Source organism: Candidatus Microthrix subdominans (assembly GCA_016719385.1).
Taxonomy (GTDB): Bacteria; Actinomycetota; Acidimicrobiia; order Acidimicrobiales; family Microtrichaceae; genus Microthrix; species Microthrix subdominans.
This window is the reverse complement of the sequence record JADJZA010000001.1, coordinates 1-113395: the sequence shown is the minus strand read 5'-3', so window position 1 is coordinate 113395 and position 113395 is coordinate 1. Positions and strand designations below refer to the sequence as shown.

The following is a 113395-nucleotide window of genomic DNA, read 5'->3' as shown; positions in this document are numbered from 1 at the left end:
GGCCCGGGCGCGTACCCCGGTGGGCTTGGGCTCCATCGGTACATGATGACCGACGAGCGAGAACACTGCCAACAAACAAGAGCAGTGCTCTTGCTTTTATCGGGACGAGAGTTCACGATGGACGAACCGAGAGCGGTGCTCTCGGGTTACTGGCAGGAGCGATCCATGAACTCGATCACCGCCCACCCGACAGCCTCGGACTCGCCAACGCCCGAACGGCCGGCTGCCGCCGGGCTACCCCGAACGCACTACGCCGCGCCGGGATGGCTCAGCCGCAACCTGATGAACCGGCTCGTACGGCGCCTAAGCCGGGTCGGCATCTCGGTGTGGGGTGCCCGCGAGCTGCGGGTTCGGGGTCGCAGCAGCGGCGAGTGGCGCTCCGCGCCGGTCAACCCGTTGAAGATCGGTCAAGAGCGCTACCTGGTGGCGCCGCGGGGCGAGACCCAGTGGGTCCGCAACCTGCGGGTCACCGGTGGAGGGGAACTGCGGGTCGGCCGGTCCATCGAAGCGTTCACCGCCAGCGAGGTGGCCGACGCCGACAAGGAGCCGATCCTGCGCGCCTACCTGAAGCGCTGGGCGTTCGAGGTGGGGGCGTTCTTCGACGGGGTCGACGGCGACGCTTCGGCGGCGGAACTGGCGCGTATCGCTCCGAACCACCCCGTGTTCCACCTCTCGCACGGCACACAGTAAAGCCACCCATGCATGAGCTGGGTGGCTTTACTCCCGAGGGGGTGCAGTAAAGCCACCCAGTGCGACCGTGGGTGGCTTTGGCGCGGGCCAACGGTTACCGGAGCGGGCCCCCCACCTCAGCACCTATCGGAGCTGACGCTCCAGGGCACCGAGGACGGCCTTGAAGGACGCTGTGGTGATGTTGGGGTCCAACCCGATGCCCCAGCGGGGCCGGCCGGAGTGGCCGATGCTCTCGACGTAGGCGGCCGCCGTGGCGTCCGAACCGGCGCCGATGGCGTGCTCCTCGTAATCGACAACGTCCAGGTCGACGTCGAACTCGGAGCGCAGACCCAACACCAGGGCGCCGATGGGACCGGACCCCTCCCCCACCACGGTGTGATGCGATCCGTTGCGGCGCACCTGGGCGGTCACCTTGGTCAGGCCCTCCTTGGTGTGCAACTCGTGGCCGACCAGCTCGAATTCGGGTGATTCGGGCAGGTACTCGTGCCGGAATGCCGCCCACATCGTCGCCGGGTCGATCTCGGTACCCGAATCCTCGGTGATGTTCTGGATCGTTTTGGAGAACTCCACCTGCATGCGCCGCGGCAGGTCGAGGCCGCGCTCCTCGGACATGACATAGGCCACCCCGCCCTTGCCGCTCTGACTGTTGACCCGGATGACCGCCTCGTAGGTGCGCCCCACGTGGTGGGGGTCGATCGGCAGGTAGGGCACGGCCCATGTGTCGTAGTCGTCGGGCAGAGCTGCAAAGCCTTTCTTGATCGCATCCTGGTGGCTGCCGGAGAACGACGTGTAGACGAGGTCACCCGCATAGGGGTGGCGCGGGTGCACCTCCAACCGGTTGGCGTACTCGGCGGTGCGGCGCAGGCGGTCGATATCGGTGATGTCGAGCTGTGGGTCCACGCCGGTGGCGAACAGGTTCATGGCGACGTTGACCAGGTCGAGGTTGCCGGTGCGCTCGCCGTTGCCGAACAGCGTGCCCTCCAGCCGATCGGCCCCGGCCATCAGCCCAAACTCGGCAGCGGCCACGCCGGTGCCCCGGTCGTTGTGGGGGTGCAGCGAGATGACGACCGAGTCCCGCCGGGAGATCGTGCGTCCGAACCACTCGATGAAGTCGCCGTAGACGTTGGCGGTGAAGCACTCGACCGTGGCCGGCAGGTTCAACACGATCGGCCGATCGGGGGTGGGCTCGATCACGTCCATGACCGCTTCGCAGATCTCGATCGCAAAGTCGGGCTCGGTCAGCGTGAAGCTTTCGGGCGAGTACTCGTAGCGAACTTCGGTGCCGGGGATGCGATCTTCCAGCTTGCGGGCCAGGCGCGCAGCGGTCGTGGCGATGTCCACGATGCCGTCGCGATCCAACCCGAACACCACCTCCCGCTGCAACGGGTTGGTCGAGTTGTAGAAGTGAACGATGGCCCGGGGGGCGCCCTCCAGGCACTCGTAGGTGCGCTCGAGCAGGTCGGCGCGGCTCTGTACCAGCACCTGGATGATGACGTCGTCGGGGATCAGGTCCTCTTCGATCAACTGGCGCACGAAGTCGTAGTCGGGCTGGGAGGCCGACGGGAACCCCACCTCGATCTCCTTGAAGCCCATGGCGACCAGCTCGTTGAACATCGCCAGCTTGCGGGCGGGGTCCATCGGGTCGATCAGCGCCTGGTTGCCGTCGCGCAGGTCGACCGAGCACCAGGTCGGGGCTCGGTCGATCCGCTGGTCGGGCCATGTGCGGTCGGTGAGCTGTACCGGGATCCACGGCTCGTACTTCTCGAAGTGCATCTTCTTTGGGGTCACGTTTGCTGGTGGCATGGATGAGTTCCTTGTTGCGGGTCCGATTGCATGGGTGCGGTTGGTCGTACTGGTGAAAGCGGCGGGCCGGCTGGTTGTCGGGAAAAACAACAAACCCCCCGGCCTGGAGGGCGGGGGGTGCGGGCGGGCGCGCTCTTGGTAAGTCCCGCCTTAGCTAAGAAGCAGTCCGGTACAAGTGGTCACGTCGCACAGTTTAGACACGTCAGCCGCCCGATGGAACCTCGACCGGTGAATCAGGTGAGAGCGGGACGGGTTGTCACCCTTGGCTCGGTGACTCGGCAGTGGGTCGGTAACCTCCGACCACATGGCGGCGTTGGACCTACTCCCCTACCTGGCCGCCGGGCTGTTGCTCGTCGCCGGGGCGTCCAAAGTGCGCCACCCCGACACGATGGCCGACGTCCTGGCCGTCATCGGCGTGACCAGCCCGCACGCCCCGTTCATCCTCGGCCTGATCGAGATCGTGGTCGGTGCCGCGGCGATGGTGTTCGGCGGGTTCGTGCTGTGGGGGTTGGTCACCGCCCTCTACCTGGCGTTCGCTGCGCTCCTCGCACTGCTCACCCGCAACGATGCCGAGGTCAGCTGCGGATGCTTCGGTCAACGCTCGACGCCGGTGGGCCGACGACAGGTGCTGGCCGACCTTGGGACCGCCGGCCTGGCGGCGATCGGCGTGGTGATCAGCACGCCCGGGTTGTTCGGCGCCGACCGCAGCCCAGCGATCACCGCCCTCCTCATCGTCGGCATCGCAGTAGGAGTCGCGGCACTTCGTCGTGCCCACACCGGCTGATTCCAGCCCTCAGGAGGAGAGCCACCACGGCCGAATTCCTGTTCCCACCAGAGGGGTTGGGGTGTGGGTGGTGCCGCCAGGGCGCATAGCGAAGCGGTGCCATGGCGGTATCGCCCACACCCAACCCCGGTCGCGATCACTCAGGCGCAGGAACCCGGCCGTGGGCGGCATCGCCGTACAACCCTTCGGCCCACTCCAGATAGTCGGGCCCATCGCGGAGGTGATGCCCGCCGTCGGCGCCCACCGTCTCACCGGTGATGAAGCCGGACTCGGGCCCACACAGAAACCGGATGAGCGGTGCCACGTCGCCGACCTCGCCGAAGCGGCCCAGCGGCGTGTTGTTCAGGTAGCTCTGCCCCACCGAGGACTCCTCCTCGATCATCGCCACCAGGTCGGTGCGGATGATGCCCGGGTTGACGGCGTTGACCCGCACGCCCGCACGGCCCAGCTCGTCGGCGGTGACCTTCACCAGCATGTCCACCCCGGCCTTGGCCACCGAGTAGGGCGCCATGAACCGGTGGGTCAGTCGGCTGGCCACCGACGACACCGCCACCATCGACCCGCCGCCGTTGCGCACGATCGCCGCACCAGCCTCACGAAAAACGAGAAACACCCCGGTGAGCGTGACGCCGAGGATGCGGTTCCACTCCTCGGTGGAGGTGGCCACCACCGGCCCCATCGTCCCGTCGCCCGCTGAGGCGACGACGATCCTGAGCGTTTGGTCGGCGTCGGCCAGCGCGACCGCTGCGGCGACGTCGGCATCGGCGGTGACATCGCCGGCGGACGTGCGCACCCGAACGCCTTCGGGCGCCTGTTGGCGCAGCTGCTCGGCGGCGGCTTCGAGCTTGTCGGCGGTGCGGCCCATCAGCGTGACGTCGGCGCCGTCGGCCACCAGCGCAGCTGCCGCCGCCAACCCGATGCCGCTGCCCCCTCCGGTGACGAGGGCCGAGCGCCCTTGAAGCGTCGGTCGGTCGGCCGAGCGTTGGACCATCTCAAATCCCCTTGGTGTCTTGCGAGACCCCCTCGGTATCGGGTCGGATCGCCTCGCTTCCCTTCCGGGAAACCTACTCAAGAGACATTCAAACTTGATTCATAACCATGTCGAGGGCGACGGGTGAAGGGTCTCATCGACGGTGGAGGCGGGCTCTCACCACATCCGTTCGCGGCCCGCTGACGGTCATGCACCCCACTTCGACGGCGGTAGCTTTGCCTGGTGAGTCACCCTGTCCCGGTCGCCGAACGGTCTTCGGATCGAACATGAGCCTGCTCCCCAGCGGCTTGACCCAGGTGACCCCGCGCCGCGTCGCCGAACGGCCCGAGCCGACCGGTTGGCTCGATCGCACCGTCGACGGAATCATGCGGCGAAGCAGCTCGCTGCCCGGCCCTCCAGCGACGAGGGCCTGGGCGTCGCTCAAGCTGTTTGCCGTCATTTTCGCGTCGCCGTTGCTGGGCCCAGGGCTATTCGCCACATTGCCGCTCGAGACCGCCCGGTGTCGCCGCCGGGCTCGCCGCATGCCGCAGGCGTTGCGCACCGACGACCCCGACGTGGTGGGTGCCAGCGCCCGGTTGGATCCGGCCGGGCGATACCTGGTGACCAGCGACCTGCACCGCTGCATTCCGGGCGGTCGTGACTGGCCCCGCCAGCAGGCGACCGACGACCTCTATCGCGTCGCCCTCGACCACTACGGGGCCGAGGGGTGGGGCCTGATCGAGGCCGGCGACGTCGAGGACTTCTGGATGGTGGGCGGCTCGGCGCTGGGCGTCGCCATCGACGCACTTCGCATGCTCGGTGCGGCGCTGTGGCCGATCGACCGGCGGCTGAGCCATGCCACCGCCCGCAACCAGCTTCAGCGGATCATTGACAACTATGAAGCGACGTACTCGGCGATCGCCGAGAAGTTTGTCGGGCCGGGACGATACTGGCGCCTGAGCGGCAACCATGACGACCCGCTGATCCGCCCGGAGGTCGCCTCGGCTTTGGCCCGCCGTCTTCCCGGGGCCGTCGTTCACGACCTGGTGTCGCTGGGCAATCCCGGCCAGATCCCGGAAGCGGTGATCACCCACGGGCATCTCACCGACCCGTGGAACAGTCCCAACGGGGCTTGGCGCGGCCGGTTCGTCACCTGGCTGGCGAGCGCGCTCGCCGACCTCAGCGGCGACGAGCCCGGCCTGACCGGGGCGGCCGCCCGAACCGCGCTTCTCGCCGGGCGTGCCGGCAATCGGCTGCGATCAATCCGTGGGCCGTTCTCGGTCGACCGCGACCAGTTCACCCTCAACGAGACCGAGCTGCACGAGTCCTTTGCCGGTCACTTCGGCGAGGACGCCGGGCCGTGGCTGGTGCTCGGCCACACCCATGTGCCCGGCGATGGCCCCTGGGACCCGGGGACCAACAGCCGCTACGAGCGCTACGTCAACAGCGGCTCAGGTGTCGCCGAGCGGGTCATAACGGCAGTCGAGTGGGACGGCGGCGCAGCCGAGCGCCGTCCGATCCTGGTGGCGATCGCCCGGATGAGCGACCTCGATCCGGTCGACGCCGGGCCCGAGCAGACCGACCCGGCGCACCGCCTTGCCCTTCGGGCGGGCGAGCGCACCGCGATCGGGTCGCTCGATGGCGAGCCGGTCGTCAGGGTGGTGCTGCGAGCGCCGGCCACGGTGCCGCCCCTCAGCGCCGTCTTCGCCGGGTAGCGCTGAGCCGTGGGCCGTTGCGGCGCAGGCCGAACGCACCCGACGCCGTCCCGGACGCGAGCGCGATGCCGGGTGTGAAGCGCCGTGCGTCCGACCGACGGGCGGTGGTGGCCGGCACGATCTCGTCGGCGGCGTTCGCAGGCGGGCACCGCTTCGTCATCGGCTGCTGGGCCACTTCCCCGGTCGGCGATCTGGTCGACGTGATGTGGACCGATCCCGACGATCGACGAACCCTGGTGGTCGGCGACCAGGCCGGCGCGGAGTTCATCGGATCGATCTATGAGTTCGATGAGGTGTCGGTCGAGCCGTTGCAGGTGGTGTCCGATGGGCGCCGCACGACGGTGAGCGCCGCCCGGTTTCGTCTCGACCTGATCGGCGGTCGGCTCAGGCCGGTGCCGCTGTGGCGTCCCCTGGCGGTTACCCGATGGGTGGAGGCCCCGCTGGCACGGGCCCTGATGGGGGTCGAGACCTACGGCACCTCACCGACCGGCGCTCGGGAGTGGTACCAAACCCGCGGCTGGCGGTGGGTAAGTGCCGGGAACGCCCACGTCGACGGGGTCGACCTGGGCGAGCCTCGGCGCTTCGAGCGCCCGGTCGGGGTGGGCTTCAGCGAACCACCCCGACGACCGTCGATCGTGTCGGTTCGGGTCACGATCGATCTGCCCTCGGCCGGGACCGCTCAGCGGCCGGAGTGACCAAACCCGCCATCGCCCCGCTCGCTCGATGGCAGCTCGTCGACGCTGAGGAGCGTCACTTGGCTGACCCGCTGGACGACCAGCTGCGCGATGCGGTCGCCGCGGCGAACCTCCACGGCCGTGTCCGGGTCGGTGTTGGCCAGGATCACCTGCAGTTCGCCCCGGTACCCGGCGTCGATCAACCCGGGCGCATTGGTCACCGTCACCCCGGAGCGCAGGGCCAGCCCAGACCGCGGCAACACAAACCCGGCGTGGCCTTCCGGGATGGCGACCGCCAGCCCGGTGGGCACCAGCGCCCGGGCGCCGCCCGGAGCCAGCGTGACGTCCACCCGCGCCCGTAGGTCCAGCCCGGCGTCGCCCGGCTTGGCGTAGCTGGGCAGCTCCAGCCCGGGGTCGAGCTGCTGGACCTCCATCGTGACTCGTCGGTCGTGAGCATTCCCAGAGCCGTCGGGTCGGTCGTTGGGTCGGTCGTCGGTGGGCATCGCCATGTGGCCATCTTGGCCTCCCCAACGCGCCCGGGGCCCAGTCGGCGTACGATCTCGTCGTGCTCATCTGGATGGACCTTGAGATGACGGGGTTGGATCACACCTCCGACGTCATCGTGGAGATCGCCACCCTGGCGACCGACGACGAACTCAACATCGTCGCTGCGGGCCCCGAGCTGGTGATTCACCAGCCCGAGGCGGCCCTGGCCGACATGGACCCGGTGGTGGTCAAGATGCACACCAGCTCGGGGCTGCTCGACGCCATCGCCGCGTCGACGACAACCTTGGAGGAGGCGGGTGCTGCGACGCTGGAGTTCATTAAGGCCCATGCCCCCAAGGCCCGCACCGTGCCGCTGTGCGGCAACACGATCGGCACCGACCGCCGCTTTCTCGCCGCCTATCTCCCCGAGATCGAGGAGTACCTGCACTACCGCTCGGTCGACGTGACCACGATCAAGGAGTTGGCCCGGCGCTGGTACCCGGAGGCACTCGGTGACCTGCCACGTAAGGCGACCAGCCACCGCGCCCTCGACGACATCAAGGAAAGCATCGAGGAGCTGCGCTACTGGCGCTCCAAAGTGTTCCTGCCGGTGACGACGGACGCCTGAGCGGCGCCGCAGCCGATTGGAGCGGTGCCGACCGGAACGGTGACGACGCCTGCCGTTCAGTCCAGCGAGCGCAGCGAAACCGCCGGCGTTTCATCCGGCGCACTGAGCCACACCTGATCGCCGTCCGGAGACAAGGTGAGCTCGGCCGGGCCGTAAAACAGCTGGGCGCGGTACTCGGCCTCGAAGCGCCCGCCCCCGTCGCCAACGCTTGCCGTCGCTCCCGCCTCGGTGTCCTCGAAAGCGGTCCAGATCACCGAGTTGTTGACATGGTCCAGCACGTCGATGTCGCTGCGGCGGATCGGCCACGGCGCTACCGAGGCCTCGCCGGGCGGGGCGGGGTGGTAAAGCCCGATCGGCACCCGTCGCTTTGGTCCGGCCTCAACCAGCTCGGGCGCCAGCCGGGCCGGGCGGGCGCCCGTTTGGTCGAGCGACGCCCACAGGGTGGCCACCCTCACGTCACCACCCTCGCCGCCGGCGAGATCGATGCGCCGCTCGGCCCACACCCGACCGACGGCGGAGCACCAGGTGTCGACGGCGACCGATTCGGCTGCGGTGGGCCAGCGGCGCACCTCCAGGGTGGTGCGACGCACGACCCACACCGCTCCGGGCGCCGGTCGCATGGGGACATCGAGGTCCCACAGGGCAACGTCGCAGAGCCGCAACAACGTATCGAGGCGGGCCCTTCGGTCCGGTGCGCATCCGGCGGGCGGCACCCGCATGGTCGTCGTCGGACGCTCGCCGGCGGGCGGATCGACGATGGCGACCGCCCCCGGCCGCTCCGGGCCGACGGCTGCGCCGGCTCCCACCATTGCGCCGTGTGCAGTGTCGTCGTTGGCCACACCCGGCACGGTAGCGGGGCCGGTCACGGCGGAGGAACGGGCCTCAGGGCGCGGTCGTCAGGGCGGCCCACCCACCACGCTGCGGTGAACGCTCGCCCGTCACCCCACGCTGCACCCGACAGAAATCTTGTTAAATACATTGACGCTGCACGCCGCAGGTGGTTTCCTCGTTGACGTTCCAGCACGGTCGCCTCTCGGGCGGCCACCCGAGAGGCCCATCATGTCCGCATCCCCGCTTCACGCAACGACCAGCCGCCTCGACGCGGCGACCGGTTGCGCGCTCGGCGAGATGCCGGTGCAGCCACGGGCAGCTTCGACGCTTTTCCCCGTGAGCAACCGCGTCGTTGGACGTTGTGCCGTTGACAACCCGGTCGTCGGCAACCTCACCGTCGTCGCCAAGCGCAACGTTTGGGTCACGCGCGGCACAGCGTGTGCGCACGCCACCGCCAAGCCGGGCTACGACAACCCGATTGGTGACGGGATCCGAGTTTCGAGAGGTACCGGTTGATGCAACAGCATCGACCAAGAACCTCTTTCGAGGCCGCCGGATCCCATCACGGGAACCGGCGGCTTTTCTGCTTTTCGGCCGAGGTTCACCGATCGACAACCGCCGAGAACCCACCGGCCATCGCCAATCAACACACAGTCACCACGCCGAGAAAGCACCATGATGATGATCACCGAAGTCAGTAGAAGCGAACACAGCGAGCTCTGTACCACCGCCGTCGCGGGCACCCCAGGGTGGGAGTCCCGGGCGGCCTGCTCCGATGCCACCGGCGAGGTGACCAAGCTGTTCTTCTCCGATGAACTGCCCGACATCGCCCTGGCCAAGCGGCTGTGCGCCGGATGCCCGGTGCTCCTCGACTGCCTCGAGGCGGCCGTCGCCCGCAACGAGCAGTTCGGGGTGTGGGGAGGGCAGCTGTTCGTCGGAGGGAAGGTCGTGCACTTCAAGCGGGCGCGCGGCCGCCCACCCAAGAACCCTCGGCCGGAGGAGCACCTGCCCCAGGTGCCGATCCCCGAGCACCTCCGGGAGCGGCTCAGCGCCTGAGCCGTTTCGGGCCGCCTCACCCCAGGTCGGCGCTACGTCCAACCCGGCGTCGCCGCCGGTGTGAGGGGCGAAGGGGTCGGGGTCGTTGGGGGCGGTACCGTGACATTCGTGAGCGGAGCCACCCCCACCCCCGAGCCCCGGCCGTCCGGCGGAGATGACGTGTCCGAGAACGCTGTTCCCGAGGGCACCGGGCCCTCCGAGGACGCGCCCGGCGACGCCGAGCCCGAAGACGACGGCGCCACCCCGACCGAAGAGCCCAAACCGCCCGGCCGGCCCGCCTCCAGAGGCCGGTGGGGACTGTCGCGCCGCGACCTGGTGTTGATCAGCGCCATCTCGCTGGTGGTGGCCGTGATCGCCGCCGCCGTCATCGTGACGTTGACGGACGGCAAGACCGACGACGACATCCTCTCGGTCGAGGAGTTTCTCGAGCCACAGGATCCCGGCGCGACGTCGGGTTCCGCCGAGGTTGGCGAGCCGGTGCCCAACCTCGACCTTCGGATGTTCGATGGGACGACGACCACGTTGGACGAGCTGATCGATCGCCCCACCGTCATCAACGTGTGGGCCTCGACCTGCGCCCCGTGCCTGCGCGAGATGCCCGACTTCGAGCGCGTCCACGACGACCTGGGCGACCGGGTCGGCATGCTCGGCATCGATTCGGGCGAGACCGAGGCCCAAGGTGCCCCCTTCGCCGAGCGGGTTGGCGCCACCTACCCGTTGGCTGAGGACCCCGATCAGGCCCATTCGATTGCGCTCGGCCTGGTCGCCCTCCCGATGACGCTGTTCGTCGAGGCGGACGGCACGGTGGCCGGGCAGCAGCTTGGAGCGATGGACGAGGCCGAGCTGCGCTCCAACATCGAGCGGTACCTGGGCGTCGCCTCGTGACCGCTCCCCACGTCCCTCGGCGGCGCTGATGGACGCCCCTCTGGCCTGGGCTTTCGCCACCGGCATGGCCGCCACGGTCAACCCGTGCGGCTTTGCACTGTTGCCCACCTACCTCACGTACTACCTGGGCCTCGATGACGGCGAGGACGGTGCCCAAGCGTCCACCGCCACCGCCATCGGGCGGGCGCTCAAGGTCTCCGGGGCGATGACCGCCGGGTTCCTGGTGGTCTTCGGCACGATGGGGCTGCTGTGGGGCTCGATCCGCACCTTCCTCCAGCCCAACCTGCCGTTCATCACGATCGGCATCGGCATACTGGTCATCGGGCTGGGGGTGGCCATGCTGGCCGGTTACGAGCCGACGATCGGCGTTCCCCGCCTGGAGTTGTCGGTGGGCGACCGGCAGCTGTCCTCGATGTTCCTCTACGGCATCAGCTATGCGGTGGCCTCGCTCAGCTGCACCCTGCCCCTGTTCGCCGGCGTGCTGACCTCGACGCTGGAGAACTCCAGCCCGTTGGCCGCCGGGCTGACGGTGGCCACCTTCGGGCTGGGCATGGGCCTGCTGTTGGCGGTGCTGACGATGGCCGTCGCCCTGGGCCGCACGTCGATCGTCCGCAACATGCGCCGGGTGCTGCCCTGGATCCACCGAATCTCGGGCGGCCTACTGATCCTCGCCGGGCTGTTCGTCGGCTACTACGGCTGGACGGAGTACCGCATCACCCGGGGCGATCGCATCGACGGTGGCCTCAGCGTGACCGCTCAGAGCTGGCAGGGCAGCGTGCAGACCTGGGTGGTGACCCACCAGGCCACGCTGGGCTGGGTGAGCGGGGCGCTCGTCGTGGCCGCCATCGGTTGGGTGATGGCCGCCCGCATTCGTCGGGACCGCACCGGGAGCGACGGCACTCCTTCCGACCGCTCAAGCCCCGACGGGCCGCCCACCGCAGCTGCTCACGCCGACGCCGCAGCGGGCGGAGTGACCGCGGCGACGAACCCCGATCAGGGTGCCAGCCGGTCGATCTCCCAGGAGCCACCGGTCAACCGGTAACGAAACCGGTCGTGCAGCCGGGCACGACGCCCCTGCCAGAACTCGAAGGTGTGGGGCACCAGCCGGTAGCCAACCCAGTGCTCGGGCCGAGGGATGTCCAAACCTTCAGCGTCGCGCTCGTAGCGCTCGACCAGCGCCTCGAGCTCGGCCCGGTCGGCAACGACTTCACCCTGCGGCGACGCCGCCGAAGCAATTTGGCTGCCCTGGGGCCTGTTGGCCCAGTAGGTGTCCGCAAGGTCGCCGTCGATCACCTCGACGTCGGCGTCGACCCGTGCCTGACGTTGCAGGCCCAGCCAGCTGAACAGCGCACTGGCCACCGGGTTGGCGTCGATCGCCTGGCCCTTGGCGCTCAGCCGGTTGGAGTAGAACACGAGGCCCGCCTCGTCCAGGTTGCGCAGAAGTACGTTGCGGACGCGAGGGCGACCATCCGCATCCACCGTGGCGACGGCCATCGCGTTGGGCTCGGGGACCTCCGCCCGACCCGCATCGTCCAACCAACGGCGCAGCTGGGCGACCGGGTCCGCCGCCAACTCGGCTCGTCTGAGCTCGCCGACGTCGTAGTCGAGTCGGGACGAGATGGGGTCGACAACCGGGTCGGAGGGGGCCATCTGCCCAGTCTTGCCCACCGGCCGCCGCCCGGTGGAGCCGCGCGGCATGGGGTCGGGCCCGCAGCCGCCGCCATACTGGTGTGGTGAACGCCGCCCTAGCGCCCGTCCTCAGCGCCCCCGTGGGCGCCGGTCCGGCCGGAGGCGCGACCCCGCTCTCACTGGGCACACACCGGATCTGGCCGCCGGTGGTGCTGGCACCGATGGCCGGCGTGACCGACACCCCCTACCGCGTCGTCTGTTCCCGCCGGGGGGCTCCACTGTGCGTCAACGAGATGGTGACCGCCCGGGCGATCGTCGAACGCCACGCGCCCACCCTGGCGATGCTCGACCATCATCCGTCCGAACCGCTGCGGTCGCTGCAGCTGTACGGCACCGACCCCTACTACCTGGGCGAGGCGGTCCGTTTTCTGGTCGACAGCCGCCCACTCGACCACCTCGACCTCAACTTCGGCTGCCCGGCACCCAAAGTGACCCGCTTGGGCGGTGGCGCGGCGCTGCCGTTCAAGCGGCCGCTGTTCGCCCGCATGATCCGCTCGGCCGTCGCCGCCGCCGGCGACATTCCGGTGACGGTCAAGTTTCGGATGGGTATCGACGACGACCACCTCACCTACCTCGACGCCGGCCACATCGCTCAGGATGAGGGCAGCGCCTGGGTGGCGCTCCACGCCCGCACCGCCGAGCAGCTCTATGCCCCATCGGCGCGCTGGGACGCGATCGGGGAGCTGGTGTCGGCGCTCGACGTGCCCGTGCTGGGCAACGGCGACATCTTCGAGGCGTCCGACGCCATCGACATGATCGACCGAACCGGCTGTGCCGGCGTGGTGATCGGCCGGGGTTGTCTGGGCAAGCCGTGGCTGTTCTCCGACCTGCGCGCCGTCTTCGATGGCCACGAGGTGCCGCCGCCGCCGACGCTGCGCGAGGTGTCCGCCACCGCGTGGGAGCACGCCCGGGAGGCGGTGGCCTGGCGGGGCGCCCACGAGGCCCTCCCACCCCGCCGCAGCCGGGCGGCCGCCCGCCGCTCCGCCATTCCCCAGAGTCCCGAAACCCGGGCGATCACCGCCTTCCGCAAGCACCTCAGCTGGTACCTGAAGGGCTACCCGGTGGGCGGCGACGTCCGGCGGGCGGCCTCGCTGGTGACCTCGCTGACCGAGGTCGAGTTGCTGCTCGCCGGCCTCGACCCCGACGCCGAGCTGTTGGTGGGCAACGAACGGCTGGTGCGCTCCCATTCCGGGGGTCCCCGCCGGGTGGCCCTCCCCGACGGGTGGCTGGGCGACCCCGATGACGACCCACGCCTCGACCCCGCAGCCGAAGCTTTCAGTTCAGGAGGCTGACCGATGAACGACCCCAGGCTGGTGCTGGCCAGCGCTTCGCGCCGCCGCCGGGAACTGCTGGCCGAGCTGGGCCTGCACCCCGAAGTGCGGCCCCCCAACGTCGACGAAACCCCGCACGCGGACGAGTCGCCCGACGCCTACGTCACGCGCCTGGCCTTCGAGAAGGCCGGAGCCGACGTGCAGGCCGACGAGGTGTCGCTGGGCGCCGACACGGTCGTCGTGCTCGGCGACACGCTGCTGGGCAAGCCGGGCAACCCCGCCGAGGCGGCCGACATGTTGGCACGGTTGTCGGGCCGCACCCACCGCGTGCTCAGCGCCCAAGCGCTCGTCGGGCGCGACCATGCCGGGGCGATCTCGACGCGGGCCAGCGCCCTCTCGATCGCCCGGATCAGCTTCCGAACGCTGGGCAACGCTGAAATCGCCGGCTACGTCGCCACCGGCGAGCCGATGGACAAGGCGGGCGCCTACGCCATCCAAGATGCCGGCGGGGTACTGATCCAGCGCCTGGAAGGCCGCCGCGACACGGTGATCGGCCTCGACCTCAGCTGGACCCTCCGCCTGTTGGACGGCGCCGGCATCGAACGCCGGGCGGAGCGCTCAACCCGTTAGGGCGCCTCGATCGTCGTCATGCCCCGCATGTACTGCAGCAGTGGCTCGGGCACGCGCACCGAGCCGTCTTCCTGACGGTAGGCCTCCAGGATCGCCGCCCACACCCGCGGGACCGCCATCGCCGAGCCGTTGAGGGTGTGCACCAGCTGGGTGCCGCTGCCGCCCTCGGCCTTGTAGCGGACGTTGGCGCGACGGGCCTGGTAGTCGGAGAACCACGACACCGAGGACACCTCCAGCCAGGCGTCGGCACCCGGCGCATACACCTCGATGTCGATGCTGCGATGGTGGCTCTGGCCCAGGTCACCGGTGCAGATGTCGACCGTGCGCCACGTCAATCCCAACCCGGCGATGCCGGCCAGGGCGCGGGCGAGCAGCTCGTCGAACATGGCGGGCGCCTGCTCGGGGGTGGTCAGCGCCAGGATCTCGACCTTGTCGAACTCGTGGCTGCGCAGCATGCCCCGGGTGTCGCGGCCGGCCGATCCCGCCTCGCGGCGGTAACACGGCGTGGCGGTCATGTAGCGGATCGGCAGCGCGGCCTCGGCCAGCGTCTCGTCGCGGTGCATCGAGGTGAGCGGCACCTCGCCGGTGGGGATCGCCCACAGGTCGTCGCGCTCCATGTGATAGGCGTCGTCGGCGAACTTGGGCAGCTGACCGGTGGCGGTGAGCGTTTCGGAGGTGACCAGCGACGGCGGACGGACCTCGATGAAGGCATCGGCGTTGAGGTCGAGCCCGTACTGGGTGAGCGCCCGGCTGAGCGTGGCGCCTGGGCCGCGAAGCAGGCTGAACATGGCGCCGCTCAACTTGGTGGCCCGTTCGGTGTCCAAGATGCCCAGCGTGGCCCCGATGTCCCAGTGGGGCACCCGCTGGGCCTCGCCGTAGCTGTCGATCGCTGGACCGCCGCTGGTGAGCACCGGATTGTCGCCGTCGGAGGCACCGTCGGGGGCGTCGGGATGGGGGACGTTGGGGATGACCAGCAACAGGGACCGCAGCTCGGTCGCCTTGGTCTCGGCCGCCGAGTCGAGCTCCCGCTCGCGGTCGCCCAGCGCACGACTCTTCGCCTGGAGCCCCTCGGCCTCCTCGCGCCGGCCGTCGCGGAAGAGCGCACCAACCTGCTGTGACAGCGCGTTGATCCGGCTACGGAGCTGGTCCCGCTCGGTGTTGAGGGCGCGAACCTCGGCATCGAGCGCCGCTGCGGTGGCCACCTCTGCTCCCAGTGACTCGTCGCGCCGACGGGCCAACGCCGCGGTCACGCCGTCGAGATCGTTACGAAGTGAGCGGACGTCCAGCATGACCGAGACGGTAGTGGCTCAGCCGGTGAGGACGGTCGCCAGGGCGGCGGGAAGCTGCTCCGGGGCATCGAGCACCATGGCTGCGCCGGCAGCGACCAGCTCGTCGCTGGTGCCGTATCCCCACCCGACGCCGACGGCGGGCAGGCCGAGGGCCAGCGCCCCGGCCACGTCGTAGCGGCGATCGCCGACCATCGCTGTGCGGCCCGGTGCTTCCCCTCCCATCCGCTCCAGCGTCCAGCCGAGGATCTCGGGCTTGTGCAGCCGATCGAACTCGCCGGCGCCGCCGATCACCTCGAAGTAGTCAGCGATGCCCAGGTGGCGGCACACATCGGTGGCCATCGCCACCCGCTTCGACGTGGCCGTCGCCAGGCGAGCCCCGCCGCTACGCAGGTTGGACAGGGCCTCGACGATGCCCGGGTACAGCACGCTGCGCGCCAAACCCTCGGTGGCATAGCAACTGCGGTAGGTCGCCTTGGCCGTCTCAAAGCCCGCCGGGGCGACACCGTGGGCGGCCAGCGTGTCCTCGAGCGGGGGGCCGATGTCGGCCGCCAACACGTCGACCGGGGGCGCGTCCAGGCCGACCGACTCGATGGCCCGGGCCAGGCACCAGGTGATCGCCGGCGCCGAGTCGACCAGTGTGCCGTCCACGTCGAGCAACACGATGGCTCCGTCGAGAGGGCCGAGCGAAGGTGCGATTCTGGGAACCATGGACTCGTGCTGCATCCGCTCACGTTATGGGAGGAGGTCTCCCCCTACGCTGTGAGCCATGTTGTCGAGGTCGAAGTCAACCGGTCCGTCGCGCCGTTCGGTCGGTCGCTGTGTCCCCGTCGGTCGAGCTGCGACGGCCGCCGTGGCGCTGGTGCTGATGGCCTCGTGTTCGGGAGACGGCGAGACCACCGCCAAGCCGATGGACGAGACAGCGGCCGCCGGACGCGACTCGAAGGCGGACGACGCACAAGGCGGGTCCAAGGACGTGGCCGAACCCGGAGCGGCCACGCCGTCGGCAGGGTGCGACTCGGGCCCGCACCCTGCGGTCAAGGCAGCGAAGACCACGATGGAGGTGGCAGGCGAGGAGCGCTACTACCTGCTGACCGTTCCCGATGGCACCGACGAGGCGCCGGCGCCGGTCGTCTTCGACTTTCACGGCCTGATGGAAGGTGCCGAGCTGGCGGCCAAGGCCAGCAGGTTGCCCGAGCTGGGGACCGAGGAAGGGTTCATCACCGTCGTCCCCAACGGGCGGGGCAATCCGATCAGCTGGGATATCGCCCCCGACCCCGCAGCCAACCCCGACATGGCCTTCGTCGGCGACATGTTGGATACCATCGGTGCTGAGCAGTGCATCGACACCTCCCGGGTGTATGCCACTGGGCTGTCCAACGGCGCCATGATGACCTCGGCGATCGCCTGCGCCTACCCCGACCGCTTCGCTGCCGTCGCTCCGGTGGCCGGGGTCATGGCGACCTGCGACTCCACCAACCGTCCGGTGCCGGTGTTGGCCTTCCACGGCACCGCCGACCCGATCCTGTTGTTCAACGGCGGGGTGGGCAACCTCGGAGGTTTACTCAGCGGCGACGCCGACGTCTCCAACGTGCCAGAGGCGGACCTGCAGGGCGAGGGCTATCCGCAGTCGGTTGACGAATGGGCCGTCCGCAACGGCTGTGAGGACGACTTCATCGATGACCGGATCGAAGACGACGTTGTGCGGCGAACCTATGACTGCCCGAAGGACGCCGACGTCGTCTTCGACATCGTCGAGGGCGGCGGCCACACCTGGCCCGGCAGCGAGCTCAACGCTCAGCTCGGCGCCATCATGGGGCCGACCACGACCAACTTGGACGCCTCGGCCGCCATGTGGGAGTTCTTCGGTCGCTTCCAGCTGCCGACCGACTGACGGGAGCCGGCTGCCGGTCCCTCGGCGGCCGGCAGTAACGTCAGCGATCGTGACAATCGCAGTCGAGGTCGACGACCTCACGGTCCGCTACGGCAGAATCATCGCGGTCAACGGCCTGTCGCTCACCGCCGGCTTCGGTGCCGTCACCGCCGTTCTGGGACCCAACGGAGCGGGCAAGACGTCGACGATCGAATGCTGCGAGGGATACCGCCGGCCGTCGTCGGGCCAGGTGCGGGTCGACGGGTTGGACCCGGTGGCCGATCACCAGGCCCTCACCGAGCGCATCGGGGTGATGTTGCAGGGCGCGGGGCTTCCCCGCCACCAGCGCCCCCGCGACGTGCTGGCGCAGTTCGCCGGCTTCTACCCCGACCCGCTCGATCCTGCCCGTCTGCTCGAGCAGGTCGGCCTGGCCCATCGGGCCCGCTCAACCTGGGGAAAGCTGTCGGGCGGCGAACAGCAGCGCCTCTCCCTTGCCCTCGCACTGATCGGGCGGCCCCGGATCGCCTTTCTCGATGAGCCGTCAGCCGGCGTCGACCTCGAAGGACGACTACTGATCCGTTCGTTGATTGCGCAGCTGCGCGACGACGGGGTTGCCGTCGTGCTGAGCACCCACGATCTGGACGAGGCCCAAAGCCTGGCCGATCACATCGTGATCATCGACCGGGGCGTGGCGGTCGCCTCTGGCACCCCGGACGACCTCCTGCGCCTCGAATCGGGTGACGAGGTGCGCTTCGGTGCCGACCCCGGCCTGGACACCGCCGAGCTGTCCAGCCGCCTCGGCGCCCTCGTCACCGAGGCAAGCCGAGGTGAGTACGTCGTAGCGGCGGCAGGCACGCCCCGGCTCGTCGCCACGCTCACCTCCGCCCTGGCGGACTGGGACGTGAGCCTGGCCGATCTTCGGGCGGGCCGAAAACGCCTCGATGACGTGTTCCTTCGCCTGACCGGCGAGGTGACCGACGCAGGACAGCCCCCGGGAGCGTCCGACCCGCCCGTACCGGATCCGTCGGGATCCGCTCCAGGCGAGGAGTCCCGATGAGGCCGTTCCTCTCGCAGTGGCGGGCCGAATTCAGCCTGGCGATGCGCCAGGGCGAACAGTTGCTCGTGTCGGTGGGCATCCCACTGGGCATCCTGGTGTTCTTTTCCCAGATCGATGTCGTGCGCTTCGACGGGGTCGACGCGGTCGACTACCTGACGCCGGCGACGATGGCCCTGGCGGTCATGTCCACCTCGATGGTCAGCCTTGGGATCGGCACCGGGTTCGATCGCAACTACGGCGTCCTCAAGCGGCTCGGCTCGACCCCGCTGGGCAGGGGTCGCTGGTTGGCAGCCAAGGTGGCGACGGTGGCCACGATCGAGGTCGGTCAGGTGGCCGTGCTGGCGATGGTGGGCGCTGCGCTCGGATGGCGCCCACCCCCGACCTGGCCGCTCGGACTGGTCGCACTCGCCCTCGGCACCGCAGCTTTTGCCGGGATCGGGTTGGCTCTCGCCGGACGCCTACCCGCCCTGGCCAACCTTGCAGCGACCAACAGCTTGTATCTGGTGCTGTTGCTCATCGGGGGCATGGTCGTCCCGATCGACAAGTTCCCGGCGCCGCTTGCAGCGGTCGCACACGCTCTTCCCGCAGCTCCGCTGGCCGGCCTGACCGTGACCACGATGGGTCCCGAGAGCTTCGCCACCGGCTGGCTCTGGGGCGTGCTGGCCGGATGGGCCATCATCGCGCCACTCGTAGCCGCCCGTACGTTCCGCTGGGACGGCTGAAGCGCCGCCCCTCCGGGCTCGCTAGCCGCCCGGGGCGGCCGGGTCTTCCAGCGGCACCGTCGTCTGGATCGGCGGCGGGGAGGTGAAGTTCTGGTTGCCGGAGTCCGTCCAGAACGAGAACGTCGACAGGACGGCCACGTAGACGATGACCGCCAGGATGGCGCCGCCGTAGAACAGGCCGCTCAGCTCCTTGCCGTCGTAACGGAGGTGCATGAAGAACCCGGCCACCATGACGAACTTGATGATCATCAAAGCGATCAGCAGCGGGCCGTAGATCTTGCCGTTGTTGAGCAGTTCGGGCAGCGCGATCTCGATGGCGGTCAGCACCGCCAGCACTGCGCCGACCTTGATGTAGATCATGTCGGAATGGTGAACCATCCGGTTGAGGCCTTCATCGGCCCTCAGGTTGGCCGCCTCCTCGGCGGTCAGGGTGTCGTGCTCGCTGAACGGCGAGCTCGGCAGGGTCTCGGTGCCTTCATCGGGGCTGGACGTGCTCACGTGGACGCTCCTACTAATTGATCAGGTAGACGACGGTAAAGATGAGGATCCACACCACATCGACGAAGTGCCAGTACAGGCCGACGATCTCGACCCCTTCGGCCTTGGACTGCGGGATGCGGCCCTTGAAGGACAACACCATCATCGTCAACAACATGAGGATGCCGAAGGTGACGTGGACGCCGTGGAACCCGGTGAGGGTATAGAACGACGACGTCGAAACGTTGGTGGTGTAGCCGAAGCCCTCGCGCACGAACTCGGTGAACTCGTACACCTGCCCACCGATGAAGATGGCGCCGAGGAAGGCCGTGGTGCCGAGCCACAGGCGCAGCCGGTGATGGTCACCGCGGGCGATGGACGTGACCGCCAGCACCATCGTCAGCGAACTCATCAACAACACGAACGAGCTGGCCGACGTGAAGGCGATGTCGAACACGTCGGAGATGGGCTCGGCATTGCCGACGATGCCCGGCGCCATGGGACGGTTCTTGTACAGCATGTAGGTGGCGATCAGGCCACCGAAGAGCATGCAGTCCGACCCCAGGAACACCCACATGCCCAGCTTCGGGTTGGAGATGCCGGTGTTGGTGGCATGCCCGCTGTAGTCGTCGGGCTCCGCCGATGCCGGGGCCGAAGCCCCGGAAGCGGTGAGGGTGTCAGACATTGGCGGTCTCCTTGGTACTCACGACGCCTTCGACTTCGACGTCATCGCCGTCCTCCGCCTCGTTGCCCTCGGGCAAAGCCGCTTTGGAGTCGTCGGAGGGGTCGTGGTCGTGCCCGTCAAGCCCGGTGTGACCGGCGTCCGGATCATCCGACGGTTCCAGGATCCAGCCGACGAAGCCGGCGATGAACAGGGCCCCGCCCAGCACGGCGAACCACAGGTTGAAGATGACGCCGTAGCCGATGAAGGGCAGGCTCGAGGCCAACAGGATGGGCTGGAACGACGGCGAGGGCAGGTGCACGCCCACCGAATCGCCCTTCTGGGCCACATCCTCCATGTTGGCGATACGCACCGGGCGACCGTCCTCGTCGTGGCCGTACTTGAGGTGCCAGGCCTCGTCGATCTCGTGCACGGTGGGGATCGGGTCGTAGTTGTACGCCGGCGTCGGGCACGGGATGGTCCACTCGATCGTGCGGGCGTCCCAGGGGTCCGGTCCGACATCGACCGGGTTGGCTTTGTGCGCCCGGTAACTCGAGTACACGTTCCACAGGAACAGGGCGACACCGATCGCCATCGTGTAGGCGCCGAGCGTGGCCACGAAGTTCCAGAGGTTGAAGCCCTGGTAGTCGCTGTAGGAGAAGATCCGCCGGCTCATGCCTTCCATGCCGAGGACGTGCATCGGGCCGAACGTGGCGTTGAATCCGATCAACACGAACCAGAACGCCACCTTGCCCACGCCTTCGGAGAGCATGTACCCAAAGATCTTGGGATACCAGTAGTAGGTGGCCGCCAGGAAGCCGAGCACGCCACCACCGAAGATCACGTAGTGGAAGTGGGCGACGATGTAGTACGTGTCGGTCTGCTGGGTGTCGGCCGAAGCGAACCCGTGGGTCACGCCTGACAACCCGCCGATGGTGAACATCGCCACAAAGGAAATGGCGTACATCATCGCCACCGTCATGCGGATGCGTCCGCCCCACATCGTGGCCATCCAGTTGAGGACCTTCACCCCGGTGGGTACGGCGATGGTCAACGTGGCCAGCGAGAACGCTGTGACCGACATCGGGCCCATGCCCGAAGCGAACATGTGGTGGGCCCACACGCCGAAGCCGAGGAAACCGATCGCGATCCCCGAGAAGATGACGAAGCGATAACCGAAGAGCGGCTTGCGGCTGAACACCGGGATGATGTCGGACACCATCCCGAAGGCCGGCATCACGATGATGTACACCTCCGGGTGGCCGAAGATCCAGAACAGGTGCTGCCACAGCAGCGGGTCACCGCCCTTGGCGCCGTTGAAGAAGGTGGCACCGAAGCGACGGTCGAAGGTCAACAGGAACAGCGCCACCGAGATGACCGGGATGGCGAAGGCCAACAGGAACTGGGTGACCAGTGACATCCAGGTGGTGGTCGGGATGCGCCACCAGGTCATGCCGGGAGCCCGCATGTTGAACACGGTGACGATCAGGTTGATCGAACCGATCAGCGAGGCGAGACCGACGATCTGCAGGCCAACGGCGTAGAAGTCGATGCCGTGACCCGGCGAGAAGACCACGCTGGAGTTGGGTGCGTAGTTGAACCAGCCGCCGTTGGCACCGCCGCCGAGAAACCACGAGGTGTTCACGAAGAGGGCGCCGAAGAGGTAGATCCAATAACTGAGCGCGTTGAGGCGAGGGAACGCAACGTCCCGAGCGCCGATCTGCAGCGGGATGAGGTAGTTCATGAAGCCAGAGGCCATCGGCATGATGAACAGGAAGATCATCGTCACGCCGTGCATGGTGAACACCTGGTTGTACAGGTCGGCCGACAACAGCGTCTGGTTCGGCGCAGCCAGCTGGGTGCGCAGCAGGAGTGCTTCGACGCCGCCGACGATGAAGAACACCATCGCCGTGCAGCTGTACATGATGCCGATGCGCTTGTGGTCCACCGTGGTGATCCACGAGCGCCACCCGGTGGTGCTGCTGGGGCGGGTAAACACGCCCAGCGGTCGGCTGGGACCCGTGCCGTTGCCGGCTGGTACCAGATCGCCCGAGCCAGGCCCATCTGGGTCGACTGTGGCGGGGAGGTTGGTCTTTTCTGGTTCAACGATCGTCATGGTGGTTCCTTCGATCCGTTGCTCAGTCGAGTGTGATCAGGTAGGCGACCAAGGCATCAATCGTTGCCGGGTCGAGGTTGAGGTTCGGCATTCCTTGGAGGTTGTCCGGCATCATCGGCTTCATCGCCTGCGGATTGGCCAGCCATTCCTTGAGTTTGCCTTCGTCAGGCGTTCCATCCTCGTAGTACAGGGGGAACATGTTGCCTGCGAACCGGTTCCGACTCATCAGGTGGGTCAGGTTGGGTGCTACGCCGGGTCGCACGGTCGGCAGCGCCGCACCGTCGAGACCCTTGTAGTCGTTCACCGGGCCCTCATCGGAATACTCGCCCTCGGAGGTGAGGCCGTTGACCTGGTGACAGTAGGCGCACTGGGCCAGGAACGCTGTGCGACCCTCCTTGGCGAGCTCGCCGGTCGGCTCGGCCGGCGGCGCCTGCTGGCTCTGCACCCAATCCTCATACTCGGCGGGCGGTAGCGCCTTGACCTCCATGCGCATGTAGCCGTGGGAGAGCCCACAGAACTCGGTGCACTGGCCCTGGAAGACTCCAGGTTTGTTGGCTTGGAAGCCCAGGAACTGGGTGCGGCCGGGGACGGAGTCCATCTTGCCGTTCAGCGCAGGGATCCAGAAGGAATGGATCACGTCCCGACTCTGAACGTTCAGCTCGATCGGGCGGCCGGCCGGGATCACCATTTCGTTGGCGGAGATGATGTCGAACTCACCATCGTCGTTGGTGTCGTAGCGGTACTCCCACCACCACTGCTGGCCGAAGACGTCAATCTTGACGGCGTCCGGCTCGCGATCCTGCAAGGCGAAGATCGTCTGAACGTTGGTGACCGACAGCACGGCGAGGATGACAGCGGGCAGCGCGGTCCAGGTGAGCTCCAGCGGCGTATTGCCGTGAACCTGCTTGGGATCGCCCTCACCGTCGCCTTCGTTGCGCCGACGGCGGTACCTGATCACGATGACGACGATCAGGCCCTCCACCAGCACGAAGACGATGGCGGCGATGAAGAAGATCGGCTTGACCAGCGTGTGGATCTGATCGGCCTGCTTGCCCTTGGGGCTCAGGGTCGTCAGCGGGTAGGTGTCCTGGTTGCCGCATGACACGAGCACGCCAACCAAGGCGACGCCAAGGAGGACATGGCCAGCCCGGCGGGCCGGTGCTGGGAGTCTGCTGAGAAAGTTCATCGAATGGTCCATCGGTAGGGGTGGATCGATCAGGTCAGGACGCCGCAGCGGATGCTGCGGAAGCGGACGGGTACAGCAACGAGGCAACAGTCTGGCCCCCGGGTGCCGCCGTCGACGAGGCGGCCCCCTCCTCAGTGTTGTGATCCTTGTTGTTGTCGGCAACCCCACCCCAGATGCCGGCGCCGATCACGATGACGCCGAACACCAACACGACCGCCAGCACCAGGCCACGGTTGATCGACGGCCGGGCCGACAGCACGAAGGCCATGGTCAACACGATGAGCGCGAGCGCTCCGGCAATGATCGCTGCGCCGAGGCCGGCGGTGGCGAGGAACAGCCGAGACATCGAGAAGACGATCACCGCCAGGCCTGCGGCCACACCGACCGGCACCTCGAGCGGCCAGATCACCCGGCCGCGTACGGCCCGGTTGACCTCGGGGTCCGACGAGGTGCGCTCGCTCCACACGGTTAGGGTCCACTCGGCACCGACCAACACCGCCACGAAGAGCCCCAGGCCGAACAGAAACGGTGAGAAGGACAGACCGACGACGGCGATGCCGATGCCGATGGCGAACAGTGCGGGCCAGGGCACGACGCCCATCGGCGGCTGATCGGCGAAGGCCTGGTCGGACGCTTCTACCTGAACGATCGCCTCAGCGTCGCCGTCCCGAAACGCCGTCGTGATCGCGCCCAAGCCGACGCTGAGACCGGCAAAACCCATCAGGGCGGCGTAACCGAAGTGGTCACCCACCCCGCCCTTGTAGCCAAAGGTGAGCGGCCCGAGGATGGCGTCGACCCCACCCGATCCACCGAGCGTGGTCCACGCACCGACATCCATGGTGTTGGTAATGAAGCCGTACAGCAGCGCCGAGATGAAGGCGCCGATGGCAAGACCGAAATAGGTACGAGACCCTGTGTTGATCATGAGATCGTTCGCCTCACTTGGTGATGTAGACGGCGTACCAAACGAGTACGAACACGCCGACCATGGTGTGCCAATAGACCGCCGTCGCCGACCAACCGTCGGGGTAGCGGCTCGAGAACTGTCCGGCGAACGTCCGGAACGCCATCACCGCCAGCATGAGCAGACCGGCGATCGTCATCGCCACGTGGGCGCCGACCACCGCAAAAGTGGCACCGGCCTCGGGCTGGGTGCCGACCGCCAGGTCGCTCTGGGCCAGGAGGTACCAGGTGCTGTTGAGGAATGCCAGCCCCAGCAACGCCGTGATCCCAATCGCCCAGTAGGCCTGAGACCGTTCGTCCCGGGCGATCGCCCAGACCGCCCATTGCATCGACAACACCGACAGGCCGAGACCCCAGAACATCACGTTGGGCTGGGTGAGCGGCATCGACACGCCATCAAAGAAGTTGTCCGACGCCGACCGGATCTCCAGGTAGTTACCCAACAGGATGACCACCAACATGGCGGATGAACCGGCCGCAAGCGCCGCGCCGATCACCGTCTGGCGACGCTTGGGCAGGACAGGTGGCGCCAGCTCGGCGGGAATGGAACTCATCGGTCGCTCCCTTCGACGTCCGCTGCCTTCTCACGCGCATCCAGCAGCGGCGAGGCGGACGTCACCTCGGGCAACTCGTCATCGAAATTCATGGTGGACGGCGGTGACGCGGTCAGCCACTCCAGGGTGTGTCCGTCAAACGGGTCGGCGGGACCGGTCTCGCCGGCGCGCAGCCCAACGATCAGAACGCCCGCCGCACCGAGCAGGCTGAGGGCGAGCACGATCGAGCCGGCGGCGATCAGCCAAGCGGCCAACTCACCGGAACCCGTTCCACCGTCGATCGAAGCGATGGCGTCGACGACGCCACCGGCACCGGCGATCACTGCACCCAACCCGGCGAGCAGGGCCAAGCCGGCAGCTGCACCCATGGCGGGAAGGGTTCCGGTGAACTTGACCCCCCAGAAGGCCAGGGCGGTCAGCAGCCCGACGACCGATGCTCCCAGGATGACGTTGGATTGTGCGCTGATCAGGCCGTTGATGGCGGGAAGGCCCAACAGGCCGTCCTCGCCGCTGCCGATGGTGTTGACCGCTGCCAGGCCACCGAGGATGCCGGCCAGCGTCAGCAGCGCCAACGCCGCCAGCGAACCGATCAGGGCGCCGGGGGCCGACGGTGCCCCGTCCAGGCGACGGAGCTCGGGAAGCAGGCCCCCAAGGCTGGCCAGCACCGCCAACAGCGCCAAGCCGGAGAAGGCGATCCACACGAACGTGTTGAAGCTCAGGGCGGGGTCGACCGCCCACACCCCGAAGGAGGCGACGCCAAGGATGACCAGCAGCCCGCGGAAGGCGAAGCGCTGCATCAGCCGGCTGCCGGTGGCGACCGGGACGATGTCGACGGCAAGCCCGATGACCGGGATGGCGAGGATCCAGACCGTCGGCTGCCAGCCGAGGAAGCGCAGGTTGTCGACCGAATCCATTTTGATCGCCCCGGCATTGGAGCGATTGGCCTGCATCAGCACGCCGACCGCCACGATCGCCGGCACCGTCGCCAGCCACAGGGCTCCCGAAACCAGCATTGAGAAGGCGAACATGGGGGTGCGTGCCAGGCTCATGCCCGGGGCACGGAGCGTCAGCACCGTGGTCATCACGGCGATCATGCCGCCGAGGATCGACACCGCACCGGCGATGAGCGCAAACACGCCCAACCGGCCCATCTCGAGGGAATTTCCACCGATGCCGCCATCGCCGAGCATCGAGGCGGCGAACAGCACGGTCGACACCAGCCAGGAGTAGTACGACAGCGCTACCAGGCGGGGGAAGGAGATACCGCGGGCACCGATCTGCAGCGGTACGACGTACACGGCGATGCCGACGATCAGTGCGAGCACGCCGAGCACGACGACGGCAATATCGGCCGACTCGCGCACCTGGAGCGACCAGTCGCCCAGCAGGGCGTCGCCACCGTTGGCGCCGGCCCACCCGAGGGCACGAACGATGAAGCCCACAGCGGTGACCACCAAGGCGGTCACGGTGTAGCGACGCCCAAGCTGTTTGTGGTCGACCGTGCCGATGAAGCGCTCGATCGCCGTCAGCTCGGCCTGCGCCGACGAAATGAAACCATCCCGATCCGCCGGGCCAAGTTCAGCCGGTGCGGCAGGGGGCGCCTCAACCGTAGATTCGGTTACTGCCATATCCGTTCCCTACCTCGACGTCAGAAAGATCGCTCAGCGGCGTACATCCGTGCTGCATCCGGCAGCGCGGACGACACGACACTACTCCCGGTGGGGCGGAGGGTGGAAAACCGTGCGCTGTCCCGGGGCCAGCCCAACGTGGTTGCCTCATAGCGGCCAGGCGAACCCGGCGAGCTGGTCGACGGCCATCGCCCCGAACAGCACGGTGATGTAGGTGATCGACCAGCCGAAGAGCCGCATCGCCGTGGCGGGTGTTGGGGACCGCAGCACGGCCACCGCAGACCAGAGGAACACCGCTCCACTGATCACAGCTGCGGCCAGGTAGACCCAACCCAGGTCGGCGACCGGGGCCAGCACGAGCGACACGGCGACCAGCGCCAGCGTGTAACCCAGGATCTTGCGGGCGGTGGTGTTCAAGCTGGCCACCGACGGCAGCATCGGCACGTTGACCGATGCGTAGTCCTCGCGGTACTTGACCGCCAGCGCCCAGAAGTGGGGCGGTGTCCACAGGAAGATCAGCAGGAACATCAGCCAGGGTGCCCAGCCGAGCGATCCGGTGACGGCCGCCCAGCCGATCAGTACCGGGCCGGCCCCGGCGGCACCGCCGATCACGATGTTGGAGCTGTACCGCCGCTTGAGCCACATCGAGTAGATGCCGACATAGAAGGCGAAGGACGCGAACGCCAGGAGGGCGCTCAGGGGGTTGACCGCAAACCACAGCAGGGCGATGGCGATCACCTCGATCACCAGTGCGAAAACCAGCGCATTGCGAGGCGTCACCGCCCCGGTCACCAACGGGCGATTGACCGTGCGCTCCATCTTGGCGTCGATGTCGCGGTCGATATACATGTTGACGGCATTGGCGCCACCCGCCGACAGCGTGCCGCCGACGACCGTGGCCAGGATCAGCCACAGCGATGGCAGGCCCCGCTGGGCAACGATCATCACCGGCACGGTCTCGATGAGCAGCAGCTCGATGATGCGGGGCTTGGTGAGCGCCACATAGGCCGCCACCGCTCTCCAGCCGGTGGCGCTGGCCGCACCGTTGCCCGACGGCGCATGGTTGGTGAGGGTGCTGGCCGTCCGCATGGTCCGAAGGGTACGCCCCCAGGACGGCCGGTGGCCAAGCAACGATGCGTCAGCGCTGGAGCTCACACCACCCAGCACTAGCCTGATCGCCGTGAACCCAGGGCCGATTTCTCCGACACCGTCGCCCCCGATCGGACAGGGATCCGACGGCGCTATGGCCCGGAAGGGTGATGCAGCACCTGATGCCGACCACCGCCTCCGTCGCGTTGCTCAGCAAGTCGCGGCGCTCATTCGCCAACCGGTCAGCCCCCGGGCCTATCGGCGGTTCACCTTCGCTGCGCTGCTCCTGCTCGGCATCATCGTGCTCACCGGTGCAGCCGTGCGCCTGACCGGGTCAGGCCTGGGCTGCGAGGACTGGCCGCGGTGCTCCGATACCGAGGTGATCGGGGAGCTGTCGGGGGCCAAGGGCATTGAGCAGGCCAACCGCCTCTTCACCGGCGCCGTCTCGGTCGCCGTCATCGCTGCGGTTCTCGGCGCTCTGCGTCGGCGGCCCTACCGGCGCAACCTCACCCTGTGGGCATGGTCGCTGGTCGCCGGCGTGGTCGCCCAGATCGTGTGGGGCGGCGTCACGGTGCTCACCGACCTCAACCCGGCCGTGGTCATCGGTCACTTTCTCATCTCGATGGTGCTCGTCTGGTCGGCCACCGTGCTTCATGTGCGCGCCGGATCGCTCGACGACGCCGGCGGCCCGATGCCCAAGCCGGTCGGCGCCTTTCCGCGGGTCACCGCGGCGACCTGGGCGGCGGGCGGTGCGCTGTTGGCCGTGCTGGTGACCGGCCCTATTGCCACGGGAACCGGGCCGCACGCCGGCGACGCGAACGCCCCACGGTTCGGTTTCAACATCTCATCGGTGGTGCGTGTGCACTCGGCCACCGCTTGGTTGCTGGTCGGCGCGGTGGTGTGGCTGGCGTTTGAAGCAGCCCGCAGCAAGGACGGGCCGACGATTTTCCGCACGCAGGTGATCGTGTTGTTGACCCTCGCCCAGGGCGCCGTCGGCTACACCCAGTACGCGCTGGGAGTGCCGCCGGTGTTGGTGGCCGCCCACATCGTCGGGGTCACCCTCCTGGTCGTGGCAATCACCCGAACGGCACTCTTAACCCCCGGCCCCGCCTTTCACGCCCCGGAGGCGACATGACCACGTCCGCTCCGGACACCCTTGAACGCGTCGAGGTGGACGAGTCGTTCGATCTTGACCGGCCATGGGTGGTGATCGTGTGGAACGACCCGGTCAACTTGATGGAGTACGTGACGTTCGTCTTTCAGAGCCTCTTCGGCTTCTCCAAGGAGAAGGCGACCAAGCTGATGCTCGATGTCCACCAACTCGGCCGGGCCACAGTGGCCACCGGCACCCGGGAGCGCTGCGAGCTCGATGTTCTGCGCCTGCACGAACATGGGCTGTGGGCGACGATGGAACACGACAAGTGACTACGCCGGGCGGCCCGCCAGACACCGATGAGCCGTGGTTCGTGCCGGTGCTCGCCCTCGACGACACCCAGCACGGTGACGGGTCCGAGGACGACGCCGACGACTCCGACGTTTCCGAGGTGGCGCCCGGAACCACCCTGGCCTGGAGCTCGTGGGCGGGCGAAGAGCAGGTGCCCCGTCGGCTGGCCGCCGCCGCCGGTGCGCTGGCGCTCCGCCTGACCGAAGCCCTGCCCGAACTGTCGCATCAGAACCCTGGCGGCGGCGAACGCTTCGAACATGCCCAGCTGATCGCCGTCCTGGCCAACGCGTTGGGGGTCGTGGTCGAACTGGCCGACGACCGGCCGTTGGCCGGGGACGATCTGGCCAGGCTGCTCGGCGCCACCCACGACGGTGCGGTGATCGCCGCCATCGTCGCCGAGGCCACCGACGAGTCGGCGGTCACCCAACAGAGCGCCTGGTTACGCCGTACCGGCGAGGAGGTCCATCGAGCAATGTGGAGACGATTTCATCCGGTGGGAGACTCCCGGTTCCGGGTGCGGCTGCGAAGAGGTGAACGTGCCCTGCTGCGCAGGGTCCTCGCCGAACAGCACCAGCGGCTGTCCGAGGACGGGCCGTCGCTGGCACCGTTGTATCCGCCCGGTTATGGCGACGGCGACGACGCATCAGCGGCTCGTTCCGCCGAATTCTCTTCGCTGACCAAGGTCGACCTGACCGCGACGCGCAGCTCGGCGCTCGAACGGGTTCAGGCCTCCCTCGAGGACCGCGAGATCGACGCGGAAACCCTGGCTGTGTGGATGCGCACCCTCAACGATGTGCGCCTGGTGATGGCAGCCGAACTGGACATCACCGACGACGAGCAGGCGCCGCCGGCGCCCTGGTCGGCCACGTTTCCCGCCTGGCGCACCTACGCCGTGCTCGGCAATTTGGTGCATGAGGCCGTCCTCGCACTGCGAACGCAGCTCTGACACTGCGAACGCAGCTCTGACACTGCGAACGCAGGTTGAACAACGGACGCAGCGCTCCACAGCGAACGAGACGCGAAGCGGGCCGAACCCGGAGGTTCGGCCCGCCTTGTCATCTGGTGGTCGGGACCGGCGTCGATCCGGTGACCTATCGCTTTTCAGGCGACCGCTCTACCAACTGAGCTACCCGACCGTAACCACAGAAGCCGGTCCCGGGGGCCGAAAGGCCCTCGGATCCGGTAACTGTGGTGGCGGTCCCGACGGGATTTGAACCCGCGACCTCCGGCTTGACAGGCCGGCGTGCACTCCAAACTGCACCACGGGACCAGCACTTATCCCAAACGAGCCAGGCCCGCTCGGGAGACGACACTCTACCCGATCCCCACCTGCCCTCCGCCAGTTGACAGCGCAGCTGCCAAAATCAGTGCGACGTCGTGGTCTCCTCGGTCAGGCGTTGAGACACCGAATCTCGCTTCGATGGTCCTCGACGAGGGCTCGACGGGCACCCCCATCCACGACCCAGCGAGCAGAGGCGCACTACCAGGGATCCCGACGACGGTGAGCACCCCCAACGGGATTCGAACCCGTGTTGCCGCCTTGAAAGGGCGGTGTCCTAGGCCGCTGGACGATGGGGGCCAGTCCCGCGCGGGAACGGCCGATCATAGCTTCGCCCGGCCCCCGTCCGGTAGCCGGCGCCGTGAACCGCACGGTGGGTGGTCTCGATTTCGGCTTCCGAGTTCCACCGCAGCCGCTGGAGCGATGTAGCTCGGCGACGCAGCTGAGGAGTCCTTGTTCAGGCGACGCCGAGGATGCCGGGCAGGTTGGTGTGGTCGTCGAGGAGCACCTCGGCCTCGGGCGCCTCGGTGACATCGTCGCGCCAGTGGCGATACCGCACCGACGTGATACCCATGCCCAGAGCACCAGCCACGTCGGTGCGACGCAGATCCCCGACGTGGGCCGCCTCGACAGGCTCCACGCCGAGCCCCTCGAGAGCGTGCGTGAAGATTCGGGGGTCGGGCTTGTACACGCCGACGTCATCGGAGAACGACCAGTGGTCGAAGTACTTCAGTACGTCAAAGTGCTCGAGGTAGCCCCGCAACGTCACCGACGGCGTGATGCCGACGTCACAGACGATGCCCAGCTTGATCCCGGCGTCACTCAAGGTGCGGAGCGTGGCTTCGGCGTTCGGGGCCAGCGTCCGCTCGGTGACGGACAGGCCTCGGCGAAGCTCAGCGGCAACTGCATCGTGGGCGGACGGGTCATCGATCGACAACTCGCCGAGCACCTGGGCCGACCATTCCTCGGGCGAAAACGGACGGTTCTCCCGCCAGCGAACCTCGTAGAAGTCCTCCGCTGCGGCGGTGGCGGCCAGCAGCGCCTCCCTGGCGACGTCGGCCTCGACCGAAGCGAGGGCCACCATCACCCGGTCAACCCGCTGATCCGACGGCGAATGGTGCTCCCCGATCAGGGTGTTCCAGAAGTCATAGGTCACCGCCCGCAACGGTGGACGGCCAGCCCGAACAGCTTCAGGCGCGATCTCGCACCACCCCTTCACTGCGCGCCGCCGCGCTCACCGCTGCCGCCACGCGATCGGCGACCCTCGTGTCGAACACCGAGGGGATGATGTGGTCGGCGGCCAGGTCGTCGCCAACGACCGTGGCGATGGCGTGGGCGGCCGCCAGGTTCATGCCAGACGTGATCTCCGTGGCCCTGGCGTCGAGCGCCCCACGGAACACTCCGGGGAACGCCAACACGTTGTTGATCTGGTTGGGAAAGTCCGAGCGGCCGGTGGCGATCACCGCTGCGATGTCGGCGATCAACTCGGGCCGGATCTCCGGGTCGGGGTTGGCCATGGCGAACACAATCGGGTCCGCCTTCATGCTCAGCACGTCCTCGCGGGTCAACACGTTCGGGGCGGAGAGCCCGATGAACACGTCGGCGCCACCCATGACGTCGGTGAGGCTGCCGGCGAGCGCCTCCGGGTTGGTGTGCTCGGCGAACCACCTCTTGGACGGGTTCAAGTTCTCCCGGCCGGTGTGCACCGCACCTTGAGAGTCGACCCCGATCACGTTGGAGACGCCGGCCTCCATCAGGATCTTGGACACCGCAACCCCGGCGGCCCCAACCCCGGACACGACGATCTTCAGATCATCCATGCGCTTGCCGACGATTCGCAGAGCGTTGTCCAGCGCGGCCAGGGTGACGATGGCGGTGCCGTGCTGATCGTCGTGGAACACGGGGATGTCGAGGCGCTCGACCAGCGCCGCCTCGATCTCAAAGGCGCCGGGGGCGGCGATGTCCTCCAGGTTGATGCCGCCAAAGGTCGGCGCCAGCCGGGCCACCGTCTCGATGATCTCGGCGGGGTCTTTGGTGTCGAGGCAGATCGGGAAGGCATCCACCCCGGCGAAGTGCTTGAACAGCAGCGCCTTGCCCTCCATCACCGGCATGGCGGCCTCGGGGCCGATGTCGCCCAGGCCGAGGACGGCGGTGCCGTCGGAGACGATCGCCACCGTGTTGGCCTTGATCGTCAGGTCGTGGGCGCGCATCGGGTTCTTCGAAATCTCCATACAGACCCGGGCCACGCCAGGGGTGTAAGCCATCGACAGGTCGTCGATGTCGCGCAGCTCCGACAGCGACCTCAGCTCGATCTTGCCGCCCTCGTGCAGGTCGAAAACCTGGTCGGACCACTCGAGCACCACGATGCCGTCGATGGCGTTGACCGCCTCGAGCACCTCCTTCTGATGGGCCTCCCCCGAGCAGTACACGACGGCGTTCTGCACCAGGTGGGAGGTCTTCACCTCGAAGCCATCGAGGGCTGCGATGTTGGCGCCGACCTCCCCGATCGCCATGGCCAGCCGTCCCAGCATGCCGGGTCGGTTTTCCATGCGGACGCGAATGCGCAGCGAATAGGCGGGTGTGGGAGTGTCAGCCATTTTTCTCACGCTACTTGCACGGGCGAGGTGCCACGGAAGTCGACCATCGCAGGGGGGGGTTTTCCCTCCGGACGCGCCAATGCCGGAGACCTTGCGGCCTCCGGCATCGACGCGTGCACCATCCCAACCATTTCGTTGGGAGGACGGTGACTACTTCGCCGGCATCAGGACCGAGTCGATGATGAAGACGGTGGCGTTGGCGGTCTGCACGTTGCCGCAGACCACACTGGCGTCGTCGACCTTCATCGTGTCGCCGTCGGCGGTGATCTTCAGCTCGGTGCCCTGCAGGCTCGTGGCCTTGCCGGCCTTGATCAGCTCGTCGGCGCTCATCTTGCCAGCGACCACGTGCACCTTGAGGATCGTGGCGAGATCACCGGTCGGGTCGGCCAGCAGCGTGTCGAGGGTCTCCTTGGGGATGGCCTCGAAGGCCGAGTTGGCCGGGGCGAACACGGTGAGTGCCTCCTCGGAGTTCAGCGTGTCGACCAGGCCGGCGGCGTCAACCGCGGTGACCAGGGTGGACAGCGCCGGGTTGTTCGACGCAGCGGTGGCCACGGGATCCGCAGCCATGCCCTCGAAACTGCCGGAGCCGTCTGCTGGCACATCGGCGCAGGCAGGGCCGAAGTTGTCCTCGGAGTACGCCGAGGCCTCTTCGCCGCCAGCCTCAGCACCGGCATCCCCGGGCATCAGGACCGAGTCGATGATGAAGACGGTGGCGTTGGCGGTCTGCACGTTGCCGCAGACCACGCTGGCGTCGTTGACCATCATCGTGTCGTCTTCGGCGCTGATCTTCAGCTCGCTGCCCTCGAGGCTCGTGACGGTGCCGGCGTCGATGAGGTCGTCGGCGCTCATCTTGCCTTCGACCACGTGCACCTGGAGGATCGTGGCGAGATCGCCGGTCGGATCGGCAAGCAGCGTGTCGAGGGTCTCTTTGGGGATGGCCTCGAACGCCGAGTTCGCCGGGGCAAACACGGTGAGGGCTTCGGCCGAGTTCAGCGTGTCGACCAGGCCGGCGGCGTCAACCGCGGTGACCAGGGTGGACAGTAGCGGGTTGGTCGACGCAGCCGTAGCCACCGGATCCTGGGCCATCGCATCGAAGCTGCCGGCCTCGCCTTCCGCTGGCACGTCGGCGCAACCGGGGCCAAAGTTGTCCTCGGAGAATGCAGCGGATGCCGACCCGGCGGCGGTCGTGTCGGCGGATGCCGAGGTGGTCTCGGACGCCGACGTGGTGGAGTCGTCATCGGAGCAGCCAGCAAGAATCAATGTGCCGACCAGTCCGAATGCGACGATGGCCTTACGGGGCTTGGTGTTGAAACGCATGATTGGGTTCCTTTCGCAGGGATTTTTGTGGACGCGGCGGACGTTCATGTCACGTTCACCACGATCTTTTGCCAGCCGGTTGCACCATCGGGGATGGGCATGACCCGGTCGGACGTCTGGGTTTCGCCATCGGCATTGGTTGCCCGGACGACGATGTTGTGACTGCCTGGGACGGCTTTCCAGCCGTAGGACCACTGGACCCAGGTGTCAGCGGAGGGAACGGGGGCGAGGTCGGCTTGGACCCATTTCCCGTCATCGATCTTGAGCTCGACCTTGTCGATCCCGACGTGAGGGTCCCAAGCGACGCCGGCCACCGCCACCATGCCGGCTTCAACCTTGTCGCCGAGACCGCCGGGGCGGTCGATGCGGCTGAACGTCTTGATGGGGGCCTGCTCAGCCCAGTCACGCTTGCGCCAGTAGGCCTGCTCGTCGGCGAAGGTGGTCACGTTCAGTTCGGCCAACCACTTAGTGGCCGACACAAAGCCGTACAGGCCGGGAACGATCAGCCGAGCTGGGAATCCCCGCTCGATCGGGAGAGGTTCGCCGTTCATGCCGACGACCAGCAGGGCGTCGCGGCCGTCGTAGATTGTCTCGATCGGGGTTCCGGCGGTGAAGTTGTCGACCGAGCGGCTGAGCAGCTGGTCGGCGCCGTCCTGAACGCCCGCCTCGTCGAGGATCTCGGCGAGGGGGACACCCAACCACTTGGCGGTGCTGGCATAGGTGCCGCCCACCTGATTGGAGACGCACACCAACGTGATGGTGCGCTCCACCAGCTTGCGGTCGAGTAGATCGGCGAGGGAGTAGCTGCGCTCCTCGTCAACCATGCCCTGCACCTTGAGTTCCCAGTCGTCGCCGTTCACCCGGGGGACCTCGAGGGCGGTATCGACCCGATAGAACTTGTCGACTGGAGTGATAAACGGGGTGAGACCCTCAATGTCGGGGTCGACGCCCGAGGGCAGCGTGACGGCCGGATCAGCGGGCGCTGGGAGTGCAATGTCGTCCCGGTTGGTCGACACCTTGAACACCCCGGACAACACCCTCCCGAGACCACCGGCCGCGGCCGCACCAGCGACGACGAGGGAGGAGCCGACCAGAAAGCGACGGCGGTCGGTGGACTCGGAAACCTTGTCGGCCGCCTGGGGCGGCCACAGCAGCAGGTCCATGACCAGCCATGCCACGATCCCCCCGACGATGCTGGGAACGACGGCGAGCGGGCCGGCACCAACCCGGGTCAATGCCGAAGCCGCACCGACGAGGCCGAAGAGGGCGGCACCGATCGGTGCGGCGATGCGCCGCTTGGTGGTGATCACGCCGATCACGGCGGCGAAGAGGAACAGAAAGATCGTCGTGCCGATGATCAGCGCCGTCTTGTCGTTCTCGCCGAACGTCCGGATGGCGAAGTCTTTGGCCCAGCTGGGCACGTTGTCGACGACGACGTTGCCCACGGACAGCACCGGGGACTGCACCGAGGGAAAGAACGCTGCGATCAGCTCGGCGACGCCGAGTGCGGCGCCCGCTGCGATCAAACCGGAGGCTGCGCCGGCGACTAATCTGTCATGCGCCAGTTGATAGGGACCAGGGCTGCGCCAGCTGCATGGGACCACTTGTGAGGGGTCGTTGAGGTCGGCGGGGTGATGATGGTTGCCCCGGCGGCCGTCGCGGGACTGCGTGCGGGTGTGCTGCGAAGGGCGGCTGGGGTGTTCGATGGCCTCGCCGGGCGGGTCAGTTCCGGGTGAGCGGGAGGGGTGGTTCGGTCCAGACGGTTTGGGTGTCGGGGTCCCAGCGGTGGTGTCGGTAGCGGCGGTGCGCGACCTGGCGAGTGGTGCCGAGAGCAGCACCGATGTTGGCCCAGGAAGCGCCCCAGTGGAGCGCCCGTGCGACGGCGGCATCGAGAGCTTGTTGGGCGGCCTTCTTCGCGGCGACCGCGTCGGTGGTGGCAGTGAGAGCGTCGGCGCGGAGTCGTTCGGTTCGGTCCATCGACTGTCACCGTATGGTGACGCGATGATGCCTGCCAGCAGGTGCTGACAGGCATCATCGGTGGAAGCGGGGAGGGTGCCGGTCGTTAGTCGGCAGGCGGTGGTGTGAGCCGGGGTTTCTGTCGGTCCCGGTAGCTTTCCCCGTCGATGACGAGTTCGAACGCGGCGGACGCGAACCGGTCGATCGCTGATTGGGCGAGGAGCTGGTCGGCGAGGAGAGCCAACCATTCAGACGGGTCCCTGTTTGAGGTGATGACCGTGGATGCTCGCCGGTGTCGTTCGACGACCAGGTCGTAGAAGTCGTTGGTCGCTGATGCGTCGGAGGCGGTGAGCGCATAGTCGTCGATGATCAGTAGATCGACGCGGAGGAGTTTGCGGAGCTCGACGTCGAGGGTGTTGTCGAGCCTCGCGATCCGGAGCCGTTTGAACAGCCGGTCGGACCGTTCGAAATGGACCGATTTCCCCCGCCGGATGGCGGTGTGCCCGAGGGCGACGGCGAGGAACGTTTTGCCGACACCGACCGGTCCGATGATCAAAGCGTTCTGGCCGGCGTCAACAAACCGGAGGCTGGCGAGTTCGTCGAGGATCGCCTGGTTGTAGGTGACGTTCGCGGTGGCGTCCCAGTGCTCCAGGCGCATCCGCTGATCGAGCCCGGCGGCTTTGGCTTTTCGGGCCGCCGAGGTGGTGTCACGGCGGGACACTTCGTCGGCCAACAACAGCTGGAGGAACTCGGCATAAGACATCTTCGAGGACTTGGCCAACGCCAGCCGTTCGGGGAGCGTGTCGATCAGTTGACCGAGTTTCAGCCGGCGCAGTGTTGCGGTCAGTTCGGGGGTGATCGACGGGGTCAGGGTGCTGGTGGGGCTCATCGTGTGACCTCCCGTCCGGTGGCGAAGTGGGAGGCGTCGGCGAACCGGCCAACGATCACGTTGTCCGGTGGCGGCGGCTCGGCCGTCGCCTGTTCGGCCTCCAACGCCCGCTCGACCATTCCAACGATCGTGGTCACCGACGTCGCGCCTGCGTCGACCGCTCGTTCACAGGCAGTGTTGACCCGGTCGTTGCCGTAGCGGTCACAGGTCCGGAACAGTTTGTAGACGTGGCGCATCCGGGTCCATGGCAGCGGGCCGTCCAAGATCACATCGGTGAATGCGCCGATCGACTCGCCACGCCGGTAGGCCTGACGGCGTTGCGATTCGATGTCACGCATTGCGTAGTCGGTGCGCTCAGATGGCAGGTCGGCCGGGTCCGTCACCCTCGCCCCGGGTTTCTGGCGGGGATGGCATTTCACCAACTGTCCGGCGGCGAAAATCTTCACCAACACCTTGTCAGCCCGAACATCGACGGTGGTGCCGATCAGGTCCCGGGAACCGAGAGAGCGACTGCCGACCGAGATGTGGTGGCCCGGGCGACTTTCCGGTCCGGTAGATCGGCAGGTCGTAACGCTCCTCCGGCGCTGGAAGGAGTGCTGGTGCTTCGATGTCGGCGAACATCACCGCCGGCTGCGCCTGGGGTCCCATGGGTGCCAGCCCCGCCCGAGAGGCACACCACGCCTGCTGCGGTCTGCGCCCGGCCAAACAGCCGAAGTCCTCACCCGCCCAAAACGAGGTCTCACGAACTGGACCGCCTGCTCAACACGCCCCTTGTCCTGGGGTGCGCACCCGGCCGGGTCGATCAGGAACCCCGCGACTGGGCGTATTCGACGAACGCCACGTTCAACACCGGGTCGAGCGCCGGCTTTCGTCACCACCGTCGCCAGTTGTCCGGCACCAGCACCTTGAACACCCCACCGAAGAACACCCATGCCGCCTCGCACCCGTCGATCACCGGCAAGGTTCTGGGAACGACAACCACACAAGGTGTGACGCACACACCGGCGGTGAACACCAGCGCCCACACCCGCCTCCTTTGCCGGTCTCCCGTCGAACATGCGGCCCAACTCACCGAAATCGACCTGCAACCCACCCGGCTCACCATCAACAACCGGGACCGTCGACCGCCGGTGACCCGAACTCGGCAGCCAGGAAACGGTTCAACGTCCGCTCCGGGACCACCACCCCTGCCGGCCCAACAACTGACCATCTTCTTCGCCGGCACCCGGCCGTCCCGCCAGCCCTTCAGCCTGTCTCGATGCTCGGCGAGCGCCGCCCACGACTCGCCGTGACGATCCGCCGGGCCGGCGCCAACTCGACCATCACCGCACCCACAAAATCGTCGGTCAAACGCTCCGGGCTGTCGGTGCGGACCAGCCCCGGGCCTCCGCGATCCTCACCATCTTGGTGACCGTTTTCCGGTCACCGGACCATCTCTGCGATCCGGCGGAACCCGATTAGGGACAGCCACAACCTCAACACTTCACGAACCTCAAACACAGGAACCTCCCGGTATGCCATAGACCCCGCCTTTCGGGTCTGACGCAACGACGGCAGTTCAGCGTCTACGACACCGACCCCGGAAGACCCCCCACCAAGTGGTCCCTTTCAGCTGGCGCAAGGTGGTCCCTACCAGGTGGCGCAACCCCCCAAAACTGGTCCCTACCAACTGGCGCACGACAACTAATCCACCGCGCTCGTGGCGAGGGCCACGAAGCGCACCCAGCGCCTCCCCCACCCCGGCGATGCCGGGGGTGGGGGAGGCAGAGTCGGCGTGGGAGCCGGACTCTTGGGGGGTGGGCTTGGCTGGGGTCACATCTCTTCTTCGATGCCACCCTCGACCCCGGATCACCAGTTAGGTGTGACGCTGGACACATCTCACCTCGGGCGAGACCACCCCGAACCCGGGAGCCCAAACGACCGCCAGACCGCGCCCTGGGCTCCCCACTTGCGAGAACCCTGCCGGTGCCTTCCGAACCCGGGAGCCCAAACGACCGCCAGACCGCGCTCTGGGCTCCCCACTTGCGGGACATCACTTTGGGTGCAGACGCGGCGACGCCACCCGGGCGGGTGGCGTCGTCGGGACTCTTCGGTTGTGGGCTGGATCAGCTGAATTCGCCGACGGCGACCGGGTCGTGGTCCGAGGTCACCACTCCACCCTCGGTTTCAACGGATATCGCCAACGCCTTGGCATCGGTGGCGGTCTGAAAAGCGCTGACCATCGGTCGCCGGCCGAGCACCCCGACCGAGACGACATTGTCGTCGCGGGCGGCCCACAGCTGGTACGTCTGGCCGGCCGGCAGCTCGGGTAGATCCTCGGCGAACAGATAACCGGTGCCGTCCTCGGTGACGGCGGCCCGTACGTTGACCTTCAGGTCACCGCCGGTCAGATCGACCAACTCCGAGGATGGATCGGCCAGGGCCTGTTGGGCGGAGCGCTCGATGCCACCCGACGCCATCTCGGACGAGAGGTTGTCGATGCGGGTTCCCTGTCGCACGACCAGACCGCCGAGCATCAGGACGGCCACGACGGCCGCTGCTGCCGCAGCGAGCGCCCAGCCCCGCACGCCGCCAACCCGGGTCGCCCGCCGACCTGGGTCGCCGGCGACCGCACCGGAACGAGCCGAACGACGTTGGGCGAGCTCGTCCACCGGGGTTGGCTCACGCCTGACGTCGACCATCTCGTCCCGCGCGGCATCTAATGCCCCATCGGCATCGGCATCGGCGGAGGCCTGGTCACGGCCCCCATCGGAGGCTTCGTCCGTCCGGCGATCGGACGACCGCACACCGGGTGGGATGCTGAGCGCGCCGTCGGGGAAGAGCGCGTCGACCGATGGCGCCGAGCCCGTGCCGCTCTCAGCACCGGTTTCAGCGAGGCGGTCGCGCAGTCGGTCCCACGTCCCGATCGGTGGGGCCGAAGCGGCCTCGGCCGCCAGCGCATCGACGGCGACCTGCATGGTGGCCAGTTCTGCCCGTGCGCTGGGGGAACGCTCGAGCAACATGTCGACCTGGAGACGTTCGTCCCCGGACACGGCGTCAAGGGCGTAGGCCCCCAAGAGGCTCTCGATCGAGTCGTCGGCGCCGGCACCGTCTGGTGCACCGCCGCCGAAGTTGCCAGTCATGTCTGCACTCCTAGTCCAGCCGCTTCCAGGTGGGAGGCGAGCTTGGCGAGGCCGAGGCGGATACGGCTTTTGGCCGTTCCCTCGGGGATGGACAATTGGGTGGCGACCTCCCGGTAGGTGCGGCCGCCGAAGTAAGCGAGCACGATCGCGTCGCGCTCAGATGCGGAAAGCTCTTCGAGGGCGTTACGGATGTTGTCGGACCGGATCATCTCCCACGCCTCCCGTTCAATATCGGCGGGCGGCCTGGTGGTGGCCAGGTCCACCTCGTGGCGCTCTTCCCGATCGCGCCGGGCCTGCTCGCTCCGGATCCGATCGACCGAACGGCTGTGGGTCATGCGAAGCAGGTAGGTGCGCAGCGTGCCCCGCTCGGGGTCAAAGCGTTCGGGCGAGTTCCACAGCCGAACAAAGGTGTCTTGAAGCACCTCTTCGGCGATATGGCGGTCGCAGATCACCCGGTTTGCCAGGCCGAACACCGCGTCGCCGTGTCGGCGGTACAGCTCGCGCAGCGCCGCCTCGTCGTATCGGCCGACTGCGACCACAAGGGCGGCGTCGGAGAGAGCTGCGAGTTCCGGGTCCATCTGCTCGTACTCCGAGCCTGCGTGGCCTCGTGGATCACTCATCAGGAACTTTCTTTCTCATCGCCGACCGCCCATTGCGCTCGCGACGCCCGAACCGCTGAGATTCGAGCGTCGATCGTCTGACGGTTTGGAGACGGGTTGATGCGGCGATTCTATGAGGCGACGCCCATCGGATGCGCGTCATCCGTAACCGGCCTGCCACAGCGTCAATCCCTCCGCCGGCGCCACCGGACCACACTGCTGGCGGTCCAGCGACTCGAGCGCCCGGGCTACCGAGTCCACGTTACGCCGCCCCTCCCCCACTTGAACGAGCGTGCCGACCATCGAGCGCACCTGGTGATGACAGAACGAGCTGGCCAGAACCCAGAAGTCCAACCGGTGCGGCCCGTCACACCGGACGTCGAACTCGTGCAGGTTTCTCACACGTGAGCGTTCCACCTGACCGGGAGCCGGAGGGGTCCGGCGACAGAACGTCGAAAAGTCATGACGGCCGACGAAGGCCTGGGCCGCCGTGGCCATCGGGGACGGATCGAGTTCGCCCTCCCGGTGCCAGACGAAGCGCGCCACCTGCGGGTCGACCCAAACCGAAGTGACCACCGAATAGCGGTAGCGACGCCACGTTGCCGAGAAGCGGGCGTCGAACGTCGTCGGCACGATCTGGGCATCGGTGACGGCGATTTCCGGCCCGAGCATACGGTTGAGCGATCGCATCAGGCGGGCCGCTTCGAGGCCCTCCTTGTCGGTGTCGAAGTGCACCACCTGACCACGGGCGTGGACGCCGGCGTCGGTGCGACCAGCGCAGGTGACCGTCACATCGTGCCCGCACATGCGGCCCAGGGCGGCATTGAGCTCGCCGGCGACGCTGCGGATGCCGATGTTGACCGCAAAGCCCCGAAACCCGGAACCGTCATAGGCAACGTCAAGCCGCCACCGCGTCATGGCCAACCAACCGGCAGAGCCGTCGCCATCGGTGCAGTGAAGGTCCTGGACCGCTTCGCCAAGTCCCTGACCTTCACTCCCCCGACGTCGACGACGGGTTCATCGAACGAGACCCCAGACGCGGAGCGTCGACAGGTCGTGGGGGTGGTGGCATCCAGGCGCATAGCGGATCGGCGCAGGGATGTCATCACGCCCACGGCCTGCCGACCGCGCGCACTCAAAAGAGCGTCAGACCAGTTCGATGATCGCCATCGGCGCGTTGTCACCCTTGCGCTTGTCATCCAGCTTGAGGATGCGGGTGTAACCGCCCGGACGGTCGGCGTAGCGCGGACCGATATCTTCCATCAGCGTGTCGGCGATCTCGGTGTCGTTGAGGAAGGCGAGGATTTGGCGGTGATTGTGCAGGCCACCCTTGGCGGCCTTGGTGATCACCTTCTCGGCCACCGGGCGCAGCGCCTTGGCCTTGGCCTCCGTGGTGACGATGCGCTCGGCCGCCATCAGCGACGACACGAGGTTGGCCAGCATCAGTCGCTGGTGCTTGGCAGAGCCGCCAAGCCGCTTGCCTTTGGTTGGCGTGCCCTTCATCCGAGCTCCCGGGAGTTGAGGGACAGGCCCCGCTCGTCGAGCTTCACAAGAACCTCGTCGAGGGACTTCTGTCCGAAGTTGGTAATGGCCAGCAGATCATCGGGGGTCTTCGACAGCAGCTCGCCTACCGTGTTGACCTGAGCGCGCTTGAGGCAGTTGCGGGGTCGCTCGGACAGCTCGAGATCTTCGATCGGCAACTCGAGGTCGGGCGACACGCCGGCCGCCGGGGCCAGGTCGCCCAGCTCCAAGCCTTCCGGCTCGTCGGTCAACTCGGCGACCAGCTGAACCAGACCGGTCAGCGTGGCGCCGGCCGAGGCCAGGGCGTCGCGGGGCGACAGCGAGCCGTCGGTCTCGACGTCGAGCACCAGGCGGTCGAAGTTGGTCGACTGCTCCACCCGGGTGGGCTCGACGATGAACGACACGCGGCGCACCGGCGAAAAGATCGCATCGATCGGGATGGCCCCGATCGTGGTGTTGCCCTTGGTCGAGTCGGCGGGCGAATAGCCGCGGCCGCGTTCGATGGTGAGCTCCATCGCCAGCTGGCCGTCCTCGTTGATCGTGGCCAGCGGCAGTTCGCCGTTGAGTACCACGACCTCGTCGGTGGTGCGGATGTTGCCGGCGGTCACCGTGGTGGGACCGGCGACATCGAGGCGCACGACCACCGGGGCGTCGGACTCGGAGCTGACGACGACATCTTTGAGGTTCAAGATGATGTCGGTGACGTCCTCGGCGACGCCTCGAATCGTGTCGAACTCGTGCAGTGCGTCATCGAAGCGAACCGAAGTAACGGCCGCTCCGGGGATCGACGACAGCAGGGTGCGGCGAAGCGAGTTGCCCAACGTGTGCCCGAAGCCGGGTTCAAGGGGGCCGATGGCAAATTGCTGCCGGGTGTCGTCGCCCTCGTCGAGGGCTTCGACCGTGGGTCGTTGGATCACGAGCATGGTGGTCGCAACCTTCCTGGGGGGTGATCGTGGCTGAATGAACTTCTTTGGGAACGCCGTCGCCGTCGGCGACGGCGTTCCCGAGAATTACTTGGAGTAGAGCTCGACGATGAGCTGCTCGCGCACCGGCACGTCGATCTGCTCGCGCACCGGCAGCTCGCGCACGGTGATCGAGTTGTGGTTTTCGCCACGCTCAAGCCATGCGGGAGCGGCGCGGTCGAGGGTGTCCTTGTTCCAGGTGATCGTGATCATCTCACGGCTCTTTTCCCGGAGCGTCACGACGTCACCCTTGCGGAGGCGGTAGCTGGGCGTGTGCACCCGGCGACCGTTCACCTCGAAGTGACCGTGGCTGACCAGCTGGCGGGCCTGGGGGCGGGTGGCCGCCAAGCCGGAGCGGTACACGACGTTGTCGACGCGCAGCTCGCAATAGACCAACAGCGTTTCGCCGGTCACGCCGGGGCGGCCGGAGGCCTCCTCGTAGAGCCGGCGGAACTGCTTCTCGGTCATGCCGTAAGTGAAGCGAGCCTTCTGCTTCTCCTGAAGCTGAAGCAAGTACTCCGAGACGTTGCCTCGGCGACGGGTTCGCCCGTGCTGGCCTGGGGGGTAGGGGCGCTTCTCCATGGCGAGAACCTCGCCCTTGGTTCCCCAGATGTTGGTGCCGAGTCGGCGAGAGACGCGCGCTCGGGGTCCTGTGTAGCGGGACATGTCCTAATTCCTTCCTGCTACTGACGGCGCCGCTTGGGCAGCTTGCAACCGTTGTGGGGTACGGGGGTGACATCCTTGATACCGATAACTTCGATGCCGAGGGTTTGGATGGACCGGATGGCGGTTTCGCGGCCTGAGCCGGGGCCCTTCACCATCACGTCCACGCGACGAACGCCGTGCTCCATCGCCTTGCGGCCGGCCTGTTCGGCGGCCATCTGAGCGGCATACGGGGTGGACTTGCGGGAGCCCTTGAAGCCCACGTTTCCGCCCGACGCCCACGACAGGATGTTGCCCTCCTGGTCGGAGATGGCGATGATCGTGTTGTTGAATGATGACTTGATGTGCACGATGCCGTGAGTGACGTTCTTGCGCTCACGACGGCGGGGTCTCCGTGCGCCGGCTTGTGGCTTGGCCATTCGCATTCCTCAGCTTGGTTCGGGTGATCGTGGGGTGGTGGAACAGGTACCGAAATCGTCGCCCCGGTCGAGCGATGAGTCTCGGTGTCGGGGTGACTACTTGCGGACCTTCTTCTTACCGGCCACGGTCTTCTTCGGACCCTTGCGGGTGCGAGCGTTGGTGTGGGTGCGCTGGCCCCGGACCGGCAGGCCCCGCCGATGGCGCAGGCCCTGGTAGGAGCCGATCTCCATCTTGCGCTTGATGTTCTGCTGCACCTCACGGCGCAGGTCGCCTTCCACCTTCAGGTTGGCCTCGATGTAGGTGCGGAGCTGGCTGACCTCGGCCTCGGTGAGGTCCCGCACGCGGGTGTCCTCGGGAAGGCCGATGGCCTCCAGGATCGCGGAAGCCTGGTTGGGCCCGACCCCGTAGATATAAGTGAGTGAGATCACCAACCGCTTCTCGCGGGGAATGTCCACTCCAGCAATGCGTGCCATTTCTTAGCGCTCCTCGATCATCTGGATCTCAACCATTCGGGCCGTCTCAGCCTTGCCGCTGCTTGTGACGCGGGTTCTCGCAGATCACGCGCACGGTGCCACCTCGACGGATGACCGTGCACTTCTCACACATGCGCTTCACGCTGGTTTGAACCTTCATGATTGCCTCTCGCGTTTTGTCCGGAGACGGTTCCGGACCGACTACTTGTAGCGGTACGTGATACGACCCCGGGTGAGGTCGTAAGGGGTGAGTTCGACCTGCACCTTGTCCCCGGGCAGGATGCGGATGTAGTGCATACGCATCTTTCCGGAGATGTGAGCCAACACTTCGTGCCCGTTTTCCAACTCGACGCGAAACATCGCATTGGGCAGCGATTCGTTGACGGTGCCTTCCATGACGATGGCGTCTTCTTTGGACTTCGGCAGGGTGACTCCTCAGTTGCGGACGGACGAATGCCGGCTGGTTGGGCCGGCGACCGTGGCTGGACGAACGAAAGGTTGAAAGCTTGGGTGGAAGCGATCAACCGGGGCGTCGCACACGCTGAGCGCATGCGGGCACGCGGCGGCACGACTTGCCAACAAGTCGGCAGAGAAGCTTACCCCGCCGGGGACCGGAGACAAAACCAGCGGCCGGATCATCGGGCCAACCCGTCGTTGATCCCCGTGACGACGCGACCTGCGACGTCGGCGACAGCGCCGGCTCCGTCGACGGTCACCAGGCGGTTCGACTCGCCGTAGCGGGCGAGGAGCGGCTCGGTCTGCTCGGCGTAGACCTCCAGGCGGTGACGCACTGCGGACTCGGTGTCGTCATCGCGCTGGACGACGGCGCTGCCGTCGACCTCACAGATGCCCGAACGGGCGGACGGATCGTTCGCCGTGTAAATGTGGCCCTCGGCCTTGCACACCCGCCGCGAGCTGATGCGCTCGACGACGACGTCTTCGGGAACCTCGAGGTTGATCGCCAGGTCGAGCGGCGGGTCGGCGATCTGGTCGAGGTCGTCGGCTTGGGTGGGCGTGCGGGGGAAGCCGTCGAGCAGCCACCCGTCGGCGGCGTCGCTCTGAGCAAGCCGTTCGGCGACGATGCCGCGCAGCACGTCGTCGGGTACCAGGTCGCCCCGGTCCATGATCGCTTTCGCAGCCAGGCCGATTTCGGTTCCCGCCGAAATCGCAGCCCGAAAGATGTCGCCGGTGGAGATGTGTGGCACGCCGAAATGCTCGGCGAGCAGCTTGGACTGGGTTCCCTTACCGGCACCCTGTCGACCGAAGATCACCAACCTCATGACACACCCGCCCTTTCAGCCATCAGCGCTTCTCCGGCTTGTTCGACAGGAAGCCCTCGTAGTTGCGCAGCATCAGCTGGCCATCGATCTGCTTCATCAGCTCGAGGGCCACGCCGACGGCGATGAGCAGCGAGGCGCCACCGATCGAGAAGGCAATGCCCGAGTTGGCCCGTCCCACGATCATGACGACGATGATGGTCGGCGCCAGCGCCAGGAAGGCGATGAACAGCGCTCCGGGGAAGGTGATCCGGTTGAGCACCTTGGCGAGGTAGCGCTCGGTCTGGGGGCCGGGTCGGATGCCGGGGATGAAGCCACCCTGCTTGCGCAGGTTGTCGGCCTGTTGCACGGGGTCGAAAGCGATCGACGTGTAGAAGTAGCTGAAACCGAAGATCAGCAGCCCGAAGATGCCCAGGTAGACCGGCGAGGCCGCCTGCACCAGGTTGCCGTCGATCCAGCGCCGCACCGCATCGCCCCACCCACTCTTGGGCAGGACGTTGACCAAGAGGACGGGCATCTGCAGGAAAGCGGAAGCAAAGATGATCGGGATCACGCCCGCCTGGTTGACCTTCAGGGGGATGTAGGTGCTCTGGCCCCCGTACATGCGGCGACCCACCTGACGCTTGGCGAACTGCACCGGAATCTTCCGGACACCGTTCTCGATGTAGATGATGAAGATCAGCAGCAACACGGCCACGCCGGACACCAGCAGCACGGCGAACCATCCGTTGGAGGCCCGCAGGCTGGCGCCGACCGATGGAAAGGCCGAGACGACCGAGCTGAAGATGATCAGCGACATGCCGTTGCCAATCCCCCGCTGGGTGATCAGCTCGCCCATCCACATCAGCAGGGCGGTGCCGGCGGTGAACGTCAAGACGATCAGCGACAGGGTGCCCAGGTTGAAGTTGGTGACGAGGGAGATGTTCTCGTTCGACGTCAGCCCGCCGCCACCGTTCTGGAACAGATAGACGAAGCCCGTGCTCTGCAGCACGGCGATGCCGATCGTGACATAGCGGGTCCACTGCGTGATCTTGCGTTGCCCGACCGCCCCCTGCTGTTGCCACTCCTCCAGCTTGGGGATGACCACGCCGAGGATCTGCAGGATGATCGACGCTGTGATGTACGGCATGATGCCCAAAGCGAAGATGGCAAACTGCGTCAACGCGTTACCCGAAAACAGCTGGAGATAGCTGAGCACCCCACCCTGTTCGGCCTGCGACTTGATCGCTGCGACGGCCGACTGATCGATACCGGGCGCGGGGATGTATGAACCCAGCCGATAGAGCGCCAAAATGAACAAGGTGAAGAAAATCTTGTTCCGGAGCTCCGGTATCTTGAAGAGGTTGCGCAGCGAGGAAAACACAGGGAGCTCCAGTTACCGCTTAGCGGTTGGTGTGGGCCGATCCGTGGAACGCAGGGCGCACGGCATGGGGCAGGTCGAGTCGCTCGACGCTGCCGCCCGCAGCGGTGATCGCAGCCTCGGCGGAGGCGGAGAAAGCATGAGCCTTCACCGTGACGGCGCGATCGATCTCGCCACGTCCCAGCACCTTGACCAGTGAGCCCTTGCCAACCAGCCCGATGCCGAGCAGGGTTTCGGGGCTGACCTCGTCCAGGCCGCACTCGGCGATCGTGTCGAGGTTGATCGGCTGATACTCAACCCGGAACGGGTTGTTGAAGCCGCGCAGCTTGGGCAGGCGCTGGAACAAGGGCAGCTGACCGCCCTCGAAGGCGACCGGCACGGTGTTGCGAGCGTGCTGGCCCTTGGTGCCGCGGCCGGCGGTCTTGCCGCCCTTGCCACCGATACCTCGGCCGACACGCTTGGAGCGACGCTTGGCTCCGGGTGACGGTTGCAGATCGTGGATCTTCACGATGCATCCTCCTCGACGCTGATCAGGTGGGGGACCTTATTGATCTGGCCCCGCATGTCGGGGGTGTCCTCGAGCACGTTGGTCTTGCCGATGCGGCCGAGGCCTAAGGCGCGGAGGGATCCGCGCTGCTTGGGCTTGCTCCCGATCGCAGATCGGGTCTGTGTGACTCTCACTTTGGCCATCATCGAACCTCGGTCGGTTCGGGGGCCGGACCGCGCTCGGACTCCTGCCACGCACGCCACAGGGCGGGGGGCATGAACTCCTCGGGATCGAGACCGCGAAGGCGAGCCATCTCGTCGGGGCGGCGCAGGCCGCTCAGCCCGGCCATGGTGGCCCGCGCGACGTTGATGTAGTTGGGCGAGCCCAGGGACTTGCACAGGACGTCGCCGATGCCGGCCTCTTCGAGGATGGCGCGGGCGGCGCCGCCGGCGATCACGCCGGTACCGGGGGCGGCTGGCTTGAGCATGACCCGGCCGGCGCCCAGTTCACCGATGATCGGGTGAACGATGGTGGAACCGGCCATCGGGACCTTGATCAGGGAGCGCTTGGCCTCTTCGGTGCCCTTCTGGATCGCCAGGGGCACCTCCTTGGCCTTGCCGTAGCCGAGGCCGACGCGACCGGCGCCGTCGCCGATCACAACCAGCGCTGTGAAGGAGAACCGACGTCCGCCCTTGACGACCTTGGCCACCCGGTTGATGTTGATCACGCGCTGTTCGCGCAGTGACATGTCGTCGCCGCGGGAGTTGCCGCGGTTGCTGTGTGGTGCCATCTCTAGAACTCCAGTCCGCCGGAACGGGCGGCATCGGCCAATGCGGCTACCCGACCGTGGAAGCGGAAACCGCCCCGGTCGAAGACCACCGTGGTCACTCCGGCGGCCTTGGCACGCTCGGCGATGCGCTCGCCGACCGCTGCGGCCGCCTCCTTGTTGGACGTCGCTCCACCCGACAGGTCGGATTCCTGGGTCGACGCCGCAGCCAGGGTGACCCCGGCGGTGTCGTCGATCACCTGGGCCATCACGTGTCGGTTGGACCGATACACGGAAAGGCGGGGGCGTTGTGTGGTCCCGCTGACCGTCGCACGCACACGGGCGTGGCGACGTATGCGGGATCGGCGCTTGGCGTTGGTCTTGTTGGTCATCTCATGCTCCTGGCCCGGCTCACTTGCCGGCCTTACCGGCCTTGCGCTTCACGTGCTCGTTGGCATAGCGGACGCCCTTGCCCTTGTAGGGCTCCGGCGAACGCAGCGCTCGAATGTTGGCGGCCACCTGACCGACGACCTGCTTATCGATGCCGGTGATCTCGATGTAGGTGTTACGAGGAAGCGTGAAGGTGATGCCCTTCGGCGCCTCGACCGTGATCGAGTGGGAGTAACCGAGCTGGAGCTCCAGGGCATTGGACCCCTTGGCCGCCGCTCGATAACCCGTACCGACGATCTCGAGATCCTTCTGGAACCCGGTGGAAACGCCGACGACCATGTTGTTCACCAGCGAACGCGACAGGCCGTGCAACGAGCGAGTTTCGCGCTCGTCGTCGCCCCGGCTGACGTTGACTTCACCGTCGTTGACCGCCACTGCAATGGCGCCCGGGATGTCCTGGCTGAGTTCGCCCTTGGGGCCCTTGACGGTCACGGCGCTGCCGTCGACCGACACGGTGACCCCGGCGGGGATGGTGATCGGCTGTTCTCCGATTCGTGACATGTCAGCTCCTACCAGACGTTGCAGAGGATCTCGCCACCGACCCGGCGGCGACGTGCCTCCCGGTCGGTGATCAGCCCCTGGCTGGTGGACAGCACCGAAATCCCGAGGCCGCCCAGAACGCGGGGCACCTCGTTGGATTTGCGGTAGATGCGAAGGCCGGGCTTGGACACCCGCTGCAGACCGGAGATCACGCGTTGGCGCTCCGGGGAGTACTTCATGGTGATCGTCAGGGTGTTGCCCGGGCCGTTGGGCGCAGGGTTCACCTCGTACGGGCCGATGTAGCCCTCACGACGGAGGATCTCGGCGAGAGCCAGCTTTTGCTTGGATGAAGGCATGCGCACCTGGTCGTGCATCGCGATATTCGCGTTGCGAATCCGGGTGAGCATGTCGGCGATGGGATCAGTCATTGACATTTTTCAGACTCCTCTCACCAGCTCGCCTTGCGGACCCCGGGAATTTCTCCCGCGTGGACCATCTCTCTCAGACAAATACGACACAGTCCAAACTTCCGGTAGACGGCACGTGGACGGCCACAGCGCTTGCAGCGGGTGTAGCCACGGACCTTGTACTTCGGCTTGCGGTTGGCCTTCTCAACGAGTGCCTTCTTCGCCATTACTGCTGCCCTTCACGTTTGAACGGGAAGCTGAAGGCGTCGAGCAGGGCCTTGCCTTCAGCGTCGGTACGAGCGGTCGTGACCAGCGTGATGTCCATACCCCGGGAGGCGTCGATCTGGTCGTAGTCAATTTCGGGGAAGATCAACTGCTCGGTCACCCCGAAGGTGTAGTTACCCCGGCCGTCGAAGCTCTTCGGCGACAAGCCACGGAAGTCGCGGATGCGGGGGATGGCGAGGTTGACCAACCGGTCGAAGAACTCCCACATGCGGTCGCCCCGCAGGGTGACCTTGACACCGATGGCGTTACCCTCACGCAGCTTGAAGCCTGCGATCGACTTCTTGGCCTTGGTGACGATCGGCTTCTGGCCGGTGATGATCGTCAGGTCGCCGATCACCCGTTCGATGAGCGCCTTCTGATCGATGGCGGCGCCGGCGCCCACGTTGACCACGATCTTGGTGAGGCGGGGCACCTCCATGACGTTTTCCAGCCCGAGTGCGGTCTGGATCTGGTCACGCAGCTCGGCGTTGTAGCGCAGCTTCAGGCGAGGCCCGGGGGCCACACCGTCGTAGTCGCCCACGCTGATCACCGGCTCGGACTCGGCTTCTTCGGCCTCGACGCCGGTCGTTTTGGCAGATTTGGTCGCGTTGCTCACAGCTCACCTCCGCTCTTGCGGGAGATTCGGGTTTTGATGCCGTCGTCGGACACCCGGTAACCGACCCGGGTTGGCGTGCCGCCCTCGACCAGCGCCACATTGGACACATGGATGGGGCCCTCGGCCTCGCGAATGCCGCCAGGTTGACCCTGCTGGCGTGGCTTCTCGTGATGCTTCTGGACGTTGACGCCCTCGACGAGAAGCTTCTGGGCCTTCGGCATGGCCTTGATCACCACGCCCTCGGTGCCGCGGTCCTTGCCCCGCAACACGACTACCCGGTCGCCTTCACGGACCTTCATTTTGGCGGGCGCTTTGGCCTGCTTCGTGCGTGACATCACAGCACCTCCGGGGCGAGTGAGACGATGCGCATGAACTTGGCGTCGCGGAGTTCACGGCCGACCGGACCGAAGATGCGGGTGCCACGGGGCGCCCGATCCTCACGGATCAAGACCGCTGCGTTCTCATCGAAACGGATGTAGGAACCGTCGCTGCGACGCCGCTCCTTTTTGGTGCGCACGATCACGCAGCGCACGACCTCGCCCTTCTTGACGGCTGCACCGGGGAGGGCGTCCTTCACCGTGGCCACGACGATGTCGCCGATCGAGGCATAGCGGCGGCGAGAGCCTCCGAGCACCTTGATCACCAATACCTCGCGGGCACCGGAGTTGTCCGCAACCCGCATGCGGGTTTCCACTTGGATCATCGGGCACGCTCCAGGATCTCGAGCAGGCGCCAGCGCTTGTTCTTGGACAGTGGACGGGTCTCGACAACCCGCACCCGGTCGCCGACGTTGAGGGTGTTCTCCTCGTCGTGGACGTAGAGGCGCTTGGTGCGTCGGACCGCCTTGTCGTAGGCCCGATGCCGGACCTGCTGGGTGAAGCTGACGGTGACGGTCTTGTCCATGCCGCTCGAGGTGACGATGCCCTCGCGCACCTTGCGGGAAGGACGGGTCTCGGCGGTGGTGTCGTCCGCGTTGATGCTGGTCTCGGCCATTTACGCGTTCTCTCTCTCGGCGGCGGCAATCTCGCGCTCGCGCAGCTCGGTCAGGATTCGGGCGATCATCCGCTTGACCTCGCCCAGTCGGGCGGAGTTGTCGAGCTGGCCGGTGACCAGCTGGAACCGAAGGTTGAACAACTCTTCGCGTCGTTCGGCCAACTGGGTCAGCAGCTCGCCATCGGCGATCTCTCGAATGGGGGTGTCGTTACGGGCCATCAGATGCCCTCCTCCCGGGTGACGATGCGCGCCTTGATCGGCAGCTTCTGGATCGCCCGATCGAGCGCACCGCGTGCGACTGCTTCGTCGGGGTAGCTCAGCTCGAACATGATGCGGCCCGGCTTCACCGGGGCCACCCAGCGCTCCGGGTTGCCCTTGCCGGATCCCATGCGGGTCTCGGCCGGCTTGGCGGTGATCGGCTTGTCGGGGAAGACGGTGATCCACACCTTGCCACCGCGCTTGATGTGGCGCGTCATGGCGATACGAGCTGCCTCGATCTGCCGGGCGGAGATCCAACCCGGCTCGAGCGCCTGCACGCCGTACTGGCCGAAGCTGACCTCGGTTCCGCCCTTGGCGGTGCCCTTGAGGCGTCCTCGCTGGTGCTTGCGGTGTCGAACCTTACGTGGCATCAACATGGGATCACTCTCCCTCGTTCGGCCGGAAATGCTCCGGTCCCTTGGACCGGGACTGGGCCTGACGCTCGATCTCTTCTTCCTCGGTCAGCAGCTTCTCGAACTCCGGATCCGCTTCCTTGAGGAGGGGCGCAGGCTCGGTTACCTCGGCCGGGGCAGCATCGTCGTCGCCGGCGCCGGCGGGCACCGGCGGAGCGGGACGGGACGACACCACACGTGAGGTGGGTTCCTGGCCGGTGGACTCGCCCACCGCCATCGCAGCCTCTTTGGAGGCCTTGTCCTCGCCCTGGGGCTTGTAGGGCAGGATGTCGCCCTTGTAGAGCCACACCTTGACGCCGACGCGGCCGGTGCTGGTGGCGGCCTCGCGCAGGCCGTAATCGATGTCGGCCCGCAGGGTATGGAGCGGCACCCGACCTTCGCGGTACCACTCGGAGCGGCTCATCTCGGCACCGCCCAAACGGCCACCGCACTGAACCCGGATGCCGAGGGCGCCGGCCTTCATGGCGTTCTGGACCGCTCGCTTCATCGCACGACGGAACGCCATGCGGTTGGCCAGCTGGTCGGCGACGCCCTGAGCGATCAGGGCAGCATCGAGCTCGGGCTGCTTGATCTCTTGAATGTTGAGCTGCACCTTGGGGTTGCTCGTGATCCGGGCGAGCTCCTGGCGGAGCTCGTCGGCCATGGCGCCGCGGCGCCCGATCACGATGCCCGGACGGGCGGTGTGCAGATCGATGCGCACCCGATCGCGGGTTCGCTCCACCTCGATGCGGCTGATGGCTGCGTTGGCCATGCGGCCCATCAGATAGCGGCGGATTTCCCAATCCTCGACCACGTAGTCGACGTACTGCTCACGGCTGGCGTACCACCTGGACTTCCAGTCGGTGGTGATTCCCAGGCGAAAGCCGTACGGGTTGACCTTCTGTCCCATCAGGCGTCGTCCTTATCGTCGGCTGCATCCGCAGTGTCGTCGGCTGCATCCGCAGCGTCAGTGTCGTCTGCGTCGGTGTCGTCTGCGTCGGCCTCGGCAGCTTGGGCGGTGGCTTCCGCCTCCTGCTCGGCCGTGGCCTCGTCGGTGGGCGTGTCGTCCACCATCTCCGGGTTGACCGCTGCGGTGGCCGGTTCAACGACCTCTGCCTCGTCCGCCACCGACTCGTCGGCGGTGTTGGCGTCATCACCCCGGCTCGCCGCAACGCGACGAGCTCGGGCGGCGGCGGCGTCTGCGGGGGCTCCACCACGCTCGCGTCGATCGCTGAGCTCCTCGGCCGACAACCGTCCGACGATCACCGTAATGTGGGTGGTCCGCTTGTTGATGCGAGTGGCTCGGCCTCGGGCACGGGGCCGAAAGCGCCGCATCGTCGGGCCTTCATCGGCATAGCAGGCGGCGACGAACAGTTCGTCGGCGGGCAGGCCGTCGTTGGCGCCGGCGTTGGCGACCGCCGAGGCGACCAGCTTGGCGATCGGCCGACCGGCGTCGCGGTCGCAGCGGTTGAGCTCGTCCATCGCATCGGCGACCGGCAGGCCCCGGATCAGGTTGAGCACTTCGCGAGCCTTGTAGGCCGAGAAGCGAGCATGGCGCAAGACGGCGCGGGTGCCCGGACGTTCGTTGGTCTTCGTTCCGTTCTGGGCCATCGTTACCGCCCGCCTCGCGCCGTGCGCTCCTGGCCGGCGTGAAACTTGAAGGTGCGGGTCGGGGCGAACTCGCCCAGCTTGTGACCGACCATCGACTCGGTGACGTACACGGGAACGTGCTTGCGGCCGTCGTGCACTGCGATCGTGTGACCGACCATGTCGGGGATGATCGTCGAGCGTCGCGACCAGGTCTTGATGACCGTCTTCTGGCTCTTGTCGTTGAGCGCATCCACCTTCTTCAGAAGGTGGTCGTCGACGAAAGGGCCCTTCTTCAGACTGCGGGGCATATCAGGACTTCCTCGGGTTGCAGATGTGGTGACACCAGAACGCCGGTGTCGAATGGCGCGAGGTGCTCGTCGGCACCGCGATGGGCTCGGCCGGGTTCATCGGCGAGACCCGCGGGTCCGACGACGACGCACGATCAGCTTCTCGGACGGCTTGGTCCGATCGCGGGTGCGGCCCTCGGGCTTGCCCCACGGCGACACCGGGTGGCGACCACCGGAGGTCTTGCCCTCACCGCCACCGTGCGGGTGGTCCACCGGGTTCATCGCAACGCCACGGGTCTGGGGGCGCTTGCCCTTCCAGCGGTTGCGTCCGGCCTTGCCGATCTGGATCAGCTCGTGCTCGACGTTGCCCACCTGGCCGATCGTCGCTCGGCAATCGATCGGCACACGACGGCGTTCGGTGGAGGGCAGCCGCAGGGTGGCGTAGCCACCTTCCTTGGCGACCAACTGCACCGATGCGCCGGCGGAGCGGGCCATCTTGGCTCCACCGCCGGGCTGCAGTTCGATGTTGTGGAGCGTCGTGCCGACGGGGATGTAGCGCAGCGGCATGGCATTGCCAGTGCGAATCTCGGCGCCCTGACCCGACTGCACCTCGTCACCAACGCTCAGGCCCCTCGGGGCAACGATGTAACGCTTCTCGCCATCCAGGTAGTGCAACAGAGCGATGCGGCAGGTGCGGTTGGGGTCGTACTCGATCGTGGCGACCTTGGCGGGGACACCGTCCTTGGTGCGACGGAAATCAATGACGCGGTAGCGCTGCTTGTGCCCGCCTCCGCGATGCCGCGAGGTCTTGCGACCCTTGTTGTTGCGACCACCGGTCTTGGTCTTCTGGGTGACCAGCGACCGCTCGGGGCTGGTCGCAGTGACATCGGAGAAGTCCGAAACGGTCTGGAATCGACGTGCCGGACTGGTCGGCTTGCGCTTTCTGAGGCCCATGAGTCTCCCTCTCAGCGAACTTCGAAGAGTTCGATCGCGTCACCCTCGACGAGGGTGACCATGGCCCGCTTGGTGTCGGAGCGGGATCCGTACGTCATGCGCTTGCGCTGACGGATGCGCTTGCCGGGCCGGTTGAGCGTGTTGACCTTGACGACCGAGACGCCCCAGATGGTCTCGACCGCTTGGCGGATCTCAACCTTGTTGGCATCCGGGGCCACGATGAAGGTGTAGACACCCTCATCGATGAGGCCATAGGACTTTTCCGACACCACCGGTCGGATGATGACCTCGCGTGCGTCTCTCATGAGTCGTCTCCTGAAGCGGCAACTGCCGGGGCCGCACCGGGCAGCGAATCACGGGTATAGATGATGAAGTCGTTGACCAACACGTCGTAGGTCGTGACCTGACCGGCGTGGAGCAGCGTGACCTCGGGGAGGTTGCGCATGCTGCGGGCAGCGAGTTCGTCGTCACGGGTGAGCACGACGAGGATGCGTCCGGTGGCACCCAACGCAGTCAGTGCGGCCTTGGCCGCCTTGGTGCTCGCGGTGTCGAAGTTCCACTCGGAGAGCACGATGAGCTTGTTGTCGGCCAGGCGGTCCGAGAGCGCCGAGGCCAGCGCCAGACGCTTCATCTTCTTCGGGGTGCGCTGCGCGTAGCTGCGGGGCTTCGGGCCATGGGCCACGCCGCCGCCACGCCAGTGTGGTGCACGGATCGAGCCCTGCCGAGCGTTGCCGGTGCCCTTCTGGCGCCACGGCTTGCGACCGCCACCACGCACCTCGGCGCGGGTCTTGGTCGAGGCGGTGCCCTTACGGTGGGCCGCCAACTGGGCGACGACCACCTGGTGCATCACCGACACGTTGGGCTCGACGCCGAACATGGCGTCGTCCAAGTCGATCGAGCCGGCCGAGGAGCCGGAATCATTGAGTACGTCGACGCTTGCCATCAGCTCTCACCCCCGCCGACGCCGGCCTTGATGGCGTCGCGAATCACGATGTAGGACCCCTTTGGACCGGGTACCGATCCCTTGACCAGCACGACACCGGCCTCGGGGTCTGCCCGGACGACCTCCAGGTTGAGTGTCGTCACCTTCTCGCCACCCATACGACCCGGAAGACGGGTGCCCTTGAACACCCGGCCCGGCGTGGCGCAGGCGCCGACGGCACCCGGCTTGCGGTGCACCTTATGGGCGCCGTGGCTGGCGGGCTGGCCAGCGAAGTTGTGGCGCTTCATGGCACCGGCGAAGCCCTTACCCTTGGAGACCCCGGCGACATCCACACGGTCGCCGGCTTCGAAGATCGAAGCGTCCAGCTGTTGACCGACCTCATAGGAGGAGGCGTCGCCCATCCGCAGCTCGACCAGGCGGACACCGGGATCGACACCGGCGGACTCGAAGTGGCCGGCCTCGGCCAGCGTCAGCTTGTTGGCCGACCTGGACCCGAAGGTCACCTGGACGGCTTCGTAGCCATCAGCGCCGTCGGCGGAGCGAACCGCCACGATGCGGCAGGGATCCACCTTGACCACGGTAACCGGCTGGATCTGCGAGTCCGCATCCCACACCTGGGTCATGCCGATCTTTTGTCCCACGATTGCTTTGTTCGCCATGACGGCTCGTCCTTGGTAGCTGGCCGACGCACCCGGAGTGGTGCGGATCGGTCGATTTGACGGGGCAGGAGGTTTGCTCGCCCTCTCACGCAAACGCTCCGCCCGGGCTGGCCCGGCGGAGCGACGTCTCGGTTGTGTCTCGTGGTTCCATCCGGATCCCCGATGACCTCAAGAGTCGGGGTGAAAAGTTCCGGTGGCCTGCGAGCGCCTCAATTGGTGGGACGGGGGTGTCCCACACACGAAGGGGAAACCCTACCGGTCGACATCCCAGGCCACAAACTCATCCGGCGGGAATCCCGTCGGGCGGTGCCGAGGTCGACCGGCGGGGCGATCCCCGCCGGCACGCTGGGTCAGTGAATCTTGATCTCGATGTCGACGCCGGCGGGCAGATCGAGGCGCTGCAGCGAGTCGACGGTCTTTTGGGTGGGCTCAAGGATGTCGATCAGGCGCTTGTGAACGCGCATCTCGAAGTGCTCGCGGCTGTCCTTGTACTTGTGCGGCGAACGGATCACCGTGACGCGGTGCTTCTCGGTGGGCAGCGGAATCGGCCCACGGATCGAGGCCTGTGTTCTGACAGCGGTCTCGACGATCTTCTTGGCCGACTGGTCGATGACCTCGTGGTCATAGGCCTTGAGGCGGATGCGAATGCGTTGGTTGGCCATGGAAAGCTCCTGGGAGAGAGGCGGCGTCGTACGCCGACTGCGTGAATCGTCGAGTGTCAAGGAACGCTGGTGCATTGTGCGCACCACGGAACGGGTCACTCTAGCGGGGGTGCGCACCGCCGCACCACATCGGACGACGTTCGGGCACGGGAGCCGCTGACGGACGAAAACGGCAACAGCCGGGACCCGATGTCCCGGCTGTCGGCGTACCGCTGGCTGAGGCCCCATGTGGGGCAGCGTGCTACTTGATGACTTTGGTGACCCGGCCCGCACCCACCGTACGACCACCCTCACGAATAGCGAACCGCAAGCCCTCCTCCATCGCGATCGGCGCAATCAACTCCACCGACATCGACGTGTTATCCCCAGGCATCACCATCTCCTTATCAGCAGGCAACGTCACCGTCCCAGTCACATCCGTCGTCCGGAAATAAAACTGCGGCGAATACGCCGAGAAAAACGGCTTATGCCGACCACCCTCATCCTTGGTCAACACATACACCTGACCCTCAAAATCAGTATGCGGCGTAATCGAACCCGGAGCAGCCAACACCTGACCCCGCTGCACATCATCCTTCTCCACACCACGAAGCAACGCACCAATATTATCCCCAGCCTGCCCCTCATCCAGCAGCTTCCGGAACATCTCCACACCAGTACACGTCGTCTTCGTCGTCGGCTTCAAACCAACAATCTCCACCGCATCACCAGTATGAACAGCACCCTGCTCAATCTTCCCCGTCACCACCGTCCCACGACCCGTAATCGAGAACACATCCTCAATCGGCATCAAGAACGGACGATCCAAATCACGCTCCGGCTGAGGAATATACGCATCCACCTGCGCCATCAACTCCATCACCTGATCCTGAGCAGCCTCATCACCCTCCAACGCCTTCAACGCCGACACCGGCACCACAGGAATATCATCACCAGGAAACTCAAACTCGGACAGAAGCTCACGCACCTCAAGCTCCACCAACTCAAGAAGCTCCTCATCATCAACCATGTCCACCTTATTCAAGGCAACCACAATCGACGGCACACCCACCTGCCGAGCCAACAACACATGCTCACGCGTCTGCGGCATCGGCCCATCAGCAGCCGACACCACCAAAATCGCGCCATCCACCTGCGCCGCACCCGTAATCATGTTCTTGATATAATCCGCGTGCCCCGGCATATCCACATGCGCATAATGACGGTTCTCAGTCACATACTCCACATGCGACACATTGATCGTGATCCCACGCTCACGCTCCTCCGGAGCCTTATCAATATTGTCGTACGCCGTCGCCTCATTACCCGGAACCCGATCAGCCAACGTCCGCGAAATCGCCGCAGTCAACGTCGTCTTCCCATGGTCAATATGACCCATCGTCCCCACGTTCATATGAGGCTTGTTCCGCTCGAACTTCTCCTTGGCCATCAGGTTGCTCCTTGTTGTGGGTAGATCGTGGGTGGGGGGTGGTGCGCAGGGATAAGGGTAGTGGCGAGGGCGGGACGCCCGTGCCGGGGGCGGCCGTCAGCGGCCGGTGACCCGAGCGACGATCTCTTCCTGGATCGATCGCGGGGTGGCCTGGTAACTACCGAAGTGCATCGTGTAGTTGGCCCGGCCCTGGGTCTTCGAGCGGAGGTCGGTCGAATACCCGAACATCTCCGACAGCGGCACCTCGGCGTCGATCACCTGGTTGGCGCCGCGCTGTTCCATCTTGCCGACCTTGCCGCGCCGGCTGTTGAGGTCGCCGATGACATCGCCCATGTAATCCTCGGGCGTCACGACCTCGACGTTCATGATCGGCTCGAGCAGTGTGGGCTTCGCCTTCCGGGCGGCCTCCTTGAAGGCCATCGTTCCGGCGATCTTGAACGCCATCTCCGACGAGTCGACGTCGTGGTAGTCGCCGTCGGTGAGCTCGACGCGCACGTCGACCATCGGGAAACCGGCGAGGACCCCCGAGGTGAGCGCCTCCTCGACGCCGTGGCCCACCGACGGGATGTACTCCTTGGGAATGCGTCCGCCGGTGATGTTGTCCTCGAAGCTGAACCCGCCGCCGGGGCCGGTGGGGATGACGTTGATGACGATCTTGGCGTACTGGCCCGAGCCACCGGTCTGCTTTTTGTGCAGGTAGGTGTGCTTGATGACCTCCTGGGTGAGGGTCTCGCGGTAGGCCACCTGCGGCTTGCCGACCGTGGCGTCGACCTTGAACTCCCGCAGCATGCGGTCGACGATCACCTCGAGGTGCAGTTCGCCCATGCCGGCGATGATCGTCTCGGCGGTCTCCTCGTCGGTGCGCACCTGGAAGGTGGGATCCTCCTCGGCCAGCGACACCAACGCCTTGGACATCTTGTCCTGGTCGGCCTTGGTCTTGGGCTCGACCGCGACGTGAATCACCGGGTCGGGGAACTCGAGCGACTCCAGCTGGATGAAGGCGGACGGATCGCACAGCGTGTCGCCGGTGCGGGTGTCCTTCATGCCGATTGCCGCGACGATGTCGCCGGGGCCGACCCACTCCTGTTCGATCTGATCCTTGGCGTGCATCTCCAGCAGGCGGCCCATGCGCTCCTTGTTGCCGCTCCTGGTGTTCAACACCTGATCACCCTTGGTGATCTTGCCCGAATACACCCGGAAGTAGGTCAACTTGCCGACGTGGTCGGCGGTCATGATCTTGAAGGCGAGGGCGCTGAAGGGCTCGTCGTCCTCGGGGGCCCGGGTGATCGGCTCGCCCTTGCGATCGGTTCCGTCCACCGGCGGAAGGTCGAGCGGGCTGGGCATGTAGAAGCAGACTGCGTCCAGCAGCGGCTGCACACCCTTGTTTTTGAAGGCGGTGCCGTTGAGCACGGGCACGAGCCCGTGGTTCAGGGTGGCCTCGCGCAGGGCGGCCCGCAGCTCGGCGGGGCTCAGCTCCTCCTCGTTGATGAACTTCTCCATGACCGTCTCGTCGGTCTCGGAGAGCACGTCGATGAGTTCCTGGCGGTATTCGTCGGCCAGCTCCACCATGTCGGCGGGGATGTCGGTGACCTCCCAGGAGGCGCCCAGCTCCTCGCCGTTCCAGACCCACGCCTGCATCGTGACCAGGTCGACGATGCCCGCGTACTCGGCCTCGGCGCCGATCGGCAGCTGGATCACCGCCACCTTGGCGTTCAGCCGCTCCTTGATCGACTTGAGGGCGCCGAAGAAGTCGGCGCCGGTGCGGTCCATCTTGTTGATGAAGCACATGCGCGGCACGTGGTATTTATCGGCCTGACGCCACACGGTTTCGGTCTGCGGCTCCACGCCGGCCACCCCGTCGAAGACGGCGACGGCGCCGTCGAGCACCCGCAGCGAACGCTCCACCTCGACGGTGAAGTCCACGTGGCCCGGCGTATCGATGATCTGGACGCGGTGGTCCACCTTGTTGACCGTGTCGGTCCAGTGGGCGGTGGTGGCAGCCGAGGTGATCGTGATGCCCCGCTCCTGCTCCTGGACCATCCAGTCCATCGTGGCGGCACCGTCGTGCACCTCGCCGATCTTGTAGCTCTTGCCCGTGTAATAGAGGATCCGCTCGGTCGTGGTCGTCTTGCCGGCATCGATGTGGGCCATGATGCCGATGTTGCGGGTTCGTTCGAGGGGAAGGTCTGACATGATCTAACTCGGTTCCTGCGTCTGCTGCGTTTCGGTGGGGTGTCGTCGGTGGTTGGGGATGTCTGCGTGATCGAGACGGATGTGTTGGCAACGGGTCGGCTGGTGAAACGGCCGAGGCTCGGGCAGTTCAGCCCGAGCCGTCGACAACTTCTGGAACTGCGACCGTTGCCGAGGCGCTACCAGCGGTAGTGGGCGAATGCCTTGTTGGATTCGGCCATCTTGTGGAGATCGTCACGGCGCTTGACCGAGGCTCCGATGCCGTTGGAGGCGTCGAGCAGCTCGTTGGCCAGGCGTTCGGCCATCGAGCGCTCCCGGCGCTGGCGGGAGTAGCCGACCAGCCAGCGGATCGCCAGCGTGTTCGACCGGCGGGGGCTGACCTCGACGGGGACCTGGTAGGTGGCGCCACCGACACGGCGGCTACGAACCTCGAGGGCCGGCTTGACGTTGTCGATCGCCCGCTTGAGGGTGCCGACAGGCTCCGAACCCGTCTTCTCCTCGATCATGGTCAGTGCGTCGTAGACGATCTTCTCGGCCAGCGAGCGCTTGCCGCGCCGAAGCACCTTGTTGACGAACTGGGTGACGAGTACCGAGTCGTAGACCGGGTCCGGGGAGAGTTCGCGACGGGTCGCAGGTCCTTTACGGGGCATCTCAGCTCTCCTTCTTGGCGCCGTAGCGGCTACGGGCCTGGCGACGATCGCGCACGCCGGCGGTGTCGAGGGTGCCCCGCACGATCTTGTAGCGAACGCCGGGCAGGTCGCGCACCCGGCCCCCGCGGACCAGGACGATGCTGTGCTCCTGCAGGTTGTGACCCTCGCCGGGAATGTAGGCGGTCACCTCCATGCCGGATGACAACCGCACACGGGCCACCTTGCGCAGCGCCGAGTTCGGCTTCTTGGGGGTGACGGTGTACACGCGGGTGCACACCCCACGACGCTGGGGGGCGCCCTTCAACGCAGGCGTGGTGTTCGTCTTGCGCTTGGTAGAACGGCCATTTCTGACCAGCTGTTGGATGGTGGGCACGTGTGACCTCTTCGTGGATGTAGTACGGATGTGGGGGCGTAGCGGACGGCAGCGACACAGGCGAGCCGCCGGCGCAGGGCCCCCGGAGGAAGCCCGCCGAAGCGGCGCACGCGAGCCTGCGCGCAGAAGGGCTGACCACCCTAGCGAGCAGTGCCCGAGCGGGCAAAGCCCACCCGGGCAGGGCGCCGGGTGGGATCGGGTCGGTGCCCTTCCCGGCCATCCACTCAGATGCCTCGTCTCCCCGACGTTCAGGCGAGGGCGGGCGCTGCCAGCTCCAGCTGATCTGCGGCGGCTTCGGCCTTCGACGCACTGCGGGTGATGCGCTTGCGGTCGGCGCCCCAGGCGCACAGCAGGTCGATCATCAACGAGCGGGTCAGGCCGGGCAGGTCTGGGATGGCGCCGTCGGGCAGGTTGGTGAAGAGCGAGGCGCCGTTCAACATGGCGACAAACTTGGCCGCACGCCGATCGGCGTCGACCTTGTTCAGCACGCCCGCTTCGACGGCTTCGTCGATGAGTTCCCGGACAAGGGTGGCCCACTGACCTGCGGCCTCCAGCACGGTGGCCTGATCCTCGGGGAGGATGGAACGCCCGCCGTCGGTCAGCAGGAGCAGCTGGAGAAAGAAGTCGTCGCGCAGGGATCCGGGGGCCCGAACCACGAACTCGACGAAGGTGGTCAGGCCGGCCTCGGCCTTACCCTTGGCGTCGAGGCGACCCATCTCGCCCTGCCAGCGCGGGGCGGCATCGGCATAGGTGGACGTCAAACGTCCGATCGCCAGCACCTGCAGCTCGGCGACCAATGCAGACTTGGATGCGAAGTACGTGTACGCCGTGCCGACCGCAGCACCCATCTCACGTGCGAGGGCCTGCATCGTCAACGCCTCCAGCCCGCCGTTGAGAACGATGCGGATGGCGGTGTCGATGTACTCCTGGCGCTTGCGCTGACGGTTCGCCGCCCGCCCGGTGGGCGCTGTGGTCAAGGTTTGGGTCATGGTCGTACTCCAATTGGGTGGCTTGAAGGCCGTTGTGTTGTGGTTGATCCCATTCGCCGGATTGGTCGGGCAGGGATGTGATCGCCCGTAGGATTGACATCCGATGACGCCTGGTACCCGTTTTCGCCACCGAGCAACCACGAGTGCATCCCGGTGGGCGGTTGCGCTCCGGGCGCTGCGTCGCGCTGCGGCTCGTCTTGCTGCACGACGTCGGTCGGGTTCGGTTGAGAACTATCTCGACGAGATCGTACGAGACGCTGTGGATATTCCCATGTCATCGAACGAGATATCTCACTCACGAACCTCACACGTCGGCCCCTTCGTCGATCCAACCGAACGCAGGTCGATCGGACGACCACCTACCGATGAATCTAAGCACCGATCCACTCAATTGTCCACCACGTTCAATCAATCCGAAATGATCGAACGGTCGGATTCGTGAAAAATCTCGCCATCGTGGCACCGAGCCCCGTCCCGTTTCGCGAGGGCGGCGCCGAACGGCTCTGGAACGGCCTAGCGGTAGAACTCCGACGTCAAGGAACCCCCACCGAGCTACTCAAGACACCGGTAAGGGAACGCACGCTCACCCAACTCGTCACCGGTTACGCCGCCTTCGCCGAATGGGATCTCGCACATTTTGACCAAGTGATCACCGGCAAGTACCCGGCGTGGGCGGTCGATCACCCCAACCACCGGTTGTGGATGTTGCACCCGCTGCGCGGGCTGTACGACCGCTATCCGACGCACCTGCCTGCCGGGCCCGGCCGGCGAGTCGACCCGGACCTGGCCGCTGCGCTCGAACTCCCCGGGCGCTTGGCCGCCCGCGCCTCCGCATCCGGCGTGATCCTCGAGATCGCCGACCGTCTCGCCCGGGCCGCCGAGCGGCTCGGACCCGACCACCCCGACCTGGCGATCCCCTCGCCGACGGCGCGAGCGCTGGTGCAGGGGCTCGACCACCACCTCCTCGCCGCCTCGCGGGTGCGTTCGCACGCCGCCATCAGCGCCGAGGTGGCCACCCGGCCCGCCTGGTTCCCACCCGGAATCCGCCCGCTGGTGGTCCATCCCCCGCTCGACACCGACTGGGCGGCCGTCCTCGCCGGCCTCGCTCCCCCCGAGCGCACACCGGGGGCGCCGCTGCGCGTGCTCAGCGTCGGCCGGCTGGAACGGGCCAAGCGCCACGACCTGGCGATCGCCGGCGTGAAGGCCATGACGCGCCCGGCCCGTCTGCGCATCGTCGGCACTGGTCCCGATGCTGATCGTCTGGCCGAGCTGACGACCGACGACGAGCGAATCGAACTGCTCGGCGGACTCGACGACCGGGGCCTCGCTGAGGCCTACGGCTGGGCCGACGTGCTGTGTTTCACCTCCGATCGCGAGGACTACGGCCTGGTCACGCTCGAGGCGCTCACCGCCGGGCGGGGCGTCATCGCCACCACCGACGCGGGAGGCGCGTTGGAGCTGCTGAACGATTCGGGCGCCACCGGTGCGTCCCATGAAGCCGACGGCCCGGCGAACGGGATGGTCGTCGCGCCCCGGGCGAACGACCTCGGCGATGCGCTCGACTCGATTGCGGGCACCGACGGGCTGGTCGAGCGGATGGGTGAGGCCGCCCGCATCTCATCAACCGCACTGTCGTGGGAGCGCACCATCGAGGCGCTCGTCGATCCGCCTCGAAAGCGTCGGGTGGCCGGCGCCCCCGGGCCGGTCCAGCAAGCTGGCCAAGGTCCGTCGGTCGTGGCGCTCAGCACCTACCCGATCGGCGAGCGCCGCCAGGGCGGAGAGCTGCGGGCGTTCCACCTGCTCGCCGGCCTGGCCGACGCCGGGGCGCAGGTGTTGGTGGTGTCGCTCACCACCGATGCCGACCGGGCGGGCCGACGTCGCCTGGCACCCGGATTCGACGAGGAGACCGTCGCCATCTCCCCCCGCCAGAGCGAGGCCGAGCACCGCATGCGGCTCGTCTCCACCACCCACGCCATCACCGACATCGCTGCGTCGCTGTTGTGGTCGGCAACCCCCGAGTTCACGGCGTCGGTCCGGGCCGAGTTGGCCGACGCCGCTGTCGCCGTGTTGGTCCAGCCCTATCTGGCGAGTGCGTTGGCGGCGCTGGCTCCCCGCCACCTGCCGGTCGTCCTCGATGCCCACAACCACGAGGCGACGATGAAGGCCTCACTCCTGGGAGGCACACGCGGTGGGCGGTGGCTGGCTCGGGAGGCCGCCGACGCCGAACGGCTGGCGCTCGATCTGGCGGCTGCGGTCGTGACGACCACCGCTCAGGACGCAGCGCTGTTTCGCCGCGTCGACGGCGTCGACGCGGACGCGCTGCACGTCATCGCCAACGGTGCCTCCGTCATCGGCTCGCCCTTCACCGATGGGGCCGAGCGCAGCGCTCTCGGGGACCGCCTCATCGGACAGCTCGGACTGGGCGGGCCGCCTGCGTCGGTCGGGACCGGCCTCCGGCCTCGACGCCGCCTGGCGGTGTTCGTCGGCTCCGGCCATCCGCCCAACGTCGACGCCGCCCAGCGCATCGTCGACGCCGTCCGCCATCGCAACGATGTGGCGGTCGCCCTGATCGGCCGCCACTCGGAACTGCTCGGTGGCCGTCTTCCCGACCACATCGTTGCCTTGGGTCGCGTCGAGAACGAGGTGCTGGCTGACTACCTGGCCGGTGCCGACGTAGCGCTCAACCCGGTCGAGGAGGGCTCGGGGTCCAACCTGAAGCTGATCGACTACTTCGCGGCCGGGGTCCCGGTGATCACCTCGCCATTCGGCGCCCGTGGCGTCGCCGACCCGGAGCGGTTCGCCCTGCTCGCCCCCCCGAGGGGCCTGGGCGCCGCCCTCGACGCCTTGTTCGCCGATCCGGACGCACCGACACGGGCCCGGGCGGCCCGCGCCTACGCCGAAGCACACCTCGACTGGTCGTCGCTCGGTCGGCGCATGGCCGAGGTGACGCTGGCCTTGGCCCGCCCACCTGCCGATCGGGCCGCCGGGCAGGCACCGACGCCATTCGTGGAGGACCGACGATGAACTCCCCCGGGGATCCCACCGATGCATCGCCAGCCCGCCGACCGCCCACGCTCCGACCGATCGTGTGGGCCGACGTCACCAACACCGTCGCCAGCTCGGGTACGACCGGCGTCCAGCGCGCCTCCAAGAACCTGCTTGCCCCCTTGGCGGACCGGGACCCGCGCCTCGACCTCCGCCTGATCCGCTGGTGTCCGGAGTGCGCCGCATTTCTGCGCCTCGACGACGACGAGCGACGACGCTTCAGCGATGACGCCCCTCCCCCGGACCGACGGGTGGACCGACTCCCCCAGCGCATCCGACCCGTCGCCCGCCGGGTGGCCGACCGGCCGCTGCTACGGCGGCTCAACGAGGCGATGCGCCGGCGGCGCCGTCCACCCCACCCGGTCGACGCCCATGCCGGCCTGACGGTGAGCATCGACGACGGCACGTTCCTCGACCTCGACGCCGCCTGGCACAACCCGCTCGATCGTCGGGACCTGCTGCCGGCGCTGTCGGCGGCCGGCGTCCGCACGGCCGTGCTGTTCCACGACCTGTTCCCGATCGACCACCCTGAGTGGTCCGACCGGGGCACGCGGGAGCTGTTCCCACCGTGGGCCGACGCCCACCTGCGCTTCGACGCGCTGATCGTGGGCAACTCCGACTGGACGCTGCAACGGGCCCTCGATCGACGTCGAGGAATGGGACTGCCCGATCCCGGTGTCTCGGGGGTGGTGCACCTGAGCGGGGATGGAGGTGCGGGCCGTGACGAGCCCGTCGCCCCGCAAGGTCCGACGCCGACGGGCGCCCGGCCCGGCCTCCCTCCTCAACTGCAAACGGCAGGAGCATCCGAACGGCGCCTCGACGGCTACGTCATCTGTGTGTCCACGCTGGAGCCGAGGAAGAACCACCAGGTGCTGCTCGACGCCTTCGATCTGTGGTCACAGCGGACGCCGGGCCTGGGCCTGGTGTTCGTCGGGCGGATCGGGTGGAACACCGAGGCGCTGGTGCGACGTATCGAACGCCACCCCCTGCTCGGCAGCCAACTGTTTTGGTTTGCCCACGCGGACGACGAGACGATGCGCACCCTGCTCGGGGGTGCGACGGTCGCGGCGATGCCCAGCCATGCAGAGGGGTTCGGCCTGCCGGTGCTGGAGGCGCTCGCTCTCGGGGTTCCGGTCGTGACGACGAACGGCGGTGCGCTCGGCGAGGTGGGCGGCGACGTGCCCCTGAGGTTGGCGGCCGATGATTCGGAGGCCTGGGCCGACGCGCTGGTGCGCCACCTCGCCGACGAGGACTATCTCCGGACACGACGGGCCGAGGCCCGACGCGCCGCTGGGGCACTGCCCACGTGGAGTGCGGCCCGGGACGAACTGGTCGAGCTGCTCACCCGCCTCGCTCCTCCGTCCTGAGTTGACCCTCGGCCGGCGGTACAGCCGGTAGCATCGCAAGCCGCATCCGTCTGGTTGCGGAGCCCACCCCGACCCAGAGGTCAGCTGTGTACGACCCCCCGGCCATACCTTCGAGATCGCAGCTCTGACGTGCAGGTCCTGTATCTCTCCAACCGCCCCGAGGTACTCGCCGTCACCGTCGAGTCGTTGCGCACCGCGGTAGCCGAGGAGCTCGAGATCCTGGTCATCACCCCGGCCCCGACCGGCATCGACGGCGTGACCGACCTGATCGAGTCCGAGTTGCTCACCGCGGCCGAGCGGCGGGAGGCCGCTGCCGCCGACCACAGCGGTCGCAACACGATGCTGCGCGACCTGGCGGTGCGCCGGGGCCCAACCGCCGATCGGTTTCTGCTCTCCGACGACGACTACCGACCCCTCGGGCTCGTCCCAGCGGACTTCTGGCTGCGGTCGGGCAAGTTGCGCCACTACGTCAGCCACGACCTGGCCCGTTGGCGGCGTCTCAACACCAGCTACGACGGCATCCAGCTCAACACCTGGCTGGCGCTGGCCCAATGGGACTGTCCCCACCTCGGGTACGGCGCCCACCTTCCTCAGATGATCGTCCGCGAGCATTGGCTGGAGGCCTTCGACTCCTGGGCCGCGCTGTCGCAGGCGACCGCAGCGGCCGGGCACCCGGCCGGTTGGCTGGTGGACGAATGGTCGCTGCCGCTCAACTGGGGGCGTGGCCGCCACCCGGGCGACTACCACGAAGCCGAACCGCACCGCACCCTGTGCTGGCCGCAGTTCCCGTGGGAATGGACCCGCGACTACCGGGCGCCCCGCTACGACTTCGAGAACTTCTACCCGCAGCATTACCAGCCCGGCGGGCTGTTCGAAGGACTCCCCGAAGTTGCACCGGCCAACCCGGCGGCTGCGGCGGCGACAGCCTTCGAAAAGGCGCGCCGCTGGCACGAACTGGAACGCACGATGGTCGACCTGCGGGTTCCCGACGGCCTGGTCACGCCATGGACGGGGAGCGCGTCGAAGCGCACCGCACTCGCCGGGCTCCGGCTGGCCAAACGCTTTCGTACCTGGAGCGACCTGGCTGCGGCGGGCCGCGACGAAGACGTAAGCGAGGACCTCCGCCATGGCTGAGCCCACTGACCTGACCCCGGCCGACACCGACGCTACGGCCCGCTCACGCTCCCTCGCCGACCTTCCCCGATGGGAATTGTTCCTGGCGCTGTCGATGGTGACGATCGGGCTCATCGCCCGCCTGTGGCCCCGAGGGCCCTTGTGGCTGGACGAGGCGCTGTCGGTCAACATCGCCCGCGTCCCGTTCGACGAGCTGGGCGCTGCGCTCAAACAGGACGGCCATCCACCGCTCTACTACGCCCTGTTGCATCTGTGGACCGACCTGGCCGGCACCTCGACCGCTGCGGTGCGAGCGCTGTCGGTGTTCTTGTCCTTCGCCGCCTTCCCCCTCGTCTGGATCGTGGCCCGCCGTGCGGGCGGCACCCGGGTGGCACTGTGGTCGGTGGCCGTATGGGCCGTGTTGCCCTACGGCGTCCGCTACAGCACCGAAACCCGCATGTATGTGCTGATGATGGTGTTGGTGCTCGCCGGGTGGTGGTTCCTCGAACGGCTCTGGACCGAGCCGCGTTGGCCGGACGCTGTCGCCCTCGCTCTGATCGCCAGCGCCCTGTTGTGGACCCACTACTGGTCGATGTGGCTGCTCGCCGCGGTCGGTTTGGCCACGCTGCTGCGCTGGTGGCTCAACCGCGCCGAAGCCCGGGCGTTGCCCGAGCTGTTGTTCACCGGCGGGGCGCTGGGCATCGCCGGGGTCAGCTTCCTTCCCTGGGTGCCCACCCTGTTGTTCCAGTCCCAACGCACCGGAACCCCCTGGGGCGGGGTGGAACGGCCGACGACCGCCGTGGTGATCACGATCATCGAGTTCGCCGGACGCGCCTCCGCCGAACCCCAGCTGATGACCTATGCCCTGGTACTCCTCGTCGTTGTCGCCCTGGTCGGGCACACCCGCAACGGCGACAAGTGGGCGCTCATGCTCGCCGGCCCGGTGCGCCACGGCGCCCTGTGGGCGCTCGGCCTGGCGGCCGCCACCCTGCTGATCGGCTCGACGGCAGCGATGGTCGGCGGTGCCACGTTCGTCAGCCGATATGCGGCGGTGATCTACCCGATCGCGGTCGTGCTGATCGGCTGGGGCCTGGCCAGCTGCCCACCGCGACTGCGCGGCGCCCTCGCCGCGGTCGTGTTCGCCGGCTCGCTGGTCGGCGTGGCCCTCGAGATCTCGATGCCCCGCTCCATCTCGGGAGTCGCCGCCGACGTGATCGAGGCCGAGGCGCCCGACGCGCTGGTCGTCACCTGCCCCGACCAGCTGTCGGTGGCGCTCAGCCGCGAGCTCGACGACGGACAACAGGTGGTCTCCTTCCCGGACCCAGGCTCCGACCCGAGGTTCATCGACTGGGTCGACTACGAAGCCCGGGTCGACGACGCCGACCCCACCGCGGTCGCCGCCGAGGTGTGGCGGTTGGCCGACGGCCGGCCGGTGGTGTTGGGCTCCGCCGACACCTACGCCACACACGTCACTGCATGCCCGGCCTTCCTTCGGGCTCTGTCGAACGGCCACGAGCAACGTGACCTGCTCGTCTCCACCGGCAAAGATGCCTTCGAGCACATGAGCCTGGTGCTACTCGTACCATGACTGACCGGCGAGGACTTCCAGCCCCAACCGCGCTTTCGGGAGCTCGGTGGAACACCTGCGGAACCATCGACGCCACCAGGTGGTGGCTGACCATTCTCGGCACATGGGCCGCCGGCCGTCTTATCGTGCTGATCAGCATCCTATTGTCACCCCGCTTGGCTACCTTCGTGCCAAAAGCGGTCCCCCTCGGGATGGACCTACGCTGGAGAGCGTGGGATGCGCTGTGGTACGAGCGGATGCTCACCCTGGGGTGGGATGGTGTCTCGCCTGAAGGCTACCGGTTCTTCCCCGGTTACCCCCTGACCGCCGAGCCACTGGCCATCCTCTTCGGCTCCCTTGTTGCCTTGTTTATGGTCAATTGGCTGACTGCCCTCGGGGGCATCGCCTTGGCCGGAGAACTTACGAAGCGGACTACCAACGACGATGCGCTAGCACGCCGAGTAATCGTATTGACTGGCATCTTTCCGGCCGCAATGGCACTGGTGCTGCCCTATAGCGAAGGCCTAGCGCTCCTGCTTATAGCCGCCGCACTGATCTCTCTGCTCGGCCACCGTTGGAGATGGGTTACCGCGCTGGGGCTCGCCGCTTCGGTGGTTCGTCCCACGGGGGTACTACTGGTGGTCCCGGTGGGTATTGAACTGTGGCGGGCTTGGCCAGGAACTACGGCGCGCAGCAGAACGGCAATGCTTGCCGCCATCGCCGCACCGGTGATCGGGCTGATCGGAGTGTTCACTTGGGTCGGCGTGGCCTCCGGTGACTGGGGACTACCCTTCTCAGTTCAACGCCAAATCCGCGGGGGGTTTCTTGATCCGGTTCGGGCTGTGGCCCAGCTTCCAGGTGAGGCCTTAGGCGGCAACCTGTCAGATGGCGTTAACCTGATATTCGCCCTACTGCTGTTGGCGGGGGCAGCCGGCATGTGGAGGGTAACTTTGCCAGCATCACTGAGGGCGTTTGGCATTGTCTCGCTCGTCGTGGCGCTGTCGGCCAACAACATCGACTCGATCGGCCGCTACGGCATGGTGACCACGCCTCTCATCATCGGCCTATGTGCCTGGCTCGATCGTCGTTGGGTCTACGCCGGAGCATTGGCCATCTCTACTTCTGGTTTGGTGGCCATGACCCTGGCTGCGCAGTGGAGCCTCGTGGTGCCGTAGGCTCCGCCCGCCAACTGCGCCCGCCGGGCCGGAACGGGTTCCTACTCAGAGCAGATTGACATCTCGTCCGTGAAACTCCGGCAGGTGAAACCGGGAGGAACAACACCGGACAACGTTGGATCTAACGGGCTAACCACCGCTGCCAGAACGCGCCCCCCACCTCCAAGATCTACAGTTGTTGCGCAAGCCTCGCCTTCGTCCGCTCGACCGCCGTAGTAGCCATTGATCGGTGTATCCGCCAGCGATGCGGCAATGACAGCATCCTGAAAACTCATCAAAGCCTCGGGGGAATCTGTGCAGTAATAGGCTGGCGCAATCCTGACCTGGTCAAAGCCCGACATCTGCGACGCCAACAAGTCAATGTTGGCAACCCTTTCGTCATCACTTCCAAGCATTTCAGGAACAAAAGAGCGGTACCTTGAGGTGTCAACAAACTGCAGAAGAGCAAGAAGAGCCATGGTCGTCGCCAGCATGGCCTCAGTGACACCCAGACCCCGCAAACCACCGATCTAGCCAAACAAGCGAGCCCAAGCTCAAACCGTAGCCGACGATCCAAAAAAACCTGCCGGAAGCACGAAATTGTTGAATAATACCTGAAGCAGAGCGGGGCGCGATCACCAGCATGACGCAGACTCCCGCCCCGAACACAAGAACGAGAGTCAGACGCCAACGCGTTACGAGAACCTCACGGACAAACAAAAGACCCACCAAAGCGCCCGCCTCCGACAGCGTTGGAAGTGGGAGGAACCACGGTCCTCACCCGGATAAGGAACGGTTGGCTTCCAGTGCACCACATGTGACCGCAAAAGCTTACTAATACAAGCGCGACAACGAACCCCTTTCGGATGAATTCGAAGATCGCCCTTATTCTAAGAGGGTTGCCAACAGGGCCACCACACCCGGCCCCAAGAGTAACCCCCTGAGCCTTGTCGATTTAATAGGCCATTCATCGCCGGGCAGAGGGTGGACCACGGCCAGATGGACCAGCAAGTGGACCCCAACTCGCCATCCCCCCCCCCGGTAACCCATCACGACCATGAACGGGGGCGACACTACCGAAAGAACCAGCCACACCGAACCTGCTTCCGGCGATCCTTCGAAAGCACCGAGCCCCAAACGGCCGTGCCCGAAAGAGATGGAGTCCCCACAGCGCTTGCTGTGCAGGTCGGCGGATTGCCCACGCCGCCCCTGAGACCCCCCCGCCATGGATTGGTGCCAGGCTTCGGCTCCCTTTTCGCCCTTCCACCCGGCCCCCCCCCCCCACCCCCCCCCGCCCCCCCCCCCCCCCCCCCCCCCCCCCCCCCCCCCCCCCCCCCCCCCCCCCCCCCCCCCCCCCCCCCCCCCCCCCCCGCCCCGCCCCCCCCCCCCCCCCGGCTGGCTCGTCCCTCGCCGGGCCCTATCCCCCTGACGACATCAAAGGCGGCCACCGCGCCGACGACGATCACCGCCGGGGAGGCCACCGCAGCGTCGCCCAGGGCGTCCAGCGTGCAGCGGCTGACGACCTCGCGCCCGGTGGTCGCCGACTCGATCACCGCTACCGGCGTCGCAGGGGCCAGGCCGCCCGCCTGCAACTCGGCGGCGATCTCCCGCCGGTGGGCCACGCCCATCAGAATGGCGATGGTGCCGCCCACCCGGGCCAGCGCCCGCCAGTCGACGTCCTGCTCGCCGGGGCGCCGATGACCGGTGACAACGCTGTACCCGGCCGAAACGCCCCGGTGGGTCACCGGGATGCCGCCGGCGGCCGGTGCGGCGACCGACGACGAGATCCCCGGCACCACCTCGACGGGGATGCCGGCGCGCTGCAGTTCGAGCGCCTCCTCCCCGCCGCGACCGAAGACGAACGGATCGCCGCCCTTCAGTCGCACCACCCGGCGACCCTGCCGCGCCAGGTGCACCAACATGGCCGAGATCATCTCCTGGGGCGTGGCCCGGCCCGGGCGCTTGCCGACATCGATGCGTTCGACGCCGGCGGGGATCAGCGCCAGTACCCCGTCGCCAACCAGGGCATCGTGGACGACCACGTCGGCGTTGGCCAACTCCCGAGCGGCCCGCAGGGTCAACAGGTCCGGGTCGCCAGGCCCGCCGCCGACCAGCACCACCGGCACCACCGGCACCATGGCCTGCGTCGGGTGCTCGGCGCTCACCGCCGACCTGTCGGGCCGCTCGGCGCCCGGCTCGACGGCGCTCACGACGCCACCTTCCTTCGCCGGGACTTCGCTTCCGGCAGCCAGGGCTGCATCGCCTCAACCCCCACCGCGTCGGCCCAGTCGCCGAAGTTGGTGTCCGGGTCGGCCAGGTCGGCGAACCGCTCCAGCACCGGCCGCAACACGTCGACGATGTCGGCGAGCAGGACGTCGGGCCGCAGCAGCGACGCCAGGCGACCGCTGGCGCCGCCCACGTACACGTCATAGGTGCGCTTGCTCCGGCCGACGACGCCCAGCTCGGCCGAGTAGGGCCGGGCGCAGCCGTTGGGGCACCCGGTCATGTTCAGCCTCAGCGGCAGCCCGGCGTTGCCGGTGTCGGCCAGCAGCTTCTCCAGCGAGGCCACCAGGTCGGGCAGCACCCGCTCGGACTCGCCCAGCGCCTGGCCGCAAGTGGGCAGCGCCGGGCAGGCGATCGCCAGGTTGCGCACCGGTGCCTGATCGGCGGCGAGGGGAAGGTCTCCCGCCCGCAACAGCTCGGTCACCCTCGACCGGTCCCTCACGCCGCACAACAGCAGGTCCTGGCGGGGGGTGACCCGCAGCTCGGACACCAGGCCCTCGGCGACAACGCCGTTGATCGTCCGGCGCCGCGCCTCGTCGAGGCGTCCCGACGGGATCGGCACCGCCAGCGTGCCCGCCGCATCGGCGGCGGCGCGCGTGGGGGTCAGCAGCACCGGCACCGCACCGTCGGCCGGTGCGGCGAGGGGATCGACCCCGGCATCCAGGTGTGGCTCCGGTCGCCCGTCGGCGTCGTGCCAACCCAGGTGGGCGTGGGTGGTCCACGGGAGTAGCTCGTCCGGTGGGGCCAGGGCGGCGCCCAGACGCTCCTCCACCTGGGTGCGCAGCCAGTCGATGCCGCGCTCCTCGAGCAGGTACTTCAGCCGGGCACGGCTGCGGTCTTCACGGTTGCCGTGTACACGCTGGGTGTCAACGACGGCGGCCACCAGGTCGACCACCTGCTCGGGCGGCACCCAAGCCAGCGGTTGGGCGACCATCGGATAGGTGTCGTCGGGTCGGGCGTGGCTCATGCCCATCCCGCCGCCGGCGAGCACGGTGAACCCGGTCAGCGCACCGTTCGTACCCCCGGTAAGGGTGGGCACCAGCCCGACATCGTGGCTGTGGATGTCCACGCAGTCGTCACCGGGCCAGGCCAGACCGATCTTGAACTTGCGGGGCAGATAGGCCTCGCCATAGATCGGCTCGACCGGACGGTCGGGGTCCTCGCCGGGCCCAACATCCCCCGGACGCGGCGCCGAGGTGGCGGACGCGGCACGGTCGCCGTTGACGAACAGCTCCCAGTAGGCGGCGGTGCGGGCCCGGAACCGGCCGACGAGTGCTGCGACCGTCGGGGCCAGCACCGCGGCGCGGGCGGGGTCGGGCAGCGGGCAGGCCATCACGTTGCGCACCACGTCGCCGCACGCCCCCAGGGTGGTCAGCCCGGCGGCGTTGATCTCGCTCACCAGATCGACCAGGTTTCCCTTGGGCACCAGGTGGTACTGCACGCCCTGACGAGTGGTCAGCCGCAGCGTGCCGTCACCGATGTCGGCGAGGGCGTCCAACGCCGCCCAGCCTTCGGCGCTGATCACGCCCCCGGGCACCGACGCCCGCACCATGCAGCCGTGGGCCAACGGTTGTTTGGCCTGGGTGCGCTGGCGGCGCACGTCGCGATCGTCCTGTTGGTAGATGCCGTGGAACTTCAACAGCATGGGGCTGTCGCCGGCGAACGCGTCGCCGCCCGCTTCCAGGTCGGCGGCCAGCCCGCCTCGCAGGTAGTCGCTGGCGACCTTGATCTCCTCGGCGCTCATCGGCCACTCCTTCGATTCGTCAGTTCGGCGTCGTTGGGGGTGATTCCGCTGCCGGTCAGGGTCACGGCCGCCCCGACCAACGCCGGTTGGGCCAGGTGCAGACCGCACTCGGTCTTGACGTCGCCGGCCCACCGGCCGGCGCGCGCGTCGTCGCCCTCGGCGACCGGCACCGTGCAGGGCCAGCAGCCGATCGAGGCATAGCCCCGGTCGGCCAGCGGGTGCGCCGGCAGGTCGTTGGCCGCCCCGTAGGCGGCCACGTCGTCGTCGGTCCAGGCGGCGATCGGGTTGATCTTCGTCACGTTGCGGGCGGCGTCGCTCGCCACGACCGGGGCACCGGCCCGAGACGGCCCATCGCTGCGCCGCAGCCCGGTGACCCAGGCGCTTTTGCCGAGCAGCGCCCGGTTGAGCGGCTCCACCTTGCGCGCCGCGCAGCAGGCGTTGGTGTCGCTGCGCCACACGTCGCGATCGGTGCCTGGCAGCGGGTGGATGGTGCGCAGGTTCAGCCCGTAGCGGCGGCGCAGGTCGTCGGCGTACCAGTCGGTCTCGGCGAACAGGTAGCCGGTGTCGAGCAGCACCACGTCGGCCTCGGGGATCGTCGAGGCAACCAGGTGCACCAGGGTGGCGTCGCCGAAGCTGGCGGTGACGACGAGCCGATCGCCGAAGCGGCCGTTCGCCCAGCGGAGCACCTCGATCGGGTCCTCGGACGGTGGGGAGTGGGAGGTCATGGCGGTGCAGTTCATCAAACTCGACTAACTAGGTCAACTTTGTCGAGTAATGTCCTCACCGTGTTCGACTACCCCGCGTTTCTCAACCTGGCCGACGTCGACGTGCTCGTCGTGGGCGGCGGCCGCATCGGGCTTCGCAAGGTGGCCGGTCTGGCCGGGGCCGGCGCCCGGGTTCGCCTGGTCGCCCCCGAGGTCGACGCAACGTTCGATCGGTCGCTCGTCGTCGAGCACCGCCGCCGCCCCTACCGTCCGGCCGACCTCGACGGCGTCCGCCTGGTGATCACCGCCACCGGCGTACCCGGCGTCGACGACGCGGTCAGCGCCCAGGCGACCGCCGCCGGCCTGTGGGTCAACGCCGCCGACCGGCCGGAGCACTGCTCGTTCATCCTGCCGGCGATCGCCCGAGCCGCGCCGTTGACGGTGGCGGTCAGCAGCGACGGCGCCAGCCCGGCGCTGGCGGGTGCGGTGCGCGACCGGGCCCGCAACCTGCTGACCGACGAGGTTCGGGATCTGGCACTCGAGCTGGCCAGGCGCCGCGCCGCCATCCACGCCGCCGGACAATCGACCGAGGACATCGACTGGGCGGTGATCATCGACGACGCGCTCGGACCTGCCGACGGTGCGCTCAGCGCCTCCGGCGGCGCTCAGCCGGAGGCCGGCCCGCACTGCCTGTCGAGCGCCAAGGCGTAGCTCTCGGCGAGCTGTTGTTGCCCCTCGGCGTTGGGATGGTCGGCCAGCGTGCCGCCGACCGCCGGCCCGAGGTCGGCCCACTTGGCGCCGTCGTAGGCCGCCACCCTGGGAGAAATACCCATCACTCGATGATCAGCGGCCACGTCACCATCGGGTCACACCACCGGCAACTCGGGTCAGCCGACCGCTCGACCTCAATCGCATCTGCTTGACGCCGACGATCCTTAGGTGGTCCTTCGGTAGGGTGCCCGGTCGACCCTCCGGGAGGACCCATGAAGTTCAGCGCTGCCCTCGCCTTTACCGATCCCGACCAGTACCTGCCGTTGGCCAAGGCCTGCGATGAGGCCGGCATCTGGGCGGTCGCCTGCTCGGACCACGTGGTGCACCCTCGCCAGATTTCCTCGCCGTACCCCTACACCACCGACGGCAGCCCCCGCTTCAAGCCGCAGACTGCGTTCGTCGACCCGTTTGTGGCGATCGCCGCCATGGGTGCGGTCACCGAGCGGCTGCGGTTCTTCACCAACATCTACGTGCTGCCGCTGCGCCACCCGCTCGGCGTCGCCAAGCAGCTCGCCTCGATCACCTCGCTGATCGGCAACCGGGTTGCCCTGGGCATGGGCGTCGGCTGGATGGAGGAGGAGTTCGAGCTGATGGGCGCCGACTTCCGCACCCGCGGCAAGCGCGCCGACGAAGCGATCGACATCATGCGCGGCCTGTGGGAGAGCGAACCGGAGTGGTTCTCCTACGACGGCAAGCACTACCAACTGCCCGAGATCGAGATGACCCCGCGCACCTCCGAGCCGGTGCCGATCTACGTGGGCGGCATCTCCGAGTTCGCCTACAAGCGCGCCGCGCGCCTAGGCGACGGCTGGATCTCCGACCTGATGACGACCGCCGAGGTGGGCGCCGCCATCGAGCGCATCGAGCACTGGCGGGCCCACTACGGCACCCAGGACAAGCCCTTCGAGTACATCGTGTCCTGCTCGGACGCCGTCAACGCCGACGGCTTCGCCCGCCTGGAGGACCTGGGGGTCACCTCGGTGCTCACCATGCCCTGGGTCTATACCCGCGGCTTCACCGAGGAGCTCGACGAGCGGCTGGCGGGCATCACCGACTTTGCCGAACAGGTGCTCTCCAAGCAGTAGGCGGAGCCCGGCCCTTCGCCGGGGCGCTCATCCGATCGTCGCGATCGAGGTGTGACCCTTTACGCTCGCCAGGGTGTCGACGACGAACCTCAAGCGCCTCATCGCGTTGATGATCGGAATCAGCACGGTCACCGCGGGGCTGTTCACCTGGCGCGGCGGACAGATCGGCTCGACCGCCGCCTACAACGACCGGCAATCGGTGGGCGAACAGATCGATGTGGAGACCGCCGAGGTCGACGTCAACATCGAGGCGGCACGCCAGGCCCGCCAATACGACCGGTACCTGGCCGACTATGCAGTCGCTGGTGGGCTCGACTCCGACGCCGAAGCGCTCCGCAGCACCGGGCAAGGTGAGCTCGCCGATCTGGCCGAACGCCAGGCAGCCGCTCGCCGGGCCGCCGCGACTCAGCGAGCCACCGACGCCGGAGTCTTCGGACCCAGCACCCTCGGTGAACGCTCCGAGGCCGCCACGGCCCAACCCCAGGCCTTCGACCTCGAGGAGCGAATCGACGAGTTGCGGGTACTCGAAAGCACCGGGTTGGGTTCGGCGAGCGACCTTCAGCCCCAGCGTTGGGCGGACGAGTCCTCGGCCATCCGACGGCGCATCCGCAACCTGACCTACTGGGTGGGGTTGTTGTTGAGCGCCGTGGTCGTGCTGACTGCGGCTGAGGTCACGGTCAGCAGACGGCTCCGGCTGTCGGGGTTGGCCCTGGGCAGCATCTTTCTCGCCACCGCCTGGATCGGTGGGCTGGCGACCGGGTTCATGTCGTGAACGACCGCAAGCTTGACGACCGCACCCCCGACGAGCGCGATGAACTGTCGGAGTCGGACCCCTACAAACGTCGCGTGGCGGTGGTGTTGGCGGTGCTGGGCCTGCTGGGCGCCTGGATCGGGGTCCTGCGGGTCGACTCGGGCAACAGGGAGTCCTACTACGCCCGAGAGACCACCCGGGCAGCGGCGGAGTCGATGAGCGCCAACATCTCCAAGGGGTCGCTCGACGGCCTTGAGACCGACCTCGACGCCGAGGCGGACGCCCTCGAAGGAGACGCCGGCTTCGACCCGGTCGGCTTACCGTCCGACGTGGGCGAGGTCGATCGGGACCTGGCCTCCGGCGACGCCGCTGCCGGGCTCGACGCCGGCCGGCGGGATGAGCTGCGGCGCCGGTTGACCCTGCGAGCCGAGCGGGACCGGCTGCGGCGCAAGGCGCTGGCCGAGACCCGCGTGGGCTACAACAACCGCACGTCCCAGTACGAGACCGTGCTCACCACCCTCGGGGTGGCCCTGTTTCTCGTCGGCTTCACGCTGGTGCTGAACCGGCGCACACGGCCGCCGGTGCTGGTGCCCGGCCTGATTCTGGCCGTCTACGTGGCCGGGTGGGCGCTGTGGATCCACGCAAAAGACATTCCGAGCACGCCGACGGCGGCGATCGACGCCGCGGCCGTTGGGGCCACCCACGCTGCATTCGGCGAGCACGACAAGGCCACTGCGGCGTTCGACCGGGCCATCGCTGCCGACCCCGACTTCGTCGCCGCTTACAACGGCCGCTCGGTCGCCTCGTTCCTCATCACGAACCCCGACTTCCTCGAGACGCTGGCGGTCATCGACGCCAACACCCCGGAGGCCGACCAGGCCCAAGCCGACGCCGAGACAGCGGTGTCGCTGAGCAACGAGCAGGACTTCACCAGCTTGTTCCTGTCCGGCCTCTACAGGTTCTACGACGACGACTTCGATTGGTCCGCTCGACGGATGCGCCAGGCGCTTGAGGTCAATGACCGGGCGCCGGAGGCGTACCTCAGCCTGGCCGCCGCCGAACTGGCGAGGGGCAACACCGACGAGGCCGTCGACCAGCTCGCCGCCGGGGTGAAGCTGCTCGGGCCGGCCGAGGACTCAGCCGAGGCCCGACAGCTGGCCGCCGACCTGTTCACGCTGCTCGAACAGGTCGACCTGGCCGTACCCCAACACTCCGACGGGACCGACGAAGTTCGAGCGCTCCTGGCCGCCGGCGAGGCGCGGCTGGTGTTCGGCGACCTCGCCGAACCAGCACCCGAGGGCGGCTCCTTCACGCTGGAGTCGTCCAATTTCGACCAGGACGCGCCCGGGCAGGGCGCGCCGGATGGGAACGACCGGGCCACGCTGTCGATCGAGCTCGGCTATGCCGAGCTGCCCCCCGACAGCGCAGTGTCGTTGTACGTGTTTGAGCAACCGGCACCTGGGGCGGCGTTTGTCCAACGCGCCGAATTGGCCCGGTTCTCCACCGTCGGTGGCTCCGGCACGCTCTCGGGCAGTGCGTCGCTCCAACCGCGTTGCACCCCGGTTGCGTTCCGCTATGACGTCTACGTCAACGGTGCGCCCGTGACGTCCTTCGACGCGCCCGGGGGCACCGCCACCTGCTGAGCCCGGTCGTGGAACCCGGCCGCAGCGGCGGTGTCGTCGGTGGCCCGGAACCAGATGAACACGGCGACCAGACCCATCACGGCCGCCGCGACGTAGAACGCGGTCGATGCCCCCTGGGCAAACGAGGCGCGGGCGCCCTGCGCCAGCGGATCGCCAAGCGCACCGGGGGCACGTCCGGCCACCTCGAGCGCCGCCCCGATCGAGCGACGGGCGGCGTCGGCAGCTGCGGCGGGCAGCTGGGCGGGCAGGCTCAGCGACTCCCGGTACACCGACGTCAGCACCGAGCCCATCACGGCAATGCCCAGCGCCCCACCCACCTCGCGGGTGGTGTCGTTGACCGCCGACCCGACTCCGGCCTTGCCGGCGGGCAGCGAGCCGACCAGCCCGGCGGTGGTCGACGGCATCGTCAGCGCCATGCCGGTCGCCGTCAACACCAGGGCCACCATCGCCACCATGTAGGGGGTCGACGGGCCGACCTGGGCGAACACCAACAGACCCGCCACCATCGACACCATGCCGACAAACACGGTCTTGCGCACCCCGATCCGAGCCACCGCTGCCGGGCTTCTCGGCGACAGAACGACCATGACGATCGCGGACGGCAGCTGGGCGATGCCCGCCAGCAGGGGCGAGTAGCCGAGCACGAACTGGAAGTACTGCGACAGGATGAAGAACATGCCAAACATGGCGAAGAAGCCCGCCGTGATCGTCAGCGCCGATACCGAGAACGCCCGGATCCGGAAAAACCTGGGGTCCAACATCGGGTGCTCCACACGCAGCTCGTAGCGCACGAACAGGGTTCCGGCCACCACGGCGCCGACCAGGGTGCCAACCACCAGCGGGCTGGCCCAGCCGTGTTCCGGGCCCTCGATGATGCCGAACAGCAACAGGCCCAACGTCAGCATCGACAGAACGGCGCCGCCCGGATCCAGCGGGGTGCCGTGCGGGTCCCGACTCTCGGGCACGACCAGCACCACCGCAACCACCGCAACCGCAACGATCGGAAAGCTGATCAGGAACACCGCGTGCCAGGAGTAGGCCTGCAACACCACCCCGGACAGCAGCGGGCCCAACGCACCGCCGGCGCCGGCAAACCCGGCCCAGGAGGCGATCGCCTTGGCCCGCTCGCGCGGCGGGAACACCGAGGTGATCACCGAGAGGGTGGATGGCATGACGAAGGCGGCACCGAAGCCCATGATGCCGCGGCAGACGATCAGCGGCGCCGGAGTGGCGGCGAGGGACGCGGCCAGGGTGGCCGCCCCAAAGACGACCAGCCCGAACAACAACGCCCGCCGACGCCCGAAGCGGTCGCCGAGCGCGCCGGCCGGCAGCAGGAAACCGGCGAACACCAGCGGATAGATGTCGACGATCCACAGCAGCGCCGACGGCGACGGGTTGAGGTCGCGGATCAGGCTGGGGATGGCCACGTTGAGGCTGCTCACCGCTACGACGACCAGCACCAGCGACTGGTTGGCCACCCACAGCACCCGGCGACGATGGGGGTGCCCCACCATCGGGTCGAACTCGGCGTCGGTCTCGACGCGGCGGGCGGCCCGGTGGGCGCGACGGGAACGGTACTGCTCGGGGGGTGGGGCAGACATGAGCGCCGGACCCTACCGCCGCGTGCGGATCGTCCACCCGCTCCGGCCCGGCCCTGCCCCGTTACGGTGAGTGCCATGGCAGCCAGCCCGCAGACGACGTTGCGCCCGCTCGTCGCCATCCTCGAAGAGCTGGCGACGCATCCGCCCCCGCCGGTGAGGGGCGCCCCGCTCGACGAGCTGCGTCACCTGCTCGAGGGGGCGGCCCGCACCGCCGTCGCCGGGGTGCCCGCCGGTTCGCTGCCGCTGCGCGCCCCCAAGTCGGCGATCGCCGATGCGATCCGCTGCGCCCGCTTCGCCGCCGCCAGGCGCAGCATCGGTTTCGAGGCCGGCTCCCCCGACGCGCAGCGCACGCGACGTCGCGGGGTGGCGGCCGATGTGCTGGTCGCCCACGTGCTCGCCGGCGGCGCACTCAACGAGCCCGCCGCGCAGATCGTCCTCGATGCCTGGGAGGCGCGAAGTGAACACAACGAACTGGAAGCGGTTGCCGACCTGGACGACTCGGAGCGGACGGGCTTCGACGAGGACTGCGTCGAGCTGGCCGCCCGGCTGCGCGCCGACTGGATGGACCTCCAGTGGGACGCCGACGGCGAGGGCGGCGGCGCACGGTGGTGGCCCCGCAGCCAGAGCACCGCAGCGGTGGCGCTGGCCGACGGCGACGTCGTCATCACCATGCGGCCCGACGTCGAGCTGGGCGGCCCGGCCGCCCGCCTGCCCCCTGCGCTGATCGAGGTGAAGGCGACCGCCCTCGCCCACGATCACAGCTTCGACCTCAACCTCTATGCCCTGGGCATTGGGCTGCGCGACGGCCTGGCCCCCGCAGCGGTGTTGCACTGGAGCCCGGGGACCGGCTGGGTTGAGTTGCCGCCGGTGACGATCGAGGTGCTCGAGAGCGCTGCCCGCCGGGTGGCCCACGCCCTCGACGTCCTCGGCTCGCTCGCCCGGGGCGAGACGCCGGAGGAGACGCCCGGCGCCCACTGCGGCTGGTGCCCCGACGCGGCGATCTGTCCCTCGGCCAACCCGTCGGCCCAGCGGAAGGGCGACATGCGATGAGCCCAGAGCCGACTGCCCCAGAGCCGACGAGCCCAGAGCCGATGAGCCCAGCCTCCGAGGCCGCCGATGATCGCGGCGCTACCCGCCCGGTCCCGGCGGCGGTCGACTGGAGTTGGCGCACCCGGCTGGTCGATGCCCTCTCCCCCATCGCCGCCCGGCTGGGCGACGGCGCCCCTCCACGGGTGGATGTGGATACCTTCGGGCTGGCCAACCATCGCCGCTGCCCCGGTTTCGAGTCCGAGCCGTTCGCCTGGAGTGCCCGCTTCGCCCGTCGGACGTTGGGGCTCGAAGCCCTGGCCGAGCTGCCAGCCGTCGGCTACCGGCCCAACCGGGCCCTCGACCGCGCCGAGGCCGCCCAGGCCGGGCGCAGCCTGGGCGAGTGGCTGGCAGAGCTCCCCCCGGGCGGCCTCAGCGCCGTGCGCGCGGAGGCGGCCACCTGGCTGGCCGCAGCCGTCGCCACCGTCGGGGTGGGCCAGGTCGCCGGCCTGGCCTGGGAGTCGCCCCCCGGCCGCTTCGAGTGGAAGGTGCCCCACACCCCGCTGCTCGTGTCCGCTCGGTTGGAGGGGGCAACCGCGGATCACCGCCGGGCCACCGACCTGGGGCTGATCCGCCTGCTCGACGGCCCGCTCGACGTCGCCGTCGAACGCGCCGAGGCCGGCTGGCTGGCCGTGCTGCATGCAACCCGGTTTGGGGTGGAGCCCACCCGGGTGATCGTCTGCGACCTGCGTCAGGGCCGACGCCGCACCCACCGCGTCACCCCTGCGCTGCTCGACGGCGGCGTGGCCGCAATCATCACGGCCGCAACAGTCGCCGTCGGCCGGTCGCTCGGCGACGCCATCAACCTCACCCCGGGCCGCCACTGCGGCTACTGCGCCCGGCGGGCGGTATGCCCCCAAGCCGCGCTCGACCTTCCCGTTTAACGCACCCGACGGCTCCAGCGGTTGGCCTCGTCCAGACGGCGCTGCAACTGGGCCTCGGTCGCCTCGGAAATGCGGGTCACCCCCGACAAGCGGTTGAGCTCCCGGTTGACCTGGGCGTGGGTCATGTTGGCGCGCCTGGCAAGGTCGCGCGCCAGGGAGGCGTTGCGGTCGCGCAGCTCGCTGCGCCGCTGGCGGGCGGTCAGCTGAGGCTTCGCGTCCGCCCCCTGGGCTTCGCCGGGTACCGGCTGCGCCCGAACCCGCCCGTCCGGCGTCGGCGGCGCCACCAGCTCCAGGTCGACCCCACGGTCGTCGTCGAGGCCGTCATCATCGTCGTCGCCGTCGTCGGCGAACACGCCCTCCGACTCGGCCGGTTCGTGCTGGGCCACCGCACCGATCACGGCGAACAGCGACATCTGATCGGCCTCGTCTGCGCCGTCGGGCGAATCAAAGGCCGGCTCGTCGCCGCGCTCGTCGTCATCGTCCCGGCGCCGCTTCGCCAGGCTGTGGCGGCGCTGTGTGGCAAGCGAGTCGGCGTGGGAGCGCAGGCGAGGGTCGTCGGGCAGGAAGCACCAGGCCCGCTGGCGGGGCACGCCGCGCGTCCAGCGCACCAGGCGACCCATCGCCTGCCTGAAGAAGAGCTCGGTCGACGTATTGGTGGCGTAGACCCCGATCCGCAGCCGGGGGATGTCGACGCCCTCGGACACCATCCGCACCGCCACGATCCACGGCTCGCTGCTCTCGGAGAACCGGGCGATGCGGTCCGAGGCACCGGGGTCGTCCGACACCGCGACAACCGCCCGGGTGCCCAGCTTACGCAGCAGTTCGGCGATGCCGGTGGCGTGCGCCTGGTCCATCGCGATCACCAACCCGCCCGCCTCGGGATGCACCTGGCGCAACGTCTGGAGCCGCTCGTTGGCCTGCGCCAACACGGTCGACATCCACTCGCCCTCCAACGACAGGGCGGTGCGCAGCCGCTGGTTGGCCAGGTCGCGGGTCAGGTCGTCCTCAAAGGTGGCAGCCACCTGGGCGCCGTCGGGGGCGACCCACTCCATAAACCCACCGATGCGCGGGAAGAACAGCGGCCGCACCACGCCGCGGTCGGCCAGGGCGTCGCCGTAGCCATACTCGAAGTCGGGTTGGGCCTCGTCGAGGTGGTAGGTGACGAACGGGATCGGGGTGACGTCGGAGCGGAACGGCGTGCCCGACAACGACAGCCGACGTCCGGCGTTGGCAAACGCAGCCATGATCGCCGTGCCCCAGGCCCGATCATCGCCGGCGTGGTGCACCTCGTCGAAGATGACGAATGCCCCGGCGGCCAGCCGGGACAGCTCAACCGAGCTGGTGGCCACCTGCTGATAGGTGGTGACGATGCCGTGCACGTCGCCCGGCAGGGTGCCTTCCCGGGCGGACCAGGCGGGGTCGAGGTGCAGCCCGAAGCGGGCCGCTGCATCGGACCATTGGGTCTTCAGATGTTGGGTGGGCGCCACGACGACCAGCCGACGACCCCGGGTGCCGGCCAGGTACTGGCTGGCGGCGGTCAGCGCGAACGTCGTCTTGCCGGCGCCGGGCGTGGCGACGGCCAGGAAGTCGTCGCGTTCGGACGCGTTGAACTTCTCAAGCGCCTGGTGCTGCCAAGGCCGCAGCCGTATGCGTGTCGCCATCATCGTGACCGGTTGGGCTAGAGGATCGGGGGGGGAGTTCGGGGTGATCGGGACCGACGATTCTACGGGGCGGCCATCGCCGCCCGGGTCATCGACAGGTCCAGCCGGCGACGCTTGCGGTCGATCCCCACCACCATGACCCGCACCCGCTCCCCCGGGGCGACCAGCTCCTCGGGCCGAAACCCACGCCCCTCGGCCATCTCGCTGAGGTGCACGAGCCCCTCCAGGCCCGACGGCAGCTCGGCAAACGCCCCGTAATCGACCAGCCGGCTGATCGTGGCGTCGCTGACCGTCCCCTCCTCCAGCGTTGGAAGGGGGTCGTCGGCCAGCCGGCGCAACGACAACCCGATGCGCCGCTTGGCACGGTTGAGCTCGATGACGACCAGCTCGAGTTCTTGGCCCGGCTTGGCGTGGTCCTCCATGCTGGCCACCCGGCTCCAGGACATCTCGGTGCGGTGCAGCAGGCCTCGGGCGCCGGCCAGGTCGACCAGCGCGCCGTAATCGGTCATCGCCACGACCCGCCCGGTGACCGTCGCCCCTACCTCGAGACGTTCGAAGACGGAGCGCTCCTCGGCCCGCCGCTGGGAGCGCAGCACGTCCCGGCGGGACACGACCACCCGGTCGCGATCGCGGTCGACCTCGGTCACCCGCACCTCCACCTCGGTGCCGACCAGCTCGGACAGTTCTCCGCCGCGATCCTCGAATGCCTGAGAGGCGGGCAGAAAGGCCCGCAGGCCCAAGTCGACCAGCAGGCCGCCCTTCACCTGCTTGAGGACGGTCACGAGCAGGGCCGCGCCGGAGGACCGGGCGGCGTCGATCCGTTGCCAGGCGCGCTGCTTCACCGCCCAGCCGCGGGAGGTGGCCACCCTGCCCTGCGGGTCTTCCCGGGCCAGCAGGGCGACGTCGATCGAGTCGCCGACCGCTGGCACCTTGCCGTCGGCGTCCTCGACATCGCGGCGCATGACCACGCCGGGACGTCCGTCGACCATCTTGAGGACGATCTCCCGGTCGGTCAGGTCGTCGACGGTGGCGGTGATGATCCGTCCGACGTGAACCGCTGGTGGGGCGCCCGGGTCGGCGGGCGGGCGAACGGATGGTTCGACGCTCGGTGGAACGGACGTGTCAGGGGCGCGACCGGGGCGCCGTGCCGTGGCGGTGCGGCCAGCGGTCGCCTGCCGGTGCGGCAAGGATCGACCGTGGGGGCGGTCCCGGGGACGGGGGGGCGGTTGGCTTGGGGTGGGGCTGGACACCGATACCTCGCAGGTGTCAGAAGGTGGAACCCCAGTGTGCCCCCTCGCAGCGGCCAACCGCCCTCGGGGTTACCCGGCAGGCATCAGTGGCACCGAAGGATCACCGCCGGATTGTGGCCGATCGAGTCGACGATCAGCCCTGGGCCAGGACTGCAACGGACACGACATAGGCGGAGGCCAGCGCCACCCCAGCGGCCCGCCCGATCCGAGCGCGCGTCACCATCAGGACGGTCACCACCGCGACGCTCAGCAGCATCACCACCATCCCCCGGTGCACCACCGCACTCGTCACCTCCACGCCCTGGCCAATCACCCCGACCAGGCCGCCGACCAGCAGGCTGTTCAGCAGGTTGGAGCCCACCAGATTGCCGAGAAGCAGCTCGTCCTCCCTGCGCCGCACGGCCTGGATTGCGGCGGCCAGCTCTGGCAGCGAGGTCCCGAGGGCCACGATGCTCAGGCCGACGAACCCGCTCGACAGGCCAAACCGGTCGGCCAGGTCCACCGCTCCGACCACCAGCGCCCGGGCGGCGGCAACCGTGCCGACGAGCCCGATCAGCGTGCGGCCCACCTCCATCCAGATCGGGTACCGGCGTTCCTTCTCGGTGTACTCCTCGACGTCGGCGGTCAGCCGGTCGTTGCGACTGCGGCGCGCCTGCACCGCCGTGAGCGCCAGGTATCCCGCCAGGCCGACCAACAGGATCAATCCGCCGACGAGGGTCAGCTTCCGCCACGCCAGCAAGGCGACCAGCACGCAGGAGCCCAGCATCAGCAAGGCCTCTCGGCGCACGATCTCGGAGTCGACGCGCACCACGCCGATCATCGCTGCGACGCCCAACACCACGGTGAGGTTGGCGGTGTTGGAGCCGACGATGTTGCCGATGCCCAGGTTGAGGTCGCCGTCGACCGCCGCCAGCGTGGAAACGAACACCTCGGGCAGCGACGTGCCCAGCCCGATCACCAGGGTGCCGATCACCACCGGCGGGACCGACAACCGGTCGGCCAGCACGGCGGCGCCGTCGACGAACCAGTCGCTGCTGTAGGCCAGCGCGGCGACGCCGACCGCGATCAGGAGGAGGGACCAGATCAAGGCGGCCATCTTGGCATTTCCAGCAGCCGCCCTGGGCCACGCGCCCGACCGTCACGCACCAACCGGTAGCCGTCACGCCCAACTCGGGAGCCCAAACGACCGCCAGACAGCGCTTTGGGCTCCCCACTACGGAGGTCACTCCCAACTCGGGAGCGCAAACGACCGCCAGACCGCGCTTTGGGCTCCCGACTACGGAGTTTGTTGCTGGGGTGCCTGGCCGCTGGGCTCAGTTGAGGTGCTTGAGGGCCTCGCGTTTGGTCAGCCCGGACAGCTCACCATCGTGGGCCACAACAAACGTCCGAACCGCCGCCGGGTCCACGCGTGCGTACTGGCGAAGCGCCCATCCGATCGCCTTGCGAATGAAGAACTCGTCGTCGCCGGCGCGGGCCTCGCAGTAGGAGAGCAGCCGCTGCGCATCGGTCGCCTCCCCGAACAACAACTGATGCAGGATGGCGGTGCGGGCCAGCCAGAAATCGTCGCTGTGCACCCAGCGGTCCATCGTCCCGGCCAGCTCAGGATGGGTCCGCACCATCGTGCCCACCGTGCGGGTGGCCAACGGATCGACCGTGTCCCACCACGACCTGGAGGTGAGAAGCGATCGAACTCCATCGAGGTGTCGGGGTTCAAGGCGCGACGCCTGCGATCGCAGCACGTCGCAGGCCACGTAGGCGAACTCCCGTTCGGACTGCTCCCAGCACTCGACAGCGAATGCCAACAGCTCGTCGGGTGAGGCGGCTTTGGCGGCGACCAGGGTCGGTCGGGTGGCCGCCCGGCGGTCCTTGGCCCCGATTCCCAAAAACGGAAACTGGTTGCGCAGGTAGGCCGACATCGCCTCTGCCCGCTCGGGCGCTGAGGCTGCCTCCAACCGGCGCCGCAGCGCCGCCATGTCCAACTCAGACGTCGACTCCATCACGATGATCGTCGCACGCAGCGGTCCTGTGGCCCATGCCGACGCTGTGTGAGCGCCCCGCCACTTGACCGATTTGGCCATTTTGACCAAAGTCGCCTCATCGACACGGTCACTGCTGCTGAAGCCAAAACCAAGCTGGTGCCCATCCGGCGCCGGGTTGCCGGTGGGATGAAGCGTCAGATCACGTGGTCGATGCGGCGGTGGGCTCGACCCGACCACGACAGTCCGGCGCCGGTGACCTGGGTCGCCCCCAGCCCTAGCGAAGCGGCGAGGACCCGCAAGGATGCCATGCGTCGAATCTCGGTCGTCGGTTGCCCAGGTGCTGGCAAGACGGCCTTCGCCCGACAGCTCGCCGACCGGCTGGACGTCCCCCGGCTCGAGTTGGACTCCATCTTTCACCAGGCCAACTGGACGGAGTTGCCGGGCGATGAGTTCGAGCGTCGGACCGCAGACGTGGCCAACGGCGACGGGTGGGTGATCGACGGGAACTACTCCCGCGTTCGCGACCAGGTGGTGTGGCCGACCGCCGACACCGTCGTGTGGCTGGACCTCCCCCGGCGCGTCGTGATGACGCGGCTTCTTCGCCGCACACTTCGGCGTGTGCTCACCCGGGAGGAGCTCTGGAACGGCAACCGGGAGCGCGTCCCCAACCTGATGTCGTGGGACCCCCATCGATCGATTTTGCGTTGGGGGTGGACCCGTTACACCCCCTATCGGGAGCGGTACGACGCGGCCACGAACGACCCGGCCTGGGATCATCTCCGGTTCGTCCGCCTTCGTACCGTGCGCGGGGTCGCCCGCTTCCTGGACACAACCGCATCGACCAACCGCCGAGCCTCGACGGCGCTGCCCGGACGCATTGCGCGGCCCGGGAGGGGACGGACCGCCTCGTAGGCTGCGGAGCGTGAACACCGAAACCTCCACGAAACCCGGAACCGGCGGCGTCACGCTGCACACCATCCGCTGGACGCCCGATGCCACCCCCAGAGCCGAGATTTTGCTGGTGCACGGGTACGGCGAACACTCCGGCCGCTACGAGCACGTCGCCCAGCGGCTGTGCGATGCCGGTTTCGCCGTCACGTCGCTGGACCACCGCGGCCACGGGCGCACCACGGGCGTCGAGCGGGGGACGGTCGACAACTTCGACTTGTTGGTCGACGACCTGGCGTCGGTCGTGACCGACCTGAGCTCGGGGACGTCCGACGGCGTGCCGTTGTTCGTCTACGGCCACTCGATGGGCGGCCTGGCCACCGTGCGCCTGGCCGAGCGCGGCGACGAACGCTTCGCTGGTCTGATCATCACCGGGCCCGCCCTGCAGACGGCGGCAAGCGTGCCCAAGCCCGTCTTGGCGATCGCCAACGCACTGGGCAGGATCGCTCCCAACCTGCCAACGATCGAGCTGGACGGCGACGCCATCTCGCGGGTTCCTGCGGTACGGGCCGACTACGACGCCGACCCGCTGAACTACCGCGGCAAGGTCACCACCGGAACCGCCAGAGAGCTGTCGGTGGCCATGAAGGCCGCCATGGAGCAGGCCGGCCGGATCACCGTGCCCGTCCTGATCATGCACGGCAGCGACGACACGCTGGCCGACCCCGCCGGGTCGGTGCGGTTCTCATCTGCGGTCGGTTCCAGCGACCGGACGGTCAGCATCTGGCCCGGCTGCTACCACGAACTGCACAACGAGCCCGAGGCAGACGACGTGCTCACTACGATCATCGACTGGATCGACGCCCGCCGCTAGCTCGGGCCCGAAACACGGTCCCACGTCCCGGTGATGAGCTGCTCGGTTCGGCGGGGCTCTGCCTTGAAGGGTTTCCTCGATCCACGCAGCGGCTACAGGTCGGGCATGCCCATGTCGAGCTGCCCCTTCTCGGCACCGCCGTCGACCTCGAGGATCTTGCCGGTGATGTAGCCGCCGGCGGGCGAGGCGAGGAACAGCGCCGCCGAGGCGATCTCCTCCGGCTCACCGATGCGTCCGAGCGGTGTGTTCCCCTCGATCGCGGTTCGCATCCCCTCGTCCTCGGTCACCATCTCGAGGGCCGAGGTGGCGATCGTTCCGACGGCGATGGCGTTGACCCGCACTCGGGGCGACAGGTCGGCGGCCGCCATGCGGGTCCAGTGGGTGAGCGCCCCCTTGGCCGTGCCGTAGGCGATGAAACCCCTGCTTCCGGTCCGGCCGCTCAGCGACGAGATGTTGACCACCGCGCCGGTGCCGTCGTTCTCCAGCATCACCGGCACCGCCGCCCGGGTGAGCGCATGCGCCGTCGACACGTTCCACTCGAAGGCGCGGGTCATCGCATTGGGGGTCGTGTCCAGGAACGCGCGCGGCATGGACCCACCGACGTTGTTGACCACGATGTTCAGGCGGCCGAACGCCTCCTTGGCGGCACCGGCCAGGCCGGCGACAGCGTCGAGGTCGCTCAGGTCGGCGGTGACGATGTGGGCCCGTCGACCCGCCTCCTCGATCCGGCCGGCGACGGCCCGCAGCTGGTCCTCGGTGCGGGCCGAGATCACCACGTCGGCGCCCGCCTCGGCCAGGGCCACAGCGATCGCAGCGCCGATCCCCCGACCGGCGCCGGTGACCACCGCGACCTGCTCGTCAATGCGAAATCTGTCGAGAATCATCGCTGGCTCCCCTCGGCCCCTGGCCTCCGGCCCCTGGACCGGGCCTGCGCGCTCGAACGCCCGACCGTCGCCCGCCCCAGATCACCTCGGGAGACGGTTGACGGTGGTCAGGTCGAGAGCGCGGTCGATGGTGCGCTGCCGCGGGTGGCCGTTGATCGAGATCCAGGCGTCGGCACGAACCTCCACCCGGTGGCCGTCGACGGCTGGGTCCTGGGCGACGATCTGGGCCGCTGTGACGAGCAGGTCGACCCGCGAGGCGAGCTGGCCGACCTGCCACGGCTCGAAGACGTCGTCGGGGTCGACCGTCGCCGACGTTCCGGTGGCCGTATCGGTGACGACGAAGCGCACAGTGCCGGTCTTCTCGGTCAGCATCACCCGCAGCGACCCGTAGTAGCCGGCCTCGTTCTCGGTGACGTCACCCGCGTACAGGTAGTGCCGGGCGGGCACGACGACGTTGACGATCGCCAGGGCGGCGACCGCCACCTGAACCCTCCGTCGCGGTGGTGACACCTCGGTGGTCGGGGGCACATCAGCCGGTGCCTCGAACCGGCCGATCGAGCGAATCCAAGCCAGCGTGCGCTCGGGCCAGGCGGGCGAGAAGAACACCGGGGTGAGCAGCATCATCGCCCAGGGAAACAGGCCGATCTGGAACAGGGCGGCCGTCGAGAGGTGGAAGAGGACGACCGCTGCGTAGGCCCAGGGACGGGACCGCCTCCACAGCAGCCAGCCGACGATGGTCAGGTCGAAGATCAGCCCGGCCCAGGAGGCGACCAGGGCCGTGGTGGGAAGCTCGAACAGCGGGCCGACGACCGGCCGGTCGCTGCGGGCCGCCAGCCACATGCCGAGCGGCTCGCCCCGCACCAGCCAGTCGTCGTTCAACTTGGCGATGCCGGCGACGACGTAGACCACGCCGATCTGGGCGCGTGCCGCCCACACCATCCAGGCCGGGACGACGGTGGCCGGTGCGAGCCGACCGCAGCGCACGTCGAGCGACCACCGCCGCCCGACCGGCAACACGAACAGCAGCGCGCCCAGCAGCGTGATCAGCCAGTAGTGGTTGAGGTAGAGGGAGGCGTCGATCAGCTCCATCCACACGAATCCGACCAGAAAAACACCGAGCGCAGCCCGGGTGTGCCAGCCGAGCGCAATGGCAAGCCCGGCCATGGCGACGACGGCGACATGCAGGTACGCCCCGACACCGGGAAGGGGCGCCACCCAGTCGAAGCCGGGGTAGGTGAGGTGGTGCTCGGGCGCCAGGTAGAGGGAGCTCACCCAGCCGCGCGCGAGAAAGCGGACCGTCGATGCAACGACGAGCAGCCCGAACGCCATCCGCAGCGCCTCGAGCGACGCCGACGAGACCGGTCGGCCGTACAGCGGCGGCGCCGAGCCTGCGGGTGGTGCGGGGGCCGGAGCGGCCCCCCGCTTAGCCGGCGCTGTCGCCGTCGGCATCGCTGAAGGTCACCGTGACGCCGAGTTCGGCGACCACCTGGGTGGCGACGGTGGCTCGCAGCTCGTTCATGGCGGCCAACGCCGCCTCGCTGGGCTCATCGTCGGCAGCCGCTTCGCCGTCCTTGGTCGCCGCAATCAACTCGTCGGTCTCGGAGCGCAGCTGGGCGGTGAGGTCGTCGTCGAGCAGAGCGCTGAGGCCGCTGTCCCCCTCCGGCCCGAACAGCAGGTCTTCGACCGAGTTGCTACGGGCCTCCAAGTTGGCCGCATCCTTGTTCGCCAGCAGCGCCAACAGGTGGTTGACCACCGCGTCGATCCCCACCGCGGGGTCGGCCAGCTCGTCGCGGTAGGGCTCACCGTCGTCGGGATCCGTCCAAGCGGCGGTCACCGCATCGATCCCCGATTCGGCCAGGGCGGTGGCGGCGTTGGCGTAGTCGCACTGGCGCTCGTCGAGCGGCGCCTGCTCGAGCAACGTCAGGACCGCCCCGTAGCCGCGGGTGTCGGCGCCCACGTAGGCGGCCAGGTAGTTGACGTCGATCGTCGCCGGCTCCTCGGCCGCGACGAGGTCGTCGACATCCTGGGCGTTGGCGGGCCAGTCGACGATCGAGTTGGACCGCAGGTCGGTGGCCGGCCCCAACCAGAACGCCTCGGCCTCGTGCCAGCGGGTCTGGGCGGCGGCGACATCCTCGGCAGCGGCGTCGAAGTCGGCCTTCTCGCCCGACGCACAGGCTGTCTGGACCGCCGCTGTCGCAGCGGCCGCCACCTCGGGTAGCGCCTCGAGGGTCTCGGCGCCCTGTGTCGCCAGGTCGGCGAGCACATCGCCCCGATCGGTGCCACCGGAGCAGCCGGTCAGCAGGCCGACGACGGCCAGCGCGCCGATCGCAGTTCGCTTGACGGAGCGAGCGGTCGTCGACCTCGGCGTCCTCAGCTTCAACGGTTTCCTCCGGCTCACAGGGCCTCCAAATAGGCGATCAGTTCGGCCCGTTCGTTCTTCTCCAGCGCAGCGAACGCATCGGCGGCATCCTGACCCTCGCCGCCGTGCCACATGATGGCCTCGTCGAAGCTTCGGGCCCTGCCGTCATGCAGCATAAAGCGCTCGCCGTTGACCACCGGCACCAGCCCGAGCCCCCACAGCGGCGGGGTGCGCCACTCGGAACCGGTGGCGACAAAGTCGGGGCGGTCGTCGGCCAGGCCGGGGCCCATGTCGTGCAGCAACAGATCGGTGTGTGGGCTGATCGTCTGCTCGCTGAGCTGGGCGATCTCGCTCGGTCCGGTCGTCTGGCTGACGGTGTGGCAGCCGGCGCAGCCGAGGTCGTCGAAGCGCTCCGCCCCGGCGAGGACGTCGTCGTCCTCGTGGTTGCGCATGGCCGGCACCGCCAGCGTCTTGTTGTAGAACACGACCCGGCCGAGGGCCTCCTCGGGTACCTCCGGGCTGCCGCCGTCGGGGGCGGCCAGGCACTCGGCGTCGCCCGGGTTGCAGTTTTCGTCGGGGTGCAGCGGCGAGGTGATGCCCATGTCGCCGAGGAACGCTGCGGCCACCTGCCCCTCGACGGTGCCGACGTTGGCCTTCCAGCCGAAGCGGCCCACGATCGGTTTGCCGGTGCGGGGGTCGGGCACGATGTTGAGACGTCCGGAGATGCCGTCGCCGTCGGTGTCGTCCGGGTCGACGGCCGACCGCAGCGACTCCTCCGGGATCGCCTCGAGCAGTCCGGCCCCCATCACCTGGGGCGCCAACCGAGGGGAGATCTGCACATCGTCGGCCAGCGGACCCTGCGACAGGTCGGCGACCGAGACGTCGGGCCGGCGGAGCTCGTAGTCGGTGCCGTCGTCGAAGCTGTGGGACTCGGTGACCCAGTCGATCGCCATCTTGCCCTCGGGCTCGACGCCCCGGATCGCCCGGTCCTGCAGCTGGTCGCCGTAGGTGGGCTCGGGCACGGGGCCGCCGTCGGCCCCGGCACCAGGCACCGACAGCCGCAGCAGCAGCCCCAGGGTTGAGGTGTCGCCTGCGTCATCGGGCGGTGCCCCCCGACCGTCGAGGTTGTGGCAGCTCGAACACGCCTGGGCGTTGAACGTGGGGCCCAAACCATCACGCGCCTTGGTCGACGCCGGCGAGGTCACCCAGTTCTTGGTGAAGAAGCTGTCGCCCACCTCGAAGCTCAGCCGCCCGTCCGGGTCGAGCCCGTCGACCGGCAGCGCAAACGCGTTGCGGGTGGCGGACGTTCGGGTGGCGGCGCCACCCAGGTTGGGGTCGAGCGCCGCCGGCTCTTCGCCCGCGCCTGCACACGCCGCCGTGATCAATCCGACGGTCATCAGCAGTGCGGACAGACGGCGGGCGAACGCTGTCACGAAACCTCGACGCTCAGCCCCAGGTCGGAGGCTTGGGCGACGACCAGGTCGGTCTGGGCGCTCAGGGCGTCCATCGTGGTCTTGACGGCGAGACGCCCCGGCTCGTCGTCGCTCACGCCGTCGCGCAGGTGCTGGTCGAACGGTGCGGGGATCTCCTCGGCGTCGGCAACGCTGGTTTCGACCGCCTCGACCAGCTCGTCGGCGGCGGCCTCATCGTTCTCGGCGAAGAGCTGGGCCAATCCAGGGCCGGACACTCCGCCCGGGTAGTCGCCGGTCACCACGTTGGCCACACCCTGGGCGTTGGCGACGATGTCCTCGGTCGTGTTGTCCGAGAAGCACGAGTGCTCGTCCTCTTCGCTGCGCTCGGTGTAGGCCACCGACATGCGCTCACCGGCCAGCTCGCCCCGGCTCAGCTCGCCGACGCCGGTGACGATGTTGGTCAGCGCCTCGTCGGTGGGCAGGGCGAGAAACTTCACCCGAAAGTTGTCGTCACCGTCTGGGTTCCATGCGTCTGTCACACCCTGCAGGTCGGTCAGCAGCAGCTGGGTCGCCGAGGCCAGGTACTCGCTGCGCCGATCGGCGTTGGGGGCGTCGGTGTAGTCGGTCGCCGGGCGCTCGCCGGGCCCGTCCTCGGACAGGTCCTGGCCCCACAGCAGAAACTCGATGGCGTGCCAGCCCGTGGACACGTTGGTTTCGCCGCCGGCCTCGTTGAGCGATGCCAGCGTGTCGGCATCGAGCGTCGGGTACTCGTCCGGGTCGTTGATGATCCCAGCCTCGGGGTCACCCTCGACGTAGTCGACGTAGGACTCGTCCATCGGCCAGGCGTTCAGCCGTCCCTCCGGCCCGGTGTCGTCGGCGTCGATCGGGCCGCCGTAAAAGCGGAACGCCTCGGTCACGCCGTAGTCGGGCCGGGCGGTCAGCCAGGCCTTCCTGGCCGTGGCGAGCGTGTCCTCGGTCGGATCGTCGAGGAATGCCTCGATGTCGTCGCCCATCTTGGTGGCGCTCTCGACGCTGGCCGCATAGCTGACATACACGCCGTCGGCGTAGTGCCCGACGACCTCGGAGCCCACCGCGGAGTCGACCGTCGACGATTCGTCGGTGGTCGAGGCCTCATCGCTGCCCCCGCAGGAGGACACGATGAGCACGGCGGCGAGGGCGGCTGGAAGCACGGCTGAAAATTTCACTCGGTATTTTTAGGCTGCCCTAACAACCGATGTCAAGGTTGGGTTTCGCTGACTGCCGCAGCGTCGGCGTTCGACCCGCTGGGGACCAGCTCGGAGCGCCAATGGGTACGGTGGGAACCGTACGTCTCGACTTTGACCTGCAACGGACGCGCGACCGGGAGCCACCGAGCCGCACGTCGTCGGCTCGCACCCAAGAACTGGAGCACCATGGACACGCCGTCGAACCACACTGCGCATCAGATCGATCCCACGATGACGCTGGGCGAGATCGTCACCCTCAAACCGTCACTTGCCGCCGAACTCCAACGGCGGGGGTTCGACTTCTGTTGCCACGGCGACCGAAGCCTCGCCGACGCTGCCACCGAACTCGATCTCGACGCGCAGAAGGTTGCGGAGGACCTGTCGTCCATCCATCAGGACGAGGCGCCCGCTCAGTGGGCCTCCCTCGGTCCGATCGATCTGATCGACCACATTGAGTCGACGCACCACCGTTACCTGTGGGACGAACTTCCACGGCTCGGTCAGCTGGTCGACAAGATCGCCATGGTGCACGGAGACCGGCATCCTGAACTCGCAGAGGTGCAACGGCTGTTCGTCGAACTCCGCAGCGACTTCGAGCCACACCTCACCTCGGAGGAGCAGGTGGTGTTCCCGGCGATGCGCTCGCTCATGTCCTCAACCGACGCCCAGTCCGGATCAGCGGTCGATGAGCTGCCGGGTGAGGTCCGGTCGTTGATGGCCGAGCACGAGGTGGTCGGCGGCCTCCTGGAACAACTGCGGGAGATCACGGCCGACTACACGGTTCCGGCCGACGGCTGTGCCTCGTACACCGAGACGTACCGGGCACTGAGTGCGCTCGAGGCCGACACCCATCTCCACGTCCACAAGGAGAACAACGTGTTGTTCCCGACGGTCGAGGCGCGCACGTCCGCCGGGGCACGCGCCTGACCGCACCGGTCGCCTGATCGGCCGCAAGCGCCCCTTGGGTTACGTCTGCCCGGCTGGACGGTCGGTTACCGACCCCTCAGCGGCGGCGGAGGTGATGTCGGCGAGGGCCCGTTCGAGGCTCGGGTAGAAGTGTTCCTCGTCGAGCGTGGTGTGCAGGCCGTAGCGCTTCACCAGGCTCTGAAGTCGGTCTCGCATCTCGACGAAGGCCAGGTGGACGCCGGCGGCGTTGACTTCCTCGTCCAGGTCGCGCAGCACCTCCGCCGCGGTGACGTCGATGTCGGTGACCGCCTCGCACTGCAACACCACCCACCCGGGGTGCTGCTCCCGCACCAGGCGACGGACCTGGTCGCGGAACTGCCCGGCGTTGGCGAAGAACAGCGGCGCCTCCCAGCGGAACACGACGATGTCGGGAAGCTGGGTGGCGGAGGGGTGCTCGGTCACGCTGTGCCAGCCGCCCAGCTCCGGGACCTCCCCCAGAACCGCGCCGTGGGGCCACCAGTTGCGCCGGAAGAACAGCAGCACGGCCAGCACGATGGCCACGACGATGCCCTGAAGCACGCCCAGCAGGATCACGCCGGCGGCGGCGACCAGGCTGATCACCAGCGACGACGGCCGGATGCTGGCGTAGCGCCGGAGGGCGCCAAGGTCCATCAGCGACAGCGCCGCCGTGATGACCACGGCGGCGAGCGCAGTCTGGGGCAGGTCGGCGAGCAGCCCGTTGAGGAACAACAGCAGTGCGGCGACCAGTCCGGCACCGACGAGACCGGTCACCTGGCTCTTGGCACCGGCCTGGTCGGCGACCGCCGTTCGGGAGCCGCTGACCGAGACGGCAAACCCCTGGAAGAAGCCCGCTGCGATGTTGGCCGTTCCGATCCCGACCATCTCCTGGTTGGCGTCCACCTCCTCGTTGTGTCGGGCGGCGAAGCCGCTGGAGGTTGCGATGGTGTCGGCGAGCGACACCATCGTGATGCCGACTGCGCCAACCAGAAGCGGGACGACATCGGACCAACTGGTGAACGGCAGCGACGGCGCCGGAACGCCCCGAGGCAGCACGCCAACGGTGGTGACGTCCGAGGCTGCCAGATCGAACACCGCCGACGCGATCGTTGCGCCCACCACGGCCACCAACACCGCCGGCACGATCGTCGTCAGGCGCGGCAGCACCAGCAGCACCGCCAACACGCACAGCCCGGTGACCAGCGTCGCCCGGTTGGTCCGGTCGACGTTCCGAAGGAACTGGCGCACCTCGTCAACAAAGCCGTCGGCGTCGGTCGAGAACCCGAACAGCTTGGGCAGCTGCCCCACGATGATCGTGACCGCCAGGCCGTTGAGATAGCCGACCCGCACTTCGCTCGACAACAGGTCCGCAACGAAGCCCAGCTTGGCGAGCCCGAGCCCGATCATGATCACCCCGACGAGGACGGCCAGCATCCCGGCCAGGGCGATCGCGCTCTCCGGGTCACCGGTGACGAGCAGGGGCGTGATGGCGGCCAGGATCAAGGGCGACACCGACGAGTCCGGCCCCAGCACCAGCACCTTCGACGGTCCGAACACGGCGTAGGCCACCAGGCATGCGATCGTCGTGTAAAGCCCGGTCACGGGCGGGAGGCCGGCGAGCTCGGCGTAGGCCATGCCCTGGGGCACCAGGATCGCCGCCAAGACAACGCCGGCGATCAGGTCCGGGCGCAGCCAAGCCCCCTCGTACCGTCGCAACGTCCCCAGCCCTGGGGCCCAGCGCGCCAGTGTCTTCATCGATCCCGACCACGCGGCATGCCGGTCACGACGAGCCCGCGTTTGAGCGCATCAGAAGCGGGCCGGGACCCATCGCAGCGTCCGGTCCGGCTCGACATAGTCACCATGGCCCTCCCGCTCGGGCAGCTCGACCCGCTCCGGCGCGTTTCGCTCGTAGGGGATCTGGCTGAGCAGGTGGCTGATGATGTTGAGGCGCGCCCTGCGCTTGTCGTTGGAGTCGGCGACGTACCACGGGACGGCGTCGGTATCGGTGGCGGCGAACATGGCGTCGCGAGCGCGCGAATAGTCGTACCAGCGCGAGTACGACTCCAGGTCCATCGGCGAGAGCTTCCAGGTTTTCCGGCCGTCCTCGATGCGGGCCCGAAGCCGTCGAGTCTGTTCGTCCTGGTCGACCTCCAGCCAGTACTTCAACAGGATGATCCCGGACTCGACCATGACCTTCTCGATCGCCGGGACCAGCTCCAGGAAGCGCTCGACCTCCTGTTCGGTGGCGAACCCCATCACCCGCTCGACGCCGGCCCGGTTGTACCAACTGCGGTCGAAGATCACGATCTCCCCGCCGGCCGGGAAGTGCGCCATGTACCGCTGGGTGTACATCTGGGACTTCTCGCGTTCGTTCGGCGCCGGTAGCGCAACCGTGCGGAACACGCGTGGGCTCACCCGCTCGGTGAGGCGCTTGATGACCCCACCCTTGCCGGCGGTGTCTCGTCCCTCGAACACGATGCACACCCTCGCCCCCGTGTCGACGACCCACTGCTGAAGATGAACGAGCTCGACCTGGAGCTGCTTCAGCTCGCGCTCGTAGGGCTTGCGCTTGAGCCGCTTCGGCCGGTCGGCCCCGTCGGGCGTCGCAATGCTGCTGCGCGTACCGCCGTTCCCGTGCTTTCCGTGCTTGTGCTTCTTCTTGTGCTTCGCCATGTCAATCCCCCCGGTTCATCGGCGTCGACGACGCCGATGTTCGACCCGCTTCCAGGCCTCGGGCCAATCGTTCCACCCTCGCTCCTCCTCGGCCCGCAGCCCGGCGACGAGCTGCCCGGCGACGAGCGCCGTCGACCATTGCTCCTTGGCAGCAAGCCGCAACCACTCCTGAGCCACCTCGCAGTCGTGGACATCGCCGAGGACGTCCTGCAGGCCACCCAGGTCACGCTCGAGTTTCTTGGACCTCGACCCCAGGATCGGCCGCGCCGCGCCTAGGGCGGCCCGGCAACGTTTCGCGACGATGCGGGTCCGATGGAGCACCGCCGGGCTTGGATCCCGTTCCAGGTGAGCAATGTGGCGATCGAGCTTTTTCCAACGCCGCCGCACCATCGCCCGGAGGTGATCCTTGTCGGTGACCTCACCGGCGCCGGGCCGATCGGGGTCGGCGAGACCTGCGACCGATTTCACCAACGCGTCGAGCAGATCGACGTATCGACTGCTCTCCAGCGCCTCGAGAACCATGGCGCCGGCCTGCTCCGCTTGGAGGTCACAACGGTCCACCAATTTTTCCAGCGCCTTGGTGTCCAGCGGCGAAACCTCGTTCTTAGCTGCGACCAACCGGGCACGCAGCACATCCAAATCACGGCGGGCGCTCGTGGCATCAGCCAGCCACCCGAGCTCCCGAGCGAGCGCTGCGGCCGATGGCCCATCGAGCACGTCGAGAACATCGACGAAGGTGCGAAGGTCGGACCGGAGCCGTCGGACCGCCACCCTGAACTGGTGCAGGTCTTCCTCATCGCCGCCGAGGCGGATGCGGGGGTCATGGAACAGCAGCTGATCGAGCGAACGGGCCATGGCATGCCCGACGGCCTCATGGACGGTTGGCTCCGGCGGCAACGTTGGGACGACCACGTCGGGTGGGCCCAGCTGGTCGGTGCCGAGCACCCGCATCAGCTTCGGCACCTGCGACCCCCGCCGACACCCGGCGCTGCGCAGTGCCGTCACCATCGCTCGTCGGGCCCGCTTGGCTCCGAACCCGTCGAGCTGCTCGACCTCGACCTCGTCGAACTCCAGCACTGGACCGTCGGTGCGGGTGCCGCAGACGTGGTCGACCGCGACTTCGACCAACCCGGCACCATCGCTTGTCGTCAAGCGTTGGGTAACCCTGGAGGTGACCAGCGTTGCGACGACAGTCGGTGTCCTGCCGCGCAGTTGGGCGGTCAAGAGCCCCAGCAACGCTCTGGGCACGTCCGTTTCCGGGCCGTCGACGTCGACCTCACGTCGCGCAAGGTGGTGTGACTTGCGCGACCTCGCCGGAAGCTTGACGGTCCATCGACCCCCGCTTGGATCCGACCGATACCTCAACGTGATCGACGACCGGGCGAGCGCCAGGTCGTCGGTGTCGAAGTAGCGGGCGACGAGCCGTACAGGTTCGGCTGGGCCGACGCCTCCACCGGTTGGTCGTGTTCCGACGACGACGTCCAACAGGCCGGGCATGGAAAAACCCGACGGCGGCACCAGCTTCGTTTCGACTTCCATCATATATCGACCTCCGTATGCGTCATCAGCTCACCATGTGCCTCACTTTGACCGACCGGCGACCAGGTCTGCTCACCCGCTGCGGGTGACTGCGCGTCATACCCCCACCGGGCTCCCCGCAGGCTCGTGATCGGCAGGGTCGCCGTCGCGTGCTGGCGACTCGTGGGGAAGCCCGCCGGTGAACGCCAGCGAAACGAGCGCCAGCAGCGCTGCCGCCAGCAATCCGGCCTTGAGTGCCTGGAGCTGAGCGGTCTCGTAGTCGTCGACGATGGCGGCGCCGGTGCGCCCGTCGATGTCGGCCTGGGCGGCCGCCGCCTCGATCTGGGATGAGTCAACGAAGTCGATGCCGGGCTGGGCGGCGACGCTCACCTGCGCGCTCACCTCGTCGGCGATCCTGGTGTCGGATTCCACCTGGTTGACAAACGCACCGGTCAGCCCGGCCAACACGATGGCGCCGATCAGCGCCACCCCGAGCGACGAGCCGAGCTGCTGTCCGGTGTATTGCAGCCCGCCCGCCTCGCCTCGACCGGAGGCATCGACCGAGGACTGCACCACGTTGCCCAGCTGGGACACGATCAGGCCCATACCCACGCCGAGCACCGCCATCGACACGGCGAACCCGGCATCGCCCAAGTCCGGCTTGACCGTCGCCAGCAGCGCGACGATTGCAACGACGGTGGTCATCAGGCCGGCGCGTACGATGCCCCGAACCGGGAAGCGGCCCGACAGGCGTGACCCGACGGCGGAGGCGATGAACATCGTGATCGAGACCGGCAGCATCTTGATGCCGGTCTCCAGCGCATCGAGCCCGATCACCAACTGCAGGTACAAGGGGATCACGAAGAACACACCCATGAGGATGAGGTTCTGGGAAAACAGACCGATCAGCCCGGAGCGCAGCGGCACGATGCCGAGCAGCCCCATGTGGACCAGCGGGTCCTTTCCATGCCGCTCACGACGGTGCTGCCAGGTGACGAATGCCCACAACAACACCCCGCCGGCGGTGATCACAAAGATCGTCAGCGAGAAGCCAAACACTTCGATCGGCGAATCCTTCGGCCTGATCCATCCCCAGGTGGACGACTGCAGGGTGCCCAGCACGACCGCTCCCAGGCCGGTTGCCACCAGGACGCTTCCGACGACGTCGAGCTTGGGCGGGGTTTCACCGGTCTTTGCGTCGCCGATCAGGTGGGTCATCGCCAGGATGAACAGCACCAGCACCACCTCGCCGACGAACACCACCCGCCAGGACAGCTCGGTGGTGGCCCAGCCCCCCAGGATCGGGCCGATGGCGATCCCAGCACCGGCGACCCCGCCGATCACGGCGTAGGCCACCTTGCGTGCCGAACCCTCGAAGTTGCCCGCGATCAACGCCGCCAGCGCAGGCAACACCAAGGCTGCGCCAATGCCCTCGAGGATCGACCACCCGAGCGCCAGTACCGCCACCGACGGGGCCACGGCGGTCAACGCCGAGCCGCATGCGTAGATGATCAGCCCGACGGTGAACGCTCGCCGCCGGCCGATGATGTCGCCGATCTTGCCGCCGGTGAGCATCAGCATCGCCATGACGAGGCAGTACAGGGTGATGACCGCCTGGATGGTGGTGACCGTGGTGTCGAAGTCGCGGACCAACTGGCTGATCGAGACGTTCATCACCGACTGATCGAGCACCATGACGAACTGCGCCGTGCCCAACGCGATCAGCGGCAACCACTTCTTCACGACCCGCTCCCCCTGCCGAGCGACCCGCCACAGCGGCCTCGCGTGTGCGACGAAGCTACCCGGCGTCCGAAAGGCTGTGCAGGATTTTCACTCGACGAAGTTCTCGTACGCGGTTGCAAACCGTCCTCAGCTATCGCTGATCAGGGCGACGAGGCGGTGCAGGGCGTCGCCGAGGCCGTTTGGGGCACCCGATGACGGCGACCCACCGGGGTGCTGCGGGGCGACCCGCACTCGGAGCGCCCCTGGACGGGAGCGAAACTCAACCGGGGAGTCCATCACCAGCGCCTCGCCGTCGACGCCCAGTGGGATGGGCTGGTCGGACTCGACGACAAACTCGGCACAGGTCCACGACGACGACAGGCGACTCTCCCCGCGTTCGCGTGTGGCGGCCACCCCGAGGACGCCGCCGTCCAGCCGCGGCCTGGTCCCGTTACCGAACAACGCGCCCAGCCGGTAGGGGTTGTTCGACACCATCAGCACCGCGGCCGACCCGCGATCGCTTCCGTCCGGGCCGAGCCAGCGCATCGCCGCGCCGCCGTCCGCATCGGGACCGACCACGTCGGAGACCGTGTCGAGCAAGGTCGACACCTTCGCGTCGCGATAGCCGTCGCTCTGCACCGCAGAGGCATACACCCCCATCGACACGTTGTTGACGAAGACCCGCCCGTTCACCTCGGCCAGGTCCACCCGGCGCTCGCGACCGCCGGCGACGAAGGCGTCGAGGGCGCCGACCACGTCGTCGCGGTCAACGCCCAGGTCGAGGGCGAAGTGGTTGCGGGTGCCGGCGGGGATGCACGCAAACGGCAAGTTGTTCGCGGCCGCAAACGTCGCAACCAGAGCCTGCGTGCCGTCCCCGCCGGCGGCAGCCAGGCCGTCGGCACCCCGGGCGACGGCGTCAGCGACCAACTGCACCAGGTCGTCGCCTGGCTGCAAACCGATCGCCTCGATGCCCCGGGCCGCGGCCTCCGCCGCCAGGTTGTTGGACACCGCCTTCCCGCCACCCGACTTGGGGTTGTAGATGACGACCGGTCGACGCGGCGGATCCACTTCGGACAGCTCGGACGTCGGTTGAAACGTTCGGCGGGTGGCAACGGCGACACCCGCCAGGAGCGCGGCGAGCACGGCCAAATCCAGCACCATGTTCTTGGCGACCAACACCACGATCGCAGCGAGCAGTACCACCACGGCCGCTGCGGCCAGCACCGCTCGGGCAACGGAGCGACGGCGCGCTGCCTGATAGGCGGTGGTCGCCCCTCCGATCAGCAACGCCCCGAAGAGCAGGCCGAACGGAAAGTTGCGCACCACGGCCACGATCAGTGCCGCCAGAAACAGGACAAGCAGCACGAGGGTGAGCGCCGCCCAGCCTCGCTGCGCACCGCTCGGCCCGACCCGCCCGGTCGACCCCGCACTCATTCGGTAGCACCCGACCCAAAAAGATAAGAACCCATCTCAGCATGCTGACCGGGTGAAAGGGCGCCGTCGTCACCCGCTGCGGGTGATCTCGCGCCGGGCCTGACGCGTTGCCGGCGAGTCGAAGCAAACGGAGCCCCTCGGCCAGAGGGGCTGAGGGGACGTCGGCGGCGACCGTTCATGACGCCGGTACCAGGCATCCCGACTCGGCCAGTGCGTACTGCAGTTCCACGAACGCGGCGGCGCTGAGGTCGACGTCCCACCACTTGCGACGCTTGCCCGCCGTCCACCCCACCCAGTGCTTGCGGACACCTGTGGCGTGAGGGCATCCAACCGTGATGGATCGGCGACCTTCGCCTATGCGGAGGTAGGCGCCAGACCGAATCTCGACGGCGGCGCCTCCGTCGTTGCCGGTGTCGCGACGAATGAACAGCGTGCCGGTCTCGACCGCAGCCGGCAGTGGGACCAGGCGGCGGCCGGTGCCCATGCGGTGGGTGAGGGCGATCCCCTCTTGCGTCACGGTCAGCCGCGAGCGGAACGCCTTGGCGGCCCACAGCACGGCGATGATGGCGGCGACCAACAGGCCGACCGCAACGAGAACCACGACAGGTTCCCGGACAATCTGCGACAGTGACGGATCATCGCCGACGACGGTCGGGCTTGGATCGGCGACCAGAGCAACGCCCACAACGACGAACCACACGACCACCAGACCGGCAAAGGTTCGCCGTATGCGGTGATCGATCCCGACGAGGGTCAGGTCCGCATCGTTGCTGCCCGGCGCCGCACCGACGGTGTCGGGGTGCTTGTCCCGGAGATGACGGCCAACGTTGGCGCCCTTCAGGCTGGTGGCGCACGCCGGGCACGGCAGGTTGGCATCGGGGTTCCCAGCGCCGCGCCGCTGGGCGGCATCGACCGATCGGCCTGCGGTGCTCTTCTGATCGATGGTCCGCAAACGAGATCTCCCCGAACTCGGGCGCTCGAAGCCACCCACCCAGACGAAAGAAACCGTACTCGTCGCCGCACTGTCTGCGTCGAAGATTGATTCATCTGCCGGAGGCGGCGACGGGAGTCGCTATCGGCTCGGCGAGTGACCAGCGAAGTGCTCCAGAAACGCGTCGAACTGATGCTCCTTGTCGAAGCCGGTCGTCATCAGCCGCCGGCCGGCTCCGCCCATAGCCCGTGCCGAGTCGCGATCGACGCCGAGCCGTTCGATCGCAGCGGCCAGCCCGGCGATGTCACCGGGCTCGACCAGCAGGCCGGTCTGGCCCTCATGGACCACTTCCGGCGTGCCGGCCAAACGGCTCGAGACCACCGGGAGGCCCATCGACATCGCCTCGAGCAGCACGTTGGGCAGGCCCTCCTTGTAGAGGCTGGGGAGCACCAGGACGTCAACGATCTCGAAAACGTCGGCTGGCGTGCGCGTGAATGGGTGAAACTCCACATGGTCCTGCAGGCCCAGTTGGCCAACTTTCGCCCGCAGCAGGCCCTCGTCGGGCCCGTCACCCACGAGCAGCAGGTACACATCGGGCAGGCCCGAGCGGATCCGGGCGACCGCCTCGAGCAACCCCACCTGACCCTTGCGATGCTCGAACGACCCCAGGTTGCCCAACACCGGAAACGCACCGTCGGGCAGCACGTACGCCAGCCGCGCCCGTTCGGCCCGCTCGGCATTCGGGGTGAACGTCGCCACGTCGGTTCCCTGATAGATGAGGCTCACCCGGTCGGCGGGGATGCCGTAGTGCTCGATGAGGTAGTGCCGTGTGAAATCGGTGATCGAGATCACCTGGTAGTTGATGTCCTCGGGGGGCGCATAGAACTCGCGCAGGTACTCCGGGACGATCGTGCCGGTCTTGGGCTGCAACACCGTCGACAGGCCCGCCTGCTCGATGCACCGCGCAGCAAACCGGGAGCAATGGAAGCCGTCCCGAGGAGGATGGACGGTGCAGACCGCAACGTCCGCCGCTGCCAAGGCATCGATCCAAAGGTTCTGGTGGGCGACGTCCTCGGACACGACGTCGTCGAACCCGTAGGTGACCACCCGCGCGTCGGTGGTCACGCCGTCCCGGGCAACGAATCCTCCGGAGGGAGTCAGCAGCGTGACCTCGTGGCCTTTCGCCAAGAACACCCGAACGGCTTCGGTCACCCAGATCTGGGTCCCGCCGTGAAGGTGGGTGTCCTCGATGAAGCAGACGTGCGTCACTGAGACTCCGATGCGCGATCGAGGCGATCGACGATCTGCCTGAAGGTGTCCGTCAGCGAATCGAGCGAGTAGCGGGCGAGGACCGCCTTGCGGTTGTGCGCCTTCCGTTCGGACTGGCTCTCCGGATCGAGGAGGGCGGAGGTGAGGCTGGCCAGGAGGTCCTCTGGGAACGCACCGTCCGGAAACTCCTCGTAGAGGATCACCTGCTCTGAAGGGCGGCCCATTCCGACGACCTCCTCGAATACTGCCCGGGGTTCGTACTCGCTACAGACGAGGGGGATGCCCGCAGCGGCCGCCTCCGGGATCGGCAGGCCGCGACCCTCCTGCATGCTCGGAAACACCACCAGGTCGGCGAGATGATAGATGTCGACAATGTCGAGCTTGGTCGTCAGTGACGGATGGGTTTGGCATCCGACGGAGAAGGCTTGGAAAAGCCGGCGACCGACGTCCAAGGGCACCGAGTTCAGCGTCGACCTGTACGCGTCGAGCAGCCGGTCCATCGCATCTCGATGCTCGATCGGAACCGGCCCGCTGACGTGGAGCGTCAGGGTCATTTCGGGACGTTGATCGAACACGAACCGGAACGGCTCGTACTGCAGAAGCGCGGCGATCAGTTCCCAGTCCCTCCAGATGCGCTTGCGAGGCACGATACGGGTCGGCTGCAAGAGATAGAGCGCACCGTCGGCGGTGATGTCGAGCTGCAGATCGCGATGTGCCGCGCACACCAGCGGCGCTTGATCGGCCATCCACGTGCCGAGCGTCTGCTGAAAGCGACCGACGGAGGCGGGCTCGATCACCGGGGTTCCGCCGAGCACGTGAGCCATTTGCCGACGGTTCTCGACCTTGCGCGCCGGCGTGGGTTCATCGAAGAAGCTGGCATCGATGGCGGTTCCGATCGTGAAGACGCTGTCGGGATGGAAGTGGAACCGGTCGATGAGACGCCGCGATTGCACCGGGTTGATGTTGGCCTGTACCCAATTGCGACCGTTCCACGGAAAGATGCGTTGGAGGAAGGAGAAGAACTCCTCGTTGTCGTGGTTACGGAAGAAGTGGTCACGCGGGCCGGGTTCTTCACCCGGGTTGCGTTTGCATCCGGCCTTGCCGCCTTCCCAGTAGAAGTCGTGGTTGTTGTTGATGACCGCGCAACCGGTCACCTCGGTTGCGAGCACGATGGCCAGCGCGTAGGCCACATTGCCGGGGTTGGAGTTCGTATTGACGATGACGAGGAGGCCGAGGTGGTTGTCCTCGATGTAGTTAACGAGCCGCTCAGCGAGGACGAGCGCCTGCTGCCACATCTCGGCCGACAGCTCGCTTGACTGCTGACTCCCCGGCGGCAGGTCCTCGAAGAAAAGACGGGCGAACCACTTGCCATCGTCCCACTTGTCCCAGCCGTCTGCTCCCTCCAACCGGCAGCGTTGCCACTCCGGGTCGAGGATGGCGTCCGCCTTCTCGCCGAAGTTTCCCGCTATGCAATGGATCGGGGCACCGGGCGAGATCTCGGTGAGGCACCTCGCATACTTGGCGATCTCCATCGACACTCCGTCGATGTCGAAGGCGAAGGTGACGAATCCGATGCCTTGGGCCATACGGTCCCGCAGGCTGGACGACGGGGGATCGAAGGTGTGTCGAGCGAGCTCGTCCAACACCTCGCTGATGCCGTCGCCTGTGTCGACGTGGCGCTGCTTCAGATCCTCAATGCGCACGAGCATTCCGTTTCCGGTTGGCGGGTTTCCATGCCCATCATCGTAGGTTTGGTGACCCGTTCGTAGCCCATTGGCGGTTCGCTTTCGACCCAGGGCTCGTGAGTCCCGCTGCTCAACCCTCGATGTAGCCCGAGTATCATGTGTCCGCCCTTGGCCACATGTGGTGTCAGCGCCGACGTCTGGCCCGGCTTGGAAAATGGAGACCTGCCAATCGACCACCCGACCCCAGGCTCCCACCTGAGCAGATCCACGGCATGGGTTGCTGCGCTGGGCATCGTTGCCGTGACTGTTCTTGCCATCGGCATCGTTGGCTCAACGCGCGCCGAACCGGGCGAGGTAGCTGCGACAGGGGCCAACGTCCCGAAGCCGGCGGACGGCGCCTCAAAACCGACATCGAAGGCTCTTTCGGCGACCCAAGCCCAAGGGGCTCCTGTTCGGCCGTGGATGCGCCGCTTCGAGCCCGGCGAGCGCCCGCCCCAATTCGTGGTGTTCTCCTTTGACGGAGGGGGCTACAAGGAACGCTGGCAGCTGTTCCTCGATACAGCCAAGGCATCCCAGGCGGCGTTCACCGTGTTCATGACCGGCACCTATTTCGTCCCGGAGGCGTCCCGGACCGACTACACCCCACCCGGTAACCCGCCGGGCATGGCCGACGTGGCGTTCTCGAAGAGCGATGAGCAACTGGCCACCCTGTTGACCAACCTCAACCGGGCCGTCGACGAGGGCCACGAACTCGGCAACCACGCTGTGGGCCATCTTTGCAAGGGGATGTCGACCGAGGTGGGTGCCACCTGGTCCGCCGACCAATGGGGTCACGAACTGGACCAGTTCACCGCCTTCTTCGAACGAGCTCGAGACCGAGCGCCCGAGCTGATCGGCGAACCGCTGCTCGCCGACCCCAACTCGGTCGAGGGATTCCGGGCGCCATGTTTGGAGTATCGGAAGGAGGCGCTGACGCCGGCGCTGCGGGAGCGCGGGTACCGCTACGACTCCAGCGCCATCGCTACCGGCGTCGAGTGGCCAACCATCGATGAGGGACTCTGGGAATTCCCCATCTCCACCGTGTACTTCGACGGCGACCGCACCCTCACCCTGGATTACAACCTGTGGTTGCAGTTCAACGGCGGCAAGAACCGACCCGAAGACGCGCCCAGCATGCGGGCACGCACGACGGAGGTCTACGACGCAGTGCTCGACTTCGTGATCACCGGCAACCGTGCGCCGCTGGTGATCGCCAACCACTTCAACAACTGGAGCGGCAACGCCTTCAACCCGGCAACCGCCGACTTCATGGCAGCTGCATGCCCACGAGCAGATGTGCAGTGCGTGCCCTTCACCACCGTGGTCGACTGGCTGGAACTGCAAACCCCCGGCTACCTCGACGCCATGCGAGCCGAGCCCACCGGCTATATCGACATCCCGACGACATAGGCCGGAACCCTGCGCCAATCCCCGCAGCTGTGCGCTGGGAACCCCCGTCGTGTGATCAGTCGGCGAAGACGGTCAACTTTCGAATCGGGGCGTTGTCGGGTGACACCGGTTCGTCGAGGGTGACGTCGGATGCGTCGCTGCTCAGGACAGCTGCGAACCGCCCCGTACGGGCGGCCGACACCACCGTGCTCTGGTCACTCACGAGGTTCAGGTTGGTCGTCGAGTCGACTCCGACAAGCGACGGCTGACCCGACTTCTGAGCGTCGGTCACCACAATCTCCGGAACATTGCCTCCCGGCCCTGAAACTGGCGAAGCAGACAGGGCCTGGGTTGTTTGCAAGCCGGGTTCACCGGTGGCTGTGCCCAGCGTGCGGTCGGTCAGGGGGCGCCACCTGCCGTCCACCAGTTGGCTGGCTTGGGTGTTTGTGCAGAGCAGCTCGCCGTTGATCGAGAAGTCCCCCGTGACGCCGGCTTCGTAGGGTTCGGAGATCCTGCCTTGTGCAGTGATCTCTCTCATGAGGAGCTTGGTCGTTTCCAACCCGGCGTCGGGTGCTTGACCAGGTGGAACACTCCGTGGCGTTGCGGCGCCGGGCGCCGGCGCGGTGACGATCACTTCGCCGGACTCTGTGACGGTGGCTCCAGGCGGTGCGGTCACACCCGGCGGGATGAAGGTTTGAACGTACGTCGTGGTCTCCGTGGAGCACATCCTCCGCACTGCCTCGGTTTCTCCGAGGTCATCCCACGCGCCGCCGGTCCAGCGGTACAGATGCGACGCATCGGTGTCGGTTCGGACCGCGACGATGACGGCGTCACCTTGCGCAGCGGCCCGCAGATCGGAGAAGCCCCCGTCGAGTCCGGTCAGGTCAGGCCCGTCGACGGTCTCGACAAGAGCGCCGTCCTCGATCTGGTAGAGACGCACGTTGCCCTGAGGGCTGGAACACACGTCGCCCTGCTTCTCTCCTTCGCAGACACCGGCGACGACCGACGTGCTTGTGGTGCCTCCAACGACTTGCCACGAGAACCCTTCGTCGATGGTCACGGTGTCGTCCCATGCCGACGACTCAAGGTCAAAGGCCGAAACGAGCAGAGACTCACCAGTCGTTCCCGACACCACAAAGTGGTCATCCGTGGCGCTGATCGTGTCTGCCGCTGTTGCCAAAGGCTCAGGGAGCTCGACACTTCCGGCCGCTCCAAGACCATCTGCCGTCACAGTGGGGCCGCCGTCTGACCCGCAAGCAACAGCGGTGGCTGCCACGAAGGCAACAAAAACGCACGTCATGAATTTAGTTCTCATGTTGAGGACCACCCCTCATAGGTATGGTGATCAGACTCTGCACGGGGCGTAATGCGAGCGAGTAGATCCGCCGTAAATGGAGCACGAAACCAAATGTAGTCACGCCTGCTTCCGCCGTCGGTGGTCGAACTGGTCGAAAGTTCACCAGCACCACTCGTGGCCTCAGTCCATCCGTTATTGCGGTAGTCGTTCAGCGCTGCGGTTCCGGAGTGACCCGGGGTGATGTTGTAATCCCCGGCTGCGATGTGCGGCGCCACAGTGGTTCGCATGTAGGTCGCTTGGGCCGAGCTGGACGCGTCGAGATCCAGGTGGGTGCTGCAGGCCTTGATGTCGGAGCGGCCGCCAACCGTCGCAACGTTGCAGACATACCCCCGCTGTTCATAGTTGGGATTGACCGGGTAGAGGCCGTAGGAAACGCTGTCAGCGTTGCCGAGGAAAAACATGGCGTTTCCAAAAGATTGGCAATTGGGCTTGCCCAATGGGTGTTGTAAATACGACGCAGATGAATACTCTGGCAGCTGCGCCGCGAGTTGGGCTAATTGGTTTGAGCACACTTCCTGCAGCATGATATATTGCGGCTTCGGGTCCTGCGCCGAGATAGTGTTGACCAACGCAGAAACAACGTCCGGGTTATAAGCAGTGTTCCCTTTGTATCCCCAAATGTTCCAATCGAACACGAAGCCGCCATTGCCTGGACCATGGCAGGCGGGCAACAGGGCTCCCAAAACTGCGAGCGCCACAGCCGATACCGCTAGTCGTCTTGAAGAGATCATGTCGCTTCCCCACGAGCAGTCGTCCAAGTGCGTGTCCGTCCACACTAGCGAAGCAGATTTTTCAGCCCCCATGTCGCAACCTCACCATCGGGGCTTCGCACGCTTCACCATGCGTTCAGCGGACAGCCGCTCCATCGGCTGGGCCAGCTGGTCGCCTCACCGGCAGCCCTGAACATGACCAAATCCTCCCTACGAGCGAGACCGGCTTGCTACGGTCGAACGGTCGCCTGGGTCACGTCTCGTGGAGGGAATTGATCATGACTATCATTCAATCGCGCATCCGGATGTCCGTGGTGTTGCTCGTCAGCATCGCCACGTTGGGACTTGTCAGCGGGTGCGGGTCGGCCGGCGTGCCGCCCAGCAACGTCACCACCCTCGCCGGGAGCACCGCCGGGTTTGCTGACGGCTCCGACACCACCGCCCAATTCAATGGCCCGACCGGGGTGGCTGTCGCCCCCGACGGCACCGTCTACATCGCCGACACCAACAACCATCGAATCCGGGCCACCAACCCCACCACCGGGCAGGTCACCACACTCGCCGGAACCGGGATCGTCGGTCATGCTGACGGCCCCGGCGACACCGCCAAATTTGCTGTCCCGTTCGGGGTCGCAGTCGCCCCGAACGGGACCGTCTACGTCGCCGACACCAACAACCATCGGATCCGGGCAATCGACCCGACCACCGGCTCAGTCACCACCGTCGCCGGAACCGACAATGCCGGGTACGCCGACGGCCCCGGCGCCAGCGCCCAGTTCAACGGTCCGACCGGGGTGACGGTCGCCCCCGACGGCACCATCTACGTCGCCGACTTCTTCAACCATCGGATCCGGGCCATCAATCCGACCACCGGCTCGGTCACCACACTCGCCGGCAGCGGCTCCGGCTTTGCTGACGGCCCCGGTGACACCGCTCAATTCTTCCGCCCGTTTGGGGTGGCGGTCGCCCCG

115 protein-coding genes, 3 tRNA genes and 2 pseudogenes (1 of these 120 cut by a window edge) are annotated in these 113395 nt (G+C 67.7%); 31 read left to right on the top strand and 89 right to left on the bottom strand.

The features are described 5' to 3' along the window. Positions 1–36, bottom strand: the start of a protein-coding gene (locus IPN02_00600; protein ID MBK9295383.1) for a TetR/AcrR family transcriptional regulator. It extends 723 nt beyond the left edge of the window; 36 of the gene's 759 nt are visible here — the first part of the coding sequence; its start codon is at positions 34–36; its stop codon lies off the left edge, out of view. Between the two features lie 129 nt (positions 37–165). Between IPN02_00600 and IPN02_00595 the strand changes: the two genes are divergently transcribed. Continuing rightward, positions 166–690, top strand: a complete 525-nt coding sequence (locus IPN02_00595) for a nitroreductase family deazaflavin-dependent oxidoreductase (protein MBK9295382.1) — start codon at positions 166–168, stop codon at positions 688–690. A 123-nt stretch (positions 691–813) separates the two neighbouring features. On the opposite strand, the gene leuA is transcribed toward IPN02_00595, so the two are convergent. Continuing rightward, positions 814–2463, bottom strand: coding sequence for a 2-isopropylmalate synthase (gene leuA, locus IPN02_00590; protein MBK9295381.1), 1650 nt, complete (start codon positions 2461–2463; stop codon positions 814–816). A 334-nt stretch (positions 2464–2797) separates the two neighbouring features. Here leuA and IPN02_00585 point away from each other — a divergent pair, with 334 nt between their 5' ends. Further along, positions 2798–3277, top strand: a complete 480-nt coding sequence (locus IPN02_00585; protein MBK9295380.1) for a hypothetical protein — start codon at positions 2798–2800, stop codon at positions 3275–3277. A 136-nt stretch (positions 3278–3413) separates the two neighbouring features. Here the strand turns inward: IPN02_00585 and IPN02_00580 are convergent, their stop codons facing one another. Continuing rightward, entirely contained in the window at positions 3414–4268 is an 855-nt protein-coding gene (locus IPN02_00580; protein MBK9295379.1) for an SDR family oxidoreductase, read from the bottom strand. Between the two features lie 266 nt (positions 4269–4534). Here IPN02_00580 and IPN02_00575 point away from each other — a divergent pair, with 266 nt between their 5' ends. Both IPN02_00575 and IPN02_00570 read left to right on the top strand, forming a co-directional pair. Beyond that, positions 4535–5962: a hypothetical protein gene (locus tag IPN02_00575; GenBank protein ID MBK9295378.1), complete on the top strand. Its 1428-nt coding sequence runs from the start codon at positions 4535–4537 to the stop codon at positions 5960–5962. A gap of 74 nt (positions 5963–6036) precedes the next feature. Further along, entirely contained in the window at positions 6037–6657 is a 621-nt protein-coding gene (locus IPN02_00570) for a hypothetical protein (GenBank protein ID MBK9295377.1), read from the top strand. Here the strand turns inward: IPN02_00570 and dut are convergent. Continuing rightward, complete coding sequence (dut, locus tag IPN02_00565; protein MBK9295376.1) at positions 6642–7139, bottom strand: dUTP diphosphatase; 498 nt, start codon at positions 7137–7139, stop codon at positions 6642–6644. The genes IPN02_00570 and dut overlap by 16 nt on opposite strands. A gap of 62 nt (positions 7140–7201) precedes the next feature. Between dut and orn the strand changes: the two genes are divergently transcribed. Continuing rightward, the gene (gene orn, locus IPN02_00560; GenBank protein MBK9295375.1) at positions 7202–7750 is read left to right on the top strand and encodes an oligoribonuclease; all 549 of its coding nucleotides are present in this window, start codon (positions 7202–7204) and stop codon (positions 7748–7750) included. A gap of 56 nt (positions 7751–7806) precedes the next feature. Here orn and IPN02_00555 read toward each other — a convergent pair whose 3' ends face one another. Then, positions 7807–8589, bottom strand: a complete 783-nt coding sequence (locus IPN02_00555; GenBank protein MBK9295374.1) for a hypothetical protein — start codon at positions 8587–8589, stop codon at positions 7807–7809. A gap of 673 nt (positions 8590–9262) precedes the next feature. Between IPN02_00555 and IPN02_00550 the strand changes: the two genes are divergently transcribed. The 3 genes from IPN02_00550 (at position 9263) to IPN02_00540 (ending at position 11564) form a co-directional block, all read left to right on the top strand. Continuing rightward, positions 9263–9637 carry a WhiB family transcriptional regulator gene (locus tag IPN02_00550; protein ID MBK9295373.1) on the top strand — a complete coding sequence of 125 codons (375 nt, stop codon included), beginning with the start codon at positions 9263–9265 and terminating at the stop codon, positions 9635–9637. A gap of 108 nt (positions 9638–9745) precedes the next feature. Beyond that, positions 9746–10522: a TlpA family protein disulfide reductase gene (locus IPN02_00545; protein MBK9295372.1), complete on the top strand. Its 777-nt coding sequence runs from the start codon at positions 9746–9748 to the stop codon at positions 10520–10522. A gap of 28 nt (positions 10523–10550) precedes the next feature. Further along, complete coding sequence (locus IPN02_00540; protein ID MBK9295371.1) at positions 10551–11564, top strand: cytochrome c biogenesis protein CcdA; 1014 nt, start codon at positions 10551–10553, stop codon at positions 11562–11564. On the opposite strand, the gene pdxH is transcribed toward IPN02_00540, so the two are convergent. Further along, positions 11516–12172 carry a pyridoxamine 5'-phosphate oxidase gene (gene pdxH / locus IPN02_00535; GenBank protein ID MBK9295370.1) on the bottom strand — a complete coding sequence of 219 codons (657 nt, stop codon included), beginning with the start codon at positions 12170–12172 and terminating at the stop codon, positions 11516–11518. The genes IPN02_00540 and pdxH overlap by 49 nt on opposite strands. 200 nt (positions 12173–12372) lie before the next feature. On the opposite strand from pdxH, the gene IPN02_00530 reads away from it, so the two are divergent. Both IPN02_00530 and maf read left to right on the top strand, forming a co-directional pair. Further along, a complete protein-coding gene (locus tag IPN02_00530) occupies positions 12373–13503 on the top strand; it encodes a tRNA-dihydrouridine synthase (GenBank protein MBK9295369.1) in 1131 nt (376 codons plus the stop codon). A gap of 3 nt (positions 13504–13506) precedes the next feature. Next, positions 13507–14112, top strand: a complete 606-nt coding sequence (maf, locus tag IPN02_00525) for a septum formation protein Maf (protein MBK9295368.1) — start codon at positions 13507–13509, stop codon at positions 14110–14112. Here the strand turns inward: maf and serS are convergent. Both serS and IPN02_00515 read right to left on the bottom strand, forming a co-directional pair. Beyond that, a complete protein-coding gene (gene serS / locus IPN02_00520; protein ID MBK9295367.1) occupies positions 14109–15401 on the bottom strand; it encodes a serine--tRNA ligase in 1293 nt (430 codons plus the stop codon). The genes maf and serS overlap by 4 nt on opposite strands. Before the next feature lie 18 nt (positions 15402–15419). Beyond that, complete coding sequence (locus tag IPN02_00515) at positions 15420–16124, bottom strand: HAD hydrolase-like protein (protein ID MBK9295366.1); 705 nt, start codon at positions 16122–16124, stop codon at positions 15420–15422. A 989-nt stretch (positions 16125–17113) separates the two neighbouring features. Between IPN02_00515 and IPN02_00510 the strand changes: the two genes are divergently transcribed. Then, positions 17114–18328 carry an ABC transporter ATP-binding protein gene (locus IPN02_00510; protein MBK9295365.1) on the top strand — a complete coding sequence of 405 codons (1215 nt, stop codon included), beginning with the start codon at positions 17114–17116 and terminating at the stop codon, positions 18326–18328. Further along, positions 18325–19050, top strand: coding sequence for an ABC transporter permease (locus IPN02_00505; GenBank protein MBK9295364.1), 726 nt, complete (start codon positions 18325–18327; stop codon positions 19048–19050). Before IPN02_00510 ends, IPN02_00505 begins: the two co-directional genes overlap by 4 nt. A 21-nt stretch (positions 19051–19071) precedes the next feature. Here IPN02_00505 and IPN02_00500 read toward each other — a convergent pair whose 3' ends face one another. The 8 genes from IPN02_00500 to IPN02_00465 form a co-directional block, all read right to left on the bottom strand. Continuing rightward, complete coding sequence (locus IPN02_00500) at positions 19072–19548, bottom strand: cytochrome C oxidase subunit IV family protein (GenBank protein ID MBK9295363.1); 477 nt, start codon at positions 19546–19548, stop codon at positions 19072–19074. 13 nt (positions 19549–19561) lie between these two features. Further along, positions 19562–20212: a heme-copper oxidase subunit III gene (locus IPN02_00495; GenBank protein MBK9295362.1), complete on the bottom strand. Its 651-nt coding sequence runs from the start codon at positions 20210–20212 to the stop codon at positions 19562–19564. Beyond that, entirely contained in the window at positions 20205–22304 is a 2100-nt protein-coding gene (gene ctaD / locus IPN02_00490) for a cytochrome c oxidase subunit I (GenBank protein MBK9295361.1), read from the bottom strand. The genes IPN02_00495 and ctaD overlap by 8 nt, the downstream gene beginning before the upstream one ends. Positions 22305–22326: 22 nt before the next feature. Beyond that, entirely contained in the window at positions 22327–23490 is a 1164-nt protein-coding gene (coxB, locus tag IPN02_00485) for a cytochrome c oxidase subunit II (protein MBK9295360.1), read from the bottom strand. A 34-nt stretch (positions 23491–23524) separates the two neighbouring features. Continuing rightward, the gene (locus tag IPN02_00480; protein MBK9295359.1) at positions 23525–24415 is read right to left on the bottom strand and encodes a hypothetical protein; all 891 of its coding nucleotides are present in this window, start codon (positions 24413–24415) and stop codon (positions 23525–23527) included. Between the two features lie 13 nt (positions 24416–24428). Next, on the bottom strand, positions 24429–25007 hold the full coding sequence (locus IPN02_00475; GenBank protein ID MBK9295358.1) for a cytochrome c oxidase subunit 3: 579 nt from the start codon (positions 25005–25007) through the stop codon (positions 24429–24431). Continuing rightward, entirely contained in the window at positions 25004–26635 is a 1632-nt protein-coding gene (locus IPN02_00470; GenBank protein ID MBK9295357.1) for a cbb3-type cytochrome c oxidase subunit I, read from the bottom strand. Before IPN02_00470 ends, IPN02_00475 begins: the two co-directional genes overlap by 4 nt. Before the next feature lie 147 nt (positions 26636–26782). Beyond that, positions 26783–27724: a protoheme IX farnesyltransferase gene (locus tag IPN02_00465; GenBank protein ID MBK9295356.1), complete on the bottom strand. Its 942-nt coding sequence runs from the start codon at positions 27722–27724 to the stop codon at positions 26783–26785. 91 nt (positions 27725–27815) lie between these two features. Between IPN02_00465 and IPN02_00460 the strand changes: the two genes are divergently transcribed. The 3 genes from IPN02_00460 to IPN02_00450 are packed head-to-tail and all read left to right on the top strand — an operon-like array spanning position 27816 to position 30114. Next, positions 27816–28859, top strand: coding sequence for a heme A synthase (locus IPN02_00460; GenBank protein MBK9295355.1), 1044 nt, complete (start codon positions 27816–27818; stop codon positions 28857–28859). Then, positions 28856–29149 carry an ATP-dependent Clp protease adapter ClpS gene (gene clpS, locus IPN02_00455; GenBank protein ID MBK9295354.1) on the top strand — a complete coding sequence of 98 codons (294 nt, stop codon included), beginning with the start codon at positions 28856–28858 and terminating at the stop codon, positions 29147–29149. Before IPN02_00460 ends, clpS begins: the two co-directional genes overlap by 4 nt. After that, positions 29146–30114 carry a DUF2017 family protein gene (locus IPN02_00450; protein MBK9295353.1) on the top strand — a complete coding sequence of 323 codons (969 nt, stop codon included), beginning with the start codon at positions 29146–29148 and terminating at the stop codon, positions 30112–30114. Before clpS ends, IPN02_00450 begins: the two co-directional genes overlap by 4 nt. A gap of 114 nt (positions 30115–30228) precedes the next feature. Here IPN02_00450 and IPN02_00445 read toward each other — a convergent pair. From IPN02_00445 to IPN02_00210, 48 genes and pseudogenes are all read right to left on the bottom strand, one after another. After that, positions 30229–30304 (bottom strand) — tRNA-Phe (locus tag IPN02_00445). Positions 30305–30360: 56 nt separating this feature from the next. Beyond that, positions 30361–30438: transfer RNA gene (locus IPN02_00440), tRNA-Asp, on the bottom strand. 236 nt (positions 30439–30674) lie between these two features. After that, positions 30675–30747, bottom strand: a tRNA-Glu gene (locus IPN02_00435). A gap of 157 nt (positions 30748–30904) precedes the next feature. Next, positions 30905–31603 (bottom strand): HAD family hydrolase, encoded by a 699-nt coding sequence (locus IPN02_00430; GenBank protein ID MBK9295352.1) that lies wholly within the window; start codon positions 31601–31603, stop codon positions 30905–30907. 34 nt (positions 31604–31637) lie between these two features. Further along, complete coding sequence (locus IPN02_00425; GenBank protein ID MBK9295351.1) at positions 31638–33044, bottom strand: NAD-dependent malic enzyme; 1407 nt, start codon at positions 33042–33044, stop codon at positions 31638–31640. Positions 33045–33722: 678 nt separating this feature from the next. Next, positions 33723–34361 (bottom strand): annotated as a pseudogene (locus IPN02_00420) (fasciclin domain-containing protein). 44 nt (positions 34362–34405) lie between these two features. After that, positions 34406–36250 carry a molybdopterin-dependent oxidoreductase gene (locus IPN02_00415; protein ID MBK9295350.1) on the bottom strand — a complete coding sequence of 615 codons (1845 nt, stop codon included), beginning with the start codon at positions 36248–36250 and terminating at the stop codon, positions 34406–34408. Positions 36251–36423: 173 nt separating this feature from the next. Further along, positions 36424–37206, bottom strand: a complete 783-nt coding sequence (locus IPN02_00410) for an ATP-binding protein (protein MBK9295349.1) — start codon at positions 37204–37206, stop codon at positions 36424–36426. Beyond that, a complete protein-coding gene (locus IPN02_00405) occupies positions 37203–37652 on the bottom strand; it encodes a hypothetical protein (GenBank protein MBK9295348.1) in 450 nt (149 codons plus the stop codon). The genes IPN02_00410 and IPN02_00405 overlap by 4 nt, the downstream gene beginning before the upstream one ends. 425 nt (positions 37653–38077) lie before the next feature. After that, positions 38078–38233, bottom strand: coding sequence for a hypothetical protein (locus tag IPN02_00400; GenBank protein ID MBK9295347.1), 156 nt, complete (start codon positions 38231–38233; stop codon positions 38078–38080). A 1078-nt stretch (positions 38234–39311) separates the two neighbouring features. After that, positions 39312–40328 carry an anti-sigma factor gene (locus IPN02_00395; protein MBK9295346.1) on the bottom strand — a complete coding sequence of 339 codons (1017 nt, stop codon included), beginning with the start codon at positions 40326–40328 and terminating at the stop codon, positions 39312–39314. Beyond that, on the bottom strand, positions 40325–40948 hold the full coding sequence (locus tag IPN02_00390; protein ID MBK9295345.1) for a sigma-70 family RNA polymerase sigma factor: 624 nt from the start codon (positions 40946–40948) through the stop codon (positions 40325–40327). The genes IPN02_00395 and IPN02_00390 overlap by 4 nt, the downstream gene beginning before the upstream one ends. Positions 40949–41086: 138 nt before the next feature. Further along, a complete protein-coding gene (gene truA / locus IPN02_00385; protein MBK9295344.1) occupies positions 41087–41845 on the bottom strand; it encodes a tRNA pseudouridine(38-40) synthase TruA in 759 nt (252 codons plus the stop codon). Between the two features lie 228 nt (positions 41846–42073). Continuing rightward, complete coding sequence (gene rplQ, locus IPN02_00380) at positions 42074–42430, bottom strand: 50S ribosomal protein L17 (GenBank protein MBK9295343.1); 357 nt, start codon at positions 42428–42430, stop codon at positions 42074–42076. After that, on the bottom strand, positions 42427–43371 hold the full coding sequence (locus IPN02_00375; GenBank protein MBK9295342.1) for a DNA-directed RNA polymerase subunit alpha: 945 nt from the start codon (positions 43369–43371) through the stop codon (positions 42427–42429). The genes rplQ and IPN02_00375 overlap by 4 nt, the downstream gene beginning before the upstream one ends. Before the next feature lie 87 nt (positions 43372–43458). Then, a complete protein-coding gene (rpsD, locus tag IPN02_00370) occupies positions 43459–44076 on the bottom strand; it encodes a 30S ribosomal protein S4 (protein ID MBK9295341.1) in 618 nt (205 codons plus the stop codon). 17 nt (positions 44077–44093) lie between these two features. Beyond that, entirely contained in the window at positions 44094–44492 is a 399-nt protein-coding gene (gene rpsK / locus IPN02_00365; GenBank protein MBK9295340.1) for a 30S ribosomal protein S11, read from the bottom strand. A gap of 96 nt (positions 44493–44588) precedes the next feature. Further along, positions 44589–44966 carry a 30S ribosomal protein S13 gene (gene rpsM, locus IPN02_00360; protein ID MBK9295339.1) on the bottom strand — a complete coding sequence of 126 codons (378 nt, stop codon included), beginning with the start codon at positions 44964–44966 and terminating at the stop codon, positions 44589–44591. A 46-nt stretch (positions 44967–45012) separates the two neighbouring features. Further along, entirely contained in the window at positions 45013–45126 is a 114-nt protein-coding gene (gene rpmJ, locus IPN02_00355; protein ID MBK9295338.1) for a 50S ribosomal protein L36, read from the bottom strand. Positions 45127–45167: 41 nt separating this feature from the next. Further along, complete coding sequence (gene infA / locus IPN02_00350; GenBank protein ID MBK9295337.1) at positions 45168–45392, bottom strand: translation initiation factor IF-1; 225 nt, start codon at positions 45390–45392, stop codon at positions 45168–45170. Between the two features lie 209 nt (positions 45393–45601). Beyond that, positions 45602–46246, bottom strand: a complete 645-nt coding sequence (locus tag IPN02_00345) for an adenylate kinase (protein MBK9295336.1) — start codon at positions 46244–46246, stop codon at positions 45602–45604. Positions 46247–46268: 22 nt separating this feature from the next. Further along, complete coding sequence (secY, locus tag IPN02_00340; protein ID MBK9295335.1) at positions 46269–47606, bottom strand: preprotein translocase subunit SecY; 1338 nt, start codon at positions 47604–47606, stop codon at positions 46269–46271. Between the two features lie 19 nt (positions 47607–47625). After that, complete coding sequence (rplO, locus tag IPN02_00335) at positions 47626–48111, bottom strand: 50S ribosomal protein L15 (GenBank protein MBK9295334.1); 486 nt, start codon at positions 48109–48111, stop codon at positions 47626–47628. After that, a complete protein-coding gene (rpmD, locus tag IPN02_00330) occupies positions 48108–48296 on the bottom strand; it encodes a 50S ribosomal protein L30 (protein MBK9295333.1) in 189 nt (62 codons plus the stop codon). Before rpmD ends, rplO begins: the two co-directional genes overlap by 4 nt. Continuing rightward, the gene (gene rpsE / locus IPN02_00325) at positions 48293–48838 is read right to left on the bottom strand and encodes a 30S ribosomal protein S5 (GenBank protein MBK9295332.1); all 546 of its coding nucleotides are present in this window, start codon (positions 48836–48838) and stop codon (positions 48293–48295) included. The genes rpmD and rpsE overlap by 4 nt, the downstream gene beginning before the upstream one ends. Before the next feature lie 44 nt (positions 48839–48882). After that, the gene (rplR, locus tag IPN02_00320) at positions 48883–49248 is read right to left on the bottom strand and encodes a 50S ribosomal protein L18 (GenBank protein MBK9295331.1); all 366 of its coding nucleotides are present in this window, start codon (positions 49246–49248) and stop codon (positions 48883–48885) included. Positions 49249–49267: 19 nt separating this feature from the next. Beyond that, complete coding sequence (gene rplF, locus IPN02_00315) at positions 49268–49807, bottom strand: 50S ribosomal protein L6 (GenBank protein MBK9295330.1); 540 nt, start codon at positions 49805–49807, stop codon at positions 49268–49270. A gap of 8 nt (positions 49808–49815) precedes the next feature. Further along, positions 49816–50220, bottom strand: a complete 405-nt coding sequence (gene rpsH / locus IPN02_00310) for a 30S ribosomal protein S8 (GenBank protein MBK9295329.1) — start codon at positions 50218–50220, stop codon at positions 49816–49818. 14 nt (positions 50221–50234) lie between these two features. After that, positions 50235–50420 (bottom strand): type Z 30S ribosomal protein S14, encoded by a 186-nt coding sequence (locus IPN02_00305; protein MBK9295328.1) that lies wholly within the window; start codon positions 50418–50420, stop codon positions 50235–50237. Further along, entirely contained in the window at positions 50420–50980 is a 561-nt protein-coding gene (gene rplE, locus IPN02_00300; GenBank protein MBK9295327.1) for a 50S ribosomal protein L5, read from the bottom strand. Before rplE ends, IPN02_00305 begins: the two co-directional genes overlap by 1 nt. A gap of 89 nt (positions 50981–51069) precedes the next feature. Then, positions 51070–51372, bottom strand: a complete 303-nt coding sequence (rplX, locus tag IPN02_00295; GenBank protein MBK9295326.1) for a 50S ribosomal protein L24 — start codon at positions 51370–51372, stop codon at positions 51070–51072. Positions 51373–51407: 35 nt separating this feature from the next. Next, positions 51408–51776, bottom strand: a complete 369-nt coding sequence (gene rplN, locus IPN02_00290; GenBank protein MBK9295325.1) for a 50S ribosomal protein L14 — start codon at positions 51774–51776, stop codon at positions 51408–51410. Beyond that, positions 51773–52066 (bottom strand): 30S ribosomal protein S17, encoded by a 294-nt coding sequence (gene rpsQ / locus IPN02_00285; GenBank protein ID MBK9295324.1) that lies wholly within the window; start codon positions 52064–52066, stop codon positions 51773–51775. The genes rplN and rpsQ overlap by 4 nt, the downstream gene beginning before the upstream one ends. Next, positions 52067–52285, bottom strand: coding sequence for a 50S ribosomal protein L29 (gene rpmC, locus IPN02_00280; protein MBK9295323.1), 219 nt, complete (start codon positions 52283–52285; stop codon positions 52067–52069). Beyond that, entirely contained in the window at positions 52285–52701 is a 417-nt protein-coding gene (gene rplP, locus IPN02_00275; GenBank protein ID MBK9295322.1) for a 50S ribosomal protein L16, read from the bottom strand. Before rplP ends, rpmC begins: the two co-directional genes overlap by 1 nt. Positions 52702–52705: 4 nt before the next feature. Beyond that, positions 52706–53626, bottom strand: a complete 921-nt coding sequence (gene rpsC, locus IPN02_00270) for a 30S ribosomal protein S3 (GenBank protein MBK9295321.1) — start codon at positions 53624–53626, stop codon at positions 52706–52708. After that, complete coding sequence (rplV, locus tag IPN02_00265; GenBank protein MBK9295320.1) at positions 53626–54327, bottom strand: 50S ribosomal protein L22; 702 nt, start codon at positions 54325–54327, stop codon at positions 53626–53628. Before rplV ends, rpsC begins: the two co-directional genes overlap by 1 nt. A 2-nt stretch (positions 54328–54329) precedes the next feature. Beyond that, on the bottom strand, positions 54330–54614 hold the full coding sequence (gene rpsS / locus IPN02_00260) for a 30S ribosomal protein S19 (GenBank protein MBK9295319.1): 285 nt from the start codon (positions 54612–54614) through the stop codon (positions 54330–54332). Between the two features lie 96 nt (positions 54615–54710). Beyond that, positions 54711–55547: a 50S ribosomal protein L2 gene (gene rplB / locus IPN02_00255; protein ID MBK9295318.1), complete on the bottom strand. Its 837-nt coding sequence runs from the start codon at positions 55545–55547 to the stop codon at positions 54711–54713. Positions 55548–55558: 11 nt separating this feature from the next. Beyond that, positions 55559–55852 (bottom strand): 50S ribosomal protein L23, encoded by a 294-nt coding sequence (rplW, locus tag IPN02_00250; protein ID MBK9295317.1) that lies wholly within the window; start codon positions 55850–55852, stop codon positions 55559–55561. Then, positions 55849–56490, bottom strand: coding sequence for a 50S ribosomal protein L4 (rplD, locus tag IPN02_00245; GenBank protein MBK9295316.1), 642 nt, complete (start codon positions 56488–56490; stop codon positions 55849–55851). The genes rplW and rplD overlap by 4 nt, the downstream gene beginning before the upstream one ends. Then, positions 56490–57149 (bottom strand): 50S ribosomal protein L3, encoded by a 660-nt coding sequence (gene rplC, locus IPN02_00240; protein ID MBK9295315.1) that lies wholly within the window; start codon positions 57147–57149, stop codon positions 56490–56492. The genes rplD and rplC overlap by 1 nt, the downstream gene beginning before the upstream one ends. Before the next feature lie 350 nt (positions 57150–57499). After that, positions 57500–57811, bottom strand: a complete 312-nt coding sequence (rpsJ, locus tag IPN02_00235; protein MBK9295314.1) for a 30S ribosomal protein S10 — start codon at positions 57809–57811, stop codon at positions 57500–57502. A gap of 241 nt (positions 57812–58052) precedes the next feature. Next, positions 58053–59240 carry an elongation factor Tu gene (gene tuf, locus IPN02_00230; GenBank protein ID MBK9295313.1) on the bottom strand — a complete coding sequence of 396 codons (1188 nt, stop codon included), beginning with the start codon at positions 59238–59240 and terminating at the stop codon, positions 58053–58055. Positions 59241–59336: 96 nt separating this feature from the next. Next, positions 59337–61433 (bottom strand): elongation factor G, encoded by a 2097-nt coding sequence (gene fusA / locus IPN02_00225; protein MBK9295312.1) that lies wholly within the window; start codon positions 61431–61433, stop codon positions 59337–59339. 176 nt (positions 61434–61609) lie between these two features. Next, positions 61610–62080, bottom strand: coding sequence for a 30S ribosomal protein S7 (gene rpsG, locus IPN02_00220; GenBank protein MBK9295311.1), 471 nt, complete (start codon positions 62078–62080; stop codon positions 61610–61612). Position 62081: 1 nt separating this feature from the next. Further along, positions 62082–62453 (bottom strand): 30S ribosomal protein S12, encoded by a 372-nt coding sequence (locus IPN02_00215; GenBank protein MBK9295310.1) that lies wholly within the window; start codon positions 62451–62453, stop codon positions 62082–62084. A gap of 248 nt (positions 62454–62701) precedes the next feature. Next, the gene (locus IPN02_00210; GenBank protein ID MBK9295309.1) at positions 62702–63442 is read right to left on the bottom strand and encodes a TetR/AcrR family transcriptional regulator; all 741 of its coding nucleotides are present in this window, start codon (positions 63440–63442) and stop codon (positions 62702–62704) included. A 438-nt stretch (positions 63443–63880) separates the two neighbouring features. On the opposite strand from IPN02_00210, the gene IPN02_00205 reads away from it, so the two are divergent. The 5 genes from IPN02_00205 to IPN02_00185 all read left to right on the top strand — a co-directional run bounded on the left by IPN02_00205 (position 63881) and on the right by IPN02_00185 (position 71709). After that, complete coding sequence (locus IPN02_00205; protein ID MBK9295308.1) at positions 63881–66466, top strand: glycosyltransferase; 2586 nt, start codon at positions 63881–63883, stop codon at positions 66464–66466. Further along, complete coding sequence (locus tag IPN02_00200; protein ID MBK9295307.1) at positions 66463–67854, top strand: glycosyltransferase family 4 protein; 1392 nt, start codon at positions 66463–66465, stop codon at positions 67852–67854. The genes IPN02_00205 and IPN02_00200 overlap by 4 nt, the downstream gene beginning before the upstream one ends. A gap of 129 nt (positions 67855–67983) precedes the next feature. After that, positions 67984–68988: a hypothetical protein gene (locus tag IPN02_00195; protein ID MBK9295306.1), complete on the top strand. Its 1005-nt coding sequence runs from the start codon at positions 67984–67986 to the stop codon at positions 68986–68988. Continuing rightward, positions 68981–70555 carry a glycosyltransferase family 39 protein gene (locus IPN02_00190; GenBank protein ID MBK9295305.1) on the top strand — a complete coding sequence of 525 codons (1575 nt, stop codon included), beginning with the start codon at positions 68981–68983 and terminating at the stop codon, positions 70553–70555. Before IPN02_00195 ends, IPN02_00190 begins: the two co-directional genes overlap by 8 nt. A 125-nt stretch (positions 70556–70680) precedes the next feature. Then, positions 70681–71709, top strand: coding sequence for a hypothetical protein (locus IPN02_00185; protein MBK9295304.1), 1029 nt, complete (start codon positions 70681–70683; stop codon positions 71707–71709). Positions 71710–71750: 41 nt separating this feature from the next. Here the strand turns inward: IPN02_00185 and IPN02_00180 are convergent, their stop codons facing one another. The 4 genes and pseudogenes from IPN02_00180 to IPN02_00165 all read right to left on the bottom strand — a co-directional run bounded on the left by IPN02_00180 (position 71751) and on the right by IPN02_00165 (position 76440). Then, positions 71751–72182 (bottom strand): hypothetical protein, encoded by a 432-nt coding sequence (locus tag IPN02_00180; protein ID MBK9295303.1) that lies wholly within the window; start codon positions 72180–72182, stop codon positions 71751–71753. Positions 72183–73115: 933 nt separating this feature from the next. Further along, a pseudogene (gene cobA / locus IPN02_00175) lies at positions 73116–73826 on the bottom strand (uroporphyrinogen-III C-methyltransferase). A gap of 68 nt (positions 73827–73894) precedes the next feature. After that, positions 73895–75715, bottom strand: a complete 1821-nt coding sequence (locus IPN02_00170) for a sulfite reductase (GenBank protein ID MBK9295302.1) — start codon at positions 75713–75715, stop codon at positions 73895–73897. Continuing rightward, positions 75712–76440, bottom strand: a complete 729-nt coding sequence (locus IPN02_00165) for a phosphoadenylyl-sulfate reductase (protein ID MBK9295301.1) — start codon at positions 76438–76440, stop codon at positions 75712–75714. Before IPN02_00165 ends, IPN02_00170 begins: the two co-directional genes overlap by 4 nt. 60 nt (positions 76441–76500) lie before the next feature. Between IPN02_00165 and IPN02_00160 the strand changes: the two genes are divergently transcribed. After that, positions 76501–77130 (top strand): bifunctional precorrin-2 dehydrogenase/sirohydrochlorin ferrochelatase, encoded by a 630-nt coding sequence (locus IPN02_00160; GenBank protein MBK9295300.1) that lies wholly within the window; start codon positions 76501–76503, stop codon positions 77128–77130. On the opposite strand, the gene IPN02_00155 is transcribed toward IPN02_00160, so the two are convergent. Beyond that, positions 77085–77252 (bottom strand): hypothetical protein, encoded by a 168-nt coding sequence (locus tag IPN02_00155; protein ID MBK9295299.1) that lies wholly within the window; start codon positions 77250–77252, stop codon positions 77085–77087. The genes IPN02_00160 and IPN02_00155 overlap by 46 nt on opposite strands. A gap of 150 nt (positions 77253–77402) precedes the next feature. Between IPN02_00155 and IPN02_00150 the strand changes: the two genes are divergently transcribed. From IPN02_00150 to IPN02_00140, 3 genes are all read left to right on the top strand, one after another. After that, positions 77403–78275: a TIGR03619 family F420-dependent LLM class oxidoreductase gene (locus tag IPN02_00150; GenBank protein ID MBK9295298.1), complete on the top strand. Its 873-nt coding sequence runs from the start codon at positions 77403–77405 to the stop codon at positions 78273–78275. A 73-nt stretch (positions 78276–78348) separates the two neighbouring features. Next, entirely contained in the window at positions 78349–79047 is a 699-nt protein-coding gene (locus tag IPN02_00145) for a hypothetical protein (protein MBK9295297.1), read from the top strand. Then, positions 79044–80669, top strand: a complete 1626-nt coding sequence (locus IPN02_00140; GenBank protein MBK9295296.1) for a hypothetical protein — start codon at positions 79044–79046, stop codon at positions 80667–80669. The genes IPN02_00145 and IPN02_00140 overlap by 4 nt, the downstream gene beginning before the upstream one ends. On the opposite strand, the gene IPN02_00135 is transcribed toward IPN02_00140, so the two are convergent. Continuing rightward, positions 80609–82270 (bottom strand): MFS transporter, encoded by a 1662-nt coding sequence (locus IPN02_00135; protein MBK9295295.1) that lies wholly within the window; start codon positions 82268–82270, stop codon positions 80609–80611. The genes IPN02_00140 and IPN02_00135 overlap by 61 nt on opposite strands. A 75-nt stretch (positions 82271–82345) precedes the next feature. Between IPN02_00135 and IPN02_00130 the strand changes: the two genes are divergently transcribed. After that, a complete protein-coding gene (locus IPN02_00130) occupies positions 82346–83320 on the top strand; it encodes a hypothetical protein (protein ID MBK9295294.1) in 975 nt (324 codons plus the stop codon). Between the two features lie 41 nt (positions 83321–83361). Beyond that, positions 83362–84240: a hypothetical protein gene (locus IPN02_00125; protein ID MBK9295293.1), complete on the top strand. Its 879-nt coding sequence runs from the start codon at positions 83362–83364 to the stop codon at positions 84238–84240. Here IPN02_00125 and IPN02_00120 read toward each other — a convergent pair. From IPN02_00120 to IPN02_00105, 4 genes are all read right to left on the bottom strand, one after another. Continuing rightward, positions 84237–85901 carry a DEAD/DEAH box helicase gene (locus tag IPN02_00120; GenBank protein ID MBK9295292.1) on the bottom strand — a complete coding sequence of 555 codons (1665 nt, stop codon included), beginning with the start codon at positions 85899–85901 and terminating at the stop codon, positions 84237–84239. The two genes, IPN02_00125 and IPN02_00120, sit on opposite strands and share 4 nt — an antisense overlap. A gap of 62 nt (positions 85902–85963) precedes the next feature. Further along, positions 85964–87088 carry a 30S ribosomal protein S1 gene (locus IPN02_00115; GenBank protein ID MBK9295291.1) on the bottom strand — a complete coding sequence of 375 codons (1125 nt, stop codon included), beginning with the start codon at positions 87086–87088 and terminating at the stop codon, positions 85964–85966. Positions 87089–87284: 196 nt separating this feature from the next. Further along, the gene (locus tag IPN02_00110; GenBank protein MBK9295290.1) at positions 87285–88247 is read right to left on the bottom strand and encodes a calcium/sodium antiporter; all 963 of its coding nucleotides are present in this window, start codon (positions 88245–88247) and stop codon (positions 87285–87287) included. A gap of 217 nt (positions 88248–88464) precedes the next feature. Beyond that, on the bottom strand, positions 88465–89148 hold the full coding sequence (locus tag IPN02_00105; protein MBK9295289.1) for a DNA alkylation repair protein: 684 nt from the start codon (positions 89146–89148) through the stop codon (positions 88465–88467). Between the two features lie 288 nt (positions 89149–89436). On the opposite strand from IPN02_00105, the gene IPN02_00100 reads away from it, so the two are divergent. Both IPN02_00100 and IPN02_00095 read left to right on the top strand, forming a co-directional pair. Beyond that, positions 89437–90042 (top strand): adenylate kinase, encoded by a 606-nt coding sequence (locus IPN02_00100; protein MBK9295288.1) that lies wholly within the window; start codon positions 89437–89439, stop codon positions 90040–90042. A gap of 10 nt (positions 90043–90052) precedes the next feature. Further along, the gene (locus IPN02_00095) at positions 90053–90892 is read left to right on the top strand and encodes an alpha/beta hydrolase (protein ID MBK9295287.1); all 840 of its coding nucleotides are present in this window, start codon (positions 90053–90055) and stop codon (positions 90890–90892) included. A 92-nt stretch (positions 90893–90984) separates the two neighbouring features. On the opposite strand, the gene IPN02_00090 is transcribed toward IPN02_00095, so the two are convergent. The 5 genes from IPN02_00090 to IPN02_00070 all read right to left on the bottom strand — a co-directional run bounded on the left by IPN02_00090 (position 90985) and on the right by IPN02_00070 (position 96737). After that, positions 90985–91776: an SDR family oxidoreductase gene (locus IPN02_00090; GenBank protein ID MBK9295286.1), complete on the bottom strand. Its 792-nt coding sequence runs from the start codon at positions 91774–91776 to the stop codon at positions 90985–90987. Between the two features lie 81 nt (positions 91777–91857). Further along, positions 91858–93225 carry an HTTM domain-containing protein gene (locus IPN02_00085; GenBank protein MBK9295285.1) on the bottom strand — a complete coding sequence of 456 codons (1368 nt, stop codon included), beginning with the start codon at positions 93223–93225 and terminating at the stop codon, positions 91858–91860. Next, entirely contained in the window at positions 93200–94174 is a 975-nt protein-coding gene (locus IPN02_00080) for a hypothetical protein (protein MBK9295284.1), read from the bottom strand. Before IPN02_00080 ends, IPN02_00085 begins: the two co-directional genes overlap by 26 nt. Continuing rightward, entirely contained in the window at positions 94171–95568 is a 1398-nt protein-coding gene (locus tag IPN02_00075; GenBank protein ID MBK9295283.1) for a thiol oxidoreductase, read from the bottom strand. Before IPN02_00075 ends, IPN02_00080 begins: the two co-directional genes overlap by 4 nt. Further along, positions 95565–96737: an iron-regulated protein gene (locus IPN02_00070; protein ID MBK9295282.1), complete on the bottom strand. Its 1173-nt coding sequence runs from the start codon at positions 96735–96737 to the stop codon at positions 95565–95567. Before IPN02_00070 ends, IPN02_00075 begins: the two co-directional genes overlap by 4 nt. Before the next feature lie 267 nt (positions 96738–97004). On the opposite strand from IPN02_00070, the gene ric reads away from it, so the two are divergent. Beyond that, positions 97005–97700 carry an iron-sulfur cluster repair di-iron protein gene (ric, locus tag IPN02_00065; GenBank protein MBK9295281.1) on the top strand — a complete coding sequence of 232 codons (696 nt, stop codon included), beginning with the start codon at positions 97005–97007 and terminating at the stop codon, positions 97698–97700. Between the two features lie 39 nt (positions 97701–97739). Here the strand turns inward: ric and sulP are convergent, their stop codons facing one another. The 8 genes from sulP to IPN02_00025 form a co-directional block, all read right to left on the bottom strand. Next, the gene (gene sulP / locus IPN02_00060; protein MBK9295280.1) at positions 97740–99452 is read right to left on the bottom strand and encodes a sulfate permease; all 1713 of its coding nucleotides are present in this window, start codon (positions 99450–99452) and stop codon (positions 97740–97742) included. Between the two features lie 51 nt (positions 99453–99503). Next, complete coding sequence (gene ppk2 / locus IPN02_00055; protein MBK9295279.1) at positions 99504–100370, bottom strand: polyphosphate kinase 2; 867 nt, start codon at positions 100368–100370, stop codon at positions 99504–99506. Between the two features lie 15 nt (positions 100371–100385). Next, on the bottom strand, positions 100386–101909 hold the full coding sequence (locus IPN02_00050; GenBank protein MBK9295278.1) for a CYTH and CHAD domain-containing protein: 1524 nt from the start codon (positions 101907–101909) through the stop codon (positions 100386–100388). 96 nt (positions 101910–102005) lie between these two features. Continuing rightward, positions 102006–103631 (bottom strand): MFS transporter, encoded by a 1626-nt coding sequence (locus tag IPN02_00045; protein ID MBK9295277.1) that lies wholly within the window; start codon positions 103629–103631, stop codon positions 102006–102008. A gap of 126 nt (positions 103632–103757) precedes the next feature. Continuing rightward, the gene (locus IPN02_00040; protein MBK9295276.1) at positions 103758–105044 is read right to left on the bottom strand and encodes a diacylglycerol kinase; all 1287 of its coding nucleotides are present in this window, start codon (positions 105042–105044) and stop codon (positions 103758–103760) included. A 175-nt stretch (positions 105045–105219) separates the two neighbouring features. Then, positions 105220–105996: a hypothetical protein gene (locus IPN02_00035; GenBank protein ID MBK9295275.1), complete on the bottom strand. Its 777-nt coding sequence runs from the start codon at positions 105994–105996 to the stop codon at positions 105220–105222. 120 nt (positions 105997–106116) lie between these two features. After that, on the bottom strand, positions 106117–107244 hold the full coding sequence (locus IPN02_00030; protein ID MBK9295274.1) for a glycosyltransferase family 4 protein: 1128 nt from the start codon (positions 107242–107244) through the stop codon (positions 106117–106119). Further along, the gene (locus tag IPN02_00025) at positions 107241–108947 is read right to left on the bottom strand and encodes a glycosyltransferase (GenBank protein ID MBK9295273.1); all 1707 of its coding nucleotides are present in this window, start codon (positions 108945–108947) and stop codon (positions 107241–107243) included. The genes IPN02_00030 and IPN02_00025 overlap by 4 nt, the downstream gene beginning before the upstream one ends. Positions 108948–109391: 444 nt before the next feature. Here IPN02_00025 and IPN02_00020 point away from each other — a divergent pair, with 444 nt between their 5' ends. After that, positions 109392–110378 carry a polysaccharide deacetylase family protein gene (locus tag IPN02_00020; protein MBK9295272.1) on the top strand — a complete coding sequence of 329 codons (987 nt, stop codon included), beginning with the start codon at positions 109392–109394 and terminating at the stop codon, positions 110376–110378. A gap of 55 nt (positions 110379–110433) precedes the next feature. Here the strand turns inward: IPN02_00020 and IPN02_00015 are convergent, their stop codons facing one another. After that, positions 110434–111684: a hypothetical protein gene (locus IPN02_00015; GenBank protein ID MBK9295271.1), complete on the bottom strand. Its 1251-nt coding sequence runs from the start codon at positions 111682–111684 to the stop codon at positions 110434–110436. Beyond that, entirely contained in the window at positions 111669–112445 is a 777-nt protein-coding gene (locus IPN02_00010; protein ID MBK9295270.1) for an endonuclease/exonuclease/phosphatase family protein, read from the bottom strand. Before IPN02_00010 ends, IPN02_00015 begins: the two co-directional genes overlap by 16 nt. A gap of 257 nt (positions 112446–112702) precedes the next feature. Here IPN02_00010 and IPN02_00005 point away from each other — a divergent pair. Next, positions 112703–113395, top strand: a 693-nt coding sequence (locus IPN02_00005) for a hypothetical protein (protein MBK9295269.1), incomplete at its 3' end; no start/stop codon positions are given.

Excerpts from the sequence above, each read along its gene's own strand:
- IPN02_00595 (MBK9295382.1), top strand. The coding sequence starts at position 166 with ATGAACTCGATCACCGCCCACCCGACAGCCTCGGACTCGCCAACGCCC.
- leuA (MBK9295381.1), bottom strand. The coding sequence starts at position 2,463 with ATGCACTTCGAGAAGTACGAGCCGTGGATCCCGGTACAGCTCACCGAC.
- IPN02_00585 (MBK9295380.1), top strand. The coding sequence starts at position 2,798 with ATGGCGGCGTTGGACCTACTCCCCTACCTGGCCGCCGGGCTGTTGCTC.
- IPN02_00580 (MBK9295379.1), bottom strand. The coding sequence starts at position 4,268 with ATGGTCCAACGCTCGGCCGACCGACCGACGCTTCAAGGGCGCTCGGCC.
- IPN02_00575 (MBK9295378.1), top strand. The coding sequence starts at position 4,535 with ATGAGCCTGCTCCCCAGCGGCTTGACCCAGGTGACCCCGCGCCGCGTC.
- dut (MBK9295376.1), bottom strand. The coding sequence starts at position 7,139 with ATGCCCACCGACGACCGACCCAACGACCGACCCGACGGCTCTGGGAAT.
- IPN02_00550 (MBK9295373.1), top strand. The coding sequence starts at position 9,263 with ATGATCACCGAAGTCAGTAGAAGCGAACACAGCGAGCTCTGTACCACC.
- IPN02_00540 (MBK9295371.1), top strand. The coding sequence starts at position 10,551 with ATGGACGCCCCTCTGGCCTGGGCTTTCGCCACCGGCATGGCCGCCACG.
- pdxH (MBK9295370.1), bottom strand. The coding sequence starts at position 12,172 with ATGGCCCCCTCCGACCCGGTTGTCGACCCCATCTCGTCCCGACTCGAC.
- IPN02_00530 (MBK9295369.1), top strand. The coding sequence starts at position 12,373 with ATGGCCGGCGTGACCGACACCCCCTACCGCGTCGTCTGTTCCCGCCGG.
- maf (MBK9295368.1), top strand. The coding sequence starts at position 13,507 with ATGAACGACCCCAGGCTGGTGCTGGCCAGCGCTTCGCGCCGCCGCCGG.
- serS (MBK9295367.1), bottom strand. The coding sequence starts at position 15,401 with ATGCTGGACGTCCGCTCACTTCGTAACGATCTCGACGGCGTGACCGCG.
- IPN02_00515 (MBK9295366.1), bottom strand. The coding sequence starts at position 16,124 with ATGCAGCACGAGTCCATGGTTCCCAGAATCGCACCTTCGCTCGGCCCT.
- IPN02_00510 (MBK9295365.1), top strand. The coding sequence starts at position 17,114 with ATGACTGCCCGAAGGACGCCGACGTCGTCTTCGACATCGTCGAGGGCG.
- IPN02_00505 (MBK9295364.1), top strand. The coding sequence starts at position 18,325 with ATGAGGCCGTTCCTCTCGCAGTGGCGGGCCGAATTCAGCCTGGCGATG.
- IPN02_00495 (MBK9295362.1), bottom strand. The coding sequence starts at position 20,212 with ATGTCTGACACCCTCACCGCTTCCGGGGCTTCGGCCCCGGCATCGGCG.
- ctaD (MBK9295361.1), bottom strand. The coding sequence starts at position 22,304 with ATGACGATCGTTGAACCAGAAAAGACCAACCTCCCCGCCACAGTCGAC.
- coxB (MBK9295360.1), bottom strand. The coding sequence starts at position 23,490 with ATGAACTTTCTCAGCAGACTCCCAGCACCGGCCCGCCGGGCTGGCCAT.
- IPN02_00480 (MBK9295359.1), bottom strand. The coding sequence starts at position 24,415 with ATGATCAACACAGGGTCTCGTACCTATTTCGGTCTTGCCATCGGCGCC.
- IPN02_00475 (MBK9295358.1), bottom strand. The coding sequence starts at position 25,007 with ATGAGTTCCATTCCCGCCGAGCTGGCGCCACCTGTCCTGCCCAAGCGT.
- IPN02_00470 (MBK9295357.1), bottom strand. The coding sequence starts at position 26,635 with ATGGCAGTAACCGAATCTACGGTTGAGGCGCCCCCTGCCGCACCGGCT.
- IPN02_00465 (MBK9295356.1), bottom strand. The coding sequence starts at position 27,724 with ATGCGGACGGCCAGCACCCTCACCAACCATGCGCCGTCGGGCAACGGT.
- clpS (MBK9295354.1), top strand. The coding sequence starts at position 28,856 with ATGACCACGTCCGCTCCGGACACCCTTGAACGCGTCGAGGTGGACGAG.
- IPN02_00425 (MBK9295351.1), bottom strand. The coding sequence starts at position 33,044 with ATGGCTGACACTCCCACACCCGCCTATTCGCTGCGCATTCGCGTCCGC.
- IPN02_00415 (MBK9295350.1), bottom strand. The coding sequence starts at position 36,250 with ATGCCGCCGTCGCACGGGCGCTCCACTGGGGCGCTTCCTGGGCCAACA.
- IPN02_00410 (MBK9295349.1), bottom strand. The coding sequence starts at position 37,206 with ATGAGCCCCACCAGCACCCTGACCCCGTCGATCACCCCCGAACTGACC.
- IPN02_00395 (MBK9295346.1), bottom strand. The coding sequence starts at position 40,328 with ATGACTGGCAACTTCGGCGGCGGTGCACCAGACGGTGCCGGCGCCGAC.
- IPN02_00390 (MBK9295345.1), bottom strand. The coding sequence starts at position 40,948 with ATGAGTGATCCACGAGGCCACGCAGGCTCGGAGTACGAGCAGATGGAC.
- truA (MBK9295344.1), bottom strand. The coding sequence starts at position 41,845 with ATGACGCGGTGGCGGCTTGACGTTGCCTATGACGGTTCCGGGTTTCGG.
- rplQ (MBK9295343.1), bottom strand. The coding sequence starts at position 42,430 with ATGAAGGGCACGCCAACCAAAGGCAAGCGGCTTGGCGGCTCTGCCAAG.
- IPN02_00375 (MBK9295342.1), bottom strand. The coding sequence starts at position 43,371 with ATGCTCGTGATCCAACGACCCACGGTCGAAGCCCTCGACGAGGGCGAC.
- rpsD (MBK9295341.1), bottom strand. The coding sequence starts at position 44,076 with ATGTCCCGCTACACAGGACCCCGAGCGCGCGTCTCTCGCCGACTCGGC.
- rpsK (MBK9295340.1), bottom strand. The coding sequence starts at position 44,492 with ATGGCCAAGCCACAAGCCGGCGCACGGAGACCCCGCCGTCGTGAGCGC.
- rpsM (MBK9295339.1), bottom strand. The coding sequence starts at position 44,966 with ATGGCACGCATTGCTGGAGTGGACATTCCCCGCGAGAAGCGGTTGGTG.
- rpmJ (MBK9295338.1), bottom strand. The coding sequence starts at position 45,126 with ATGAAGGTTCAAACCAGCGTGAAGCGCATGTGTGAGAAGTGCACGGTC.
- IPN02_00345 (MBK9295336.1), bottom strand. The coding sequence starts at position 46,246 with ATGAGGTTGGTGATCTTCGGTCGACAGGGTGCCGGTAAGGGAACCCAG.
- rpmD (MBK9295333.1), bottom strand. The coding sequence starts at position 48,296 with ATGATGGCCAAAGTGAGAGTCACACAGACCCGATCTGCGATCGGGAGC.
- rpsE (MBK9295332.1), bottom strand. The coding sequence starts at position 48,838 with ATGTCACTGCGCGAACAGCGCGTGATCAACATCAACCGGGTGGCCAAG.
- rplR (MBK9295331.1), bottom strand. The coding sequence starts at position 49,248 with ATGACCAACAAGACCAACGCCAAGCGCCGATCCCGCATACGTCGCCAC.
- rplF (MBK9295330.1), bottom strand. The coding sequence starts at position 49,807 with ATGTCACGAATCGGAGAACAGCCGATCACCATCCCCGCCGGGGTCACC.
- rpsH (MBK9295329.1), bottom strand. The coding sequence starts at position 50,220 with ATGTCAATGACTGATCCCATCGCCGACATGCTCACCCGGATTCGCAAC.
- IPN02_00305 (MBK9295328.1), bottom strand. The coding sequence starts at position 50,420 with ATGGCGAAGAAGGCACTCGTTGAGAAGGCCAACCGCAAGCCGAAGTAC.
- rplX (MBK9295326.1), bottom strand. The coding sequence starts at position 51,372 with ATGAAGGTCCGTGAAGGCGACCGGGTAGTCGTGTTGCGGGGCAAGGAC.
- rplN (MBK9295325.1), bottom strand. The coding sequence starts at position 51,776 with ATGATCCAAGTGGAAACCCGCATGCGGGTTGCGGACAACTCCGGTGCC.
- rpsQ (MBK9295324.1), bottom strand. The coding sequence starts at position 52,066 with ATGGCCGAGACCAGCATCAACGCGGACGACACCACCGCCGAGACCCGT.
- rpmC (MBK9295323.1), bottom strand. The coding sequence starts at position 52,285 with ATGGCCCGTAACGACACCCCCATTCGAGAGATCGCCGATGGCGAGCTG.
- rplP (MBK9295322.1), bottom strand. The coding sequence starts at position 52,701 with ATGTTGATGCCACGTAAGGTTCGACACCGCAAGCACCAGCGAGGACGC.
- rpsC (MBK9295321.1), bottom strand. The coding sequence starts at position 53,626 with ATGGGACAGAAGGTCAACCCGTACGGCTTTCGCCTGGGAATCACCACC.
- rplV (MBK9295320.1), bottom strand. The coding sequence starts at position 54,327 with ATGGCCCAGAACGGAACGAAGACCAACGAACGTCCGGGCACCCGCGCC.
- rpsS (MBK9295319.1), bottom strand. The coding sequence starts at position 54,614 with ATGCCCCGCAGTCTGAAGAAGGGCCCTTTCGTCGACGACCACCTTCTG.
- rplB (MBK9295318.1), bottom strand. The coding sequence starts at position 55,547 with ATGGGCCTCAGAAAGCGCAAGCCGACCAGTCCGGCACGTCGATTCCAG.
- rplW (MBK9295317.1), bottom strand. The coding sequence starts at position 55,852 with ATGAGAGACGCACGCGAGGTCATCATCCGACCGGTGGTGTCGGAAAAG.
- rplD (MBK9295316.1), bottom strand. The coding sequence starts at position 56,490 with ATGGCAAGCGTCGACGTACTCAATGATTCCGGCTCCTCGGCCGGCTCG.
- rplC (MBK9295315.1), bottom strand. The coding sequence starts at position 57,149 with ATGGCGAACAAAGCAATCGTGGGACAAAAGATCGGCATGACCCAGGTG.
- rpsJ (MBK9295314.1), bottom strand. The coding sequence starts at position 57,811 with ATGGCCAACCAACGCATTCGCATCCGCCTCAAGGCCTATGACCACGAG.
- tuf (MBK9295313.1), bottom strand. The coding sequence starts at position 59,240 with ATGGCCAAGGAGAAGTTCGAGCGGAACAAGCCTCATATGAACGTGGGG.
- fusA (MBK9295312.1), bottom strand. The coding sequence starts at position 61,433 with ATGTCAGACCTTCCCCTCGAACGAACCCGCAACATCGGCATCATGGCC.
- rpsG (MBK9295311.1), bottom strand. The coding sequence starts at position 62,080 with ATGCCCCGTAAAGGACCTGCGACCCGTCGCGAACTCTCCCCGGACCCG.
- IPN02_00210 (MBK9295309.1), bottom strand. The coding sequence starts at position 63,442 with ATGACCCAAACCTTGACCACAGCGCCCACCGGGCGGGCGGCGAACCGT.
- IPN02_00200 (MBK9295307.1), top strand. The coding sequence starts at position 66,463 with ATGAACTCCCCCGGGGATCCCACCGATGCATCGCCAGCCCGCCGACCG.
- IPN02_00190 (MBK9295305.1), top strand. The coding sequence starts at position 68,981 with ATGGCTGAGCCCACTGACCTGACCCCGGCCGACACCGACGCTACGGCC.
- IPN02_00180 (MBK9295303.1), bottom strand. The coding sequence starts at position 72,182 with ATGCTGGCGACGACCATGGCTCTTCTTGCTCTTCTGCAGTTTGTTGAC.
- IPN02_00170 (MBK9295302.1), bottom strand. The coding sequence starts at position 75,715 with ATGAGCGCCGAGGAGATCAAGGTCGCCAGCGACTACCTGCGAGGCGGG.
- IPN02_00165 (MBK9295301.1), bottom strand. The coding sequence starts at position 76,440 with ATGACCTCCCACTCCCCACCGTCCGAGGACCCGATCGAGGTGCTCCGC.
- IPN02_00155 (MBK9295299.1), bottom strand. The coding sequence starts at position 77,252 with ATGGGTATTTCTCCCAGGGTGGCGGCCTACGACGGCGCCAAGTGGGCC.
- IPN02_00150 (MBK9295298.1), top strand. The coding sequence starts at position 77,403 with ATGAAGTTCAGCGCTGCCCTCGCCTTTACCGATCCCGACCAGTACCTG.
- IPN02_00135 (MBK9295295.1), bottom strand. The coding sequence starts at position 82,270 with ATGTCTGCCCCACCCCCCGAGCAGTACCGTTCCCGTCGCGCCCACCGG.
- IPN02_00130 (MBK9295294.1), top strand. The coding sequence starts at position 82,346 with ATGGCAGCCAGCCCGCAGACGACGTTGCGCCCGCTCGTCGCCATCCTC.
- IPN02_00125 (MBK9295293.1), top strand. The coding sequence starts at position 83,362 with ATGAGCCCAGCCTCCGAGGCCGCCGATGATCGCGGCGCTACCCGCCCG.
- IPN02_00120 (MBK9295292.1), bottom strand. The coding sequence starts at position 85,901 with ATGGCGACACGCATACGGCTGCGGCCTTGGCAGCACCAGGCGCTTGAG.
- IPN02_00110 (MBK9295290.1), bottom strand. The coding sequence starts at position 88,247 with ATGGCCGCCTTGATCTGGTCCCTCCTCCTGATCGCGGTCGGCGTCGCC.
- IPN02_00105 (MBK9295289.1), bottom strand. The coding sequence starts at position 89,148 with ATGGAGTCGACGTCTGAGTTGGACATGGCGGCGCTGCGGCGCCGGTTG.
- IPN02_00100 (MBK9295288.1), top strand. The coding sequence starts at position 89,437 with ATGCGTCGAATCTCGGTCGTCGGTTGCCCAGGTGCTGGCAAGACGGCC.
- IPN02_00090 (MBK9295286.1), bottom strand. The coding sequence starts at position 91,776 with ATGATTCTCGACAGATTTCGCATTGACGAGCAGGTCGCGGTGGTCACC.
- IPN02_00085 (MBK9295285.1), bottom strand. The coding sequence starts at position 93,225 with ATGCCGACGGCGACAGCGCCGGCTAAGCGGGGGGCCGCTCCGGCCCCC.
- ric (MBK9295281.1), top strand. The coding sequence starts at position 97,005 with ATGACGCTGGGCGAGATCGTCACCCTCAAACCGTCACTTGCCGCCGAA.
- sulP (MBK9295280.1), bottom strand. The coding sequence starts at position 99,452 with ATGAAGACACTGGCGCGCTGGGCCCCAGGGCTGGGGACGTTGCGACGG.
- ppk2 (MBK9295279.1), bottom strand. The coding sequence starts at position 100,370 with ATGGCGAAGCACAAGAAGAAGCACAAGCACGGAAAGCACGGGAACGGC.
- IPN02_00050 (MBK9295278.1), bottom strand. The coding sequence starts at position 101,909 with ATGGAAGTCGAAACGAAGCTGGTGCCGCCGTCGGGTTTTTCCATGCCC.
- IPN02_00040 (MBK9295276.1), bottom strand. The coding sequence starts at position 105,044 with ATGAGTGCGGGGTCGACCGGGCGGGTCGGGCCGAGCGGTGCGCAGCGA.
- IPN02_00020 (MBK9295272.1), top strand. The coding sequence starts at position 109,392 with ATGCGCCGCTTCGAGCCCGGCGAGCGCCCGCCCCAATTCGTGGTGTTC.
- IPN02_00010 (MBK9295270.1), bottom strand. The coding sequence starts at position 112,445 with ATGATCTCTTCAAGACGACTAGCGGTATCGGCTGTGGCGCTCGCAGTT.